The 111,692-nt window shown below is 63.2% G+C and carries 114 protein-coding genes and 1 pseudogene (2 of these 115 running past the window's edge); 77 read left to right on the plus strand and 38 right to left on the minus strand.

The features are described 5' to 3' along the window. The 6 genes from LH20_RS01685 to LH20_RS24305 all read right to left on the minus strand — a co-directional run. Positions 1 to 169, minus strand: partial view of a HigA family addiction module antitoxin gene (locus LH20_RS01685; RefSeq protein WP_053552732.1) — the 5' portion only. 140 nt of this gene lie to the left of the window's left edge; the window shows 169 of its 309 coding nt (coding positions 1-169); it begins with the start codon at positions 167 to 169; the stop codon falls past the left edge of the window. A 146-nt stretch (positions 170 to 315) separates the two neighbouring features. Beyond that, on the minus strand, positions 316 to 2,778 hold the full coding sequence (locus LH20_RS01690) for a S8 family peptidase (RefSeq protein ID WP_053552733.1): 2,463 nt from the start codon (positions 2,776 to 2,778) through the stop codon (positions 316 to 318). 15 nt (positions 2,779 to 2,793) lie between these two features. After that, a complete protein-coding gene (locus LH20_RS01695; RefSeq protein ID WP_235527078.1) occupies positions 2,794 to 3,504 on the minus strand; it encodes an AAA family ATPase in 711 nt (236 codons plus the stop codon). Between the two features lie 897 nt (positions 3,505 to 4,401). Continuing rightward, entirely contained in the window at positions 4,402 to 4,758 is a 357-nt protein-coding gene (locus LH20_RS01705) for a hypothetical protein (RefSeq protein ID WP_053552736.1), read from the minus strand. A gap of 49 nt (positions 4,759 to 4,807) precedes the next feature. Continuing rightward, positions 4,808 to 5,455 carry a hypothetical protein gene (locus LH20_RS01710; protein ID WP_200905412.1) on the minus strand — a complete coding sequence of 216 codons (648 nt, stop codon included), beginning with the start codon at positions 5,453 to 5,455 and terminating at the stop codon, positions 4,808 to 4,810. Positions 5,456 to 5,495: 40 nt separating this feature from the next. Continuing rightward, positions 5,496 to 5,642, minus strand: a complete 147-nt coding sequence (locus LH20_RS24305; protein WP_323769801.1) for a hypothetical protein — start codon at positions 5,640 to 5,642, stop codon at positions 5,496 to 5,498. 310 nt (positions 5,643 to 5,952) lie between these two features. Between LH20_RS24305 and LH20_RS01715 the strand changes: the two genes are divergently transcribed. The 9 genes from LH20_RS01715 to LH20_RS01755 all read left to right on the plus strand — a co-directional run bounded on the left by LH20_RS01715 (position 5,953) and on the right by LH20_RS01755 (position 19,690). Then, positions 5,953 to 6,192 (plus strand): hypothetical protein, encoded by a 240-nt coding sequence (locus LH20_RS01715; protein WP_200905413.1) that lies wholly within the window; start codon positions 5,953 to 5,955, stop codon positions 6,190 to 6,192. 65 nt (positions 6,193 to 6,257) lie between these two features. Continuing rightward, positions 6,258 to 7,562, plus strand: a complete 1,305-nt coding sequence (locus LH20_RS01720; RefSeq protein WP_053552719.1) for an IS701 family transposase — start codon at positions 6,258 to 6,260, stop codon at positions 7,560 to 7,562. 301 nt (positions 7,563 to 7,863) lie between these two features. After that, complete coding sequence (locus LH20_RS01725) at positions 7,864 to 10,962, plus strand: HsdM family class I SAM-dependent methyltransferase (RefSeq protein ID WP_053552738.1); 3,099 nt, start codon at positions 7,864 to 7,866, stop codon at positions 10,960 to 10,962. Beyond that, positions 10,962 to 11,615: a hypothetical protein gene (locus LH20_RS01730; RefSeq protein WP_053552739.1), complete on the plus strand. Its 654-nt coding sequence runs from the start codon at positions 10,962 to 10,964 to the stop codon at positions 11,613 to 11,615. The genes LH20_RS01725 and LH20_RS01730 overlap by 1 nt, the downstream gene beginning before the upstream one ends. Before the next feature lie 153 nt (positions 11,616 to 11,768). Further along, on the plus strand, positions 11,769 to 13,736 hold the full coding sequence (locus LH20_RS01735) for an ATP-dependent nuclease (RefSeq protein WP_053552740.1): 1,968 nt from the start codon (positions 11,769 to 11,771) through the stop codon (positions 13,734 to 13,736). Between the two features lie 2 nt (positions 13,737 to 13,738). After that, the gene (locus LH20_RS01740) at positions 13,739 to 15,622 is read left to right on the plus strand and encodes a UvrD-helicase domain-containing protein (RefSeq protein WP_053552741.1); all 1,884 of its coding nucleotides are present in this window, start codon (positions 13,739 to 13,741) and stop codon (positions 15,620 to 15,622) included. Between the two features lie 256 nt (positions 15,623 to 15,878). Continuing rightward, positions 15,879 to 16,673: a hypothetical protein gene (locus LH20_RS01745; protein WP_235527079.1), complete on the plus strand. Its 795-nt coding sequence runs from the start codon at positions 15,879 to 15,881 to the stop codon at positions 16,671 to 16,673. 359 nt (positions 16,674 to 17,032) lie between these two features. Continuing rightward, the gene (locus LH20_RS01750) at positions 17,033 to 19,114 is read left to right on the plus strand and encodes a ParB/RepB/Spo0J family partition protein (RefSeq protein WP_053552743.1); all 2,082 of its coding nucleotides are present in this window, start codon (positions 17,033 to 17,035) and stop codon (positions 19,112 to 19,114) included. Positions 19,115 to 19,285: 171 nt separating this feature from the next. Continuing rightward, a complete protein-coding gene (locus LH20_RS01755; RefSeq protein ID WP_235527080.1) occupies positions 19,286 to 19,690 on the plus strand; it encodes a hypothetical protein in 405 nt (134 codons plus the stop codon). 55 nt (positions 19,691 to 19,745) lie between these two features. Here the strand turns inward: LH20_RS01755 and LH20_RS01760 are convergent, their stop codons facing one another. Together LH20_RS01760 and LH20_RS01765 are read right to left on the minus strand one after the other, a co-directional pair. Further along, on the minus strand, positions 19,746 to 20,609 hold the full coding sequence (locus tag LH20_RS01760; RefSeq protein WP_053552745.1) for a hypothetical protein: 864 nt from the start codon (positions 20,607 to 20,609) through the stop codon (positions 19,746 to 19,748). 196 nt (positions 20,610 to 20,805) lie between these two features. Further along, on the minus strand, positions 20,806 to 21,105 hold the full coding sequence (locus LH20_RS01765; RefSeq protein ID WP_158501084.1) for a hypothetical protein: 300 nt from the start codon (positions 21,103 to 21,105) through the stop codon (positions 20,806 to 20,808). 338 nt (positions 21,106 to 21,443) lie between these two features. Here LH20_RS01765 and LH20_RS01770 point away from each other — a divergent pair, with 338 nt between their 5' ends. The 4 genes from LH20_RS01770 (at position 21,444) to LH20_RS23875 (ending at position 24,079) form a co-directional block, all read left to right on the plus strand. Next, a complete protein-coding gene (locus LH20_RS01770; RefSeq protein WP_053552747.1) occupies positions 21,444 to 21,761 on the plus strand; it encodes a DUF736 domain-containing protein in 318 nt (105 codons plus the stop codon). A gap of 375 nt (positions 21,762 to 22,136) precedes the next feature. Then, positions 22,137 to 22,979 (plus strand): DUF932 domain-containing protein, encoded by an 843-nt coding sequence (locus tag LH20_RS01775; RefSeq protein ID WP_053552748.1) that lies wholly within the window; start codon positions 22,137 to 22,139, stop codon positions 22,977 to 22,979. A gap of 310 nt (positions 22,980 to 23,289) precedes the next feature. Then, positions 23,290 to 23,493, plus strand: a complete 204-nt coding sequence (locus LH20_RS01780; RefSeq protein ID WP_053552749.1) for a transcriptional regulator domain-containing protein — start codon at positions 23,290 to 23,292, stop codon at positions 23,491 to 23,493. A 244-nt stretch (positions 23,494 to 23,737) separates the two neighbouring features. After that, positions 23,738 to 24,079, plus strand: coding sequence for a DUF2285 domain-containing protein (locus LH20_RS23875; protein WP_268796113.1), 342 nt, complete (start codon positions 23,738 to 23,740; stop codon positions 24,077 to 24,079). Here the strand turns inward: LH20_RS23875 and LH20_RS01790 are convergent. Further along, positions 24,076 to 24,381 carry a DNA -binding domain-containing protein gene (locus LH20_RS01790; protein WP_053552751.1) on the minus strand — a complete coding sequence of 102 codons (306 nt, stop codon included), beginning with the start codon at positions 24,379 to 24,381 and terminating at the stop codon, positions 24,076 to 24,078. The two genes, LH20_RS23875 and LH20_RS01790, sit on opposite strands and share 4 nt — an antisense overlap. A gap of 469 nt (positions 24,382 to 24,850) precedes the next feature. Here LH20_RS01790 and LH20_RS01795 point away from each other — a divergent pair, with 469 nt between their 5' ends. From LH20_RS01795 to LH20_RS23645, 8 genes are all read left to right on the plus strand, one after another. Beyond that, positions 24,851 to 25,123, plus strand: a complete 273-nt coding sequence (locus LH20_RS01795; protein WP_200905414.1) for a helix-turn-helix transcriptional regulator — start codon at positions 24,851 to 24,853, stop codon at positions 25,121 to 25,123. Continuing rightward, the gene (locus LH20_RS01800; protein WP_053552752.1) at positions 25,124 to 26,251 is read left to right on the plus strand and encodes a replication initiator protein A; all 1,128 of its coding nucleotides are present in this window, start codon (positions 25,124 to 25,126) and stop codon (positions 26,249 to 26,251) included. Further along, on the plus strand, positions 26,248 to 26,766 hold the full coding sequence (locus LH20_RS01805) for a DUF2840 domain-containing protein (RefSeq protein ID WP_053552753.1): 519 nt from the start codon (positions 26,248 to 26,250) through the stop codon (positions 26,764 to 26,766). Before LH20_RS01800 ends, LH20_RS01805 begins: the two co-directional genes overlap by 4 nt. After that, complete coding sequence (locus tag LH20_RS01810) at positions 26,763 to 27,308, plus strand: S26 family signal peptidase (RefSeq protein ID WP_053552754.1); 546 nt, start codon at positions 26,763 to 26,765, stop codon at positions 27,306 to 27,308. Before LH20_RS01805 ends, LH20_RS01810 begins: the two co-directional genes overlap by 4 nt. Positions 27,309 to 27,343: 35 nt before the next feature. Continuing rightward, positions 27,344 to 27,679 carry a DUF736 domain-containing protein gene (locus LH20_RS01815; RefSeq protein WP_053552755.1) on the plus strand — a complete coding sequence of 112 codons (336 nt, stop codon included), beginning with the start codon at positions 27,344 to 27,346 and terminating at the stop codon, positions 27,677 to 27,679. Positions 27,680 to 27,683: 4 nt separating this feature from the next. Continuing rightward, positions 27,684 to 28,607, plus strand: coding sequence for a lytic transglycosylase domain-containing protein (locus LH20_RS01820; protein ID WP_053552756.1), 924 nt, complete (start codon positions 27,684 to 27,686; stop codon positions 28,605 to 28,607). Continuing rightward, the gene (locus LH20_RS01825; RefSeq protein ID WP_053552757.1) at positions 28,604 to 28,933 is read left to right on the plus strand and encodes a hypothetical protein; all 330 of its coding nucleotides are present in this window, start codon (positions 28,604 to 28,606) and stop codon (positions 28,931 to 28,933) included. Before LH20_RS01820 ends, LH20_RS01825 begins: the two co-directional genes overlap by 4 nt. An 818-nt stretch (positions 28,934 to 29,751) precedes the next feature. Then, on the plus strand, positions 29,752 to 30,984 hold the full coding sequence (locus tag LH20_RS23645; RefSeq protein ID WP_083455544.1) for a DUF3363 domain-containing protein: 1,233 nt from the start codon (positions 29,752 to 29,754) through the stop codon (positions 30,982 to 30,984). Positions 30,985 to 31,021: 37 nt separating this feature from the next. Here LH20_RS23645 and LH20_RS01835 read toward each other — a convergent pair whose 3' ends face one another. Continuing rightward, positions 31,022 to 32,203 carry an MFS transporter gene (locus LH20_RS01835; protein ID WP_053552759.1) on the minus strand — a complete coding sequence of 394 codons (1,182 nt, stop codon included), beginning with the start codon at positions 32,201 to 32,203 and terminating at the stop codon, positions 31,022 to 31,024. 58 nt (positions 32,204 to 32,261) lie between these two features. Here LH20_RS01835 and LH20_RS01840 point away from each other — a divergent pair, with 58 nt between their 5' ends. From LH20_RS01840 to LH20_RS01850, 3 genes are read left to right on the plus strand one after another with little or no spacing between them, the layout of a single operon-like run. Further along, a complete protein-coding gene (locus LH20_RS01840; RefSeq protein ID WP_053552760.1) occupies positions 32,262 to 32,465 on the plus strand; it encodes a ribbon-helix-helix protein, CopG family in 204 nt (67 codons plus the stop codon). Continuing rightward, on the plus strand, positions 32,462 to 32,824 hold the full coding sequence (locus tag LH20_RS01845) for a glyoxalase (RefSeq protein ID WP_053552761.1): 363 nt from the start codon (positions 32,462 to 32,464) through the stop codon (positions 32,822 to 32,824). The genes LH20_RS01840 and LH20_RS01845 overlap by 4 nt, the downstream gene beginning before the upstream one ends. Next, the gene (locus LH20_RS01850) at positions 32,821 to 33,681 is read left to right on the plus strand and encodes a class I SAM-dependent methyltransferase (RefSeq protein ID WP_235527081.1); all 861 of its coding nucleotides are present in this window, start codon (positions 32,821 to 32,823) and stop codon (positions 33,679 to 33,681) included. Before LH20_RS01845 ends, LH20_RS01850 begins: the two co-directional genes overlap by 4 nt. On the opposite strand, the gene LH20_RS01855 is transcribed toward LH20_RS01850, so the two are convergent. Together LH20_RS01855 and LH20_RS01860 are read right to left on the minus strand one after the other, a co-directional pair. Beyond that, entirely contained in the window at positions 33,678 to 34,298 is a 621-nt protein-coding gene (locus LH20_RS01855; protein ID WP_053552762.1) for a hypothetical protein, read from the minus strand. The two genes, LH20_RS01850 and LH20_RS01855, sit on opposite strands and share 4 nt — an antisense overlap. 13 nt (positions 34,299 to 34,311) lie before the next feature. Further along, complete coding sequence (locus LH20_RS01860; RefSeq protein WP_053552763.1) at positions 34,312 to 34,812, minus strand: MarR family winged helix-turn-helix transcriptional regulator; 501 nt, start codon at positions 34,810 to 34,812, stop codon at positions 34,312 to 34,314. Positions 34,813 to 34,873: 61 nt separating this feature from the next. On the opposite strand from LH20_RS01860, the gene LH20_RS01865 reads away from it, so the two are divergent. Together LH20_RS01865 and LH20_RS01870 are read left to right on the plus strand one after the other, a co-directional pair. Then, positions 34,874 to 35,338: a hypothetical protein gene (locus LH20_RS01865; RefSeq protein WP_053552764.1), complete on the plus strand. Its 465-nt coding sequence runs from the start codon at positions 34,874 to 34,876 to the stop codon at positions 35,336 to 35,338. 46 nt (positions 35,339 to 35,384) lie between these two features. Further along, entirely contained in the window at positions 35,385 to 36,011 is a 627-nt protein-coding gene (locus tag LH20_RS01870) for a LysE family translocator (protein ID WP_053246099.1), read from the plus strand. A gap of 18 nt (positions 36,012 to 36,029) precedes the next feature. On the opposite strand, the gene LH20_RS01875 is transcribed toward LH20_RS01870, so the two are convergent. Next, positions 36,030 to 37,067 (minus strand): LysR substrate-binding domain-containing protein, encoded by a 1,038-nt coding sequence (locus tag LH20_RS01875; RefSeq protein WP_083455244.1) that lies wholly within the window; start codon positions 37,065 to 37,067, stop codon positions 36,030 to 36,032. 195 nt (positions 37,068 to 37,262) lie between these two features. Between LH20_RS01875 and LH20_RS01880 the strand changes: the two genes are divergently transcribed. The 15 genes from LH20_RS01880 to LH20_RS01950 all read left to right on the plus strand — a co-directional run bounded on the left by LH20_RS01880 (position 37,263) and on the right by LH20_RS01950 (position 52,018). Then, positions 37,263 to 38,738 (plus strand): MFS transporter, encoded by a 1,476-nt coding sequence (locus LH20_RS01880; protein ID WP_200905416.1) that lies wholly within the window; start codon positions 37,263 to 37,265, stop codon positions 38,736 to 38,738. 70 nt (positions 38,739 to 38,808) lie between these two features. Next, a complete protein-coding gene (locus tag LH20_RS01885) occupies positions 38,809 to 39,771 on the plus strand; it encodes a LysR family transcriptional regulator (protein ID WP_144423487.1) in 963 nt (320 codons plus the stop codon). Positions 39,772 to 39,925: 154 nt separating this feature from the next. Next, on the plus strand, positions 39,926 to 41,905 hold the full coding sequence (locus tag LH20_RS01890; protein WP_053552767.1) for a conjugal transfer protein TraG: 1,980 nt from the start codon (positions 39,926 to 39,928) through the stop codon (positions 41,903 to 41,905). Between the two features lie 10 nt (positions 41,906 to 41,915). Next, complete coding sequence (locus tag LH20_RS01895) at positions 41,916 to 42,380, plus strand: CopG family transcriptional regulator (RefSeq protein WP_053552768.1); 465 nt, start codon at positions 41,916 to 41,918, stop codon at positions 42,378 to 42,380. A 141-nt stretch (positions 42,381 to 42,521) separates the two neighbouring features. Further along, entirely contained in the window at positions 42,522 to 43,505 is a 984-nt protein-coding gene (gene trbB, locus LH20_RS01900; RefSeq protein WP_053552769.1) for a P-type conjugative transfer ATPase TrbB, read from the plus strand. Continuing rightward, the gene (locus LH20_RS01905) at positions 43,502 to 43,834 is read left to right on the plus strand and encodes a TrbC/VirB2 family protein (protein WP_053552770.1); all 333 of its coding nucleotides are present in this window, start codon (positions 43,502 to 43,504) and stop codon (positions 43,832 to 43,834) included. Before trbB ends, LH20_RS01905 begins: the two co-directional genes overlap by 4 nt. Further along, the gene (locus LH20_RS01910; RefSeq protein ID WP_053552771.1) at positions 43,834 to 44,112 is read left to right on the plus strand and encodes a VirB3 family type IV secretion system protein; all 279 of its coding nucleotides are present in this window, start codon (positions 43,834 to 43,836) and stop codon (positions 44,110 to 44,112) included. The genes LH20_RS01905 and LH20_RS01910 overlap by 1 nt, the downstream gene beginning before the upstream one ends. An 11-nt stretch (positions 44,113 to 44,123) precedes the next feature. Next, positions 44,124 to 46,568: a conjugal transfer protein TrbE gene (trbE, locus tag LH20_RS01915; protein WP_053552772.1), complete on the plus strand. Its 2,445-nt coding sequence runs from the start codon at positions 44,124 to 44,126 to the stop codon at positions 46,566 to 46,568. Then, positions 46,565 to 47,332, plus strand: a complete 768-nt coding sequence (gene trbJ / locus LH20_RS01920; RefSeq protein WP_053552773.1) for a P-type conjugative transfer protein TrbJ — start codon at positions 46,565 to 46,567, stop codon at positions 47,330 to 47,332. The genes trbE and trbJ overlap by 4 nt, the downstream gene beginning before the upstream one ends. 22 nt (positions 47,333 to 47,354) lie before the next feature. Further along, positions 47,355 to 47,642 (plus strand): putative entry exclusion protein TrbK-alt, encoded by a 288-nt coding sequence (gene trbK-alt / locus LH20_RS01925; RefSeq protein WP_053552774.1) that lies wholly within the window; start codon positions 47,355 to 47,357, stop codon positions 47,640 to 47,642. Between the two features lie 3 nt (positions 47,643 to 47,645). Then, positions 47,646 to 48,998, plus strand: coding sequence for a P-type conjugative transfer protein TrbL (gene trbL / locus LH20_RS01930; protein WP_053552775.1), 1,353 nt, complete (start codon positions 47,646 to 47,648; stop codon positions 48,996 to 48,998). 2 nt (positions 48,999 to 49,000) lie between these two features. Next, a complete protein-coding gene (gene trbF, locus LH20_RS01935) occupies positions 49,001 to 49,684 on the plus strand; it encodes a conjugal transfer protein TrbF (protein ID WP_442800457.1) in 684 nt (227 codons plus the stop codon). Beyond that, positions 49,681 to 50,640 carry a P-type conjugative transfer protein TrbG gene (trbG, locus tag LH20_RS01940; protein WP_053552777.1) on the plus strand — a complete coding sequence of 320 codons (960 nt, stop codon included), beginning with the start codon at positions 49,681 to 49,683 and terminating at the stop codon, positions 50,638 to 50,640. Before trbF ends, trbG begins: the two co-directional genes overlap by 4 nt. Further along, positions 50,637 to 51,776, plus strand: coding sequence for a TrbI/VirB10 family protein (locus tag LH20_RS01945; RefSeq protein ID WP_053552778.1), 1,140 nt, complete (start codon positions 50,637 to 50,639; stop codon positions 51,774 to 51,776). Before trbG ends, LH20_RS01945 begins: the two co-directional genes overlap by 4 nt. 2 nt (positions 51,777 to 51,778) lie before the next feature. Next, entirely contained in the window at positions 51,779 to 52,018 is a 240-nt protein-coding gene (locus LH20_RS01950) for a DUF2274 domain-containing protein (protein WP_053552779.1), read from the plus strand. A 7-nt stretch (positions 52,019 to 52,025) separates the two neighbouring features. On the opposite strand, the gene LH20_RS23665 is transcribed toward LH20_RS01950, so the two are convergent. Both LH20_RS23665 and LH20_RS24330 read right to left on the minus strand, forming a co-directional pair. Continuing rightward, on the minus strand, positions 52,026 to 52,316 hold the full coding sequence (locus LH20_RS23665) for a hypothetical protein (protein WP_200905417.1): 291 nt from the start codon (positions 52,314 to 52,316) through the stop codon (positions 52,026 to 52,028). A gap of 138 nt (positions 52,317 to 52,454) precedes the next feature. Then, positions 52,455 to 52,646: pseudogene (locus LH20_RS24330) on the minus strand (nucleotidyltransferase domain-containing protein); the annotation flags it as partial. Between the two features lie 456 nt (positions 52,647 to 53,102). Between LH20_RS24330 and LH20_RS22675 the strand changes: the two are divergent. Next, a complete protein-coding gene (locus LH20_RS22675) occupies positions 53,103 to 53,375 on the plus strand; it encodes a helix-turn-helix transcriptional regulator (protein WP_083455245.1) in 273 nt (90 codons plus the stop codon). On the opposite strand, the gene LH20_RS01970 is transcribed toward LH20_RS22675, so the two are convergent. Beyond that, on the minus strand, positions 53,365 to 54,621 hold the full coding sequence (locus LH20_RS01970) for a tyrosine-type recombinase/integrase (protein WP_053552782.1): 1,257 nt from the start codon (positions 54,619 to 54,621) through the stop codon (positions 53,365 to 53,367). The two genes, LH20_RS22675 and LH20_RS01970, sit on opposite strands and share 11 nt — an antisense overlap. 319 nt (positions 54,622 to 54,940) lie before the next feature. After that, positions 54,941 to 56,527 (minus strand): glutamine-hydrolyzing GMP synthase, encoded by a 1,587-nt coding sequence (gene guaA / locus LH20_RS01975; protein ID WP_053552783.1) that lies wholly within the window; start codon positions 56,525 to 56,527, stop codon positions 54,941 to 54,943. A 196-nt stretch (positions 56,528 to 56,723) separates the two neighbouring features. On the opposite strand from guaA, the gene LH20_RS01980 reads away from it, so the two are divergent. Both LH20_RS01980 and LH20_RS01985 read left to right on the plus strand, forming a co-directional pair. Beyond that, the gene (locus LH20_RS01980; protein ID WP_053556017.1) at positions 56,724 to 59,231 is read left to right on the plus strand and encodes a TonB-dependent receptor plug domain-containing protein; all 2,508 of its coding nucleotides are present in this window, start codon (positions 56,724 to 56,726) and stop codon (positions 59,229 to 59,231) included. After that, positions 59,213 to 59,434 carry a hypothetical protein gene (locus tag LH20_RS01985; protein WP_053552784.1) on the plus strand — a complete coding sequence of 74 codons (222 nt, stop codon included), beginning with the start codon at positions 59,213 to 59,215 and terminating at the stop codon, positions 59,432 to 59,434. Before LH20_RS01980 ends, LH20_RS01985 begins: the two co-directional genes overlap by 19 nt. Before the next feature lie 347 nt (positions 59,435 to 59,781). Here LH20_RS01985 and LH20_RS01990 read toward each other — a convergent pair whose 3' ends face one another. Beyond that, entirely contained in the window at positions 59,782 to 60,117 is a 336-nt protein-coding gene (locus LH20_RS01990; protein ID WP_053552785.1) for a hypothetical protein, read from the minus strand. 542 nt (positions 60,118 to 60,659) lie between these two features. On the opposite strand from LH20_RS01990, the gene LH20_RS01995 reads away from it, so the two are divergent. Both LH20_RS01995 and LH20_RS02000 read left to right on the plus strand, forming a co-directional pair. Beyond that, on the plus strand, positions 60,660 to 61,778 hold the full coding sequence (locus tag LH20_RS01995) for an OmpA family protein (protein ID WP_053552786.1): 1,119 nt from the start codon (positions 60,660 to 60,662) through the stop codon (positions 61,776 to 61,778). 226 nt (positions 61,779 to 62,004) lie between these two features. Beyond that, a complete protein-coding gene (locus tag LH20_RS02000) occupies positions 62,005 to 62,430 on the plus strand; it encodes an ExbD/TolR family protein (RefSeq protein WP_053552787.1) in 426 nt (141 codons plus the stop codon). A gap of 82 nt (positions 62,431 to 62,512) precedes the next feature. On the opposite strand, the gene LH20_RS02005 is transcribed toward LH20_RS02000, so the two are convergent. Further along, complete coding sequence (locus LH20_RS02005; RefSeq protein WP_053552788.1) at positions 62,513 to 63,049, minus strand: DUF1993 domain-containing protein; 537 nt, start codon at positions 63,047 to 63,049, stop codon at positions 62,513 to 62,515. A gap of 16 nt (positions 63,050 to 63,065) precedes the next feature. Next, positions 63,066 to 64,871 carry an ABC transporter transmembrane domain-containing protein gene (locus LH20_RS02010; RefSeq protein ID WP_053552789.1) on the minus strand — a complete coding sequence of 602 codons (1,806 nt, stop codon included), beginning with the start codon at positions 64,869 to 64,871 and terminating at the stop codon, positions 63,066 to 63,068. Positions 64,872 to 65,053: 182 nt separating this feature from the next. Here LH20_RS02010 and LH20_RS02015 point away from each other — a divergent pair, with 182 nt between their 5' ends. After that, entirely contained in the window at positions 65,054 to 66,274 is a 1,221-nt protein-coding gene (locus LH20_RS02015) for a polyhydroxyalkanoate depolymerase (RefSeq protein WP_053552790.1), read from the plus strand. A gap of 52 nt (positions 66,275 to 66,326) precedes the next feature. Here LH20_RS02015 and LH20_RS02020 read toward each other — a convergent pair whose 3' ends face one another. Then, on the minus strand, positions 66,327 to 66,722 hold the full coding sequence (locus LH20_RS02020) for a YkvA family protein (RefSeq protein WP_053556018.1): 396 nt from the start codon (positions 66,720 to 66,722) through the stop codon (positions 66,327 to 66,329). A gap of 24 nt (positions 66,723 to 66,746) precedes the next feature. On the opposite strand from LH20_RS02020, the gene LH20_RS02025 reads away from it, so the two are divergent. Next, positions 66,747 to 67,745, plus strand: coding sequence for a dipeptide epimerase (locus LH20_RS02025; RefSeq protein WP_053552791.1), 999 nt, complete (start codon positions 66,747 to 66,749; stop codon positions 67,743 to 67,745). Positions 67,746 to 67,748: 3 nt separating this feature from the next. On the opposite strand, the gene LH20_RS02030 is transcribed toward LH20_RS02025, so the two are convergent. Next, entirely contained in the window at positions 67,749 to 68,213 is a 465-nt protein-coding gene (locus LH20_RS02030) for a pyridoxamine 5'-phosphate oxidase family protein (RefSeq protein WP_053552792.1), read from the minus strand. Between the two features lie 68 nt (positions 68,214 to 68,281). Then, the gene (locus tag LH20_RS02035) at positions 68,282 to 68,677 is read right to left on the minus strand and encodes a VOC family protein (protein ID WP_053552793.1); all 396 of its coding nucleotides are present in this window, start codon (positions 68,675 to 68,677) and stop codon (positions 68,282 to 68,284) included. A gap of 82 nt (positions 68,678 to 68,759) precedes the next feature. Here LH20_RS02035 and soxR point away from each other — a divergent pair, with 82 nt between their 5' ends. Continuing rightward, positions 68,760 to 69,242: a redox-sensitive transcriptional activator SoxR gene (soxR, locus tag LH20_RS02040; RefSeq protein WP_053556019.1), complete on the plus strand. Its 483-nt coding sequence runs from the start codon at positions 68,760 to 68,762 to the stop codon at positions 69,240 to 69,242. A gap of 25 nt (positions 69,243 to 69,267) precedes the next feature. Here soxR and LH20_RS02045 read toward each other — a convergent pair whose 3' ends face one another. The 8 genes from LH20_RS02045 to LH20_RS23670 all read right to left on the minus strand — a co-directional run bounded on the left by LH20_RS02045 (position 69,268) and on the right by LH20_RS23670 (position 75,807). Then, positions 69,268 to 69,558: a putative quinol monooxygenase gene (locus tag LH20_RS02045; RefSeq protein WP_053552794.1), complete on the minus strand. Its 291-nt coding sequence runs from the start codon at positions 69,556 to 69,558 to the stop codon at positions 69,268 to 69,270. A 16-nt stretch (positions 69,559 to 69,574) separates the two neighbouring features. Beyond that, positions 69,575 to 70,159 carry a carboxymuconolactone decarboxylase family protein gene (locus LH20_RS02050; protein WP_053552795.1) on the minus strand — a complete coding sequence of 195 codons (585 nt, stop codon included), beginning with the start codon at positions 70,157 to 70,159 and terminating at the stop codon, positions 69,575 to 69,577. A 1-nt stretch (position 70,160) separates the two neighbouring features. Beyond that, positions 70,161 to 71,342, minus strand: a complete 1,182-nt coding sequence (locus tag LH20_RS02055) for an acetyl-CoA C-acyltransferase (protein ID WP_053552796.1) — start codon at positions 71,340 to 71,342, stop codon at positions 70,161 to 70,163. A gap of 63 nt (positions 71,343 to 71,405) precedes the next feature. Next, positions 71,406 to 71,864 carry a MaoC family dehydratase gene (locus tag LH20_RS02060; RefSeq protein ID WP_053552797.1) on the minus strand — a complete coding sequence of 153 codons (459 nt, stop codon included), beginning with the start codon at positions 71,862 to 71,864 and terminating at the stop codon, positions 71,406 to 71,408. A gap of 93 nt (positions 71,865 to 71,957) precedes the next feature. Continuing rightward, a complete protein-coding gene (locus LH20_RS02065; protein WP_235527082.1) occupies positions 71,958 to 73,148 on the minus strand; it encodes a mechanosensitive ion channel family protein in 1,191 nt (396 codons plus the stop codon). Between the two features lie 28 nt (positions 73,149 to 73,176). Beyond that, positions 73,177 to 74,184: a DNA topoisomerase IB gene (locus tag LH20_RS02070; RefSeq protein ID WP_053552798.1), complete on the minus strand. Its 1,008-nt coding sequence runs from the start codon at positions 74,182 to 74,184 to the stop codon at positions 73,177 to 73,179. Positions 74,185 to 74,270: 86 nt separating this feature from the next. Further along, positions 74,271 to 75,650, minus strand: coding sequence for a putative O-glycosylation ligase, exosortase A system-associated (locus LH20_RS02075; protein WP_053552799.1), 1,380 nt, complete (start codon positions 75,648 to 75,650; stop codon positions 74,271 to 74,273). Further along, entirely contained in the window at positions 75,643 to 75,807 is a 165-nt protein-coding gene (locus LH20_RS23670; protein WP_200905418.1) for a hypothetical protein, read from the minus strand. Before LH20_RS23670 ends, LH20_RS02075 begins: the two co-directional genes overlap by 8 nt. Positions 75,808 to 75,918: 111 nt before the next feature. On the opposite strand from LH20_RS23670, the gene LH20_RS02080 reads away from it, so the two are divergent. Continuing rightward, the gene (locus tag LH20_RS02080) at positions 75,919 to 77,139 is read left to right on the plus strand and encodes a TIGR04063 family PEP-CTERM/XrtA system glycosyltransferase (RefSeq protein ID WP_053552800.1); all 1,221 of its coding nucleotides are present in this window, start codon (positions 75,919 to 75,921) and stop codon (positions 77,137 to 77,139) included. Between the two features lie 19 nt (positions 77,140 to 77,158). Further along, positions 77,159 to 78,016, plus strand: a complete 858-nt coding sequence (locus LH20_RS02085) for a hypothetical protein (RefSeq protein WP_053552801.1) — start codon at positions 77,159 to 77,161, stop codon at positions 78,014 to 78,016. 25 nt (positions 78,017 to 78,041) lie between these two features. On the opposite strand, the gene LH20_RS02090 is transcribed toward LH20_RS02085, so the two are convergent. Further along, positions 78,042 to 78,368 carry a hypothetical protein gene (locus LH20_RS02090; protein ID WP_235527083.1) on the minus strand — a complete coding sequence of 109 codons (327 nt, stop codon included), beginning with the start codon at positions 78,366 to 78,368 and terminating at the stop codon, positions 78,042 to 78,044. Then, a complete protein-coding gene (locus LH20_RS02095; protein ID WP_053552802.1) occupies positions 78,365 to 78,598 on the minus strand; it encodes a hypothetical protein in 234 nt (77 codons plus the stop codon). The genes LH20_RS02090 and LH20_RS02095 overlap by 4 nt, the downstream gene beginning before the upstream one ends. A gap of 126 nt (positions 78,599 to 78,724) precedes the next feature. Here LH20_RS02095 and LH20_RS02100 point away from each other — a divergent pair, with 126 nt between their 5' ends. Then, positions 78,725 to 79,393 carry a S24 family peptidase gene (locus LH20_RS02100; protein ID WP_053552803.1) on the plus strand — a complete coding sequence of 223 codons (669 nt, stop codon included), beginning with the start codon at positions 78,725 to 78,727 and terminating at the stop codon, positions 79,391 to 79,393. Positions 79,394 to 79,495: 102 nt separating this feature from the next. Here LH20_RS02100 and LH20_RS02105 read toward each other — a convergent pair whose 3' ends face one another. Then, positions 79,496 to 79,804, minus strand: coding sequence for a hypothetical protein (locus tag LH20_RS02105; protein WP_053552804.1), 309 nt, complete (start codon positions 79,802 to 79,804; stop codon positions 79,496 to 79,498). Between the two features lie 156 nt (positions 79,805 to 79,960). Between LH20_RS02105 and aqpZ the strand changes: the two genes are divergently transcribed. Beyond that, on the plus strand, positions 79,961 to 80,686 hold the full coding sequence (aqpZ, locus tag LH20_RS02110; protein ID WP_053552805.1) for an aquaporin Z: 726 nt from the start codon (positions 79,961 to 79,963) through the stop codon (positions 80,684 to 80,686). A gap of 45 nt (positions 80,687 to 80,731) precedes the next feature. On the opposite strand, the gene galU is transcribed toward aqpZ, so the two are convergent. Continuing rightward, positions 80,732 to 81,595: a UTP--glucose-1-phosphate uridylyltransferase GalU gene (galU, locus tag LH20_RS02115; protein ID WP_053552806.1), complete on the minus strand. Its 864-nt coding sequence runs from the start codon at positions 81,593 to 81,595 to the stop codon at positions 80,732 to 80,734. 72 nt (positions 81,596 to 81,667) lie between these two features. Then, entirely contained in the window at positions 81,668 to 83,335 is a 1,668-nt protein-coding gene (locus LH20_RS02120) for an AMP-binding protein (RefSeq protein ID WP_053552807.1), read from the minus strand. 178 nt (positions 83,336 to 83,513) lie between these two features. On the opposite strand from LH20_RS02120, the gene pabB reads away from it, so the two are divergent. From pabB to LH20_RS02180, 13 genes are all read left to right on the plus strand, one after another. Beyond that, a complete protein-coding gene (gene pabB / locus LH20_RS02125) occupies positions 83,514 to 85,349 on the plus strand; it encodes an aminodeoxychorismate synthase component I (protein WP_200905419.1) in 1,836 nt (611 codons plus the stop codon). Positions 85,350 to 85,463: 114 nt separating this feature from the next. Continuing rightward, positions 85,464 to 86,675, plus strand: a complete 1,212-nt coding sequence (locus LH20_RS02130) for a pyridoxal phosphate-dependent aminotransferase (protein ID WP_053552808.1) — start codon at positions 85,464 to 85,466, stop codon at positions 86,673 to 86,675. A 338-nt stretch (positions 86,676 to 87,013) separates the two neighbouring features. Then, positions 87,014 to 87,700, plus strand: a complete 687-nt coding sequence (gene msrA, locus LH20_RS02135) for a peptide-methionine (S)-S-oxide reductase MsrA (RefSeq protein ID WP_053552809.1) — start codon at positions 87,014 to 87,016, stop codon at positions 87,698 to 87,700. 182 nt (positions 87,701 to 87,882) lie between these two features. Further along, on the plus strand, positions 87,883 to 88,989 hold the full coding sequence (gene bla, locus LH20_RS02140) for a class A beta-lactamase (protein WP_235527084.1): 1,107 nt from the start codon (positions 87,883 to 87,885) through the stop codon (positions 88,987 to 88,989). Positions 88,990 to 89,049: 60 nt separating this feature from the next. Beyond that, complete coding sequence (locus LH20_RS02145; RefSeq protein WP_053552810.1) at positions 89,050 to 89,364, plus strand: hypothetical protein; 315 nt, start codon at positions 89,050 to 89,052, stop codon at positions 89,362 to 89,364. Positions 89,365 to 89,478: 114 nt separating this feature from the next. Then, the gene (sucC, locus tag LH20_RS02150) at positions 89,479 to 90,687 is read left to right on the plus strand and encodes an ADP-forming succinate--CoA ligase subunit beta (protein WP_053552811.1); all 1,209 of its coding nucleotides are present in this window, start codon (positions 89,479 to 89,481) and stop codon (positions 90,685 to 90,687) included. A 235-nt stretch (positions 90,688 to 90,922) separates the two neighbouring features. Further along, positions 90,923 to 91,672: an electron transfer flavoprotein subunit beta/FixA family protein gene (locus LH20_RS02155; RefSeq protein WP_053552812.1), complete on the plus strand. Its 750-nt coding sequence runs from the start codon at positions 90,923 to 90,925 to the stop codon at positions 91,670 to 91,672. Further along, a complete protein-coding gene (locus tag LH20_RS02160) occupies positions 91,669 to 92,598 on the plus strand; it encodes an electron transfer flavoprotein subunit alpha/FixB family protein (RefSeq protein ID WP_053552813.1) in 930 nt (309 codons plus the stop codon). Before LH20_RS02155 ends, LH20_RS02160 begins: the two co-directional genes overlap by 4 nt. 72 nt (positions 92,599 to 92,670) lie before the next feature. Then, a complete protein-coding gene (locus LH20_RS24235) occupies positions 92,671 to 93,033 on the plus strand; it encodes an enoyl-CoA hydratase-related protein (RefSeq protein WP_321164231.1) in 363 nt (120 codons plus the stop codon). Beyond that, on the plus strand, positions 92,991 to 93,452 hold the full coding sequence (locus LH20_RS24240) for an enoyl-CoA hydratase-related protein (RefSeq protein WP_321164242.1): 462 nt from the start codon (positions 92,991 to 92,993) through the stop codon (positions 93,450 to 93,452). Before LH20_RS24235 ends, LH20_RS24240 begins: the two co-directional genes overlap by 43 nt. An 80-nt stretch (positions 93,453 to 93,532) precedes the next feature. Further along, a complete protein-coding gene (locus LH20_RS02170; RefSeq protein WP_053552814.1) occupies positions 93,533 to 94,396 on the plus strand; it encodes an energy transducer TonB in 864 nt (287 codons plus the stop codon). A 74-nt stretch (positions 94,397 to 94,470) separates the two neighbouring features. Then, positions 94,471 to 95,802: a phosphotransferase family protein gene (locus LH20_RS02175; RefSeq protein ID WP_053552815.1), complete on the plus strand. Its 1,332-nt coding sequence runs from the start codon at positions 94,471 to 94,473 to the stop codon at positions 95,800 to 95,802. Between the two features lie 16 nt (positions 95,803 to 95,818). Further along, positions 95,819 to 97,114 carry an acyl-CoA dehydrogenase family protein gene (locus LH20_RS02180; protein ID WP_053552816.1) on the plus strand — a complete coding sequence of 432 codons (1,296 nt, stop codon included), beginning with the start codon at positions 95,819 to 95,821 and terminating at the stop codon, positions 97,112 to 97,114. Positions 97,115 to 97,351: 237 nt separating this feature from the next. On the opposite strand, the gene LH20_RS24140 is transcribed toward LH20_RS02180, so the two are convergent. Then, positions 97,352 to 97,486, minus strand: a complete 135-nt coding sequence (locus LH20_RS24140) for a hypothetical protein (protein ID WP_268796088.1) — start codon at positions 97,484 to 97,486, stop codon at positions 97,352 to 97,354. A gap of 51 nt (positions 97,487 to 97,537) precedes the next feature. Between LH20_RS24140 and LH20_RS02185 the strand changes: the two genes are divergently transcribed. From LH20_RS02185 to LH20_RS02235, 11 genes are all read left to right on the plus strand, one after another. Beyond that, positions 97,538 to 97,906, plus strand: a complete 369-nt coding sequence (locus LH20_RS02185) for a BlaI/MecI/CopY family transcriptional regulator (RefSeq protein ID WP_053552817.1) — start codon at positions 97,538 to 97,540, stop codon at positions 97,904 to 97,906. Continuing rightward, complete coding sequence (locus LH20_RS02190) at positions 97,903 to 99,594, plus strand: M56 family metallopeptidase (protein WP_053552818.1); 1,692 nt, start codon at positions 97,903 to 97,905, stop codon at positions 99,592 to 99,594. The genes LH20_RS02185 and LH20_RS02190 overlap by 4 nt, the downstream gene beginning before the upstream one ends. A 145-nt stretch (positions 99,595 to 99,739) precedes the next feature. Next, on the plus strand, positions 99,740 to 100,657 hold the full coding sequence (locus LH20_RS02195; protein WP_053556023.1) for an MBL fold metallo-hydrolase: 918 nt from the start codon (positions 99,740 to 99,742) through the stop codon (positions 100,655 to 100,657). 100 nt (positions 100,658 to 100,757) lie between these two features. After that, entirely contained in the window at positions 100,758 to 101,381 is a 624-nt protein-coding gene (locus tag LH20_RS02200; protein ID WP_053552819.1) for a DUF4230 domain-containing protein, read from the plus strand. 67 nt (positions 101,382 to 101,448) lie between these two features. After that, complete coding sequence (locus LH20_RS02205; protein ID WP_053552820.1) at positions 101,449 to 102,159, plus strand: hypothetical protein; 711 nt, start codon at positions 101,449 to 101,451, stop codon at positions 102,157 to 102,159. 70 nt (positions 102,160 to 102,229) lie between these two features. After that, entirely contained in the window at positions 102,230 to 103,219 is a 990-nt protein-coding gene (nadA, locus tag LH20_RS02210; RefSeq protein WP_053552821.1) for a quinolinate synthase NadA, read from the plus strand. Positions 103,220 to 104,229: 1,010 nt separating this feature from the next. After that, positions 104,230 to 104,493: a GlsB/YeaQ/YmgE family stress response membrane protein gene (locus tag LH20_RS02215; RefSeq protein ID WP_053552822.1), complete on the plus strand. Its 264-nt coding sequence runs from the start codon at positions 104,230 to 104,232 to the stop codon at positions 104,491 to 104,493. 115 nt (positions 104,494 to 104,608) lie between these two features. Next, complete coding sequence (locus LH20_RS02220) at positions 104,609 to 104,878, plus strand: GlsB/YeaQ/YmgE family stress response membrane protein (RefSeq protein ID WP_053552823.1); 270 nt, start codon at positions 104,609 to 104,611, stop codon at positions 104,876 to 104,878. Positions 104,879 to 105,181: 303 nt separating this feature from the next. Continuing rightward, positions 105,182 to 106,378, plus strand: coding sequence for an efflux RND transporter periplasmic adaptor subunit (locus tag LH20_RS02225; RefSeq protein WP_442800446.1), 1,197 nt, complete (start codon positions 105,182 to 105,184; stop codon positions 106,376 to 106,378). A gap of 36 nt (positions 106,379 to 106,414) precedes the next feature. Then, the gene (locus LH20_RS02230; RefSeq protein ID WP_053552825.1) at positions 106,415 to 109,828 is read left to right on the plus strand and encodes an efflux RND transporter permease subunit; all 3,414 of its coding nucleotides are present in this window, start codon (positions 106,415 to 106,417) and stop codon (positions 109,826 to 109,828) included. 115 nt (positions 109,829 to 109,943) lie between these two features. Then, the gene (locus tag LH20_RS02235) at positions 109,944 to 111,197 is read left to right on the plus strand and encodes a DUF445 domain-containing protein (RefSeq protein ID WP_053556024.1); all 1,254 of its coding nucleotides are present in this window, start codon (positions 109,944 to 109,946) and stop codon (positions 111,195 to 111,197) included. A gap of 4 nt (positions 111,198 to 111,201) precedes the next feature. Here the strand turns inward: LH20_RS02235 and LH20_RS02240 are convergent, their stop codons facing one another. Continuing rightward, positions 111,202 to 111,692: the 3' portion of an epimerase gene (locus tag LH20_RS02240; RefSeq protein WP_053552826.1), read on the minus strand. It continues 301 nt past the right edge of the window; only the last 491 of its 792 coding nucleotides appear in the window; the start codon falls outside the window, past its right edge; the stop codon is at positions 111,202 to 111,204.

Raw genomic sequence — 111,692 nt, forward strand, 5'->3', positions numbered from 1 at the left:
TGCCGAACGCCATTTCCAGCCGGACGGCCATCTCTGGCGAGATGCCAGACCTGGCGTTCAGCAAGTTGCTGAGGGTTTGCCGATCGACACCGAGTATCCTAGCGGCGTCGGTCACACTCAGCCCGTTCTTCTCAATACAGTCCTGCCGGACGCTCGTTCCTGGGTGCATTGCCTGTCGAATCGTCTGGGCCCCTTGAGGTCGACGCTATAGTGATAATCGACACTCGACAAGATGAGTCGGGGCCGCGTCCACAACGGCCGCAGCGCAGCGAAAAGTGACGACGCCGAGGTGAAAGAACTGAAGCCCAGCCGCCGTTACGAGGCCGGGATCGGCACCGCGAGCTGATTTGCGATCGGCGTATAGATGTCGATGTTTGCGCCTGGCGCGCGAACCGACACCAGCAGCGAGTATCGGGCCGAGCGATCCCAGCGCTGCAAGCCGGGCTTCTCTTTCCACCACCCGCTCACCGGGAAAACACCGATGGCATCCCGGTCTGCAAGCGCCGCGGCGCTCCCACGCCAGATGTCTGAGTGGATGGAGCCCCGATCCCGGATCGGTCCGAGCACCCAGTCGTCCCCGCCGGCGGCGCCGCCGATCTGCCCAGCTTCCTCGGCCTCGGCAGCCTTATTGATGCGCTGCCTGAACTGCTGAAGGCTCTCGAGTGAACGCTTCACCGCAAAGCGCAGGGAATGAGAAGCGTAGCGATGCCGGCGGGTCCAGCCGCGTTCCCCGGGGTTGGGTTCAACGAAATAGGACAGCGTCACTCTTAGCTCAACGTCCTGATCGCCGAGAGCGAGGAGCGCGTCCCGAGGCCACGGTAGCTGATGCAAATTCATGTTGCGCGTCTTGATGACGGACCCATCACGACGGAAGGGAAGCAGCGCGTCCTCTACCATCAACGTTGCGTCATCCGCCGCGCTCCACAGCGCACGACCAAGATCGGGAACACCCCAGCCGTACCGGCGCAGCATCGCCATCTTCTGCGCTTGCGATGCTGCCGCATCGAAGCGCTCACGCATCGCCGGCGTCCATTCTGCGGAATGCACCAGCAGCCCCCGCACCGTTTCCGGCCAGAGCTCCGGCCGAGCAGCAATGACGCCCGCCGCCAAATTCGCGCCAAGAGCCGCCGCCGCGCTTGTGTCTCCGAAGGTTTCGAAGAGGCGCATCTGTGGCCGGTAATGAGTGGTGATCAGTTGCAGGTCATCGATTGCCGAGGCCGCATTGATTCCGTCATGCGCAAAGTTGCCACCCTCGAAGACCACGTCCGGGCGGATCGGCCACTGGCGCTCCCAAATTCCGGACGTGCGGCTTGCCGGCGATAGGTCTCCCGCCGGTGCGACGGGATCCCAGCCTACATAGTCCGGGTGCGTGATGGTGATCTTGTCAGTGTAAGCTCCGACGACCAAGGGGTTCCAAGCCTGGGCTGGGCTCTCCACCTCTTCCAGATCGTTGCGATCCGGATAGCCGTCCACCTCGATGTCGCCGCGCAGGTTGCCCGCCGCGAGGACCATCAGGCGACGACGGTCGCCGCCGCCATAGCAAAGCTGGTCGACCGCTGCGGACCACGATGAGGGTCGGCCCCGCGCCAGCCCGACTTCGCTGGTCACTGCCAAGCAGAAGACGCGGCGGCGCCGAGATGCGCGCGCCTCGGCCTTTGTGATGCCCACCTCGGTGATCGCACCGTAGAGCTCCGGATCATTCTGGCCTGCCGGTGGAAGGATCTTCACGGTTTCGAGGCGGTGGCGCAATTCCACGGGCTCAGCATGGCTGAGTGCTGCCTCGATATCGCCGTAGAGAGCAACGCCGGCCATCGCCGTGCCGTGGCCATTCCAGAACGCGCTGTCACCGACACCCCATGCATCGTCATAGGCATGCTGATCAGCCGCTTCCAGGCCGGGCTCCAACAATGGATGGGCCCGGTTCGCTCCGCTGTCGAGGATGCATACTGCCGGCGCGACGGCATCCGGAGCTTCTACCCTGTCGACCAGGTCTTCTGCCCAGTCGGCCTGCTCGATCGGCCGCATTTCCAGGAAAAGCGTGGGCGCGTCCTTTGCTATGCGTAGCTCGGCCACGGCGTCGCTGTTTTCCACCAGCCGCGCCATCGTCTCCTCGGTCGCGAGCGCCAGCACAACATCTCGCTCGGGAAAACTGATCGCATGATCTTTCACAGCGACGTTGAGCCGCTCTGCCACGTGGCGGAAAGTCTCCAGACGCCCATCGCGAATCCAGACCTCCCACCAAGCCGCGCGACCGGCCTCCGGAAACAGCGCCATATCGTCGGTGAACAAGGAACGCACCGCCGCCAGGCGAATGTCCTCGATCCTCGCGACAAGCGCTTCGTTCTTTGGCTTTCCGGATTTGGTGTCCTCATCACGGTAGGCGGTGATCTTCCGGGAAAAGAACTCTGCCGACCGCTCCGGCACAAAGACCGTTGCTGCAACAGTCTCGTCCCCCTCCGCGGTCGGACGGACCGCTACGAGCTCGATAGCCGCGGGCTTGTTCTCCAAACCCTCAACGGCTGCGCGCTCCGCTGCAAGGATCTCGAATTCGAGGTAGAACCCCCGCTCGCCTTCGGCGATTGCCTCATCACGGGCGGCCAGCTTGCGCCGCGCCTCCACCACCGCCGACCCGATGGCCCGCTCGAGCTTTTGGGCGTGCGCCGCTCGCACGCGAGCTGGCGGCAAGCCGCTGATGACCAGTCGTGGTGAAGTGTAGGGTTCTGCTTGGCCGCCCCCTTCGACATGAAAGTGCGGCCGATCGCGCGGTGCTCTGGCCATTTAGCGACGACTACCTCAACTCATGGCGGCCCGGCGCTCCGCCAATGTCGAGAGCAGCGTCAGCGTTTTGATCTCATCTGAATCCGCCAGCACCGCGACTTTCGCCGCCTCGTCGGCGGCTCGGAAGACTTCGGCCTGACTCAGCCCGGTTGTGGCCTCAAGAACTCGTGACCAATCCAGGTCTTTCAGATCGAAGCCGGTCAAATGCGATTCGAGAATCCCGCGCGCGATCTCCGGGTCGGGCAAGCCATAGGTGATGACGTCGTCAAACCGCCGGAAGACTGCCTTGTCGAGCAGCTCAGGATGATTGGTCGCCGCGACAATGAGGCTCGGGCCATCGTCATTCTCCAGGAACTGGAGGAAGGAATTCAGCACACGCCGAATCTCGCCCACGTCGTTGGGGCCAGACCGCTGCGCGCCGATGGCATCGAATTCGTCGAAGAAATAGACGCCGCGTTGAACGGCGATCGCGTCGAATACCATGCGGAGCCGCGTCGCTGTCTCGCCCATCAGTTTACCAATAAGCCCGTCGTACAGGACTGTGAAGAGCGGCAGCTTCAGCTCGCCGGCGAGTGCGGCCGCCGTCATGGTCTTCCCACAACCGGGAGGGCCGACGAGAAGCAGCTTGCGGCGCGGCGTGAGACCCCGCGCTCGCAGGCGCGCCTGTTGGCGCTGCTCGGTGACCACCCGTGCGAGCCGGTCCTCCAGTTCGGGCGCGAGGACCATGCTGCTCAGCCGAATGTCCGAATAGCGCGCCGCGAGGAGGCTGCTGAGCTCGCCCTTGGGCTGAGCCAGCGGGACCGGGCCCGCACCACGTCGCGCGACGGTCGCGCCCTTTCCTTTGGCCGCGTCGATCAGCTCGCGGAGCTCTTGTGCGAGCTTCCCATGTCCCTGACGCGCCTCATGGGCGGCAAGCTGCGTCGCGACGGAGAGGAAACGCTCTTCGTCCCCGTCGATATGGCTTCGCAGCAGTGCAACTATGTGGCGTGCAGTGGACATAATCTCCCTTCGGCGCGACCTGCGGCCGGCGCATCAACATTAACGTTTCACGGCTCTGCTGTATCGAACAAATTTCTACTATCGCGCTCGATCCACAGCGTTCGCTCAGGTGATTCCGGCCGCATCAGTATACCAGATAGGGCTTAACGCTTTCTCTGCCGCCCTCTTCGATTGCCTCTTGACTCTGCGGAGTCTATTGAACAAATGGAGAACATGGTGCCCGTCCCTGTTCAGGAGGTCAAGAACAAGCTTGCTGCCCGAGCCCGCCATAGAGTCTCTGCGCGCGCAAATCGAGAAGATCGGAGGCCGAGGCCAGCGGGCGAAATCGGTGCTCCCGTTCGGAATCGCCGAGCTGGACCATGACTCCCGGGCGGTGGGCTGGCGCGAGGCGCGCTTCATGAAGTCGCCGGCGGCGGCAACGGCGCCATAGCCGGCGCTGCGGCGGCGCTGGTCGGAGCGACCAGGTCCGCAATGGCGGCTCAGGCCAGGAACCGCGCGAACTGCCGCCGAAGGGCCTACGCACTCGCGACATCTATATCCCTGACCTTCACATCGACTCGATCAAGGTCAAGGCGCGGAACTTCCATTGATGGATGTCGACCCGACGGGCGAAGCGCCCACTTGCTACGTGGTACGCCCTTTTCGCCAGGACGGCGCATCGGCGTAGATGCTCACCCCCATCTGGCCGCGCGGGTTTTCGGCCGCCCACGCCAAAACGTCATCAGTCGGGACGACCAGCCTGGTCTGGCCCGTTGGCTCCCAGCAGTTCTTGCCGGACCTCATGTAGAAGTCGCCCACGCCTTCCACGTTGATCCGCCCGCTGCGCGTCCGACGAAGGACGAAAGTGGTCACCTGATAGGTCAAGATGCTGCCATGCGTGCGGCGGACGACTGCTGGCGACCGCTCGGGCTGGGTGCGGTAGTAGTTTTCAATCTCGGCCTCTGTCTGCCGAGCACATGGTGAAAGCTTGCGGTCTGGCACCCCTGATCCTCTTGTTCGAACGCCAACGGCAAATCAGCGCGCTGCCCGGCTACTCTCTGGTCGCGAATACCTTTCGCATCCCATGAATATTGCCGTCTTTGTCCAAATAGCCATCCCTCACGTACCGCACCTGATCGTCGAGGAACGCATCGAAAATCGACGCGATCTCATCCGGTGTGAAGTGAAAGAGCTGAGTCTTACTCTGCGTGTCTGACGCAATCAGCAAACCGTCGGGGACATAGCTATTACCTGAGAGCACGCCGATCACCCGCGCATGCAGCATCTTGTCGGAGATCACCTTCGGGGTACGCCTCTCCGCGTGGCGCGCGGTCAGGTCATGGTTGGTGAAGATGTCACCCGCAGCGCGGCTTACGAATGGCTCGCGCCAATCTGCCTCTGCCTTCGCATGAACCTCGTGCACCTCAAGCGGCGTGTCGCGAAAGCGATCCGTTACCAGCCGGCATTCGATGAGCCGCCGCATGCAGACCGCAGCGACGCCGACCGCCCTTTCGAGCATGTGATAGGGGTTGTGCTCAGTCTGGGCGTCCGTCAGCGCCTCGCCAAGGTGCAGCACGATCCTGCGCTTTTGCTCGGCCAGTTCGTTCTTCCAGGTGTAAGACTGCCACTCCGCGGACCCGATGCTCCCCAGCTTGTCCGCTTCTTCTAAGCGCCTACTTACTTCGTCGTCTCGCACCACGAACCTTTGCCTCATACATCCGCGCTTGGCTTCATCCTACCTACTCAACCATCAGTGCTCCAGGTGGGAGCGGTTTGATGAACGACTTCGCCGAGACAGAGGGATCGAGCCAGTCGGCCCAGGCCTCGCGCTCAAGAATGACGATCTGTCGGTCGTGATACGGTGCAATGTCGGGGCCGGGCTCCATGGTAGAGATTTGTGCGCGTTTTCAAACGCTTGCGCCGAAAAAAGTACCGTCAGAAGCCTCATTTCTCCTGACGATACTTTCAAACTTGGCAGCGATCAATATGGGCAAGGGCCGTCACACGGTCCGGCAGGACCATCATGTACCCACCGATAGTCCTCGAAACGAGCCAAAGGAATTTTGGTGTTATCTCAAGGGCTTATGGCGTACCGCGGCGTAGAAACGGATACCGCCGGATAGTAGAACAAGGCGGGTGCAAACAGGGGGTAAGCCCCGCATTGATCCGGGCACCCTTCCCAGCTAAGCTGTCACAATGCTTTACACTCAGAGCCAGATTCGGGAGCTACTTTCCATTTCAGTGGATGCCCTGCGCACTTGGCGGGATGCGATCCCTGCATTGGCTGCGCATAAGGGTCATGCTCCGAGCTTCACGCCCGGGGACGTTGTCGCGATGGCGATCGTGGCCGAACTGGTCAGAGATTTCGGCGTCCGCGTCGGCACGGTCGGTAGTCGTTTCGATCAACTGTTTAGCACTACTTTGGCAGAAATGTGATTTTTGGGATTCCCAAAAGGAGATTTCCCTGATTCATGGGGAGCCAGCTTTTATGGAGGCTGGCGATGTCAGAGGATTGGCGCAATGATCTTGAGGTTTGGCTGACGCCATTTTTGTCGGCGTTGCGGCACAAGGCGCGGAAGCGTGTGTGCCCGGCCTATATCGCGGGATTGATCGGCCCCGGTGACCGCAAGAGCGTGCAGCCGATGGCGGCTCGTGATGGTGAGTTTGGCTACGACCAACTGCATCATTTCGTCGCGGACGGGGTGTGGGATAGTGCGCCGCTCGAGGCTGTTCTTCTGAAGGAAGCCGATCGTCTGGTTGGAGACGAAGCGGGATATCTGGTCATTGACGATACTGCCTTGCCGAAGAAGGGCCGTCATTCGGTCGGCGTGGCTGCGCAATACGCCTCCTCCCTTGGCAAGACCTCGAACTGCCAATCCCTCGTTTCGGTGACGCTAGCGTCCGGGGAGGTTCCGGTGATGGTGGGCCTGCGGCTCTTTTTGCCTGAAAGCTGGACGGACGACGCCCCCCGCATGGAGCGCGCCCGTGTCCCCCAGGAGCGACAAGTCGCTCGCACAAAGCCGGAGATCGCTATCGAGGAGATCGATCGGGTCATTGCCTCGGGCACTCGGTTCGGCTGCGTTCTAGCCGACGCCGGCTACGGGGCGAGCGGCCCCTTCCGCCAGGCTCTGAGCGAGCGTGGTTTGCGGTGGGCGGTGGGCATGTCACGGCGTCAGAATGTCTATCCGGCAGACACCGGGCTGATCTTTCCCGAGGCAGCAACAGGCAGGCGCCGCAAATATCACGTCCCCGACCGCACCGCCGTTTCTGCCGAAAAGATGCTGGGAGAAGAAAAATGGAAGAAAATCAGCTGGCGACGCGGGACCAAAGGCAAGCTGACCTGTAAATTTGCGGCATGCCGCGTCCGGGTGGCCGATGGCCACAGGCACCGCATGAGTGACGGGCGGGTCCAGGCCATGCCCAGCGAGGAGGAAGTCTGGCTGGTGGGGGAACGGCGCGAAAGCGGAGAGCAAAAATACTATCTCTCGAACTTGCCAGCCGACACGCCGATCAAGGCGCTCGCCGGTGCCATCAAGGCGCGGTGGATCTGCGAGCAGGCGCATCAGCAGCTGAAGGAGGAACTCGGTCTCGACCACTTTGAGGGCCGATCATGGACCGGACTACACCGACACGCGCTGATGACGATGATCGCCTATGCCTTTCTTCAGTCCCGCCGTCTAAGCGCAGCGGGGCGGAAAAAAAAGAAACTCGGGACCGCCGCCGCAACCGACCATGCCTGCCGTCAGGCAGGCGATAATCAACCTCTTCGCAAGACCGCCACCGACGATCTGCCCTCACTGCAATAAACTGGTTACAGCGACCGATCCGAATAATCTGCCAAAGTAGTGTTAGGGAGTGTCGCGGCAAGTCATGGCTCTCGCTGGAAACCTGCGTCGTCCTCATCGAGGCTGATAGCATCCGTCTCGTTGACGCTGGCACGCCGGCGCGTCCGTCGCCCGACGCCTCCACCCTATGCGTTCCTTGTGGGCCCATTGTGTCGCGCTTGCAGACGGCGCTTACGGCTACCGAAGCCGATCTGGCCCAAGGCTATCTGCAGTTCCCCCCCACTGCGATCGGCTCGAAAACAGAACGACGTGGAAGACGAGCATGACCGCCACTGGGCCATCAAAGTTGGCGCCGGAGTGGAAAGACCGATTGGGGCTTACACATCGGCGTTCGCCTGAACTCTACGAGTCAGCCGACGCCGTCAGCGACGTGCCGCATGCGCCGGCCATCCGAGCCGCTCTCACTGAAATGGGCGTATCAGCTATCTTCTGCGTCCAGGGCGTGCCAACTGTCGCGATCCTAGAAACCGAAAATTATGACCGCGCCGCAATACTCGACCTTCACGGTGCACTGTGGAATCAGGGCTTGGCGAGCCTGTTGCTGGTCATCGCCGAAGAGACGCTCAGAGCGTTTTCGCTCGCTCGCACTCCGCTTAGCGATCCAGGCGATGCGTTTGAGGCCCGTTGCCTTATCGATAGCCTAAACCTGACGACCGAAGCCCTGAGATTTCAAAATCTCATTTATGGTGCGGAATCCGGACGTCTCTGGAAGGACTACGGCGAGTATTTCCCTCCAAAGGAACGCATCGATCAGGTACTCCTCGACAATCTGAATGCGTCTCACGACCTGCTGCAGAAGGCCGCGCTTGCCCCAGATGCGGCGCAAGCCCTGCTCATACAAGCGATGTTTATCGCCTATCTGGAAGACCGGGAGATCGTAACGCCCGCTTATTTTTCGGCCGTCTCCGACAGGAGAGCCGAGAGCTTCTCGGCGCTGCTAGAAACGGGCGACGTCGATCTCTTCCGATCCTTTTTCAGAACGCTCCATGCGGATTTCAACGGCGATCTGTTCGTCGCGCCGTGCTCATTTGAGCCCATGGGCGAGGCACCCGAGGTCACGCCCGCCCACCTGTCGATCCTGGCGCGGTTTCGGTCAGGCCGCGAAGAAATGGCGCATTCAGGCCAGCAGCGGTTCTGGGGCTATGACTTCCGCTATATCCCGATCGAACTAGTCAGCGCTGTCTACGATCGCTTCCTAGGTGAGCGCGAGGCTGAACGCCGCGCCAACGGCGCCTATTACACGCCTATGTTCCTCGCCGACACCATCGTTTCCCAAGCTTGGGAGATGTTGCCGGATGCGACACGGACGAACGGAAACTTTCTCGACCCCGCCTGCGGTTCAGGCGTTTTCCTCGTCCGCTCGTTCCAGCGGCTGTGTGAGCACTGGCGCGCCAAACACAAGACGCAGACAATTTCCTGGGAGACGCTGCTGTCCTTGCTGAGCCAAATCCACGGCTGGGACTTAAACGGCGGCGCCGTTCGAGTAGCGGTATTCTCGCTCTACGTCGCCCTCCTTGAGGAGGTGTCGCCACGCGACATCCGTAAACTCATTAGCCGGGGAAAGATCCTCCCCGAACTCTGGGGCAAGACACTTGTCTGCCGCGACTTTTTCGAAGTGTCGCCGGACAGCGCCCAGTACGAGGTCATCATTGGCAATCCGCCATGGACCAGTCGGCGTGGTCCGGCACGTTCGTCCGTGCAGTGGAGCAAGAAGGCGGGGCATCCGATGCCCGGTGGCGAGGACGCTTGGGCATTCAGCTGGAAAGCACTATCGCATCTCGCCGATGGCGGACTGATTGCGTTCCTGTTGCCGGCGATGGGGTTTTTGCACAACCACGCTCAAAACACGGTTGAAGCGCGCGAGGCGTTCTTCCGGAAATCGCAGGTCCGCCGCATCATCAACTTCGCGGATCTCCGATTTCAGCTTTTCGAAAAGGCTCATCGCCCTGCTGCTCTGATCATCTACGGCAGCCCGAAGCCAGATAATTTCCCGTATCGTTTCGATTACTGGGCACCAAAGGCCGACCTCAATCTGCGTATCAAGCGCGTCATCACGCTAAGCAGCGCCGACAAGGCCGCACTGGGTGTAGGTGCGGTCCTGGATAATCCGCTCATCTTCAAGCAGCGCCTTTGGATGCGCGAGCCAGACGCCAAGCTCTTCGGCTACCTCGCGAGGCTACCCAAACTAGGAGCTTTCGTTAGCGACTACGGCAGCTTGAGCCGTCGCCGCGAAGAGCCGGGCGATCGCTGGGTGATCGGGCAAGGGTATCAGCCTTTCAATGAGGACAGCGAAAGCGACGCTCCGCCGCTCGCCAGCGAGTACGTCGGCCGACTACCCGACCTGCCAATCGCTGCCTATTCACGCTTGGCTCAGGCCACAGAAGGCTTGCAGCCGGCTAAGTCATCGACGGTTCGTCGACGCGGATTCGAGGCCGGGTTCAATGGCTCTCGCATCCTTATCCCGAGGGGGGTCGAAACGTCGCAAAACCGCCTTCGGGCCGCTTACTGCGATCAGCCGCTGACCTTCCAACATATCTTACAAGCGATTGTTGTGCCGCACGGCCAGAGCGATCGTGCGAAGGTGCTGACCGCGATACTCAATAGTCGCGTTGCGGTCTGGTACGCTTTTCATGGCACTGCTTCGTTCGGTTCGGATCGACCCGAGGTCCAACAGGCCGACCTGCTACGATTGCCCTTTCCATCGCCCGACGATGTCCCCGATCGGGCTGCCGCCGCTCAAGCCGCCCTTGAGCTGATTGCAATTGTGGACGACGCACGGGAACGCTCCAGCGAACCTTTCTCGATGCAGATCGACGACGGCGCGATCCTTCGAGCAATCGATCGGCTGGCGTACCAGTATTTTTGCCTGTCAGCTGATGAAATCGCGCTGATCGACGATGCTGTCGAAGCGATCCTGCCTGCACTTCAGCCTCATGACGGCTATTACCCGAAGCTGTGGGGCGCACCGGACGAACAGCAACGGGCACAATACGCCTACACATTGGCAGCCAGCCTCCGAGACTGGTTCAAAGGCAAGAAGATCGATGCGCGACTCGTCGCTCGTGGCTCTGACCTAGCGATACTTCGACTGCGCCTGGGCGGCCAGGAGGACTATGCCGAAGATCCGGCTGGCGAGCTCAGCGAAGTGCTCGGACAACTTGCAGCCCACATACACAGGCCCCTCGACGGCAATTTCCAACTAATGCCGGACATGCGCGTCTTCGTCGGTGAATGCCTTTACCTCATTAAGCCTATGCAAATGCGCTTCTGGCTGCGCTCCACTGCGCTCGCCGATGCCGATGGAATAGCGCTCGACCTCCAGCAAGCCGCTGCCCTGCCGCAACAGCGGGGCGCGAACTAATGCTGGTCGGCGATGTGCAGGAATGGGTCGAAAACTTTGTTTCGTTCGATGACCGCTTCCTGGAAAGAATTGCGGCCGCATGGCCAGCCTGCATGGCGGTTCTCCCCGAACAGGCCAGTGAAGACGACATCACTATCAACCTCGTCGATCGCCTCTCTAAGGACGTCGTGGTGCGTCGGCTGTGCCACTGGGTCGAATATCAGTTCGAGCCGTTCGGTCTTGCTGCGGACGGGTCGAAATACAGTAAGGGCATCATCGACATCGCTGTCCTCTTTGACTGGGAACGGGAGCGATATCTGGCCTATGAGTGCAAGCGGTTAAACGTGATCAACGGCGGAAGCCGCAGTTCCTTGGCTACCGTGTATGTCACTCAGGGCATGATGCGATTTCTCACCGAGCAGTACGCCGAGCAGCTGCCGGTGGGCTGTATGCTCGGTTATGTGCTCGACGGCGACTTGCCCTTCGCTCATTCGCGGATTGCAGACGCCATCGGCGGCCATGTTCCCCTCGCGCTCGCTGAAGGACCTACACCTCTTGCCGCGATCGAAAAGATCGAGCGCTTCCGCACAAGGCACACTCGCCCAACCGGATCACAGATCGAACTTCGCCACGCACTATTTTCGAGGGAATCAGCTGCCGCGCCAACCGACTGATGAAAGCGGAGCGCGTGAAGTCCTTACCCTTTAAAGAATTAAGCGAACCTTGTACTGACCCATGAGGTACAAGTGGAAAAATCATGAATGGGCGTGGCTGCCGATCAAAGGCAACCTGACGCGATAAGTCGACAATAAGGGGAAGGCGGAAACATGTTTATTGAGCGACTCAGTCTCACGAATTTCCGTTGCTTCGGACCTAACGAGACAAGCGTCGACCTCACATCCGACCTTACCACATTTGTCGGCATCAATGGCGCGGGGAAGACGGCCCTGATGCAGGCTCTGCAGCGCCTCTTCGGTGTGACCGGCGATCAGCGAAGCCTACGGCGCCAGGATTTCCATGTACCTTCCACCGAGCTTGTCGCGCCCCTTCAGCGAAACTTCGTGCTGGAGGCGATCATTGCTTTTCCGGAACTGGACGCGGACGGAGCCGGCGGCGCGGCGATTCCGGAATTCTTCCACCAGATGGCTGCTGACGAGGCGGGCAAGCTAAAATGCCGCCTGCGTCTTGAGGCGACCTGGACCGATGACGGTTCGCTCGATGGAGTGATTGAACAGAAATATTGGGCGGTCAGGACTTTCGGGCCATTCAACGACACCGATTGCACCGAGCTTAAAGCGGGCGACCGCGCCCGCATCCAGATGATTTACGTGCCGGCGACGCGGGACGGGGCCTCCCAGGTGACTGCCTTTTTGCGCGGCAGGCTGTGGCGCGCCATCAACTGGTCGCAGGGAGTCCGCGACACGTTCGCAGACGCCGGCACTGCCTTGAACGGCGCTTTCGCCGGAGAGCCGGCCGTCGATGTGATTGCCGCAGCGGTGACCCGGCGGTGGCAGGAAGTTTACACAGCCGGGACCGACACGACGCCGGTCTTCCGCCCGCTCGATCTGCGTTTTGAGCATTTCATCCGGAAGGTAGAGGTAGTCTTCCGCCCCGACGAGGCCGGCCGGGAGCGAGCCCTCGATGACCTGAGCGACGGCCAGCGGTCGCTCTTCCATTTGGCGATGACCGCGGCGACACTGGAGGTGGAAGCCGGGATCGTCGCCGATCCTGCTGGGGCCGGTTTCCAAGCTGGCGGCGTTCCGCTGCCGGCTCTCACGCTGATTGCGATCGAGGAGCCCGAGAACAACCTTGCTCCCTTTTATCTCTCCCGCATCATCCGCCAGATTCAGGATCTGACGAAGGCTCCGCAGGCGCAGGCCGTGGTCTCCAGTCATTCGCCAAGCATCCTCGCCCGGGTGGATCCGACGCAGGTCCGCTACTTCCGGCTCGATCCGAACGATCAAACGGCCCGCATTCGCCCGATCAGCCTCCCCGTTGGCGAGGAAGAGGCATCGAAATTCATACGCGAGGCAGTGCGGACCTATCCCGAGCTCTATTTCGCGCGCTTCGTCGTCCTGGGAGAAGGTGCGTCCGAGGAGGTCGTTCTTCCCCGCATCGCCGAAGCGATGGGTCTCGACATCGATCGATCTTTCGTCGCGGTCGTTCCGTTGGGCGGTCGCCATGTGAACCACCTCTGGCGACTGCTGACCGATCTCGACATTCCCTACGCGACGCTGCTGGATCTCGACTGGGGCCGAGCCGGTGGCGGATGGGGGCGTATCAAGACGGCGTGTACGCAATTGCTCGCAAACAACGTCGCGCCTCAGGCTATTTTCGGACAGCACCTCAGTCCACAGGGTCCGGCCGCCAACCTGTTGGCCTTTGACGCTCTGCCGCCAGCGGATTTTGCGCACATTACGCAGTGGGTGCAGTGGCTGCGCCAATTCAACGTCTTCTTCTGCACACCCCTCGACCTCGACTATTCGATGCTGAAGGCCCTCCCGCTCGCCTACCAAATCGTCGAACCCGGCCGCCAAGGGCCCTCGCCTGCAGGGGAGCCGCGCACGGCGGTTCTCGGTGACGACGGTTTGCCTCACCTTTACGCTGCCGACCAGGACGTTTTGATGCGTTGGTATCGCTATCTGTTCCTGGGGCGCGGCAAGCCTAGCACCCACGTTCGGGTGTTGAGTGCACAAGACCCTGCTGCCCTCGCAGCTGCCGCTCCCGAAGAACTGGGCGCACTCCTGACCTCGATTGTCGCTCGTCTTACCCCACCGCCTTCCGCGAGTGCCTGACTATGCGCCTTATTCGACGAGAGGACTGGCGCCCCAGCGGCATTAACGATCTCGAACCGGCGGCGTGGAACGCCCTCCGCCACGCCGGCTCAGCGTGCGTGGTCGCAGGCCCTGGCGCCGGCAAGACCGAGTTTCTGGCTCAACGCGCCAACTATCTGCTTGAGACGGGCCTCTGCCGGGCGCCGCACCGCGTACTGGCGATTTCATTCAAAACAGATGCAGCCAACAATCTCGCGTCGCGCGTCCGCCAGCGGTGCCCGCCAGAGTTCGCCAATCGGTTCGTGTCGGTCACCTTCGACGCCTTCACCAAAAGCCTGGTTGATCGCTTCCTAAACGCCATTCCCACCGACTGGCGCCCGACCCGGCCCTACGAAATCGCCTTCCCAAAGCACAAGGCGATAGATGGCTTCCTGACGCTCACCCGGCTCAGTGCACCGCAGGAATGGCAGGCCGAGATCGCCGGCTACAGCGCGAGCGACTTCGAACCCAAGATCGTCGGCAGTTATCGCCTACCCATAGGACCCATCGTGCCCCAGAACGCCGCCGGGTTCGCCATTGCTCGCTGGTGGGCCACGCAACTGCAGGCGGGCCAGCCCTCTACACTTACATTCGTCGGCATCAACCGGCTCGCCGAACTGCTGCTCCGGACCAATCCCCACATCCGTCGTGCGCTTGCTGCCACCTATCCTTTTGTTTTCGTAGATGAGTTTCAGGACACAACCTACGCGCAATACGATTTCCTGCTCTCGACCTTCTTGGGCGGACAGACGATCATCACCGGCGTCGGTGACGACAAGCAGCGGATCATGGTCTTCGCTGGCGCGCGCCAGGACGCTTTTCAGCGGCTGCAGGCTGATTTCGGGGGAGCCCGCTTCCCTCTCCTCTTCAATTTCCGTTCCTCGCCCGACTTGGTCGCTATCCAGCACGTCGTCGCGCGCGCCCTCGATCCGAACACCGCCCCAACGGTCGCTCAGACCGCGCGCCAAGTCGATGGCGACGTAGCTCAGGTCTGGACCAGCCAAACCAAAGCGGCGGAAGCCACCCACTTGGCGCAATGGATCGCCAACGACATGGCCACCCGCGGCCGAGCGCCGCGCGACTATGCGCTCCTCGTGAAGCAGAAATCCGATGATTATGAGCACGAACTCAGTGAAGCCTTCGCCGCTCACGGTCTGCGGATCCGTAACGAGAGCCATGCTCTTGGAAAAACCTCGCTCCAGGATTTGCTTTCCGATGACATAAGCCAGCTCGCGATCGCGGTTTTCCGCCTCGGCGCGACACGTCGTGCGCCGACCGCATGGCAGTTGGTCTCGTCTTCGGTCCTGGCGCTGCGCGCCATCGGGCAAGACGATGATGCGCGCGCGGCCAAAGTCGAGGTGGAACTCAGCGCGTTTCTTACTGCCTTGCGCACCGACATGGCGGCCACCGCCCCGTCGCGGCAGAGCGGCGCCGATTTCGTCAGACGAGTTTTCGAATATCTGGATCTCGGGGCAATCGCCCGCACCTATCCCGAATATGGCGTTGGCGACCTGCTTCAGATCATCCTTGAAGCTTTTTGCATCCACTTCTTCGCTTCCGCCGATGGCGCCCAGAACTGGACGGCCTGCCTAGATGCGTTCGAGGGAGTCAATCAGATTCCGCTGATGACCGTCCATAAGAGTAAGGGGCTCGAATACGACACCATCATCTTCGTTGGCCTCGACGACCGGGCGTGGTGGGCCCACACTCCCGGCGACCCCGAAGGCGTCGCCGCATTTTTCGTCGCCCTCTCGCGGGCGAGACAACGTGCAATCTTCGCCTTCTGCCAACAACGCGGAGAGCGAAATAACGTAGCTGAACTCTATCATCTTCTGACTGAAGCGGGCGTGCCAGAGATCCCAATATAAATGCCGCAAAATCGGACCAAACCGGCCACCTTCGTCGCCGCCCGATACACGCCAAAACAGGAGTTACATGTGGCCGCGGATTGCATGCCGATATCGCCTCGCTGAACACCTGCTGGATTTCCCAGAACATGGAACCTGAATCTACCAAGAAGGCAAACCACGTATGACCGCATGGACTTTAGATGATCTTCGCCAGCTTGACCTGAAATATGCGGAGGAAGGCATCCACGTCCATCAGCGGCCATTCCGTGCCGCGATGGAGCTTCTTGGCTGCAATTTCGTCATGGGCGTTGGTGGCAACCCCGAAGTCACTCGGATCATGGACGCTTATGCCGCCATGGTGCCCGAGGTCAATGCGAGCTGGCCAGGAGCGGGCATCGGACTCGCCGCATCCGTCGATCAGGTCCGTAAGCTCACATTCCCAGTTGTGTTCGGCCAGGTGTCGCTCCAGCCTTGGCAAGTGGCAGGCTTTTCCAGTGCCGAGGAATGGTGGAAATGGTGTAGGCAAGATCGGGCAATCGCGGGCGAAGTTGCTCTCGCGGTCGCCGATCTCCACGATTTCACCAATGGCTTGAATGAAGTCGAACGCGGCACTTCGTCCGCGATCACGCTGTGGCACATGGCACGGTCAAATCTCGAAGATGTGGCGAATACGCTTCCGACGACGTTCAGTCATGACTCGGTCATCCAGCCGATCTGCATGGTTGCCGAACTCTCGATGAAGGCCGCCCTTGTCTGGGATGGTGTCGATCCGGATTCCTTCCGAAAGGGCAAGGACGGTCATAATCTGCTGTCGCTTTCCCGCCGTATGGCGGATGCGCGCCCGCATCGCGACGACCAGCGTGTCCAAGCAGTTGTTGGCGCCCTGCCGCCCTACGTCGAAAGCCGATACAAGCCAGCCGGATTGAAACGGCTGCAGGTCGTCAAACTTGCTTTGGGAGTGCAGTTCATCGCGGCATCCAGCCTGCGGCGCATCGCCAGTGCTGACCTCGCGCTCCAGATGGAAACCGACAGCGATTGGCCAGGTCCGCGCCCGGCTGTCGTCATTTAGAGACGCGCGACCAAAGGTGGCGATCAGGATGTCAGCATTTGCTTCGGGCCTAGGCTATCCCGCATGCTGATCCGGTTCATGCGCCCGGCCGCCGCTTCGCTCTGGCCGGGTCGATTGCTTGGGGGCTCTGCCCCCTAGCGCGGTGCAAGGGATCGCCGGCGCTCGACCGGGACGGTCTCCCCAGCCTTCCGTGCGGATGCGTGTTTCGCACCTTCGCCAAGAGCTTCGATCCGCTTGTGCAGGCCGGGTGATCCCCCTCCGTCCCGGTCGCCCTTGCACCTTGCACCCCCCGGTCTCGCCGACGGGCAGGGTTGCAGCGCAGCGCTGCGCTCCAACCCAGACCCAAGGAAGGAAAGACCATGACCACGACCGCAACCATCGCCCCGACCGTCGAACACGGTGCGACCGTCCTCATCCCGCTCAACAAGCTCAAGAAGCATCCGAGGAACGCCCGCAAGACCCCGCACAGCGAGGCGTCTATCGAAGCGAAGGCGGCGAGCATCGCCGCGAAGGGTATCCTGCAAAATCTCGTGGTGGAGCCGGAGGCGAATGCCGAGGGCGAGCCGACCGGCTTCTATCTCGTCAGCATCGGGGAAGGCCGCAGGCTCGCGCAGATGCTCCGCGTGAAGCGCAAGGAGATCAAGAAGAACGAGCCGATCCGCTGCGTCATCGACACGGCGAACGATGCAGCCGAGATCAGCCTTGACGAGAACGTGACGCGCGAAGACCTGCACCCCGCCGACCAGTTCGAGCGCTTCCGCGAGCTTTCAGAGGATCGGGGATGGGGCGCGGAGGAAATCGCCGCCCGGTTCGGCGTGACCGCGCATGTCGTGAAGCAGCGGATGCGTCTCGGCGCGGTCAGCCCCAAGCTGTTGCAGGTCTATCGCGACGGCGAACTGACCTTGGACCAGTTGATGGCCTTCGCCATCACCGACGATCACGCGCGGCAGGAACACGTCTATGAGAACCTGTCCTATAACCGCGACCCGTCCATCATTCGGCGCGACTTGACCAAGATGAACGTGCCCGCGACGGATCGCTGCGCGGTCTTTGTCGGCGCGCAAGCCTATGCCGAAGCGGGCGGCAATATCATCCGCGACCTGTTCACCGAGGATCGCGGCGGCTTCTTAGAAGACCCCGCGTTGCTGAACCGGCTTGCCGTCGAGAAGCTGGAGCGGATCGCTGCAGAGGTACAGCAGACCGAGGGGTGGAAGTGGACCGCCGCCTATCTCGATTTTCCCCACGCCCACGGATTGCGCCGCGTTTATCCGCATTCCGTGGAGCTTTCAGAGGAAGACGCCGCCACCTACGACGCCGCGCAGGACGAGCTTGAGCGCCTGTCAGCGGAATGGGAGGACGCCGGTATCGACCTCCCGCCCGAAGTAGATGCGCGGTTTGCGGAACTTCAAGCGGAGATCGAGCGGATCGACGCGAAGCGCTACGCCTATGATCCCACCGAAATCGCGCGTGGCGGTGCGTTCGTCGTCGTCGCCCATAACGGCGAAACCCGTATCGAACGCGGCTTCATCCGCACTGAGGATGAGACCTGGGAACCGGAACCTGCCGAGTGCGGCGAAACTGTCATTGATGGGGTGTGCGTCAACGCGGACGGCGAAATCCTCGATGGCGACAGAGAGGGCAATGAAGGCGAGGATGGTTCCGCCACCGAACCGGAGCCGGAAGAAGAAGCCGGGGATGCTGGCAAGCCGCTGTCGGACTCGCTCATTCGCGACCTGACTGCGCATCGCACCCTTGGGCTGCGGCTCGCCCTTGGCGAGCAGCCGGATATGGCGTTGATCGCCGTGGTCCATGCGCTCGCCGCGCAGACCTACTATCGGGGCAGCACGGCCCATTGCCTCGAAATCAGCCCGACGAGCAACTATCTCGCGGTCCACGCGGACGGCATCGAGGACACGGCGGCAGCGAAGATGCTGAACGACCGTCATGCCGGATGGGCGGCGGACATGCCTCGCGACGTGGCGGACCTCTGGGGCTTCGTCGCCGGTCTGGACCATGCGAGCTTGATGGCATTGCTGGCGCATTGCGCCTCGCTGACCGTCAATGCGGTGAAACTGCCTTGGGAGCAGAACAAGCTCCGCGTCCATGAAACGGCTGACAAGCTGGCGACGGCGGTGACGCTCGACATGACCGCGCACTGGACGCCGACCGTGCGGACCTATCTCGGGCGCGTCACCAAGGCCCATATCCTCGCCGCCGTGCGCGAATCCTGCGGCAACGAGACGGCGGAGCGAATCGCGGACAAGAAGAAGGTGGAGATGGCGGAAAAGGCCGAGCAGCTTCTGGCCGGAACCGGCTGGCTCCCGCCTGTGCTGCGCACCGGACGGCCCGCATGGCTCACCGATCAGCAGACCGATGCCTTCGCCACTGAAACCTCGCCGGAAACACAGAACAATGGCCATTTCGCCATCGCAGCGGAATGAAGAAAACAGGCCGGGGGCCCGTAAGCGGCCCCGGTCTCCCGCTGGAAAAAATCGCGGCCGCGCGGTTACCCGCGCGGCCGGATCACCTCGACTATCGCAACAACAAGTCCTGTTAAGCATCGGAGGGCAAGCGGCTCCAGAGAGGAGAAGAACCATGTTGCCGTCATGCTGATGAGCGCTGTGCTGATCGCCAGGCTTTGCGTCCTTGCCCATACGCTCACCGTCTATGCGCTCCCGTTCATGCTCGGCCTGACCGCAGCGCAATTTGCCTTCCAGACTGACTCCGGCCTTATCGGCGCGGGTCCTGTCGGCTTCGTTGCAGCCGTTGCGGCCTTCGGCATTCTCGCATTCCTGTTTGACACGCTGCGCCCGCCGATCCGGCGTTTGATCGTGGCGCTGGTCTTCGCGGCACCCGCCGCCGTTGCGGGATATGCGCTAGTCCACGGCGTCACCCAGGAATCGGTGCCGTCTGAAATCTGGCGGCAAATCTTCTGCATCATCGGTGGCGGTTTTGTCGGCGTGTCGGCCCTGTTGCGGCTGGCTGCGCCAGCAGGCACAGCCTCCACGTCATCATAGCAAAGCTCAATCATGAGACGTTGTTGAACGTTTCTCCGGCGCGCAAAACGGCTATCTAAGACCCTTTTCGAGCGTAATATTCTTCCATCGCGCGATCTTCATCATACTGTGAGCGCCGAATGTCCTCGATCTTCTGCTTCGTCTCAGAAATACATTCGGGGCATGCGGATTCCTCCAAGCCGAAATTTTCCACCAGGACCATTCGCCCCTCATCGTAGTCCCAATCAAATAGGTCAGAAATATCTACCAACTCTGACTCGAAATTTTCTGTTCCGCATGTCGGACACTCGACAATACGTTCTTTGTGATGACAAAAGCAGCACTGCTCCTCTGATACTAAAAAGGTATCTTCCTGACATGAGAGGCACATCCATACGGTGGCATCCCCGCGGCTCGCGATATAGGTTTTTGCACGCTCCATCAGTTCGGCGCGCGTCTTCACCAGCTTGATAATATTATTATGGGCTTCTTCATCAATGAACGCCACGGTCTCAAGGTTGAGGTGGCTCCGGTAAAAGAAAATCATGAAACTGAAAATCTCAGCGAACTTCAGTTCGATGTGATCATGGCTATGATTAAACTCGAAATGCGTTAGATCGCTGCGGAGATCGAACGCTTTTTCAATTTTTCCTCTCTCAACATCTGTGATTGGTATGTTCCCGATCTGCGGGTTACGGAGCCGGCTGAGGGCGCTGCGAAGCGATATTGTCTTGTCGGGCCTATCTACTGACTCGTAGATAAAAACCGGGTGGATACGGCGAAGACGTTCTTTGAAAGCCAACTCCATCGCCTGAACCACATGGAGAATTGCAAACTTCCAATGGTTTGTTTCGGTGGAATCCTGCTGCGCGTAGGCGACCGCCTCCCTGAAATAGGAAATGCTGTTGTTGAGTAAATCGAGGCGGTGGGTCTTGCTCATTTGTTCACAAGGTTGAGTTTCTTCTCGAATATAGCGTTCCTGGACTGTGTGTCATCACATTCCCGAATAATCCTCTTTCGTGATAGCCTGGTTTCGTCGCGTTGCCCTTCGGGCCGCGCTCTCGGCTACGCCGGAACCGCGCCTATGGCGCGTTTCCGCCATTCGGCTTCGATCACTAACGCGAAGGCGGCAACGGTCATTTCGCGAGCGCCCTCATAGGCGAGGCTTGTGAAAAGCTGGCCTCAATCGCCGTTGTGGCGACACCAGCGAGATGGAGCAGCTCCGCCCGATCGATCACAAGGCAGACACCAGAGAAGCGCCGGAAACCCGGATCGACGAGGCGGGCCGAGACATTTGCGCTGCGTCTCACAGGCAGGCTTCTCAGCGGCACCAGATAAAACAAACCAGCGATGGAGTGAAAGCGTAGCCGACTCCCGATCACGCCCATCGGGGGCAATTGCCGGGCCATGAAGATGAAGAACGGACGGGAGAGCATCAACCAGCGAAACCCACGCCGTTTCCGTTCTCGAGCGTGGAGGCGCAGGGACGGCCGCCACTGCCGTATCCCCCCGATTTCCTGAAGCGGGCGCTCCATTTGCGATCTCGATTGGCATGGGTCTGACCGGTGACCGGCTTCGCCTCGCTCGTCTCCCGCAACGTCCGTCGCCAACTTTTTTCCGCCGCCGTCGGCTTTGCATCGCGAACCAAAAAAGCCGTCGCCGGCCGTCTTCCACTTCGTTCCAGCCCATGCGGGTGCAGGTCCAATCGCCTCCGGTTTCACGCCCCCCCATCGAGGTCGCAATGGTGCGGCCCGAGAGGAAAAGGCATACGACAATGGCGACCATCGGCACCTTCACGAAGAACGAAAACGGCGCGGGCTTCACCGGCGCGGTCAAGACCCTGACCCTCAACGTCAAGGCCAAGTTCGTCCCCTCCGAGGGTGAAAGCGAGCGCGGCCCCGACTTCCGCATCCTCGCCGGCGCGACCGAGTTCGGCGCGGCTTGGAAGAAGACCGCCCGCGAGACGCAGCGCGACTACCTCTCCGTCAAGCTGGACGATCCGAGCTTCCCGGCCCCGATCTACGCCAGTCTGGTCGAAGCCGAGGACGGCAGCGGTCACAACCTCATCTGGTCCCGCCGGAACGGCGACTAGGCCAGCCTCCAGATTGCCCCGCTCAATCGAGCGGGGCTTTTTCTTGCTCATGGCCGCCGCCTTCAGAGAACAAGGAATCGGGATGCAGGGATTTTTGGTTTTTCGGGTTCGGTCCATCCCGATTGGATCTCCTTCCCGCCGTCCGCTTCGCTCTCGCCGGGCTGGTTGCTTGGGGGTCTCCCCCTGGCGCGGCGCAAGGGGCCGCTGGCGCTCGACCGGGACGGTTTCCCCGGCCTTCCTCTATTTCATTCCGTGCAGGCCGGGTGATCCCCCTCCGTCCCGGTCGCCCTTGCACCTTGCACCCCCCGGTCTCGCCGACGGGCAGGGTTGCAGCGCAGCGCTGCGCTCCAACCCAGACCCAAGGAAGGAAAGACCATGTACCACCAGCTCGCCACCCGGTTCGGCCGCAACGCCCATCAGATCAGCGGCCGCGAGCCGCTGGACAACGAAGCCCTGTTTCGTCACGTCCCGTCGATCTTCGCCCAGGAGGCGCACGACAGCCGTTCCGAGCGCTATGTCTATGTCCCCACCATCGATATCGTGGAGGGCCTTCGCCGCGAGGGATGGTTCCCGTTCTTCGCCGTCCAGTCGGTTCCGCGCGATGGGAGCCGCCACGGCCACGCCAAGCACATGCTGCGCCTGCGCCGCGATGGCGGGATCGGCAAGCCGGAAGCCGCCGAAGTCATCATCGTCAACAGCCATGACGGGACAAGCGCTTACCAAATGTTTGCCGGGATGCTCCGCTTCGTCTGCACAAACAGCATGATTGCGGGCGAGCGGTTCGAGGAAGTGCGCGTCCCCCACAAGGGCGGTATTCAGGATCGGATCATTGAAGGCGTTTTCACCGTCGCGGAAGACTTCCCACGCCTCATAGACGCCAGCGAGACGATGAAGGAAATTCGCGTTTCCGAGGACGAGCGCCGCGTGCTGGCCGAGGCCAGCCTTGTTGCCCGCTATGGCGACGACGAAAGCCCAGTGCGCCCCGAACAGATCATCATGCCTCGTCGCAGCGAGGATGCCGGGCAAAGTCTCTGGAGCACGTTCAACGTTATTCAGGAGCATTTGACCAAGGGCGGATTGCATGGCCAGAAGCGCAATGCCGAAGGCCGCATCCGTCGCAGCCAGACCCGCGCCGTCAACGGTATCGACCAGAATGTGACCCTCAATCGTGCGCTCTGGACGCTGGCGGAAGGAATGCAGAAACTGAAGGGCTATTGATCGCCCAAGTGACAGGGCCGCCAACATCGCGGCCCTGTCCTTCGCCAGCAGGCGCAGGCATCCAAAAATTCGCGCCGATCCGGCGAGCGGATCGGCGGAGAGCGGCCATGCCCAGATACATGGTCGCGCTCGCCGGGCTGCGCCCGGCTCGCAGAATCACGCAAGCACTGTTAAGACTAAATTTACCAATTCATTTATTGGGTTAGCCGATCCACTTATCGCGACAGCGCGACTACAGTTACGTTCAAAGATATTCAAAGCTCTCTATCCGGGCGCTGCTTAGCGCTGGCCCAAATAGAGAGGTAACGCCATGCTGAGCATCGACTGGCGTTCACCGGCGGCTTATAAGTTTGCCAAGAGCATTCCCGCTGCCGGTTTCGCCTGGGAATATCTCCGTCGCGATGACGAGTATCGTAGTGAGTATCAGGCCATAATCACTTCGACCGAGTCAGACCCGGAGCGCCTGGAAGCCTTCGTGCAGCGCTGGGGGTTGCGATTTTCCGACCGATCCTGAAACCCCATCGGATCGGCAGACCCTGTTCTGGAGCCCGAGCCTTCAGCCGCAGGCCATACGGCTCGCCCCGTTAGAGCACCGCAACGGAGAGACAGAGCCCATCGTCACACTCGCGCATCTCGACGGTCTCGACCTGCGCCAAGCGGAGGATGGCTGGCATGGTATCTGGCAAGTCGATGGCGTCACACACCAATTCTGGTTGCCGCACGCTGTTCCTGATGCTGCTGCCTTTTACGGCACCGTCTTGCCAGCGGACGCCTTCTACGATCTCCGCTCCCATGCGGCTCGACGATTGGTGCGAGCGCTCCAAGGGCATCGGCCGGGACGCGATTTTCGCACGTTGCCCGCGCAGCTCCGGCAATGGCACATCCTCTCCCTACGCGCACTCGACGCCCGCCTTCGCGGCGAAAGCTACCGCACCGTCGCCGAAGTCTTGCTCGGCTTTCGCGGCAGCAAGGAGGACTTTGAGATTGATCCGCGCAAGAACAAGGCTCGCCGTCTTGTCGCCCATGGCATCAAGATGATGCGCGGCGGCTATCGCCTGCTGCTGCACTATCCCATTAAAACAACGGGCCAAAAAGCCTAAGTGAGTCCGCCACCGCGCGCAGCGGTCGCGGCCGCTTGCTCAAGAATGCGCCGATAGCCCGACCCGGAAAGCCATTGCGCGCGCGCCAGATGACTTTCCCAGCACCGTCGGCTGCGCGCTTCCTCCGTGACCGGATCGCGATGCAGAACGATGCGTGCCACTTCTTGCCAATCCGCACCGTCGCGGCTGGCATCGAGTAGACGCAGATAGGTAACATAATGCTGCTCGTCATAGGCGGTAATTCGGTCACCGGTCGGCGCGAGATCATCCACCTTGGGATCGAGATCGATTGGTGCTGGCATTGGCATTCTCCCCATCCGGGAGGATTTGTCTGCGGTGCGCCCCCGCAAACGACCTCTCTGACCCTGGTGATCGGGGAGTTCGAAACCGTGACTAGACGGCCCCATAGCCTTTAGGCGGGCAGCCCTGGACATACGCCATGGGCTCCCCGACCATAAGGTCAAGGAGTTTGATGCCGTCTCGGCCGGCACCAACCGCTAGTCAGGGGTTTCGACGCCCCCGAGCAGTGCGTCTGCTCTGTTCCGAATCTTACCCGACCCGCACGGCGATGTCTTCGCCGAATCCGTGCGGCAGGCATTGAGCCGCTGAATTCCCTCAACTTCTTTGCTTCTTCACGACGACCTTCGAGGGGTGCCGCCAGCGCATAGGCGCAAATGCGGCACGCTACCTGTCGCCAGTCCCTCGCCATGGTTCGCCGTAGCTCGCTGCCGTCACCGGCAGCTCGCACCGACGACGAACCTGGAGGTGATCATGGCCATCCGCCCGAATGCGGATATGCCGCCGCGCCTGCTGCGCACTCAGGAAGCCGCGCGCTTCCTCGGCATTTCCATCCGCACCCTTGAGAAGCACCGCACCTACGGCACCGGACCGACCTATCGCAAGATCGGTGGCCGAGTCCTCTACACCGTCCACGACCTCGACGCCTGGTCCGAGATCGGCGCCCGCAAATCCACCCGTGACACCAATGTCGGCACGGTTTTCCCCGCGCGTCCGCTGACGCCGGAAGAGCAGGGCAAGTGCTGAATGCTGCGCGACGACGATCATAGCCCTGCGCAGCCGGCCGATACGAGCGAGCGCAACCACCTGGCCCCCTTCGTGGTCGCGACCGGTGACGCCAGTCCCCGCGATCAACGCGATCTCATGGAGCGGCCCTTCTTCTCTTTGGCGAAGACGCCGCGCACCAAGCCAATCCTCTACAAGGCCGCCGATGTCGAAGTGCAGGTGCTCGCCATGCCCGAACATGGCATGGCCACCATCTGGGACGCCGACGTGCTGATATGGGCGGCCTCGCAGATCGTGGCGGCCGAGAACGACGGCCTGCGCACTTCGCGCTTTTTCCGCTTCACGCCCTATCATCTGCTGCGCGCCATTGGGCGGCCGACCGGCAATCGCCAATATGTGCTGCTAAAAGCCGCCCTCGCGCGCCTGCAATCGACCGTCATCGCCACCACGATCCGCAACGGCCCACATTGGCGGCGCCGTCAATTCTCCTGGATCAACGAGTGGGAAGAGATGACGACGCGCTCCGGCCGCGTCGAGGGCATGGAATTCGTCCTGCCCGAATGGTTCTACAACGGCGTCGTCGACCGCTCGCTCGTCCTCACCATCGACCCTGCCTATTTCCGGCTGACCGGCGGCATCGAACGCTGGCTCTATCGCGTCGCCCGCAAGCACGCCGGCCATCAGAGCCACGGCTGGCTGTTCGAGGTAGGGCATCTCCATATGAAGTCCGGCAGTCTCGCGCGCGTCTCCGACTTCGCGCTCGACCTGCGCCGCATCGCCGCTCGTCAGCCGCTGCCCGGCTACCGCCTTCAGATCGAGCGGGAGCATGGCCGCGAGCTGCTGCGCATCCGTCCCGAAACCCTGTCCACAGTGCCTGTTGAAAAGGGTGTGAATACCATCGGCACATCAGGCGCACGCGGTATCGGTACATCAGGCGCAGCCCTATCAGCACATCAGGCGCAGGAACCGCAGCTAAGCTTTTGGCCTGAAACGCAGAATCCGACTGCTAACTTAGACTCTAACAGAGAATCTAACTTTTCTTCTTTGACGCACACGCACGCGAGGCGTGGTGCCGGCACTGCCCGGTCCATCGCCGAGGTGCTGCGCGACATGCTCGCCTCCGACGACCGCCATGGAGGCCGGTCATGAGCGGCAGACTTTCGCGCCGGACCCATGGCCGTCCACTGCCGGACGGGCCAGCGCCGTTCACCACCTTGGTCGAGCTGACCTTCGAGAAACGCCGCATCGAGCATTGGATCAGGTTCGGCCGAAAGAGCTACGAGCAGATCCTCGACCGTCGCCGCAGCGTCGTCGGCTTCGCGCCGGACAGCATCTTCGCCTTCGTCCGCTGGGCGGCCGGCCAGCATGGCACGATCATCTCGCGCATTGATATCGTGCGCGCCATCGACCGCGGCGAGCCGTTCCAGACGCTGCCCTTCGTTCGTCCCGGAGGCGAAATCCTGTTACGGCTCGACGGCTGGCCCAAGGTCCAGCGCGCCCTTGCAGCCATCGACGCCGTGGAAGCTCTCGGCCTCGATCCGGCGGACGCTTCGCCCGATCACTGGCGGCACGTCCATAACCGGCTCTCGGCCAATCTAGCGCCAAGCGCCTACACCCCCGAGCGCCATGCGGCGTGGATTGGTCGCCGGAGGATCGACCCATGAGCCGCCACCGCATCCTCGCGGTGGCGCTGCTCGCCGTGACCGGCATTGCCGCCACTAGCGCCACGGACATGCCATTGAGGCTCGTTTGGAACGCCACGGCGAGCGCACCGGTCGGCATCTACACCATCGAGCCGGCCGACCAGATCGAAGTACCGGAGCTGGTCGCGATCATGCCGCCTGAGCCGCTCGCCGGCTTCATGGTTGGTCGCGGCTATGTCGGTCGCGGCGTGCCGCTCCTCAAGCGCGTCATTGGCCTTCCGGGCCAGCGTGTTTGCCGCACCGGCCACACCATCACCGTCGACGGCGTGGAGATGGGCGACGCACTCGATCGTGACCGAATCGGCCGCGCTCTGCCGGTCTGGCAGGGCTGCCGCGTCATCGCAGACGGGCAGCTTTTCCTCATGAACATCGACGTCCCCGACAGCCTGGACGGCCGCTACTTCGGTCCCGTTCCGGCCAGCGCCGCCATCGGTCGGGCGCTGCCGCTCTGGACCGATGAGGACGGCGACGGCCGCTTCGTCTGGCGCGCGCCGACGCGCTGATTTTCCCACCACACCCCCAACAAAGGAGACTTCCCATGCCCCAGATCGGTCAATTCTCGCGCGATGCATCCGGCTTCGCCGGTAAGCTTGTCACGCTCACCCTCAGGCGCGAACTCGTCATAGTTCCCGCCGAGCATTCCGACACGGAGAACACGCCGGACTACCGAGTCCATGTCATTGCGCATGACGGCCCGGAGGTGGGCGCGGCGTGGAAACGCACCGGCGAGAAGGCCGGCGAATATCTCTCCGTCCTGCTCGATGACCCCGTCTTGCCGCAGCCGATCCGCGCCAACCTCTTCCGCGACGATGATGCCGGATCGTCATGGTCGCTGCACTGGACGCGCCCGAAGCCGCGCGAAGAACGGGACTGAGGCCATGCGTCGTCCTGTTATTATGGCGCTCGCAACACGTATTCCTTTGTTCGCGGGAAAGCCGTCTCATTCCTTCGTCCCGCTCGACCACAAGTCGGCCGGCGCGCGCAGCGAAGGTCAAGGGCGGCCGCCGGCCGGCGCCTCGCGCGCACCCTTGACCGCAGCGAGCACGCTGGCGGGCTGGCGGTTCGGCGGAGAAAGGCGGGCACGGCGCTATGCCGTTGCACTGACTGTCGGCGTTCTTGCGCTCGGTGCGGGACTGGCGACCACGCTAGCGCAGTCTGCGCCGGTCGCACGCGCCGTCGTCGCCGATCAGCATGGCGATCATATCGCCGAGGCGGCGCAGCGCTTCGGCATTCCCGAACACTGGATTCGCGCCGTGCTGCGCGCCGAAAGCGCCGGCGACGTGCGCGCGATCTCGGGGGCCGGCGCAATGGGACTAATGCAGGTCATGCCCCACACCTGGGCAGGCCTGCGCGTCCGCTACCGTCTCGGCCGCGACCCCTACGATCCGCGCGACAACATCCTCGCAGGCACCGCTTATCTGCGCGAAATGTGGGATCGCTACGGCAATGTCGCGGCGATGCTCGCCGCCTACAATGCCGGTCCCGGCCGCTATGACGAGCATCGCGTCACGGGCAGACCGCTGCCCGCTGAAACCCGCGCCTATATCGCCGCGCTCGCACCGGCACTTGGCGGCACGGTCGCGGCCGGGACGCCGGAGAAGCAATCCGCACCGCCGCCCGATTGGCGCGATGCACCGCTCTTCGTCATGCGCCCGAGCGACAGGCGGAGCACCGATCCAGTACAGACGATCGGCACATCAGGCGACGCCCGACCGACCGTTCCGGTGCGCGAGAGCCGCGATGCGGAGCCGCGTGACGGCAGCATGTTCGTCGCGCGGGCCGACGCCAGGAAAGCGCCATGAGGACGGCGTTCCCGCGTCTGCTCGCGTTGGTTCCGGTGTGCAGTCAGGCAGGGTCGCGCCTGGCTGCATGCCCCGCAGGAAAGGCAGAAAGGTCAGAGAAGGCGGAGGGCAAGATAAAGGAAACCGGCACCATGCGGCTGCGGTTTCAGGGTAAGCCCTTGTCTGCACACTGCTTTGGATCGGCGCTGACGGCACCTTCATTGTCGCCCCTGCGTGCCGCGCTGGCACGCAAAGCCTTGGCTTTGCAGGGTTTCGAGCGGCACCATAGCCCGAAATCGGGCCTTCTCGGCGGCTTCGGCAGCTTGTGGCCGGAGGCGCGGCTTTGAGCGACGACGGCGAATTCCGCTTCCGCCCGAAGCCCGGCCGCATCCGCGCCGACACGCCGAAGCTCGGCAGGACCAAGAGCTTTCTCACCCAGGCGAAGAAGCTGGCCCGTCAGCAGAGCAACAGCCCGCCGCGATCATCGTTGCAGCGCGCCCGCTCGCAAGCATCGACCAAGAGCGGCAAGGCTTCGCGGGCGAGCGGCGGGCCGGGTCTGAAACGAGGACGCGGCGCGGCCTTTGTGCACGCCCGAACGCTGTCGGGCGGCTGGAAGCACAGCATGCCCGGCCAGCGCCGAGTCGTCGTCAAGACACGCTACGTCCAGGGCGCGGGCAAGAACGGAAAATCCGCCGCCCATCTGCGCTACATCCAGCGCGACGGCACCTCGCGCGACGGCGAGCGCGGCCAGCTCTATTCCACGTCCGAGGACCGCGCTGACGGCGCTGCCTTCGTCGAGCGCGGCGAGGACGATCGCCACCAGTTCCGCTTCATCGTTTCGCCCGAAGACGGCGCGGACCTCTCCGATCTCACCGCCTTCACGCGCGACCTCATGGCCCAGGTCGAAACCGATCTCGGCACGCGGCTCGATTGGGTCGCGGTCAATCACCACAACACCGGCTATCCCCATGTCCATGTCATCGTGCGTGGCAAGGATGAGCTGGACGAAAACCTCGTCATCAACGGCGACTATCTCGCCAACGGCATCCGCGAGCGGGCGAGCGATCTGGCGACGCTCGAACTCGGCCCCGTCACCGAGAGCGAGCAGAGCCGCAAGCTCTCGGCCGAGATCAGCCAGGACCGCTTAACCCGCATCGACCGCGCCATGGCCGGGGAAGCCGAGGACCGCTTCCTCGACCTGCGCCATGAGCCGGCCGATCATCGCCGCCAGTTCGACCGCACGCTCCGCCTGCGCCGTCTCGGCAAACTGGAGAGGATGGGCCTCGCCACTGAGCACGCTCCCGGCGTCTGGGAATTGAGTGAGCGCATGGAACCGGCGCTGCGCGAGCTGGGCGAGCGCGGCGACATCATCCGCAATATGCACAAAGCGCTGAAGGCCGACGGACTCGAACGAGATCCGATGACGTTCCAGATTCACGACGCCGGGCCCGAAGCCCCGATCGTCGGCCGCGTCGTCGACAAACATCTGACTGACGAGCTGGGCGAGAACCTGACCATCGTGGTCGACGGCATCGACGGCCGCACCCATCACCTTCCGGGTATCGACCCGGCCCGCGTCGAGGACGCCCGGATCGGCAGCATCGTCGAGATCAGCCCGGCCGAGACCGCGAGCCGCCCGTCCGACCGGACCATCGCGGCCATCGCCGAGGACGGCGTCTATCGGCCGAGCCGCCATCTCGAACAGGCGAAGTTCGAGGGACGCGTGCCGGGCGGCGACTATAAGGGTTATATCGATGCGCATGTGCGCCGGTTGGAGTCACTTCGCCGCGCCGGGATCGCAGAGCGGATCGACGCCGACCGGTGGCGCATCCCCGAGGACTTCGAGAGCCGCGCCGCCGCCTATGACGCCGGCCGCAACCGGCGGGCCAATATCCGCATCCTCTCCGCCGCCCGGCTCGAAAACCAGATCGGCGCGGACGGCGCGACCTGGCTTGACCGCCAGCTGGTCTCGGCGGACACATCGGATCTCGCCCCGTCCGGTTTTGGTCAGCAGGTCCACGAGGCGATGGATCGCCGCCGCGACCATCATATCGACCGGGGTGATGCCGTCCGCCAGCCCAATGGCGGCATCGCCTATCACCGCAACCTTCTCGCCACGCTGCGCGAGCGCGAGGTTGCCCGCGTCGGCAGCGAGCTGGCTGCGACCAAGAGCCTGCCGTTCCGCGCCGCCGCCGATGGCGAAACCGTCGCCGGCAAGTTCACCAGGACCATCCAGCTATCGAGCGGCAAGTTCGCCGTGGTCGAGAAATCCCACGAGTTCACCCTTGTTCCATGGCGGCCGGTTATCGACTGCCAACTTGGCCGCGAGGTTACGGGAGTCGTGCAGGGCGGTTCAGTTTCGTGGCAATTGGGAAGGCAGAGGGGACTGGGGATTTAATGGCAAGATTAACTACAGAAGCCCCGACTTTTCCTCACTACACGGCAATGCCTGCACGCTTACGCGCCGAGATCACGATACCGAGTGCGAACGTTGCCGCAATGCCACCAATCAGAAACACCGACGCATAGCCCGATCTATCAGCCAACAATCCGACTGCCGGTCCCGTCACGGCATACGCAAGGTCTTGGAAGGCCGCGAATCCGCCAAACGCTGTCCCACGTAGATGAGGCGGCACCAGCTTGGCGACTTCAGCTCCCATCGCCGGGAACACCATCGAACAGCCAAGGCCCGTCAAAAGGGCACCGGCCAATGCAGGATATGGGCCAGGAGCTATCCACAAGAGATACTGGCCGCCCGCTTCAACAATGAGCGAAACGGCAGCGACAGGCGTTCCACCGATCCGATCTGGCAGGTGACTGCAACACAGCCGCACCGCAACAAAACCAACGCCAAAGAAGGTGAGGCTCCAACCTGCATAGGGCCAGCCACGGCTTAGAAAATAGAGGGACGAGAAAGCACCCAGGCCGGCAAAACCAATGCCTTGAAGACCTAGAGCCGTGCCCGGACGCCAAATGCGACCGATTATCCGCCAGAAGGACTCCCGTTGACCCGCATGCGGTGCCACCGCTGGCAGCCGATAGATGGCAGCTAACCCGACGAGTGGCAGCACCGTGCAGGCAACCATCAGCCAAGCGAAGCCGAGCCTATTCAGGAGCGCAAGTCCCAATGGACCACCCGCTGCGTAGGCACCGTACATACCGACGCCAACGAGCGACATGACCCGGCCAGTTCTCGCCTGCCCCATCAGCCCAATGGCCCAGCTTATCATGCCCACATTAGCAACGCTCTCGCCGACACCAAGCAGAAGGCGCCCGACGATCAGCACCGCGTAGCTGCCGCCCATGGGAAGTTGAGGCCAACTCGCGGTGAAGCAGATCAGCCCGGCCGCAGCATAGAGGAGCAGGCCACGCTGCATACAATGTTTGCCTCCGAGTCGATCAACATGGGCTCCAGCCCAGCCACGCGTGAGGATCGTCGATACAAAGGTAATCCCGACAGCTAGCCCCCCGTAGGCGTTATCCAGCCCCAGGCCATGCACGACGTGGACCGGCACCGCCGGCAACGACATTGCAACAGTAAGATACGAGAGAAACAATGCCGCTGTGAGGGCCAGAACCCGGCGATAAGCTAATTCGGGCTGTTCAACATCGGACATGGGCACGCACTCACCAGCAGGGTTGATTTGATTCTAGTTTGCTAGCATACTAGCTCCCATGGCTAGCGAAGATGTCAAGCAGTTCAACGTTTACCTCCCGGTCAGCCTGATCCGAGAGGTCAAACATCATGCGATTGAAGCCGAAATGTCGCTCTCGGCGCTCGTTGCCGACGCGCTACGCGCGTATCTGAACGAGAAAATCAACAAGAGAGGCGATCTTCCGCGCAGCCAAAACAGACGTAGAAATGGAGATGAACAATGAAGACCGAAGGTGTGAAAGCAATCTTCCTGACGACCCATAATTGGGGAAAGTCCGCAAAGTTCTTTCAGTCCCTGGGATATGAACTTGACTTCGAAACCGATCATAATTCTGGACAACTGCGCAACGAGGCAGGCCCGTATCTTTTCATCGCAGAAGTGCCAGAGAACGAGCAGCCTGCCATCCAAATGGTGCTAAAGATTCGAGATGGCGAAACCCTTGACCTTGACCCCCCGTTTGAAGTCGTTTCGCCGTTCGCAGACACCCATTGGGGTACGCGGGAAATGACCGTCCGCGATCCGGATGGGCGGACCTGGAGCCTGGAAGCCCCAGCACAGACAAAAGCCGGCGCATCAACATGATGCAAGGCAAGGCGAACTTGGCGCCGGAGAGCACGGCAGAACGTACCGCGCTGTGGCGTGCCCTGCACGTCGAGATCGATGCAGCGCCTCACGTCTTTGAGGACAGGGTTGGGCTTCGCCTTCTGGCGCCCGGCGCGGAGTGGCGGCGTCGTCCCGACATGGATCCCGATTTTACAAAGACCTTTCGTGCGTCGATGGTTGCAAGAGCGAGGTTTGTCGAAGATCTGGTCATTGAACAAGCCGATCGCGGCGTTGCGCAGTATGTCATTTTAGGTGCCGGTCTCGACACCTTCGCCCAACGAAGGACAGACGTTGCGTGTCGGATGCGCATCTTTGAAGTCGATCAGCCGGCGCCCCAGGAATGGAAACGCCAACGGCTGACCGCGCTTGGCTATGGCATTCCTGAATGGTTGCGCTTTGTCCCGGTTGATTTCGAAGCAGGAGGCTCTGTCTGGCAGGCACTTGCGGAGGCGGGCTTCGATGCGAAGCAGTCGGCCATCATAGCTTCCACCGGCGTCAGCATGTACCTGACGAAAGAAGCAACTCTGGCAACTTTCCGTCAGTTCGCGGCGCTTGCGCCAGGATCGACACTCGCCATGACGTTCATGTTGCCGCTCTATCTCATGCCGCCTGATGTTCGGCTACAGCTTGGGCAGGCGCTCGAGGGTGCACGCGCAAGCGGAACACCATTCATTAGCTTATTCGCGCCTGAAGAGATCACGGCCATGGCTCGGAGCGCCGGCTTTCAGGATGTTCGGCATGTCCCCCCGTGCGCACTTGCACAACGCTACTTCACGAACCGGAAGGATGGCTTGCAATTATCGAGCGCGGAAGAGTTCTTGGTCGCGAAGACCTAGAACTCTGGTTGACGAGGCCCTTTCAGCCAGTCTTCAAACTCAGACAGGCTGGTTACGCCGTATTCGAGTACAGCTTCATAAACTTGAAAGCTGGACGGGCGTCTACCTGAACAGGAACCGTTCGCCAGCGCGGTTTTGATCGCCAAAATCGACTGGCGAGCGGAAGTGGTCAGCTTTGGCGGAATTGTGCGAAGATGTTTGAGATCAGGCTGCCTCTCCGGCTCGTCGACAAACCAGATGTCGAAGGTCCAGTCTCGGCCGGTGTCGTCGCGATAGGTTACCCCCAGATACAAGCCATCGGGATATTCTTCGACTGCACTGTTCCAGATGCCTGTATCATTGCGGAAACGCACAGAGCCTATAGAAGCATGCATGGCCAGCTTCCCGCCAAGTTCAACCACCGCGCGGTGCACCTCCTCATCCAGCTCTTTGCATATAACGGTGATGTCGATATCGCGGTGAACCATCAGACCCAGCGCGGAACTCCCCACGCGCGTCGGACTTCCGATATCTGACAGCAAATTGTCTAACCCAAGCGCGTCTACTATTGCGTCCGCTTCGGCCTGCAAATTCGCTTGATGAATGAGTAATTCTGATAACCCATCAGTTTTCGACATCTATACAACCCCTTTACCGCTTATCAGCGCTGTCGTTTTGAGTTTCCAGGTTTCTAAGGCTTCTAACGAAATCGCTCGCAATCTCGGCGCTGCGTTCTGTAAAATCTATGAGCAGGTTCAATTCTGCCGTCGAGTAGCGGTTAAACAGACGTTCCGTCGCCGCCTGGAGAGGATGATAGATCGCTGCGAGTTCGCCTATGTTCTCGGGCCGCAGCCGGACGTAGACACGTCGACGATCTTGCGAATCACGCTCACGAGTGACGTAACCGCCCTGCTCCAACCGATCGATCAGGCTCGTGACGGCTCCGGTGGTCAAGCCAGTATGCCGCGCCAGATCGCCTGCGGTGGCACAACCGCGTAATTGAATGAGGTCGAGGCACTCAAGGGCTGTAGGCGTGAGGCCGACTGCGTCGGCGACTGCCTGGCTAATTAAGGTGCTTTGGGCGCTAGCTATCCGAAGCGCTACGCCAAGCCTCGTCATCTGGTCCGTCCGCTGCTGATTTGACTCCGCCATCAAAGTCCCTTAGCAATCAAGATAATTGGCCATCAAGTTATCACAGTTGGAGGCATCCGCAATGCACGGCGTGCTCGCTCCCTTCGCAGCCTTTACCGCGCTTGCTCTTGCCGCCGTAAGTCTAGGCGGCGCGTTGTACGAGTGCCTGTTGGTAGATCGGATATGGCCTGCGAATATTCACTTGATCCAGCCGGAACAGGGTGGGCTCAACCGGAAGCTCTTCTGGATGCCTGTGCACTTTGTCTTTGAGTTCACCCTCATCGCCGCCTTGTGGCTGGTCTGGGCACATCCATCTGCACGCCTGTGGCTTTTCATTGCAGCGGCAAGCCATCTCCTGATGCGTGCCTGGTCAGGTGTCTATTTCATCCCCCGCGCGATCGAGTTCGAACAGACGAACCAAATGACGCCGGCTATGCAGGAGAAAGCAAGGAGATGGGTGCGGCTGAGCATTTGGCGCGTACCTCTAGACTTTGCGACACTCCTAGCGTTGTGTGGCGCAGTCAGTGCCCTGCTGATTAGCCAATAGCTGCATGCCGGACCTCTTTGATCTTATTCTCCCGGAGAAAAATAGCATGATCGACATGACGACAATGGTTACGTACTGCGCAGTTGTTCTAGGTTTTGTCTTTATTCCGGGGCCAGCTACGCTGCTCACCGTGGCGCGGGCTACAACTTCTGGAACGAAGGTCGGGATCGCCACCGGAGCCGGGATTGCCGCTGGCGACCTGGTACACACGCTCATGGCCGTGGTCGGTATCTCGGCAGTCATAGCCGCCTCTGCCATGCTGTTCAGTATCGTCAAATATATCGGCGCTGCCTATCTCATTTATCTCGGCATACGCGCGCTTCTGGAAAAAACCTCTGTCAATCCGTCGGCTGGCGCAGTGCGGATCTCCGCTGGTCAGGCTTTCAGTCAGGCAATTTTGGCGGAAGTCCTTAATCCCAAGACAGCGTTGTTCTTTCTTGCATTCCTCCCGCAATTCGTGCGGCCAGAGAACGGGTCGATAACGCTTCAACTCATCATTCTGGGAATCATCTTTGTCGGCCTAGGCCTCGTCAGCACAATCGTATTCGCCGTGGGCGCGAGCGGACTTGGCAATTTCCTGCGCCGGAACCCGTCGGTGATGAAATGGCAAGGGAAAGTGGTCGGCTGCGTGTACTGTGCTCTAGGGGTTCGACTAGCCCTTCAAGAGCGGTAGGACCTATGCCGCTTCAGCTTAAATGCCCGCAAGTGCAGCACGCCGGCGAGCCGCTCGATCGCCGGACCAATTTACTGCCGGGGTTCCTTCAGCAGGTGGCGGAGCCCCGCACGGGCCGGCCGCAAGTTCGCATCCGCATGCTTCATCCAGCGCAAAATCACGGAACGCCATCAGCCGTTGGTCTGTAGCCAATCCCTCCGGCCATGTGAGCGCATATACGTGGGACGCGAGCGCCTTGACATTGTCACCATATGGCCGAACCAGACGACCGGCCTCCAGTTCCGCATTGATCATCGGTGAACGACCTAGAGCGACGCCCAAGCCATCGATAGCCGCGGAAAGCGCAACGCCATAGTGGCTGAAGCGGAGCCGTGGCTGTGTGTTATCGGCGCTCACTTTCAGCCGCTCCAGCCAATACGACCACGCCAACGCTTGGTCAGGCGCGGGGTCCTCCTCGATTAGCGTATAACCAGTCAGATCAAACTGCTTGTCTGCCCTAGGCTGCTTCAGCAAGATCGGGCTACAGACAGGATAACTTTCTTCCCGGAAGAGAAAAATCTCGTTGTCCGTCGGCGACTGATCGGCCGGGTGCGAAACAATCGCTGCATCAAGCCCGTCGCGAACGAAGTCTGGCGAGCGATGATCAAGCATCGACAATCGTATCTCAATATTTGGGTGCAGAGTGGCGAAGCGACCAAGGCGCGGCACGAGCCACCACATCGCAAACGCTGTGGGGACTGCGATCGTGAGGATGCCCGACTGATTACGATACCGAATCCGGTCTGTTGCTGCCAGGATCACATCAAGCCCGGCACGCACCGCCTCTAGCAGGATCTTCCCATCCTCGGTGAGTTCAATGCCGGGATTATGTCGCCAGAAAAGCGGGACACCAAGAAACTCCTCAAGCGCTTTGATCTGATGGCTAACGGCGCTTTGCGTAATCGCGAGGTCTCTTGCAGCCAGCGTGAAACTTCCCTTTCGTGCGACAGCTTCGAACGTTCGCAACGTCGGCAGCGGCGGGATTGAACGATACGAAACTCCAGACCCGTTCCACATGACGCTATCCCCTATATACCGGAGAGCTGACGAGAACGACCGTATTAGCGGAATTCATGAGATCGTTAGAAATGCTCATTTGCTCATCCATTTATTGAAGATCAAAATTATCCCCATTCATGGAATTGCTGCAAGTCCGGCGGGGAACACCCGAAAGACAGCGCGTCACGGATTACGGGTGGGGAGGAACGACACGTGACATCTCCGCTCGGTCAAGCGGCCGAACGATGGAGACTTGAATTGTCAAACAAGGGAAGTTGGGCTGCACTCTTTAGTGGGCGTTCCGCATTTCAGGCCGTTGCACTGTCTGGCGGCGTCGGTCTGCACGCCGTCAATGTCTATGTGGCAACGACCATACTGCCATCGGTGGTGCGGGATATAGGCGGCCTTGATTACTACGCATGGAATACGACCCTTTTCGTGGTCGCCTCCATCATTGGTTCTGCTCTCTCCGCACGCCCATTGCAATCTTTCGGCCCACGCGGGGCTTTCGGACTCGCGCTTCTCATTTTCACAGCCGGTTCGCTTCTGTGTGGCGTCGCCCCTTCCATGCAAATCATGCTTGTGGGACGTACTCTCCAGGGGTTCGGCGGCGGACTGGTATTCGCGCTCTCCTATGTGATCATTCGAATTATCTACAGCGAGGCGCTGTGGCCACGCGCAATGGCCTTGGTTTCTGGAATGTGGGGTGTATCAACGCTATTCGGCCCGGCTCTCGGAGGAATATTTGCAGAGTTGGACGTATGGCGAGCTGCATTCTGGGCAGTGGCGGGCGTTGCAGTCCTGCTGCTCCTGTTGGCTCTTGCGGTGCTACCTAGGCGAAGCCAAGCCGACGGTGAACGACACCCGATCGCTGTTTTTCAGCTCGCACTTCTCGCCGCAGCAATCCTCGCAATCTCTGTTGGCAGTGTTTCGAATGAGGTCCACCAGAACTTTATCGGAATCGCCATAGCCCTTGGCTTGGTTACGATTCTTGTCGTGGTGGAGGCCCGCGGATCCACGCGACTTTTTCCTCGCGGAGCCCTTAATGTCTTTTGCCCGCTGGGTGCAGCCTATGCTGCTCTTGCCCTACTGGTCTTCTCAGTCCCGGGCAGCGAAATCTTTGTGCCCTATTTCCTTCAGGTCCTTCACGGCGTCTCCCCGCTAACCGCAGGCTATCTCGCCGCCATAATGGCAGCAAGCTGGACGCTGGCTCAAATCGGAGGCTCTGGCCTGCGGGAGGGCGGCGCGCGCAAGGCAATCCTTTTCGCGGCTCCAATCATGATTGTCGGATTTATCGGTCTGGCATGGCTGACCCCGATACAGAGCAACATAGACGTCGGGCTTCTTTCGGCGATTGTCTTGGCTCTGTTGCTTGTGGGTTTCGGGGTTGGCTTGGCATGGCCACATCTTCTGACACGAGTTCTGCAAGTTGCACCGGGAGACGAACAAAACCTCGCAGCCTCCGCGATCACGACGATACAGCTCTTCGCGACTGCGCTTGGGGCCGCGGTCGCAGGCATGATCGCCAATCTCGCCGGCCTGACGGAGCCGGGAGGAGTAGCTGGCACCGCCGCCGCCGCCTACTGGCTCTTCCTACTCTTTGCCATAGCGCCGCTTCTTGCGATCCCGGTGTCGATTTCGATCACGAGGGGGATGCAAGCGAAGCAGCCAGGGGAACGGCAGAACTAAGCCGTAGCCAATCTGGGTCGTCTTAGCGCTCATCATAGGTAATCAGAAGTCATTGAAGGGAGGCGGCGAAATGCGTCGACGTCGGCTTGGTGAGCCCGACAGTAGGCAGTTATTATATCGGAGGCGCATCCCGATAGTCGCCTTAATTCATTCATCAGCCGTCGCTCAGCATCTCAGCTTTCATCGGGCGGCACAGGCACTAGGCACCAGCCAATCGAGCGTGAGTGCACGAATCCGGGCGCTGGAGGAAGAACTTGGCATCGTGCTCTTTGACCGCAACACGCGAGGCGTCCGCCTGACTGAAGCCGGGCGGCGCTTTATCGAGCAGATCGATGATGCCATGAGCATACTGGATCATGCGATCAAAACCGCCGGGATGCATGCGAGCGGCGAGGAAGGCAATCTTCGGATCGGCGTATACGCCCTTGCATCGGGCGGCTTTCTCGACAGGCTGCTGGTACGGTTCCACGGTAAGCATCCGGGGGTCCGTCTGCATATTACCGAAGGAACGGCACGCGACGCACAGTTCATGTTGCGCGAACGTAAGCTTGATGTGGCTTTTATGGCCGGCGACCATGAAATCCCCGACCTTCATTCCCGCGTCGTAAGGCGTGACCGCCTGATGGTCGCGCTGCCGTCAAAGCACCGGTTAACCACAGAACCGGAGGTCGAATGGCGGCAACTTGCTGAGGAAACCTTCCTCGTTCGCCATGGTGGCACTGGCCCGCAGGTCCATGACCTAGTCGTGGCGCGCTCGGCCGGGAAATGGCTGACACCCCCAATCCACCGCATCGATGTTGGACGCAGCGCGCTCTTGTCGATGATCGGCGCCGGGCATGGCGTCTCGCTCTTCGCCGAGGAAAGCATCGACACCCGCACTGGGAACGTCATCTTCCTGCCAATCCGGGACGAACCTGAAACCATCGCCTTCTCGGCAGTCTGGTCGCCGCGAAACCGTGATCCGGCGCTTTTGAACCTGCTTACTCTGGCGACAAAAATGGGCCGCCGACATCCGAAATGTGATTCACAGTAGTTCACCGCAAACTATGCCGGAACAGTGCTGCCGCCACCCATCCTATACGCCGCCGACACTATCCGACGGCCCTCCGGCCTCATCTCTACTGTTGCGCCTCCCGGAAACCGCCATTCTCTGATCGGCTCCAACATTTTTGCCGATTGGAGCCTGTATGCGTGGAGGCCGAATCCTCTGGGGTCAGATTGCCGTCGTCCTGACCATCGTTCTCGTGATGACCTGGGCCGCGACCGAATGGACTGCCTGGCGTCTGGGATTTCAGCCTCAGCTTGGAAGCCCTTGGTTCGAGCTGGCGGGATGGCCGATCTACTATCCGCCCGCCTTCTTCTGGTGGTGGTTTTCCTACGACGCCTACGCGCCGGCGATCTTCGCCGAGGGCTCGATCATCGCTGCATCCGGCGGCTTCATCGCCATTGCCGCCGCCATCACCTTGGCCGTCATTCGGGCGCGGGAAGCCCGCAACGTCGCCACCTACGGCTCCGCGCGCTGGGCCGAGGATAAGGAAATCCGCAGCGCCGGTTTGCTCGGTCCCGATGGCGTCGTGCTCGGCAAATACGAGCGCGACTATCTGCGCCATGACGGTCCCGAGCATGTGCTATGCTTCGCTCCGACCCGCTCCGGCAAGGGCGTCGGCCTTGTCGTCCCGACCCTGCTCACCTGGCCGGGAAGCTGCATCATCCATGACATCAAGGGCGAGAACTGGACCCTGACGGCGGGCTTCCGTGCTAAGCACGGTCGCGTCCTGCTTTTCGATCCGACCAACGCGAACTCCTCCGCCTACAATCCGCTGCTGGAGGTCCGGCAAGGGGAATGGGAGGTCCGCGATGTCCAGAACATCGCCGACATCCTGGTTGATCCCGAAGGTTCGCTCGACAAGCGCAATCACTGGGAAAAGACCAGCCACTCTCTACTGGTCGGGGCGATCCTGCATGTCCTCTATGCCGAGAAGGACAAGACGCTGGCGGGCGTCGCCAACTTCCTTTCCGATCCGCGCCGCCCGGTGGAAGCGACCCTGCGCGCGATGATGGACACGCCGCATCTCGGCGAATCCGGCGTGCATCCCGTCATCGCATCGTCGGCGCGCGAGCTGCTGAACAAATCCGACAACGAACGCTCCGGCGTACTCTCGACCGCCATGTCATTCCTTGGCCTCTACCGCGATCCCGTCGTCGCCCGCGTCACCGCCCGCTGCGACTGGCGCATTGCGGATCTCGTCAGGGGCAAGAGTCCCGTCAGTCTCTACCTCGTCGTGCCCCCGTCGGACATCAACCGCACCAAGCCGCTGATCCGCCTGATCCTCAACCAGATCGGCCGCCGGCTTACCGAGGAGCTGACCGCAAGCGGCAAGCGCCACCGGCTGCTCCTGATGCTCGACGAGTTTCCGGCGCTCGGCCGTCTCGACTTCTTCGAGTCCGCGCTTGCCTTCATGGCGGGTTACGGCCTCAAGGGCTTCCTGATTGCGCAGTCGCTAAACCAAATCGAGCGCGCTTATGGGCCGAACAACGCGATCCTCGACAACTGCCATGTGCGCGTCAGCTTCGCGACTAACGACGAGCGCACCGCCAAGCGCGTGTCGGACGCCCTCGGCACCGCAACCGAACTGCGCGATTCCACCAACTATGCCGGCCACCGGCTTTCGCCCTGGCTAGGTCATCTGATGGTCTCGCGGCAGGAGACGGCCCGGCCGCTGCTAACGCCCGGCGAGATCATGCAGCTCCCGCCCTCCGAGGAAATCGTGATGGTCGCGGGTACGCCGCCGATCCGCGCCATCAAGGCGAAGTATTTTGAGGACGCGCGCTTGCAGGAGCGGATCATCACGCCGCCGAAGCTGGCGGCTGCTTCCGCCAATACCGCCGCAACGGATGACTGGTCCGGCCGCGTCGTCGCGACGGCGGGCCACTCCGGCGCGGACAGCGTCGACGCCGACGATCCCGCCAATGCAGGAATCCGCCGCGAGCCGGAATTACCCGAGCATGAAGAAATCCTGCCGCCGCCGCTATCGCCCGCCCGGGAGTTCGAGCTTCTGGACGACGAACCCGATGTCGACGCCGCCAAGGTCAACGCGATGCGCGCCCGTATGCGAATGGTCGCCCGGCAAGCCGCGCTCGATCCTGGCGACGGCATAGAACTTTGAGGATCACGCAATGACGACCCGCACCCGCATGAACGTCTATTTCGACCCGGCCTTGCTCAAGCAGGTCGAGGCGCTGGCCCTGCGTCGGAGCATCTCCAAATCCGCCATCGTCGAAGCCGCCGTAGCGTCCTTCCTCTCTGGCGACACGGCCGAAAAGCTGGAGGCAGCCATGTCGCGCCGCCTTGACCGGCTCGGCCGTCAGATCGACACGCTCGACGAGGATCTCGCCGTGCTCGGCGAAGCCGTCTCGCTGTTCATCCGATACTGGCTGATCCTCACACCGCCGCTACCCGATGCCACACAGGCATCGGCTCGCGCCAAGGGCGCAGAACGCTTCGACGGTTTCTTGCAGTCGCTCGGCAAACGGCTGGCAACGGGAGACCGGTTCCTGAAAGAGCTTTCGCGCGATGTTGAGTCGGTTCCGGCTGGCGGCGATGTTAGTGCCCCGCAGATGAATGGCGACGCGGCCGAATAGACAACCCCTCCTATTCGCCGCTGTTGGCCGCCGATCCCCGCACGGCCTTCGATACTTGTTGAAACGGCCTATTTTCAGGCTCTTTTAATCGACCCTGATCCGGGGACCGTCTGTTGCGCCTCGTGGAGAAACGGGGCCGAAATGACGACCAGCCATCAAAAACCGGAAGCCATCGCTCGCGGCGCGCGGATGCTGCGCACGGCGCTCGGTCCCGCCATCGCGCGCTTCCTGGAAGACCCTGCCGTCGTCGAGGTGATGCTGAACCCGGACGGGCGCATCTGGATCGACCGTCTTTCCGAAGGACTTTCCGATACGGGCGAAAGGCTGTCAGCCGCTGACGGCGAACGCATCGTGCGCCTGGTCGCCCATCATGTCGGCGCGGAGGTTCATGCGCGCAGCCCCCGCGTCTCGGCCGAACTGCCCGAGACAGGAGAGCGGTTCGAGGGGCTTTTGCCCCCTGTGGTGGCGGCGCCGGCCTTCGCCATACGCAAACCCGCCGTCGCCGTCTTCACCCTCAACGATTACGTCGCCGCTGGAATCATGTCGCCGGATCAAGCCGTGACGTTGCGCGAAGCTGTCGCGGCGCGCGCCAACATCCTCGTCGCGGGCGGCACCTCCACCGGCAAGACCACGCTCACCAACGCGCTGCTGGCCGAAGTGGCAAAGACGCAGGATCGCGTCGTCATCATCGAGGACACCCGCGAGCTGCAATGCGCCGCTCCCAATCTGGTGGCGATGCGCACGAAGGATGGCATCGCCACGCTTTCCGATCTGGTTCGGTCCTCGCTGCGTCTGCGCCCGGATCGTATCCCCATCGGCGAGGTGCGCGGATCGGAAGCGCTCGACCTCCTCAAAGCGTGGGGAACGGGGCATCCCGGCGGCATCGGCACGATCCACGCCGGCACCGGCATCGGCGCGCTCCGTCGCCTTGAACAGCTCATCCAGGAGGCCGTCGTCACCGTCCCGCGCGCGCTGATCGCCGAGACCATCGACCTCGTGGCCGTCCTCGCCGGCCGCGGCTCCGCGCGCCGGCTCGCCGAACTCGCCCGTGTCGGAGGGCTTGGCTCGGACGGGGATTACCGCATCAGCCCTGCAACCCCCACCAATGCTGGAGACCCTTCATGATCCGCATTCCCATGCGCGTGCGTCGCACCGTCGCGACTGTCGCCGCCGTCGCCTATGTCAATCTCATCCTCGTTCCCGCCGCCCATGCCTCCGGCTCCTCCATGCCGTGGGAAGCGCCGCTCCAGAAAATCCTTCAGTCGATCGAAGGCCCCGTCGCCAAGATCATCGCGGTCATCATCATCATCGCGACGGGCCTGGCGCTGGCCTTCGGCGACACGTCCGGTGGCTTCCGCAAGCTTATCCAGATCGTCTTTGGTCTGTCGATCGCCTTTGCCGCGTCTAGCTTCTTCCTGTCGTTCTTCTCGTTCGGCGGCGGGGCGCTCGTCTGATGGCGGTCGCCTTCGAGCAACTGGACGTGCCGGGATTCACCGTCCCGGTTCACCGCGCGCTGACCGAGCACATCCTGCTCGGCGGTGCGCCGCGCTCTATCGCGATCCTCAACGGGACGCTGGCCGGGGCCGTGGGCCTCGGCCTGCGCCTCTGGCTGGTCGGCCTCCTCATCTGGGCCGTCGGCCATTTCGCGGCGGTCTGGGTCGCCAAGCGCGATCCGCTCTTCGTGGAAGTCGGCCGCCGGCATCTCCGTATCCCCGCCAACCTGTCGGTCTGAGAGAGGCGCACATGATGAACCTTGCCGAATATCGCCGCAGTGCCAGCCGCCTTGCCGATTTCCTGCCGTGGGCCGCGCTGGTCGGCCCCGGCGTCGTCTTGAACAAGGATGGCTCGTTCCAGCGCACCGCGCGCTTCCGTGGCCCCGATCTCGACAGCGCCGTCTCCGCCGAGCTGGTCGCGGTGGCCGGCCGCATCAACAACGCCTTCCGCCGCCTCGGCTCGGGCTGGAGCATCTTTGTCGAGGCACAGCGATCCGAAGCCGCGACCTATCCCGACAGCCAATTTCCCGATCCGGCTTCCGGCCTGGTCGATGCCGAGCGCAAGGCCGATTTCAAGGAAGCCGGCGCGCATTTCGTGTCAGGCTATTTCCTAACCTTCCTCTATCTGCCGCCGGCCGAGGAAGCCGCCCGCGCCGAAACCTGGCTGTATGAAGGCCGTGAGCGCGCCGGCGTCGATCCGCACGAGATCCTGCGAACCTTCGTGGATCGCACCGACCGCGTGCTGGCGCTGCTCGACGGCTTCATGCCGGAATGCCGCTGGCTCGATGATAGCGAGACGCTGACCTATCTGCATTCGACCGTCTCCACGAAGCGCCATCGCGTCCGCGTGCCGGACGTGCCGATGTATCTCGATGCGCTGCTCGCCGATCAGCCGCTCACCGGCGGGCTCGAACCGCGCCTCGGCGGCGAGCATCTGCGTATCCTCACCATCATCGGCTTTCCGACCGTGACGACGCCCGGCCTGCTCGATGATCTCAACCGGTTGGCGTTCCCGTATCGCTGGAGCACCCGCGCGATCCTGCTCGACAAGACCGACGCGACCAAACTGCTGACCAAGATCAGGCGGCAATGGTTCGCCAAGCGCAAGTCCATTGCCGCCATCTTGAAGGAGGTGATGACCAACGAGGCGTCCGCCCTCGTGGATACGGACGCCGCAAACAAGGCGGCCGACGCCGACATGGCCTTGCAGGAGCTCGGCCAGGATGTGGCGGGCATGGCCTATGTCACCGCGACCATCATCGTCTGGGACGCCGATCCGCGTCTCGCCGACGAGAAACTGCGCCTCGTCGAGAAGGTCATTCAGGGCCGCGACTTCACGGCCATGATCGAAACCGTCAATGCCGTCGATGCCTGGCTCGGCTCATTGCCCGGACATGCCTACGCCAACGTCCGCCAGCCGCCCATCTCGACGCTCAATCTCGCCCATATGATCCCCCTGAGCGCCGTATGGGCGGGGCCGGAACGGGACGAGCATTTTGGTGCGCCCCCCTTGCTTTACGGCAAGACCGAAGGTTCGACCCCGTTCCGGTTATCCCTTCATGTCGGAGATGTCGGCCACACCCTCGTCGTCGGCCCGACAGGTGCGGGCAAGTCCGTGCTGCTCGCGCTCATGGCCTTGCAGTTTCGGCGCTACGACCGGTCCCAGGTCTTCGCCTTCGACTTCGGCGGTTCGATCCGCGCCGCAGCACTCGCCATGGGCGGCGACTGGCACGATCTCGGCGGCGGGCTGACCGAGGGGTCCGACGGTTCCGTTTCGCTCCAGCCGCTCGCCCGCATCCACGACACCTACGAGCGCGCCTGGGCCGCTGACTGGATCGTGGCGATCCTGATGCGCGAAAGCATCGCGATCACGCCGGAGGTGAAGGAGCATATCTGGACGGCGCTGACCTCGCTCGCTTCCGCGCCGGTCGAAGAGCGCACCATCACCGGCCTCAGTGTCCTGCTCCAGTCCAACGATTTGAAGCAGGCGCTCCGGCCTTACTGTGTCGGCGGAGCCTATGGCCGGCTGCTCGACGCCGAAGCCGAACATCTCGGCTCGGCCGCCGTGCAGGCGTTCGAGATCGAAGGGCTTGTCGGGACGGGCGCCGCGCCCGCCGTTCTATCCTACCTGTTCCATCGCATCGGCGACCGGCTCAACGGTCGTCCGACCATGCTCATCATCGACGAGGGCTGGCTGGCGCTGGATGACGAAGGCTTTGCCGGCCAGCTCCGCGAATGGCTGAAGACGCTGCGCAAGAAGAACGCCTCCGTCATCTTCGCCACGCAGTCCCTTTCCGACGTCGACAATTCGAGCATCGCGCCGGCCATCATCGAAAGCTGCCCGACGCGGCTGTTGCTCCCCAACGAACGCGCGATCGAGCCGCAGATCACCGCGATCTATCGGCGCTTCGGTCTGAACGACCGCCAGATCGAAATCCTCGCGCGGGCGACGCCCAAGCGGGATTATTACTGCCAGTCTCGGCGCGGCAATCGCCTGTTCGAGCTGGGCTTGAGCGAGGTCGGTCTCGCGCTCTGCGCCGCATCCTCCAAATCCGACCAGACGCTGATCGCGAACCTCGTCGCCGAACACGGGCGCGAAGGGTTCCTTGCCGCGTGGTTGCGCGCCCGCAACGCCGGATGGGCGGCCGATCTCATCCCGAACTTCCCCCAAGCCGAAAAGGAGACCATGCCATGAAGACCCGTACTTTCCGCTCGCGCGCCGCCATCCTGGCCGCAACCATGCTGGCCGTTTCGCCCGTCCTGGTGACGCAGCAGGCCCATGCCTTCGGCTTTGGCCGCATCGTCTATGACCCGACGAACTATGCGCAGAACGTCCTGACCGCTGCACGCACCCTGGAGCAGATCACCCATCAGATCACCTCGCTTCAGAACGAAGCGCAGATGCTCATCAATCAGGCGAAGAACCTCGCCAGCCTGCCGTACTCCGCGCTCCAGACCTTGCAGCAGAACGTCCAGAAGACCCAGCAACTTCTCGGGCAGGCGCAGAACATCGCCTTCGACGTCCAGAAGATCGATCAGGCGTTCCAGAGCCAATACGGCAATGTCTCGCTATCCGCCACTGACGCGCAACTGGTGGCGGGCGCACGCGACCGCTGGAAGAACACCGTCGGCGGCTTGCAGGACGCCATGCGCGTGCAGGCTGGTGCTGTCGGCAATATCGACAGCAACCGCGCGCAGATGTCGGCGCTGATCGGCCAGAGCCAGGGCGCGACCGGCGCATTGCAGGCCGCGCAGGCCGGGAACCAGCTTCTCGCCCTCCAGTCGCAGCAGCTTTCCGATCTCGTCGCGCTCCTCGCCGCCAACGGCCGCGCCGGGGTGCTAACCGAAGCCGAGCGTGCGGCCTCGGCCGAACAGGGCCGCGAACAGCGCCGCCGCTTCCTGACGCCAGGCTCGGGCTATCAGCCCGGCAACGCGCAGATGTTCAACAGCGGCAATTGATCGCCAGTAAGGAAGCACCGTCATGGACGGCAAGATGCTGGCCCGGCTGGGCGCAATCATATTCGTTGCGGTCGCCATCACGGCGACCGCGTTTGAGATGATCCGCAAGGAAGAGGCGCCGGCACCCACGCCGGCCAGCCTTCAACAGCCCGCGCGTGACCCGCTGCGCGAAGGGCAGCGCCGGTGCCAGCAGCTTGGCCAGAAGGCGGCGGATGACCATGACTGCCTGCGCGTCTGGGCCGAAACCCGCGACCGCTTCCTCGGCCGCACGCCTGCGCCGTCCTCGCCCCTCCAGATCGAGGGGCCATGAACCATGGGCGGCGCTGGCGTCATCGACAATTTCCTTGGGGTCTTCACCCGCTATATCGACTCCGGCTTCGGCCTGTTGTCGGGCGAAGTCGCCTTCATCGCCACCACGCTCATCGTCATCGACGTGACGCTGGCCGCGCTGTTCTGGTCCTGGGGTGCCGATGACGACATCATTGCGCGCCTCGTCAAGAAGACTCTGTTCGTCGGCGCCTTCGCCTATCTCATCGGCAGCTGGAACAACCTGGCGAAGATCGTCTTCGACAGCTTCGCCGGGCTGGGGCTCAAAGCGAGCGGAACCGGGTTTTCGGCCGCCGACCTGATGCGCCCTGGCAAGGTGGCGCAAACCGGCCTCGATGCCGCCCGGCCGCTGCTCGAATCCATCTCCGATCTGATGGGCTGGGTCGCCTTCTTCGAGAACTTCATCCAGATCGCCTGTCTGCTCTTCGCCTGGGCGCTGGTCATCCTCGCCTTCTTCATTCTGGCGATCCAGCTTTTCGTCACTCTGATCGAGTTCAAGCTTTCGACGCTCGCGGGCTTCGTTCTGATTCCGTTTGGCCTCTTCGGCAAGACAGCCTTCATGGCCGAACGCGTGCTCGGCAACGTCATTTCCTCCGGCATCAAGGTTCTAGTGCTCGCCGTCATCATCGGTATCGGCTCGACGCTGTTCAGCCAGTTCACCGCCGGGTTCGGGGGCGTGACCCCGAGCATCGACGACGCCATGGCCGTCGTGCTCGCCGCACTCTCGCTCCTCGGCCTCGGCATCTTCGGCCCCGGCATTGCTTCCGGCCTGGTTAGCGGCGGTCCGCAGCTCGGGGCAGGTGCTGCCGTTGGAACCGGCCTTGCCGCGGGGGGCATGGTCTTGGCCGGTGCTGGCGCTGCCGGTCTTGCCGCCAAGGGCGGCGCAGCCGCGCTTTCCACCGGCGCTGCCGCCGTGCGTGGCGGCGCGACCGCAGCCGGCGCGGCATCCGCCGCCTTCAGCCTCGGTTCGCTCGGCCAATCCGGTGCAGCAGTTGCCGCATCCGGCATGGGCGGCGTCGGACGCGCGGCAGGCTCCGCCGCCATGTCGCCGCTGCGCCGTGCAGTGGCCAGCGTGAAGTCCAGCTTTTCCGACGGCGTGAAAAGCGGCTTCGGCGTCACTGGCGGTTCTTCGACCATGGGGACAGTCGACGGGTCCGTCGATGCCGCGGCCGACGCTTCCGCCACCCACACCGCCAAGGGCCAGCCCGATTGGGCGAAGCGAATGCAGCGCTCGCAGCGCCTTTCGCACGGCGTCCAGACCACGACCCATGCCGTCCGCTCCGGCGACAGCCGCAGCGGCGGCTCCTCAGTCAACCTCTCCGAAAGTGACCGCTCATGAACCTGTTTCGACGACCCGCCGCCCATTACGGCAAGACCCCGCAACCCGAGACCCCATACCAGAAGGCCGCCCAGGTCTGGGACGAGCGTATCGGCTCGGCCCGCGTGCAGGCGAAAAACTGGCGCACTATGGCCTTCGGCTCGCTGGTTCTCTCTGGCGGCTTTGCCGCTGCACTCGTCTGGCAGTCGGTGCAGGGAACCGTCGTGCCTTGGGTGGTGCAGGTCGACAAGCTTGGCCAGGCCCAGACCGTCGCGCCGGCGACCGCCGACTTCCGCCCGACCGATCCGCAGATCGCATGGCATCTCGGCCGCTTCATCGAGCAGGTCAGGTCCATCCCAGCCGACCCGATCATCGTCCGCCAGAACTGGCTTCGCGCCTATGAGTGGACGACCGATCGAGGCGCGGGCGCGCTCAACGACTATGCCCGGACCAATGACCCCTTCACCAAGGTCGGCAAGCAGCAGATCGCCGTCGACGTCTCCAGCGTCATTCGGGCTTCGCCCGACAGCTTCCGCGTCGCCTGGACCGAACGGCATTTTGAGAATGGCCAGCTCTCCGGCACGGAGCGCTGGACCGCGATCCTCACCATCGCCGTGCAACCGCCGCGTGACGCGGAACGCCTGAAAGCCAATCCGCTCGGCATCTACGTCAACGCCATCAACTGGTCGCGGGAGATGGGCCAATGAACCGCGCGATCCGCAAACCTGCAATCGTGGCTGTGATGCTCTCGGCGACCATGCTCGCCGGCTGCGCCTCCACCAAGCCGCCGCAGATTAGGTACGACAACAGCGTGCCGCCGCTTCCGGCCATTCCCGCAACGGTGACGGGTGAGCGGCTGAAGCCGATCCATGTTCCGCCGGCCTGGACCGTCGCGCGCGGCGGCACGGTTGGGGCGACACCGACGGCGCGCGTCGAGAATGCCAATGCCGCCGCCCGTGTGCAGCCGCGCCGCGAGGGCTACTTCAACGCCATTCAGGTCTATCCGTGGTCGGAAGGCGCGCTCTACCAGGTCTATGCCGCGCCTGGCCAGATCACGAACATCGCGCTCGAACCCGGCGAAAGCCTGACCGGCGCCGGACCGATCGCCGCCGGCGATACAGCGCGCTGGATCATCGGCGATACCGAATCCGGCTCTGGCGTCGCCCGCCGCGTGCATGTGCTGGTCAAGCCGACGCGCGCCGACATCACCACCAATCTTGTCATCACCACCGACCGGCGCACCTACATGATCGAGCTGCGCTCCGGCGAGAAGCCCTATATGCCGGCCGTCGCCTGGGCCTATCCTCAGCCGGCAGGTGGCGGGCGTCAGGCCATTCCGGCAACGCCGGTCATTCCGGCCGTCGCCGCACGCAACTATCGCTATGGCCTGACCGGGTCCAGCAATCCGCCGTGGAAGCCTGTCGCCGTCTATGACGACGGCCGCCGTGTCTATGTCGAGTTTCCGCGCGGAATCGTGCAGGGTGAAATGCCGCCGATCTTCGTCATCGGCCCCGAGGGCGAAGCGCAGATCGCCAATACCCGCATCTACCAACACATCCTGATCGTGGATCGCCTATTCGGCGCGGCCGAGCTGCGCCTTGGCGCGGGCGACAAGCAGCAGACCGTCAGGATCGTTCGCACCGATGGGAGGCCGCAGTCATGACCGAAGCCGAATCCAATGCCGCTCCGATGCGCCTGCGTGCTGAAGCGCCCCGCGTCACGCGCCTGTCGCGCAAGATGCTCGCCAGCGTCGCGGCTGTCGCTCTGGTCGGAATCGGTGGCGCGCTGATCTACGCGCTCCAGACGCGCGGCCCCAGTGATGGCGGGGAAGAACTCTATTCCACGTCCAACCGGCAAACCGCCGACGGTCTCGCCGGCCTGCCTCGCGACTATAGCGGCCCCGCCCTCGGGCCGGCGCTGCCCGGCGATCTCGGCGGCCCCATCTTGAGCGCTCAGAATGCCGGCCAGCCCGTCGCGCCTCCCGTCGTACCGACGCCCGGCGTCGACGAGGCCGAGCAGCGCCGCCGCGCCGAGGAAGAAGCGGCGCGCCTAAGCACCGTCTTCTTCCAGTCGCGGCAGGGATCGACGGCAGCGACAGCCAGCACGATGCCGGGCTTTGCCGGCTTCGATCCAGCCAGCGCGGCGGGACAGCCGACTGCGCAGGACAAGCAGCTTGCGTTCCTCAATGCGGCGGCTGACCGGCGCACCGTGACGCCTGATCGCGTCACGCTGCCGGCATCGCCTTTCGTGCTGCAAGCGGGCGCAGTCATCTCGGCCGCGCTCATCACCGGCATCCGCTCCGATCTCCCCGGCCAGATCACGGCGCAGGTCACGGAGAACATCTATGACAGCCCGACCGGCAGCATCCTGATCGTGCCGCAGGGAACGCGGCTCATCGGCCAGTACGACAATGCCGTGCAGTTCGGCCAGCGCCGCGTGTTGCTCGTCTGGAACCGCCTCATCATGCCGAACGGCCGCTCCATCGTTCTCGAGCGCCAGCCGGGCGCGGACACGCAAGGCTATGCAGGCTTGGAGGATGGCGTCGATTACCACTGGCGGGATCTCGCCAAGGCCGCCGCGCTCTCGACCCTGCTCGGCATAGGCGCGGAACTCGCCACCGACGACAATGATCGCCTGATCCGCGCCATCCGTGACGGCGCGCAGGGTACGGTCAATCAGGCCGGTCAGCAGATCGTCCAGCGTCAGTTGCAGGTCGCACCGACGCTGACCATCCGGCCCGGCTTCCCAGTCCGTGTCATCGTCACCAAGGATTTGGTGCTCGAACCCTACAGGAGCTGACCATGACCAAGCTGAAACTCGGCCCCATCGCCGATGACAAGCCCGTCAGGATCACGGTGGAGCTGCCGGCGGCGCTCCATCGCGATCTCACCGATTACGGCCGCATCCTGGCCGATGGCCGCGCGGCGATCGAGCCCGCCAAGCTCATCGTGCCGATGCTGGAACGTTTCGTCGCGACCGATCGCGGATTTGCGAAGGCGCGACGAACAGCGGCGCAAGGCATCAGATCAGCATCTGGCTAGTCGGCATCTAAATCGAGATTAACGTCCTCAGCCGATCAGCCCACACATTAGTCGAGCCGTATGCCCGCTCAATTGCTTCCAAAAGCCAGGCTTTTTGTGTGGGCGCCAGCAATGGCAGCGACGCCTCAAAGTCCAGCTCGTCTTTTGGCCGTGGGGAACTTGCCTTGTAGAAGAGCTGAATTTCCGGGCTCAGAAAGCGTCCGCCCTGGTCGTCGGACACGCCCATTTCTTCAAGCGGCTTCCTTACCTGGTGGCAGCGGCGAGAATACCATTCCGAACCGTTGCTCTCATCGATCATTATCTGAAAACTCCACGGCGAAGTCGAATCCTGTCGACACCAGACGTCATGGACATTGTCCCCCAACACTTCGTCAACGTGCCAGACACGTAAATGGCCAGGCGGGTCCGCTGCCCAACAATCCCACCCGTTCAAGTAACGTCGCAAGGATGTAACATCCTTGCGGAGGACTAGGACGTCTATGTCTGCATGTGGCCTAAGCCGTCGCCTGACAAAGTGCTCGATCGCGAGACCGCCAGCGATCCACCAAGGAAAAATCGCCGATCGAAAAAGTGATATAATCTCCCCCGGGCTAAATGGCTTCCATGGTTTTTCGTGCTCGTACGGCATCAAGGGCCCTCACAAATAGCAATGAGGTGACAATACTCCACCGTTAGCTTGATCGCGATACCAGCAGAGACAAACGGGGTGCCGCCAGAAGGATGCGTCGAATGCGGCACGCTACACACCTCCGTCTCTCCTCCACAGTCTGGCAAATATCGGAGAAGGCAGTCACGCTTTAGGCTGACTTCCACAGATGTTCGACACGAACTTTGAAAGAGCGAGGTGTGAGATGACCGCACAGAAATTCGGGGGCGAGGACTATGGCGAATTGAAAGCCTGGATTAGGCGAACCGCGCGCGGCGAGCGAAAGCAACCCGCGGACGGTCCGAAGGTCTGGTGCTCCTCAGTCGATGCGTTCAAACAGTTGCACTCCAGCGACGAACCGGAATTGCTCCGGACGCTGGAAGAGTGCGCACTAGGCGTTCTGCCGGGGAGCGCAATCAAACGGGCCGAGGGTGCACGATGACCTCATCGTCGCCTAGGCTCATAAAGCGCACTATTCGCAGGCACCAACTGCGCGAAATCGTACCACTTGCCGACACCACCATCTACGAGCTGGAGCAGCGAGGTGAATTCCCGCAACGCTTCTATCTGACCGCCCGAACTGTGGTCTGGGATCTCACCGAAGTGGAAGCTTGGCTTGAGCAACGTCGCCAAGCCTCCAGAGAGAAAGCCGTCAAGCGTGCGCCGTCGCCTGACGTCAATCTCAGGAAGTTCCGCCCCGTCAAAGGTTAGGCTCGGGAGCTAGAAGCTCCATGGACACCGGATACAGTGTCGGGGTGTATTTCTGCCCAGCAACCCAGGCGTCAATCAGATTGGCCCATTCCTGCATCATGTGGCGGCGTTGATGCTCATACTCCGCCTTGTTGTAGATGCCACGCGACGACCGGCCATCCTCATGTGCTAAGCACTTCTCGATCCAATCGCTGTTGAAACCCAGCTCGTTGAGCAGCGTCGAGCCCGTGCGGCGCAGGTCATGCACCGTGAATGGCTCAAGCGGCAGTCCCTCCTTCTTGGCTCGTTCGACCACCGCATAGGTGACACGGTTGAAGGTCGCGCGCGACATAGGAGCATCCGCGTCGTAACGCGATGGCAGAAGATATCTCGAATTCCCGGCGCAGGTCTTGAGCGCGACGAGGATGTCGACCGCTTGGTCCGCTAGATAGACGTTGTGCGCCTTCGAGCGTTTCATCCGTTCCTTCGGAATCGACCAAACCGCATTCTCGAAATCAACCTCATCCCAGGTCGCATCCTGCAATTCGCTCTTGCGGACCATCGTGAGCAGAAAGAACTTCATGCCGAGCCTGATGGTTGGCAGCGTCGCCACATGCTCAAGCTGGCCGAGCATGACCCGGATTTCGGCTGGCGAAAGCGAGCGGTCTTTGGGGACGAAGGTCGCGATCGAGGCAGGCCCGACCTCATCGGCTGGGTTCGGCACTTTCTCGCCGTGCAGGATCGCGAAGGAATAAACCAGCTTCACGATGTCCCGGACGTGGACCGCCGTGGCGGGCGCCCCCCGCTCTTTCACCTTCGCGCACATCGCCCGGAGATCCTCTGGGCTGATTTCCGTCAGCAGCCGATTGCGAAACGTAGGGAGGATGTCCCGTTTGTAGATCGTGCGGCGCATCGCACGGGTGCTTTCGGCCATCCGATGCTCTTGCAGCCAGCGTTCGGCAAACTCGCCGAAGCTCTTTGCCTCCTTGATGCGCCGCTTCTCGCGCTGCTTCTCCTGGGCGGGCGACCGCCCTTCCTGAATTGCGCGCTGTGCGTCGACCAACTTCTCCCGCGCACGCGCCAGAGAGAGGCCGGCAGCTCCATATCGGCCGAGGGTCAAGGTCTCGCGACGCCCGTTCATTCGATAGTCGTATCGGAACACAACGGACCCCGACGGCTGCACCACGACGTACATACCGTCACGGTCCGCGACCTTGTATAATTTATTCCTTGGTTTCAGTGCTTTGATAGCGGCGTCTGTCAGCATTGTGCCCTCCGAAATCGTTCAAGAAACGCGAGAGAGCCCCCAAATATACCGTCAGGCCAAAATCGGCCTCCCTGAACGGCAGTTTTCCTTTTATTTTCAAAGGAGTAATGCCGAAAAAAATACCGTCACAAGCTCTCTAAGCCGTGACGGTATATGCAATTTGCCGAGGTAACAAGAGTCGCCGTACCGTCACGTATACCGTCAAACGGGACGCTTGCCCTGCGATAGACGGCGAAAGATGCCGGAAGATTTATTGTTTTGTTTCAGTCACTTATATAGGGTCTTAGCGTAAAATCGGCGGCGTTCGGCGGGGCAAAAATCATTCCCACTCGATCGTGCCCGGCGGCTTCGATGTATAGTCGTAAACCACGCGGTTGATGCCCTGCACTTCGTTGATGATGCGCGTTGCGCAGCGGCTGAGGAAGCTCGCGTCGAACGGGTAGATGTCGGCGGTCATGCCGTCGGTTGATGTGACGGCACGCAGTGCGCAGACGTGGTCGTAGGTGCGCCCGTCGCCCATGACACCGACAGTCTTGACGGGAAGCAGTACCGCGAATGCCTGCCAGATCGCGTCATAGAGGCCAGCGTTGCGAATTTCCTCGAGATAAATCGCGTCGGCCTTGCGCAGGATGTCGCAGCGTTCCTTGCTGACTTCGCCCGGGATGCGGATTGCGAGGCCAGGGCCGGGGAAGGGATGGCGGCCGACGAAGACCTCGGGAAGGCCAAGCTCCTTGCCGAGCAAGCGCACCTCGTCCTTGAAGAGCTCGCGCAGCGGTTCGACGAGCTTCATGTTCATCCGCTCGGGCAGGCCGCCCACATTGTGGTGGCTCTTGATCGTCACGCTCGGCCCGCCCGTGAAGGAAACGCTTTCGATCACGTCAGGGTAGAGCGTCCCCTGCGCGAGGAAATCCGCTCCACCAAGTTTCTTCGCTTCTTCCTCGAACACATTGATGAATTCGGCGCCGATGAACTTGCGCTTCTTTTCGGGGTCGGTGACCCCTGCGAGGCCCGCCATGAAGCGCTCCTCCGCATCAACGACAACGAGCGGGATGTTGTAATGATCGCGGAAAAGCCGCTCGACCTGTGCTCGCTCGCTCATGCGAAGGAGCCCGTGATCAACAAAGACGCAGGTGAGCTGTTCGCCGATTGCTTCGTGAATCAGAACCGCGGCGACCGCGCTGTCGACGCCGCCCGACAGACCGCACAGCACACGCTTGTCGCCCACTTGCGCTCGGATCTCGGCGATTTTCGTGGCGCGAAATTCAGCCATCGTCCAGTCGCCCGAGCAGCCGCACACGTGGCGGACGAAGTTTGCGATGAGCCTGGCGCCATCGGGCGTGTGCACGACCTCGGGGTGGAATTGGGTGCCATAGTAGCGGCGCGCGTCGTCGGCGATGAGTGCGAAGGGCGCGCCGTCGCTGATCGCCACGATGCGAAAGCCCGGGGCGAACTGGGTGACCCGGTCGCCGTGACTCATCCATACTTGATGCCGTTCGCCAACGTCCCAGAGTCCGTCGAAAAGTACGCAGGGCTCGGTCACGGTCAGAAAGGCGCGGCCGAATTCGCCGTCGCGCTCGCCGTCTGCTCCGCCCGGTTCGACCTGCCCGCCGAGCTGCTGCGTCATCACCTGCTGCCCGTAACAGATGCCGAGAATTGGAAGGCCGCTGTCAAAGATCACCTCTGGCGCGCGAGGACTGCCCTGCGCGGGCACCGATGCCGGCGAGCCTGAGAGGATGACGCCCTTGGGTTGCATTCGCTCGAGGGCATCCGCAGCGCCGCTGAAAGGCACGATCTCGCTGTAAACGCCGGCCTCGCGGACGCGGCGGGCGATGAGTTGAGTGACCTGACTGCCAAAGTCGACGATCAGGATCGATTCGGGGGCGAGCGAGCTATCTGGAGTCGGCATGGGGGGCCGATAAAGAGGCGCGTCGCTGCTGTCTAGCGGTCGCTATCGGGAACTCGTCGAACTTTTATCGCGTTGCCATATTGCTGCGACAAATTGCGACCAGATGAACCGCCGGGGCAAATCCGTGTCAGGCCGGGTTCAGACCGGCGTGATTAAGAAAAAACCAAGACAAGACCATATGAAGGCTCTCCTTCCCATGAAAAACCTCTGCTTTTCCCTGTCTGCGCGCGCCCTGTTACTTGCAGGCGCTGCAGCTGTAGCCAGTCCGGCGTTTGCCGCCGATGCCGATATGTTGTCCGATGCGAGCACGGTGGCTCCGGACGATTCGTCGCTCGACACCGGCACGAGCGTGCCAGAAACCGATTATGACGTTGAGGAAGAGGGCGAGATCGTCGTGACCGCCCAGCGCCTCGCCGGGCAGCTGGAAACCGACATAGCGGCCGAGGCCGAGCTCGATGAGGCGGCGATCGCAAGTTATGGCGCATCGTCGATCGAGGAGCTTCTCGCCTCGCTCGAGCCGATCACGCGGTCAGGGCGCGGCCGGGGCGGCGGGCGCCCCGTCATCCTCGTCAACGGGCGCCGTATCTCGGGCTTTGGCGCGGTGCGCAACATCCCTCCCGAGGCCATCGCGAAAGTCGAGGTTTTTCCCGAGGAGGTGGCGCTGCAATATGGCTATGCCGCAACCGAGCGGGTGGTCAACTTCGTGCTCAAGCCCGATTTCCGGCAGGTGTCGATCGAGGCAGAGGCGGGCCTGCCAACGCAGGGCGGCCAGTTCATGAGCCAGCTGGAACCCGCTTTTACCGCGATCGGCAAGAATGGGAGGCTAAACCTCAACGCCAGCTGGGAACATCAGACGATGTTGCTCGAGAGCGAGCGGGACCTTGTGTACGACGACCCGGTCCTCGCGGCAGGGGCGGCGGCGCGCAGTCTCTCATCGGCGAGCGATCAATATGTCATCGACGGCACGCTGGTGCGCAACATCGACAAGGTCACCGAAGCGTCGGTGAGCTTGCGCTTCGACCAGACCGACAGTCTGAGCCTGCTCGGCCCTGATCTGGGCGGGGCGGGCGACCCGCTGCGCCGCGAGAGCCGCACGCAGAACTGGACGAGCTCCGCCAGCGTCAATGGCATGCTCGGCGACTGGCGCTGGGCTGTCACTGGCAATTATGCCGACGCCGACACGCGCACCTTGACCGATCGCGCGGGCGGTACCCGCGACCGCTTCGACAGCTCTCAGCAGAGCTTTGGTGCGAACACCAATTTCTCCGGTAGCCTGGGCGAAGCTTGGGCCGGCCCGCTTCGTTTGTCGGCAACAGCGAGCTATTCGGGGCTGCGATACGACAGTCAGTCGCAGCGCGGCGGGGTGGTGACGACCACCGACCTCTCGCGCGATGTACCGAGCGTGTTCGGCTCGCTCAATATCCCGCTGCTCGATCCCGATTATGGCGTGGGGCCGATTCGTGTTTCGGCGACGCTGAGCGGGCAGGTGCAAAAGCCCAGTGACTTCAAGACATTGAAGAATTGGGGGGCGAATCTCAACGTCATCGTCACCAACAATCTTTCGCTCGTTGCGAGCTTCAACAGCGACGAGGAAGCGCCCAGCGTAACGCAGCTCGGCGCCGCGCCGCTCACGACCGAGGGGGTTACATATTATGACCTTGCGACCGGGCAGACGGGGCTGATCACGACAACCACCGGAGGTAACCCCTTCCTGCTCCCCGAACGGCGGCGGGATTTCAAGCTGGGGCTCAACTGGGAGGTTCCGATGGTCGAGGGGCTGCGCCTTTCCGTCAATTACAACAGCAACAAGAGCTATGACACGGCGAATAGCTTCCCGCTGCTGACTCCCGAGATTGAGGCGGCTTTTCCCGATCGTGTGACGCGCGCGCCTGACGGCACGCTGCTCGCTGTCGATCAGAGGCCGGTCAACTTCGACCGCGCCAGCAATTCGCAAATTCGCTGGGGCGTCAACTTTGGCAAGAGCTTTGGCCAGCCCGAACCCGGGGCCCGTGGCGGCGAAGGCCGCCGCGCCGCGGGAGGCGGCCGGGCGGGCGGGGGCGCGCCGCCGGCCGAAGGCGGCGCTACGCCGCCGCGGTCCGAGGGCGCGGATCGCGGCGACGGCCAGCAGACCGCATCGCCGCCGGCAGCTGCGGATGGTCCGCGGCGCGGCGGTGGCCGCGGCTTCGGCCGGGGCGGACGCGGCGGGGCCTTCGGCGGCGGCCAGCAGGGCGGTCGCTGGCAGGTGTCGCTCTATCATACCGTCAAGCTGACCGACAAAGTACTGATCGGCCCCGGCGTTCCCGAGCTCGATCTGCTCAACGGCTCGGCGACCGGCAATGGCGGCGGGAGCACCCGCCACCTTGTCGAACTGGACGGCGGGGTCTTCTACAAGGGAATCGGCGCCCGGGTCGGCGCCAAATATGACAGCGGCAGCACGGTGGCGGGCGGCGCCAACGGCGATCTTCGCTTCCACGACTTGGCGACCTTCAACCTGCGCGTCTTCGCGGACTTCAACCAGATGCCCAAGCTGACCGAGGATCTCGCGTTCCTCAAGAACTCGCGGTTGCGGCTGTCGGTGAACAATCTGTTTGACGCGCAGCGCAAGGTCACCGACGCGGGCGGGACGGTGCCTTTGATCTATCAGCCAGGCTATATTGATCCGCGCGGCCGCTATGTCGAGCTGCAGTGGCGCAAAGCATTCTGAGCATCACCGCGCTGATTTGGGCCAATGCTGATGAGAACGGGCTGGCGTTTCGGGATAAACCGGGCGCTGCCCGATCATTTTCGAGGCTCTCCGGTGCGATCTTTTCCGGCCTCATCGGTGAAGGGCGGCGCTGGCAGTTCACCCAGCGCTGCCTGACCGCAGGCCGCGAGCGAGACAATTTTCGGGAAGGCCCGCAAGAATAGGACCTTTGTGCATTTCCATGCAACCAAGCGGGTGGCCGAAGCGATCATCGAATCAAGGGCGAGCAAGCTGGAGAAATTCGCCGCCAGCTCAGCGGCTGGTGCGCGATGCGGCGCCCGGTTCGGCCACCCCTTTCGGGCCGGGCCGGGCGCCAAGCGTTGAACTTGGAAAGCCGATCCGTACGAAAGGCGGTACGCAACCCGAATTGGGATAGGGGGCTACCGCGCCCGCGGGACCGGGCTGGCGCGGCGCAGTGCGGGTCTGGCTGGGGCAGGGCAGCATCCGCCACCGTCTATTCGTGGAGCGCGGTGCGCCATTTCCACCCGAGCGCGATAGGAGGGGGATGAATTCAGTCGGCCGGCATGGTGTTGGACTCGGAATAATCCTTGAACTGACCGATAAAATTGTCGTGATAATCATTGATCTGCATGTCAGCGTCTTCTGCAGCATCAGCCTGTGAATCACCGCTGGCGCGGTCGAGCGCGATCACGGCGCTGCGAAAGGCGTCGCGCTCGGACTGGCAAACCGTCTTGATCGCGGTCTCATAGTCCGCGGGCGACTTCTTGGCATCGAGCGATTTCTTGAGATCGCTGCGCAGGCACTTGGTGAAGGCGGCGCGTGTCGAGCTGACAGCCTCGGCGGGTGAAGGCGCGGCAACGGCCAGAAGTAGGGCGGTGATCAGCATCCTGCGACTCCCCATTTTGCAGTGATCTTGATGGCGAAGAGAATAGACGATGCGAATGAAAAAGGGGAGCGCTTTTCGCTTTCTCGTCGGGGGCGAGGTGCCGCTCTCCCGCCCGCTGCCCGGCGGACCAGCGCCGGCACGTCAGGGCGTCACCGTCCGCACCTGGGTGCTGCTCAGTCGGCACCCGCGTTCGGCGCGGTCCCGGATGAGGCTTTGCCGCTGTGGGAGGATCTGCGGACTTTTTGCCATCCAAAGGGCAGCACGCAACCGCGCCGAGTTTGGAGCGTATCGCTTGAACCCGGCGCGATCGCGAATCTGGACGGCAACAGGGCAATCGATTTCGGGTGCGCATGCCAAGATCGGAGGCCCTTCTCTGGCGCTTATGGTAAAGCAAGTTTTGATTTCGGCCTGAGATTTTGGTGCTTTACAGCGAGAAGTGCGACTTTTTGGCAACAGATTTGCGATTTGTTATCTTGCGTGGAACCAAAGCGACGCGTAGGACGTCTGACGAGACGTAAATCTCAATTGAAAGGGGAATTTCTATGAGGAAGCTTGCCGTCGCCGTGGCGTTGGCCTCCACTGCCCTTGCGTCGCCCGCAATCGCGCGCGACAACTCCTGGTATGTAGGAGTGGGTGGTGGCGTGATGCTGGTCGAGGACATGGATCTCGATATCGGCACCGTCGACAATGCCGGCACTCTCGATCACCGGAAGGGTTACGACTTCGAAGGTACCGTCGGCTACGATTTCGGCGCGTTCCGCGCGGAAGTGGAAGTCGGTTACCGTGAAGCCGACATCAAGAGTGGTCGCTTCGTGGCTCCGGGCATCCCGGGTACGCCTTCCGGGGCGGGTTCGCTTAACACGGGTTCCTATGCCCTGAACGGCGACACCAACGCGCTCAGCTTCATGGTCAACGGCATGTTCGACTTCGGCGACGACGATGGCCTGCAGGGCTTCGTCGGCGGCGGTGCCGGTGTCGCGCGCGTCAAGGTCGCTCCGGTCTTCGCCGGTCCGTTCCTCGACGATTCGGACACGGGCTTCGCGTGGCAGGCGATCGCGGGCATCCGCGCTCCGCTCACCCGCAACATCGATGCTGGCCTCAAGTATCGCTTCTTCAACGCCAGCGGGCTCGATCTCGTCGATCAGCTCGGCCGTGACGTTTCGACGCGCTTCCGGTCGCACTCGATCCTCGGCACGCTGACCTTCAACTTCGGTGGCGCAGAGCCGCCGCCGCCGGCTGAACCGCCGGCGCCGCCGCCGCCGCCGCCGCCGCCGCCTGAACCGGCTCCCCCGCCGCCGCCGCCGGTGTGCGCGCCTGGGCCGTATATTGTGTACTTCGACTGGGATCAGTCGGCGATCACTCCGGAAGCGGCTTCGACGCTGGACAACGCGATCAGCGCCTACAACCAGGGCTGTAGCGGTCAGCAGGTCATGCTCGCCGGTCACGCCGACCGTTCGGGTTCGGCCAAGTACAACGTCGGTCTCTCGCAGCGTCGCGCCGATGCGGTGCGCAGCTACATGACCGCACGTGGCGTTGCCGATACCTCGATCACGACGCAGGCGTTCGGCGAAACTCGCCCGGCGGTTGCAACGGCCGATGGCGTTCGCAACGACCAGAACCGCCGCGTGGAAATCACCTACGGTCCGGGTTCGGGCATGTAATATTGATTTCCATCCCGACGGGGACTGGAATGAAAAGGAAGGGCGGTACCGCAAGGTGCCGCCCTTTCTTCTTGGTCGCGGCGCGGAGCTTCATTTTCCTTGTCAAAATAATAAAATGTTATACCATACCATTACCGGGCGCCCCGCTGACGGTGATGGGCGCCGGGACATGGCGGTCTTGCGCCGGGCACCCACGGTGGACGGCCGCCCGACAGGGAGAGAGTCTATGCGCCGACGTCGCAGCATTTTCCGAACCGACCCCAATGCCGATCCGATGATAAACACCACACCGCTCATCGATGTCATGTTGGTGATGCTGGTGATGTTCATCATCACCATTCCCCCGCCCACTCACAGCGTCGACGTCACCCTACCTCAAGGGACCGTGCTCCCGGCCCCGGTGCGTGATGAAAATCACGTCACGATCGACACGGCCGATGTCATCCGCTGGAACGACGAGGCGGTCGACCTTGCCGAATTGGGATTGCTCGTAAAAGCCGCCGCAGAGCGTCCAGAGCCCGCGACGCTGATGCTCGAACCCGACGCCCACGCGCGGTACCTGCGGGTCGACGAGGCGATTGGCGCCATTCGCCGCAATGGAGGGACGCGGATCGCGTTTCCGGGCATTCAGCGATATGGCGGGCTGATCTAAGAGCGTAGGAGACCGTGCCCGATCTGGCCATGCCCCGGGGCGCGCTGCTGGAAAGGGGCGGCTGATCGGGTCGGTTCGAACATCAGGCGGTGGGCGCCGTGCCGGGCCGTAGATGCTGTATCATGTAGCTTGCATAATCGGCTTTTCCGAGCGGTACGCCCATGTGGCGCATGATCGCATAGGCGGCAACGATGTGAAAATAAAATTGGGGCAGGGCCCAGTCGCGAACATAGGCTGCAGCGCTGAGATCGAAGGTCATCCCGTTGGGGAGCGAAAATTCGATGGGTTGCGCGCCGTCCTCGCCCAGGGTCTCGGGCTTGATGGAGGACAGGAAAGCGAGCGTCTGGGCGATCTGAGCCTGCATCGCGGAAAAACTGTCCGCGTCGTCCGGGAAGTCGGGCGCGCCGGTGGCACCGAGCCGCGACACCGCCTGGAGTGCCTGACCGCAGGAAAAGCGGATTTGCGTTGGCAACGGGAACATGTCGGGCGCAAGCCGCGCCGCGAGCAATTGCAGCTCACCCACATTGTTGTCGGCGCCCCAAGCGAGGGCCTTGTCGAGCTGGGCCGACAGCGCGCCCAGCGCATTTTCGTAGGCAGGTACGGTAATGCCATGCAGCATTCAGGGTCTCCTCTGGCTAGGCGGTATCCGGATTGCTCTGAAATTGCAGATGCGCGAGCCGCGCGTAGAGCCCGCCGGCCGCCACAAGCGCGTCATGGCGTCCTTCCTCGACGATGCGCCCTTCATCCATCACCACAATACGGTCGGCGGCGCGCACCGTGGCCAGGCGATGCGCGATAACGATCGTCGTGCGGTCATGCATCAGCGTCTCGAGGGCATCCTGCACAAGCTTCTCGGACTCGGCATCGAGCGCCGAGGTCGCTTCATCGAGGAGAAGCAGGGGAGCGCGGCGCAGCAGCGCGCGGGCGATTGCAACGCGCTGCCGCTGGCCGCCCGAGAGGCGTGCGCCGCCTTCGCCCATGAAGGTGTCGAGCCCCTGTGGAAGCTTCCGCAAAAAAGCCTCCGCATTGGCGGCGCGCGCGGCCTCCCATAACTCCTCATCGCTCGCGGACCAGTTGCCATAGCGCAGGTTGTCGCGAGCGGAGGCAGCGAAGATGACTGTCTCCTGAGGCACCATGGCAATGCGAGCGCGAATGTCGGCTGGATCGGCCTCGGTCAGCGGGACGCCGTCGAGGCGAATCTCGCCGGACTGAGGGTCATAGAAGCGTTCTGCAAGCTGGAAGAGGGTCGACTTCCCGGCTCCCGACGGACCGACGATAGCGACAGTCTCTCGCGGCGCGATCCTGAGACTGAAATCGTGGAGCGCGGGAGCGTCGAGACGCGTCGGATAGCGGAACTCGACATTCGTGAACTCGAGCGTTCCGATTGGTGGCTCAGGAAATTGGCGCGGATGCTGAGGCGGCGCGATTTCAGGTTCGGCATGGAGCAGTTCGGAAAGCCGCTCGGCCGCCCCCGCTGCACGCAGAAGATCGCCATAGACTTCGGTGAGCGCGCCGAAGGCACCCGCCACCAGGCCGCCGGTGAGGACGAAAGCCGCGATCGTACCGCCGGTGATCGTCCCCGCTGCGACACCCGCGGCGCCATACCAGAGCAGTGTGGTGATGGCGCCAAACAGCAACCCGATCACGATCGCTGTCATCGCCGCGCGCAGACGAATGCGGCGCTTCGCGGTGGCGAAATTGCTTTCGACCGCGGCACTGAAACGCTCGGCTTCTCGCGCTTCCTGACCGAAAGCCTGGACAATTTTCATCGCTCCCAATTGCTCCGCGGTCGTCGCGCCGATATCGGCGACGCGGTCCTGGCTCGATCGGGAAACATTCTGGAGACGGCGCCCGAGCAGGACGATCGGCATGATGATCACCGGAATGCCGATCAGAATGCCGCCCGTCAGCTTGGGCGAGAGGGTGAAAAGATAGGCAATGCCGCCCACTCCCATCACGAGATTGCGAAGCGCGACCGAGACGGTGGTGCCGACCACTTGTTCGATGATCGCGGTGTCCGACGTCATGCGCGATGCGATTTCGGAAGGGCGATTTTCCTCGAAGAAGCCGGGAGCTAACCGCAAGAGATTGCGCTGCACCGCCTGGCGGATATCTGCGACCGTGCGCTCACCAAGCCAGCTCACGAAGTAGAAGCGCAGCGCCGTGGCCAGCGCGAGGATCACGACGATCACGTAGAAGAGCCGGAAATGCGGCGCAACATCCCCCCCGCCCGCGACGAAGCCGCTGTCGATCATCTCCTTGAACTGCCACGGTATCGCGAGCGTTGCGAGTGCCGCAATGCCGAGAGCAATGGCGGCCACGAGCAGCTGCAACGGGTAGCGACTGGCGTAGCGCCAGATCATCCGCAGGCTACCGAGCCTGCGGGCGCGGGATTCCTGCGGTGCGGGGGGTGGGGCGGATCGGTCGGATGTGGTCGCCATTGCGCTCGCCCTAGCAGCCGCGCGGGCGGTGCTCAACGATGGAGAATGGCGCGCTGCTTCAAGGCGCTTGAAGCGCAGCCAAATGAAACGAAATGACGCGTTGCACAATGACCCCGATAGCCTAGGATGGAGCTGAAACGTGGCGCCGTGAGAGCGCCTTCAATCGCAAGGAAGTCCCTTTGATGCTGTATCACGCTTTCGACATGCAAAAGAGCTGGCTCGCGGGGGCGAGCGCGTTGGCGACCGCCGGCGCGCAGGTGATACAGCACCCCGCCAATCCGCTTGGCTATTTCGGAGGCAGCCCGCTTTTCGCCTCGGCGCTTGAAGTCTTCGCGCACGCCGCCGCCCCGCGCGGCAAGCCGGCGTTCGACCTCTACGAGACGATCGTTGAAGGCGAGAAGGTTCGGGTGAGTGAGGTGATCGAGGCCCGCAAACCTTTTGGTCAGCTGAAGCACTTCAAGCACAAGGGCTCAAAGGACGCACCCAAGCTGCTTATTGTGGCGCCGATGTCGGGTCACTACGCGACGCTTTTGCGCGGCACGGTCGAACGGATGCTGCCGGGGCATGATGTATGGATCACCGACTGGCGCGACGCCCGCAATGTGCCGCTGGAAGCAGGCGCGTTCGATCTTGACGACTATATCGATTATCTCATCTCGTGGCTCGAACATATCGGGCCAGGCGCGCACATGCTCGCGGTATGTCAGCCGTCGGTGCCGAGCCTCGCCGCAGCGGCGATCATGGCGGCGGAGGGGAACAAGTTTCGGCCAAGAACGCTGACCATGATGGGAGGCCCGATCGACACGCGCAAGGCGCCGACTGCAGTCAACCAGCACGCGACAACGCGCCCTTATGCCTGGTTTCAGGAAAATGTCATAGCGACGGTGCCCGCCTGGTATCCCGGCGCGGGACGCCGTGTCTATCCCGGCTTCCTGCAACTCGCAGGCTTCATGTCGATGAATCTCGGCAACCACATGATGAGCCATTGGGAGATGTTCAAGCATCTGGTCGATGGCGACGGTGAGAGCGCCGACAAGACCAAGGAATTCTATGACGAATATCGCTCGGTCTGTGACATGACTGCGGAATTCTATCTCCAGACCGTCGATATCGTCTTCCAGCGCCACCTGCTCCCAAGGGGCGAGATGCGGCATCGCGGTAACCCCGTTGACGTCGCAGTGATCGAGGATATCGCCATCCTCGCGATTGAGGGTGAGCGCGACGATATTTCTGGGATCGGACAGACCAAGGCCGCGCTGACGCTGGCAAAATCACTGCCGGCTGCGAAGAAGAAATATCTGATGGCGAAGGGCGTGGGCCACTATGGCATCTTCAATGGCCGCAAGTGGCGCGACGAAATCGCGCCCGTGGTCGAGGATTGGATCCGTTCGCACGCTGACTAGCGATTGCTGCGGCCATTTGCTTCCCCGGCACCGACGGGTCTTTCATTTCCGCTCAATGCCAAGGCGATGTTCGTACGCTCCAGTAGACCGTGTAGAGCAGGCCGGCCCAGATCAGCAGGATCGCGATCATGCCTGCGCGGCTCGATGGGCGTTCACTTGCGGCCTCGGCGGCGCGATGGAACTCGGCCCAAAGCGGCGTGGGGATCAGCTGGCGCACCGCCCACAGGCCGGCAGGAACAAGGATGAGGTCGTCGAGCCATCCCAGCACCGGGATGAAGTCGGGAATCAGGTCAACAGGCGACAGCGCATAGGCTGCGACGGCGACCGCGAGCAGGCGCGCGAGCGCGGGTGTGCGCGGATCACGGGCCGCGAACCAGGCGGCGTGCGCTTCGACGGCGAGGCGATGGCCGAATTCGGCGACGCGTTCGGAAAGGGATTTACCGGGCATGGCGCACAGCATTACTGTTCTTCGATGGCCATCCAACTGAAAAGCGCGCGGGTCGAGCGCTGGCCGGTCGCGGGCGAGTTCGTGATTGCACGCGGCGCGCAGGATCATGTCGACCTCGTTGTGGCCGAAATCGAGAGTGAGGGGATCATTGGACGCGGCGAGGGGACACCGATCTATTATCGCGGCGAGGGTGCCGCCGGATGCCGCGATGCAATATTGCGCGTGGTGCCGCATCTGGCCGGCATGGACGTCGTAGAGGCCCGCGCCGCGGTCCAGGAACTGCTCGATGCCGGCGCTGCACGCAACGCGCTTGACTGCGCGCTGTGGGATCTCGAGGCCCGGCAGCGGGGGGTGCCGCTGTGGCGGCTCGCGGGGTGCGATGGCCCGCCGACCGAGCGAGTCACTGCCATCACCATTTCGCTTGCACCCCCAGACCGCATGAGGGCAGAGGCGGCGGCCGCCGTTGCCGACGGCTGGCGGCTGCTCAAACTCAAGCTGACAGGGGAGGGCGACCGCGCGCGCGTCAAGGCCGTACGGGAGGGCGCGCCCGATGCGAGATTGATCGTGGACGCCAATGAAAGCTGGGGCCAGCTCGATTTGCTCAGTGAGGCTGAAGGGCTCGCCGAACTGGGCGTCGAATTGATCGAACAGCCGGTACCCGTCGGCGCAGACGCTTTGCTCGACGGGGTTTATGCCCCGCTCCCGTTCGTTGCCGACGAAAGCTGCCAGACCGCCGCTGATATCGCGCGCATCGGCACCTTCTATGATGGCGTCAACATCAAGCTCGACAAAGCGGGGGGCCTCACCGAGGCACTCCGCCTTGCCGACGCCGCCGACGCGGCGGGGCTCGGGATCATGGTCGGGTGCATGCTCTCAACCAGCCTCGGCATTGCCCCCGCCTTCGTCCTCGCCCAGCGCGCGCAATGGGTCGATCTCGACGGCCCGGCGCTGCTGGCGCGTGATCGCGAGGAGGGATTCACGTTTGAGGACGGGTGTATCCGGCCCCTATCAGACCCCGCCTGATCGCTAGAGCGCTACCGTCGCGTGCTCGCCAAGCTCGCCTTCTTTCATGGTCATACCCGCCGCGAGCTTGAACATCCCCTTGATTCCGGGATCGGCCGTCCAGATTTCGGCGTCTTCAAGGTCGAAGCGCAAAAGCACGAGCTTGGGATCGTCCTTGCCGCCCGGATACCACGCCGCCACGCCATTGTTCCACAATCTGTCGAGCACTTCGCGGCTTTCCTCCCGGCGAAGCGTGCCGGATATGCAGGCGAACAGGTCGTGGCCCTTCGCCGCAAACTGCGCCATCGCAGGACCCCCGGCCGCCAGCCGGTTATCGGTTGCGGTAAAAAACCACCAGGCGCTGTTCGCATTCTTGTCGAGCTGCGCGTTCATCGGGATATGATGCTCGCGCTCACCGGTCATGCCGACCATGACATAGGGACTGGCATCGAGCGCCTTCCAGAAGGCGTGTTTGATATCTTCGCTCATCGGTTGAGACTCCTCATGCGTCCCCCCGATATGCTCTCAACGCGGCAGCGGCGCTGACGTTGCGCCGTCTAGCGCAGGCGCGGCTCCGTATAGCTGACCACCTCATATTCAATGCCGTCTGGGTCGAAGAAGTAGAAGCGGCGACCAGGCTCGTAGTCGGCGTGATTGAAAGGCGCGAGCCCGACAGCTTTAACGCGCGCTTCGATCTCATCGAGGTCATCCACTTGCACACCGACATGGTTGAGCGGCTCGCCCTTGGGCCACCGCTTTCCTGCATGTTCGCCGTCAGGGGCCGTGTAGAGAGCGAGATAGGCGCGGTCGCTGCCAACATGAATGGTGGTGCCCCCATCGCGCGCGGGTCCGCGCCAGCGCTCGTGCCAGCCAAAAATTGCAGACAGCAGCTGGGCGGAGCGTTCGGGGTCGGTGACGGTGATATTTACATGCTCGATGAAAGGGTGCGGCACGATGAGACTCCTGATTCGTGTTGACGCACGCAGTCCTGCAAGCTCAAGTCAGGTTTAGATCAAGCGGCAAATGAGGACGAATATGCACCGGACGGACCTGATTGCGATCGGCGAACTCGCGGCGCGGACCGGCGTAGCGGTGTCGGCGATCCGCTTCTACGAGGCGAAAGGTCTGATTGAGGCGTTGCGCTCGGGCGGAGGGCAGCGGCGTTTTCTGCGCGCGGACATTCGCCGCGTTTCCTTCATTCTGATTGCACAGCAACTGGGTCTGAGCCTTGAGGAGATTGCGGACGAACTGGCGCGGTTGCCGGCGCAGCGCACCCCCAATGCCGCCGATTGGACGCGAATCAGCACGGACCTGCGCGGGCGGATCGATGCACGGATTGTCGCGCTCGAGCGGACGCGCGAACTGCTTGATCAGTGCATCGGCTGCGGATGCCTGTCCTTGAAGAAATGCGGGCTCTACAATCGCGGCGACAAGGCAGCGCAGCGGGGGGCCGGCCCGCGCTATTTGCTCGGCGACCGCGCAGGGGAAATTGCAGAGGTGACGGGATCAGGGAGCTAGCCTGAGATCCTTCCGGCCACGGTGCCTAGACGGCGATCAGTCGCTCGATCTCTGGCGCGACGACGAGGCAAGGGGCGAGCCTTGCGCCAAGAGTGCGAAAATGGTCCGAGGCCCGGTGCGCCTCGAGCGCGTCCGAATCCACATAGCATTCCATAACCTTGTACACACCGGTTTCGCCGGTGCGGAACAGACGGTAATAGCTGTTGCCCGGCTCGTTCGCACGCACGGCGGGGGCAAGTTCGGCAAACACATCTTCGAACTCGGCTTCCTTGCCCGGCTGCACGCGCAGCGTTGCGATCACGCCAATGTCACTCATGTCTGTCTCCCTTGATTCACGCACGAAGATCAGGATCCGTCTCCCAACCTTCTTCGACCTGGATTCCGAAGCTGTTCAAGATCATCGACACCTGGGTATATTGGCCCACGGTGAAAACGAGGTCCATCCGCCCCTTCTCGCCGAGCGGGGCGAGCGCAGCCCAGCTTTGGTCGCTCACGAAATGATCGCGGGTCAACTCGTCAGCGGCGCTGAGCATCGCGCGATCGAGGTCGCTCCAGCCCTCAGCTTGGGGGCCGGCCTTGATGCGCTCGATCTCGATTTCGGTCAGCCCGCAGCCAAGTCCGATCCGCTTGTGCTGCGTCCACTCGTAGCCTGACCGGCAATTGTAACCGGTGCGCAGGATGACGAGCTCGCGATCGCGGGGCGAGAGCGCGTTGCGCTTGGAAAGGATGTAGCCACCCCAGGCAAGAAACGCGGTCAGCGCCCGCGGCGCGTGGGCGAGGGTACGAAAGATGTTGAGCACCCGCCCACCCCCGACCTTGCCGCCATCGGCGGCAAGGAGAGGTTCGAGCGCGGCACGTTGTTCGGCGTCGAGCCGATCGAGATTGACCGGCTCGACCCGCGGGGCGCTCAGGCGCAAGTCAGAAAACCTCGAACAGGCCTGCTGCGCCCTGGCCGCCGCCGATGCACATGGTCACGACGACATATTTCGCGCCGCGGCGTTTGCCCTCGATCAGCGCGTGACCGGTGCAGCGGGCGCCCGTCATGCCGAAGGGGTGGCCGATCGAGATCGAGCCGCCGTTGACGTTGAGCAGCTCGTTGGGAATGCCGATCTTGTCGCGGCAATAAAGCACCTGCACCGCAAATGCTTCGTTGAGTTCCCAAAGGCCGATGTCGTCCATCTTGAGCTCGAAGCGCTCAAGGAGCTTCGGGATCGCAAAGACGGGCCCGATGCCCATTTCGTCGGGCTCGGTGCCTGCGACGGCCATGCCGACATAGCGTCCGAGCGGCGTCAGGCCTCGCTTCTCGGCGACCTTGGCCTCCATCACGACGCAGGCCGAGGATCCGTCGGACAACTGACTGGCATTACCCGCGGTGATCGTATGGCCTTCGCCCATCACCGGCTTGAGGCTCGCAAGGCCTTCAAGCGTCGTGTCGGGACGGTTGCACTCATCCTTGTCGGCAACGACCTCCTTGTAGGAGACCTCCTTGGTTTCCTTGTCGACAATCGCCATCGTGGCCTTGCAGGGAATGATCTCATCGTCGTATTTGCCCGCCGCCTGAGCAGCGGCGGTACGTTGTTGCGACTGGAGCGAATATTCGTCCTGCGCCTCGCGGCTGATGTTGTAACGCTTCGCGACCACCTCGGCTGTGCCGATCATCGGCATATAGGTATCCTTGTGCATCGCGAGGAGTTCGGCGTCGGGCTCGATGAACACCTTGCCGCTGCCCGAAACCTTGGAGATGCTCTCGACGCCGCCGGCGACCACGATGTCCTGACGATCGACAATTATCTGCTTCGCGGCGGTCGCAATCGTCATCAGTCCCGACGAACACTGGCGGTCGATCGACATGCCGGGGACAGTGACGGGGAGGCCGGCCCGCAGCGCGATGAGGCGTGCAACGTTCGGCGACTGCGAGCCTTGTTGCATCGCGGCGCCAAACAGGACGTCGTCGATCTCGCCGCCTTCGAGGCCCGCGCGCTCGACGGCCGCTTTGACCGAATAGGCGCCGAGCGTCGGAGCCGGCGTGTTGTTGAATGAGCCACGCGCCGCCTTGGTGAGCGGTGTGCGGGCGGTGGAAACGATAACGGCGTCACGCATGATGAAGTCCTTCTGCTGGGGTTCCGGTTATCTTTCGGGGGAGGTCGGCCGGAAATTTCTGGTTCAGACGAAAAATTGCGTGATCCACTCGGCAATCAGCGCGGGCTTTTCCTCGCCTTCGATCTCGACCGTTATCTCATTGGTCTGCTGCCACTGACCGGGGCGCTTCTCGTCGAGCTCGAGGAGCTTCACATGGCTGCGAACGCGCTTGCCCGACCGGACGGGAGCAAGGAAGCGAACCTTGTTGCCCCCATAGTTGACGCCCATCTTGATGCCCTCGATCTTGGGCGCGTCGGTCTTTTGTCCCAGCATCGGGATAAGCGAAAGCGTGAGAAAACCGTGCGCGATCGTGCCGCCGAAGGGTGTGAGCTTCGCTTTTTCCTCGTCGACATGGATAAATTGATGGTCGCCCGTGGCGTCTGCGAACTTGTTGATCATGTCCTGATCGACGAGGACCCATTCGGAGGTACTGAGATGCTGACCGACCTTGGTCTTCAACTCCTGCGGCGTGATCGTGGCCATTTTTCATCCCCTCAAAGACTGGTTCGCGGGCGTTCTAGGCCCCTCTTGCCGCATTGCACAAGACCCCGGGCATTGCGCCGCAGCGCCGTAGCGTCAGCTGGACCGCTCTGCGCTGCCTGAGCCTGATCGAGGCGCCAAAGACTCGGCGTAGGGCATGATCATCGTGCCGTCGGGCGCTGCGGTGAAGGTCGTCTGGGTCGGATAGGCAAAATCGTACCCCGCCGCGGTCATGGCCTCGAAAACCCGAATTCCGATTTCGGTGCGCGCGGCGGTGACCTTGTCGTAATTTTCGTCATGCACGTCGAAGATCAGTTCGAAGTCGAGGCTCGATGCTCCAAAACCGGTGAAGCTTGCCCGGATGAAATCCTGTCCCGCCGTCTTCACCTGTTCCTCGAGCAACGCTGGCAGCGCGCGGAGCATTTCGGGCGTGGTCTGATAAACGACCCCGATCGCGAACTGGATGCGCCGCCGGTGGAGATGCGCATAATTGGTGATCTCCTTTGATAAGAGGTTGGTATTCGAGATCACGAGAAGCTCGCCGTTGACCGAGCGGATATGTGTGCTTTTCAGTCCGATGCGCTCGACCGTGCCCGCCGAATTGTCATATTTGATCGCCTGTCCGACCCTGAACGGCCGGTCGAAGATGATCGACAGCGAAGCAAAGAGGTCGGAGAAGATGCCCTGCGCTGCAAGACCGATCGCGATGCCGCCGATGCCGAGCCCGGCAACGAGGCCGGTAACATTTACCCCCATATTGTCGAGGATCACGATAGCTGCGATCGCAAAAAGCGCGACGCTGATCAGCAGGCGAATGATCCCCATCGCATTGTTCAGCGTCTCGTTATGTCCCTCCGCCGCGCGTCGCCGGATGAGGCCGATGACAATCTCGCGCGCCCATATTGCAGCCTGAAAGACCACCGCGATGGTGAAGACGAACTGGATGGTGGCAAGGATGATTGCGGGCGGATTGGCATAGCCCGCTACGAGCCGAATGGCGACGATTGCAAGCACCGTTGAGCGGGTCTTGTGGATCACGCGCCCGACAATGTCGGTCAGCGTATAGTGCCCGGGGGCCGATTGCGCGCGCTTCAGCGCGAGGCTGCGCAGCAGGGACAGGAGAAAATAGATGATCAGCCCTGCGCCCACTGCAATGCCGATCTGTAGCCAATGGCCGTTCACCCAGGCGACGCTGCTGTTCCACCAGGAATTGAGGTCGTCGAGTGGGTTGGCCGGCGCGGCGGTCTTGGGCACAGAGGCGGCAGCGGCAAAAAGGGAGAAGGTCACGTCGATCCTCGTGGATATTTCTTGGGTGTCAGGCGGAGCGGAGCAGGGCGGCGGCGCCCGGCGTCTGCTCCAGATAGGCCAAAAACCCGCGTTCGTAACGTGAAAGATATCGGGTCGCGCGCGGAAGCGATCCCGCCGCGATTGCAAAATTTTCGCGCGCCTGCGCTGCTGCGATCATTGCAGGATGAACATAGGCGCGCCGGGCCACCGCCGGTGTGTTGCCGAGCCCCTGCGCAACATGGGCGAGCAGCGCCTTCAGCGTCGGCGGCTCCGCCGCATCATAAAGATAAGTGAAGGCGGTAACGCTCGCCGACCAGGTACGGAAATGCTTGGCACTGAAATCTGCCCCCATCGCCTCGCGGATATAGGCGTTGACCTCGTCCGATCCCACGGCGCAGAGGCTGCCTCCATCCTCATACTGAAACAGATGTTGCCCCGGCAGGTCCTGGAGACGGCGCACCAGCGTCGCGAGGCTGCGGTCGGTGACCGTCACCTCACGCATCGTGCTGCCCTTGGCGCGGTACCTCAAGTGCAGCCTCTCGCCGCGGAGGCGCGCGTGCTGCCGGCGCAGCGTCGTTGCACCAAAACTCTTGTTGGCCGCGACATATTGTTCATTCCCGACACGTAGCGCTGCAAGGTCAAGGAGACGCACCACAGCCGCTACGACGCGCTCGGGCCCCAGCGTCCGACGTACGAGGTCGTCGGCGAGGCGCGCGCGAAGCAGCGGGAGCGCATGGCCGAATGCGGCGCAGCGATCATATTTGTCGGCCTCCTGCGCCATCCGGAAGTCGGGATGATAGCGATATTGCTTGCGCCCGCGTGCATCATAGCCGGTCGCGAGGATATGCCCGTTGGAAGCGGGGCAGAACCAGGCATCCTCATAGGCGGGGGGCAGGGCGATCGCATCGAGGCGGGCAATCTCATCCTTGTCGCGGATCGGCCTTCCTTTGGCATCGCGGTAACGCCAGCCGCCGCGCCAGCGCTCGCGGCTGATGCCGGGCAAGCTGTCATCGACGTGGATCAGGCGCGTGGGCATGGGGGGATAGCGCTTTGCCGGCGCTGATGGTTCCGGCCTGGCCCGGAAGCGCAATGGCCTCTTCGAGGTGTCCTGCCTCCAGTTCGTCAGACGCTCGCCACCGGATGGCGCGCGGGTACCTGCGCAGGCCGCGCGGTGAGCGGCCGCCAACCCGCCTGTTGCTCGCGCCGTCGGCAATAGGTCGAAAGCCCCATCTCCAGCGCGAGCATCATGTAGATGAATGGCTGGAACGCAATGCCGACGAAGAGCGAACCGACCATGTAAATGATATGGCCGTGCTGGAGCGCGGTTGCGAGCGGCGCGATCCACTGTTCCTCGGCGCGGCGCGTTTTCAGATAGCGGCGCCGTAGCCGCTCCATCTGCATGAGCCCGCCAATGTGCAGGATCAGCCAGAGTGCGAGCCCGGGATAGCCTTGTTCGCCGAGCATTTCGAAATAGCTCGAATGATAGGCGCGTGCGCGATCTTCATAGACGATCGGCTCGGCGGACTGCGGCGCGTCGGGATCATAGGCGCCCGCCGCCATCTTAACCCGCACATGGTTCTGCAGATAGGCGTTGAACCCTCCGCCGAAGGGATGGTCCTTTGCATATTCCCACGTCCACTTCCAGACCGCCACGCGGGTCGAGGCAGACTCATCGGACTGATAGCCCTCGATCGTCTCCATGCGCTCTGTAAAGCTCTGGGGCAGGAAGGGAATTGCAGCCGCGGCGAGCAAGCCCGCGCCGACAATATAGAGGAACCGGTGCTTGACAGCACGCAGCGACAGGACTGCGAGCACGACGAGGCAGACGAGCCCGGTGCGCGCCTGCGTTCCCACCGGCAACAGCATGCAGGCGAAGCAGAGGGCGAAGCAGAAGAGCGAGACGCGCCAGTCGGGCGGGAAAATGGTGCCGTGACGGCGATACCAGAGGATCAGCGGGATGATCGAGATGCCGACCGTCGACATGATCGAGCCTTCATAGAGACCGAAATTCTCGTTGAGCAGCAGTTGGAGCGAGCCGTATCCGCCGCCGCCCGCCGCTGTCTTGATTCCGCCCGCGATCGCGATCGACGCTGCCGACAGCAGCATGATCAGGGCGAGCGCCTCGATCCGCAGCTTTGTGCGAAGCGTCAGGGGGAGAAAAATCGCCCAGACCAGCGCCTTCCAGACCCATCCCCATTTGTCCTGGGCCTCGAGCGGGAAATCGGCCTGGATCGTTGTAACCCAGCAATACAGTAGGATGACCACAAGCAGGATTTGCCGCCCCGACCATCGCGTGTCGCGCTTGTCGTCGGCGATCAGCCAACCTCCGATTGCGAGGCCGAAGACGATCAACGAAACCGGGATCGAGTTGATCAGGAAATAGCTCAAACGCTGCGGCGCGACGATGTCGATATAGCAAAAGCACAGGATGAACAGGAACGGCTTGCGAAAGCCGATCCCGATGAACGCAAACAGAAAGGCGACGAGCGCGAGGTCACGCATCGCCTTCCGCCTCCCGCGCTGCCAGCTCGGCATTGCGGCGCTGCTGCCACGCCATGCGCGGGCTGACCTCGCGGTCGAGATCATCGCGATAAAGCAGGCGCCACAGCGCGATGCCGATCAGCACGTGGGTCAGGGCAATGGAAAAATTGTCGACCATCTGTGCGGCAAGACCCAGCTTCGCTTCGACCCCCCGCGGGAGCCCGTTTCTGGGGCTCTAACCGATCGGGGTTGACGCGGCGTTAAGTCTTGTCTGGCAGAGCCCGCCACGATGACGCGTATTTTGCACATTCGGGATCACAGCCTCCCTGCCCACAGCGGCTATACCTTTCGCACCAGGGCGCTCATGAAGGCGCAGGCCGCGAAAGGCTGGGAGGTCGCGGGGGTTACCGGCGTGCGCCATCCCGAAGCGGGCGCGGATGGAGAGACCGTCGACGGACTCACTTTCTACCGGACCCCGCCGATCTCACCCGCAAGAGCGCCGATCCGCGAATGGCGCGAGATCGGCGCGTTGGCGGCGCGGGTGGAGGCGCTCGCCCGCGAATGGCGGCCTGACCTCCTTCATGCGCATTCGCCTGTACTCAATGCGATGGCAGCCCTGCGCGTCGGCAAACGCTACGCTATCCCCGTCCTCTACGAAATCCGCGCGTTCTGGGAGGATGCAGCGGTCGGGAATGGCACGGGGCGCGAAGGGAGCCTGCGCTACCGTCTCACCCGCCTCCTTGAAAGCCGCGCGGTCCGCCGCGCCGATGCGGTTGCGGTTATCTGTGAGGGTTTGCGCGGCGACCTCATCGGGCGCGGAATTGAGCCGGACAAGATCATAGTCTCGCCCAATGGGGTCGACCTCAACCTGTTTGGCGACCCGCCGCCGCGCGACCCGGTGCTTGCCAAGCGACTCGGTCTTGCCGCCGATGACGCGGTCATCGGCTTTATCGGCAGCTTCTACGACTATGAGGGCATCGACGATCTGATCGCAGCGATGCCCCGGCTTGCTGCGGCGCAGCCGCGGGCGCGGCTCCTGCTTGTTGGCGGGGGACCGATGGAGCGGACGCTGAGAGCCCAGGCTGCGGCCTCGGCCGCCGCGGAGCGCATCCATTTTGCAGGACGAGTGCCGCACACCGAGGTCGAGCATTATTATTCGCTGATCGATATTCTCGCCTATCCGCGCAAGAAAATGCGTCTGACCGACCTTGTCACGCCGTTGAAACCGCTCGAGGCGATGGCGCAGGGCAAGCTTGTCGCGGCGTCGGACGTCGGCGGACATCGGGAACTGGTCGAGGACGGGGTGACCGGGACGCTGTTCGCCCCCGATGATCCTGCTGCGATTGCTGCAGCGCTCGCGGGTCTGCTCGGCAGGCGGGACGCGTGGGACGAGAGGCGGCGCACCGCGCGGATTTTCGTTGAAACCCATCGTAACTGGTCGTCAAACATTTTACGTTACGAACCGGTTTACCAGCGGCTGCTGCGCAAGGCTGCGTCAGCGGCAGCTTAGGATAAGAAAACAGGGCGATATGGACGACGACAGCGAAAAATCGTGGCGGGATGGGGCCTACGCACTCGCCCGCGCGCTACGCCCCGCGGTGCCGGCGGTGATCGGCGCGGCTGCGCTGACCTTCCTGTTTGCAGCGGTCATGCCGCTGGCCTGGGTCGCGGCGATCAGCTGGAACCTCTATCTTGATCGGTTATCTGCGCTGTTCGAGCCCCCCGTCGGGAACGGCGGCCGGCTGGCGCTTGCGCTCGGCATGGCGGCCGTGGCCGCGGTCATCGCGGCGCTTGCCGCGCTTGCGCTCGCCAAGCCCGAGGCGCTTCGCCTGCGCAGAGCCCGAGTTGGCGACGACCCTGAAGAAGCCCCGCGCCGCCGCCGCGCTGATGTTCATCCGGACGATCCGCCGCGCCCCCCGCTCCGCGCAGGCCGCGACCTGCCCCCGCAGGGGCTGGGCCCGGTCACGGCGATGCCGCTTGCCGAGCCGTCACGCGAGGCGGGCACGCGCGGTGCAGCAGACGGGGCGCTCGTATCTGCCGCTGCTGACACGGCAGCGCGAATAGAGTCCGGCGAGGAGGAGCTGGTGCTTGCAGACCTCGCTCCCGCCGAGGCAGTGCCCGGGGAAGAACCCTGGCTCCAGCCTGCAGAGATGTCAGCGGAGGTCGTCATCCCGTCCGCTTCCGCGATGCCCGATCCCGCCGACCAATCGCTTGGCGCGATGGTCGCGCGTTTCGAGGCAGGGCTGGCGCGCCGCCGCGAGGCGCGGCTTGCCGGGCGGACCGCAGCCGACGCCCCGGAAAGCGAAGATGAGGGGGAGACTGTCGACTTCGCGCTCGAGGCCGCGCTTGGGACGCTGCAACGCCTTAATCGCCTGGCGGTGGGCTGATTCGCCACGGAGGTGACGGCGAAGCCTAGTCCTCGATCGTCAAGATCTCGATCTGCAATGCCCGATCGTCAGCTGCGAGCCGAACCGCCGTATCGGCAACGAAATGGCCGGGCAGGCGCCATTCAGCGCCCCCCAATCGCGCATCAAGCGCGGCGCGGAGGGCTTCGGCTTCGCCTGCTGCAAATGTGCAGCGAAACAGATGGCGGGCCCCCACGAAATTGGCGCTCGCCCAAGCGCGTGGCGCCGACGGTCCCAGCGACAGGCCATGCGGCAATTGGCGCGTGAGCAGGCAGCGCAGCCGGCGGTGCGGACAGGATGAGCGCGGCGCGGCTGCGGGTGACCATGGTTTCATTGGGCGACTCCTTTCCTGATTTCGTCGATCGCGCCGCCCGCGCGCCGATCGGCGTGCCATCTGCTCATGAAATTCTCCACACGCACCGTGGTTTTGCGCCCGGGCACACGCCCCCTGCGCAGGTCGCTGACGAACCTTGGATCGCGAACGGCCATACGGCCGAATGTGGAAGGGGGCATTGCGCTTTCATCGAGGAAGGTGTTGACCCGCTGCAGCAGCCTTCGTTCCATTGTCCGCTCCCCGTGGGTGGTGTGACGGGCGAGTCGCCCTATAGGATATTTCCTATCTGAACTTCGATTTCCTACTTGTCTAGGAAAAATCCTATCTGTATACCGGGACAGGAAAGGACCGACCCGGTGGAAGATTTCGTCGATGACCCGCGCGCCGCGCTCGACCGTCTCTTGCGGGAAAGGGGCATCGACTACGCCCAGCTCTCCGCGCGCATCGGGCGCAATCCGGCCTATATCCAGCAATATATCAAGCGCGGTTCGCCGCGCCGGCTCGCCGAGGAAGACCGGGCGCGCATCGCTGCCTATCTCGGCGTGTCCGAGGCGATCCTCGGCGGGCCGGTGCGGCGCGTCGCGGCCGCCAGCCGCGTGCGCGGGCCGGGGATGATCCTTGTGCCGAAGCTCGCGATCGGCGCGTCGGCAGGAGCAGGCGCCAGTATCGACGGCGAGCCCATCGAGGGTGAACTCGCCTTCGATCCGCGTTGGCTGCGCGACCTCGGCGCCGACCCGCGCGCGCTCAGCATCATTCGCGTCGAGGGCGATTCGATGGCGCCGACCCTGAACGATGGCGACGACATTCTCGTCGACGGCAGCGACGCAGCCGCGCGGCTGCGCGATGGCATCTACGTGCTGCGCATGGACGACGGGCTGATGGTGAAGCGCGTCGCACGTGCGCCCGGACAGGGCCGACTCTCGGTCATCAGCGACAATCCCCAATATCCCAGCTGGAACGACCTGCCGATGTCGGAGGTGCGGCTCGTCGGCCGCGTCGTGTGGACCGGCCGGCGCGTGCGCTGAACCGAACGGGGCAATCCAGGCGTCCTTCGGGCCGGATCTGATCTGGCACCGTGCTTTGCAAGGCATCGGTCGATACCGCCACGAGGGGGCCGCCGGCTACCCTCAGATCGGCTCCGCCATCACCGCCTCGATTTCGTGATCGAGAACCTCCGCGCGGCGGCATTGCGCTTCGTCGCCGTCGCGGCATTTCTCGGCCGCCTTGTCGCGCTGGCGCGATAATTTGCCGAGCTTCGCTTCGCGCTCGCGCATCGCGCGACCACGGTTCCGATCGGCTTCTTCCTGGCTGGTTGTTGACCAGTCAGCGACCTTGCCTACCGCCTTGACCGGTGCCGTGACGACCGATTTGACCGTGCTTACGCATCCAGTGAGCGCCAGGCAGGCGGGGGCGAGGAACAGGAGCCTTGCGCTCATTTCAAATCCTTTCGGCAGCCCATAGATGAGGTCCCGCCCCTTTGTAGCTCATGGCATGTGAACCCGCCATGACTTTGCTTGCCGTGGTCTCTCAATATGTTAGAGTGGTCGGGGCGCCGGCGGCGCGCATGACCGTCGGGCGGAGGAGAGGGTCATATGAACAACATGCAAAAGGGCGTTGCCGAGTTTATCGGAACCTTCTGGCTTGTCTTTGGCGGCTGCGGCAGCGCGGTGCTCGCGGCGGCCTTTCCCGAGCTCGGCATCGGCTTTCTCGGCGTCGCGCTGGCATTTGGGCTGACGGTGGTCACCATGGCCTATGCGATCGGCCATATTTCAGGATGTCACCTCAATCCGGCAGTGACGGTGGGACTCTGGGCGGGCGGACGTTTCGACGCGCGCGATATCCCCCTTTACATTATCGCGCAGGTCCTCGGCGCGATCGTCGCCGCCTTCCTGCTCTTTTACATCGCCAGCGGCAGCCCGAATTACGACCTCGCAGTCAACGGCCTTGCCGCCAACGGCTTTGGCGAGGGGTCTCCCGGACGCTACGACCTATGGTCAGGGCTCATCATAGAAATTGTGCTGACCGCCTTCTTCCTGTGGATCATCATGGGCTCGACGGATGGCCGTGCGCCGGTGGGTTTTGCCCCGCTGGCGATTGGCCTCGCCCTGACGTTGATCCACCTGATCGCCATTCCCGTGACAAATACGTCGGTCAATCCGGCTCGCAGTACCGGTCCGGCGCTGGTCGCAGGAGGGCTTGCCCTGGAGCAGCTCTGGCTCTTCTGGATCGCACCCCTCATCGGCGGCGCGGTCGGCGGCTGGCTCTATCGCACCGTGGGAGCGGACAGCTTCCCGAAGCCGAATATAGAGGGCGAATAAGGGGGATGGCGCCGGCCGGGTTCCCCCCGGCCGGCGCCATTATGATCATTTGAGCAGATCGACCGCGAAGGCACGGACGTCGCTTGCCATGTCAGGGCGTTCGAGGGCGATGGCGAGATTGGCCTGAATATAGCCTGCCTTCGATCCGCAGTCGTACCGGGCGCCCGCAAAGGTCACGGCGTGGAACGGCTGCGTCCCGATCATTGATGCCATCGCGTCGGTCAGCTGGATTTCGCCGCCCGCGCCCTTTTCCTGGTCGGCAAGCACGCGCATCACCTCGGGCTGGAGAATATAGCGGCCCGAAATGATGAGATTCGACGGTGCCGCTTCGGGTTCGGGCTTTTCGACCAGTCCCAAGACCTCGGTCAGCGCGCCGTCACGTTTCCCCGGGGCGATCACGCCATAGGACGACACCTGCGCGTGCGGCACTTCGAGCACCGAGATCAGATTGCCGCCAACGCGGGCATAGGCATCAACCATCTGCTTCATGCAGCCGGGGCTGCCGTGCATGAACTCGTCGGGCAGGAAGATGGCAAAAGGTTCATCGCCGACGATGTCGCGCGCGCACCAGATGGCGTGGCCGAGGCCAAGCGGCTCCTGCTGGCGGACATAGGCGCAGTTGCCGGGGCCGAGCCGTGTGGGTTCGAGGACCGACAGGTCCTTGCCGCGCTCGGACATCGTCTTTTCCAGCTCGAAGGCGATGTCGAAATGATCCTCGATCGCGCTCTTGCCCCGCCCGGTGACGAAGATCATCTGCTCGATCCCCGCCTCGCGCGCTTCGTCGACCGCATATTGAATGAGTGGCCGGTCGACGACGGGGAGCATCTCCTTGGGTATCGCCTTGGTGGCCGGCAGGAAGCGCGTGCCGAGGCCAGCGACGGGAAAGACGGCTTTGCGAATGGGTTTCATGCAAGAGCGCTTAGCGGCGAACGACCTCCAAGGGAAGAAGCGGCCCGAGGGCCTCTCCGGCGACCGGTCTTATCACTCCTTCATTTCAGCGCGGAGCGCCTTGCGGTCGAGCTTGCCGATCATCGTCTTGGGTAGTTCCTCGCGAACATCGACTGCGCTCACCCGCTCGTGCTTGCCGAGCCGGGCATTGAGCCAGGCCGCGAGCGCCTCGCCCGCCACGTCGAATCCCTCTTCCAAGGTCACAAAGGCTTTGGGGCTCTCGCCGCGGTAGGCATCGGGGACACCAAGAACGATCGCCTCCTTGACCGCGGGGTGCTGATGAAGATGCGCCTCGATTACGCTTGGATAGACCTTGAAGCCCCCGACCGAGATCATGTCCTTCAGCCGGTCGACGATGCGAATATAGCCCTCGGCGTCGATCGTCGCGACGTCGCCGGTGCGCAGCCAGCCGTCGGCGGTAAAGCTGTCGCCGTCCGCCTCGGGCCGGTTCCAATAGCCCTGCATGATCTGGGGCCCCTTCACCGCGAGTTCGCCCTCCTGCCCCGCGGGCGCATCCTTTGACGGATCCTCCCTGTCGAGCAGACGAATTCGGGTTGCCGGGATCGGCTGACCGATCGTCCCCGCCTTGACTGGGCCATCATAGGGGTTTGTCGCAACGACGCCGGAGCTTTCCGTAAGACCATAGCCCTCGACAAGGGAGGCGCCCGTGGCGGCGACGAATTTCTCGCGCAGCTCAGCGGGCATCGGCGCGCCCCCCGAGATACAGATGCGCAGGCTGGAAAAATCGGTCCTGGGAAGGTCAGGATGGTCAAGCAGCGCCTGATACATCGTTGGCACGCCGGGCAGGGCGGTCGCCTTCGTGCGAGTGATCGCCTCCAGCGTCTGCTTTGCGTCGAAGCGCGGCAGCATCGTAATCATGCCGCCGTTCAGGATCGTGCGGTTGAGGACGCAGGTGTTCGCAAAGACGTGGAAGAAGGGCAGGACGCCAAGGATGCGGTCTCCTGCGTCATGGTCGGGGTCGATCGCGTTCACCTGCCGCGCATTGGCGGTCAAATTCTGATGGGTGAGCTTTGCGCCCTTCGGCGTGCCGGTGGTGCCTCCGGTATACTGGATCAGCGCCACGTCATGCTCGGGGTTGATCACGACAGGGCCGGGTCCACCGTCATTGTCGGTGAGCGCCGAGAATCGAATGACGCGAGGGTCGTCGGGCAGGGCTGCGACCTCGCGGCGACGGAGCAGGCGGTAGAGCATGGATTTGGCTGCGGGCAACCCTCCCGCCACCGAACCGACGACGAGTTGCTTCAGGCTCGACCCGTCGAGCACAGCGAGCGCAGTCGGAAGGAGCGCGGCGGCGCTAATCGTGAAGAGTATCTCGGTCCCCGAGTCCTCGACCTGGGCTTCCAGCTCGGCGACAGTGTAAAGCGGCGAGAAATTGACCACGGTAGCCCCCGCGGCGAGCGCGCCATAATAGGCCGCGACATAATGCGGGACATTGGGAAGGTAGAGGCCCACGCGGCTTCCCTTCCCGATACCGCGCTGTTGGAGCCCCTTTGCGACGCGCGCCGCGCCGCGTGCGATCTCGGCATAGCTGAACTGCCGGCCCATGAAGTCGAGCGCCGGCGCGGATCCATTGCGCGCGGCGCTCGCTGCCAGCATGTCGGGAAGCGAGAGCGGCGGAAAATCCTGGTCCCATGCCGTCGGATGACGATAGTTGCTCGACCAGGAAAAGGGGCTGCTCATCGGGGCGATCTATCCTTTCTCAAAGAGGGGCGTTCCTGACACTAGGGTAAGTAAGTCCTTATCGCAATTGGCGCATGTTGCCCGGTCGTCTTGCCGGGGGTAAAGGAGCGGGCATCGGATCGCCCTTTCCAAATCGGACGGCATATCGGGCAGCCGCAATGGGGTGGCAGGGCAGGACATGACAGATGATGCGGCCATCCCCGTTCCCGGGCCGGAAAGCCCGCCCTTCGTCCTGCTTGACGATGCGCGCGCCGAGGGCGCGGTTCCGGCGCGATTGTTTCGCGATCCCGTCGAGCTTCTGACGGCACGGCACGCGGGCGAGGTTCCGGCGCTTCTCGATGCGCTTGGCGCCGCGCGGGCGCGGGGCCTGCATGCCGCGGGCTGTCTAGCCTACGAGGCGGGGAAGGGCCTCGCTCCAGCCTGGCGGGGGGGGCGCGGCCGAGACGCGGCCGGCGCACCGCTCGCCTGGTTCGGCCTGTTCGACCAGATCCATCGTATCGAGCCCGGCGCGGTGCGTGCGCTGCTTCCCGATCCGGCGAGCAGCTGGGTCGGGCGGCCAGTGCCCAGGGTAACGCGGGCCCTCTATGAAGCCGCGGTCGAGGCGGTGCTCGCCTATATTCGTGCGGGCGACATCTATCAGGCCAATCTGACCTTCCGTGCGAACGTGCCATTTGCCGGCAATCCCCTCGCCGCCTATGCGCGCCTGCGGCAGACGGCGCGAGCGGGCTATGGCGGCTTTATCTGGACGGGCACGCAGGCAATCGCCTCGCTCTCGCCCGAACTCTTCTTTGCGCTCCGGGACGGCGCGGTCATCGCTCGGCCCATGAAAGGGACTGCGGGGCGGGTGGCCGACCTCGCCGCCGACGCGCGCGCCGCGCGGGCACTTGCCGCCGACCCCAAGCAGCGCGCCGAAAATCTGATGATCGTTGACCTCATTCGCAACGATCTGTCGCGCGTCGCGGCGCCGGGGTCGGTTACGGTGCCCGAACTCTTCCGGGTGGAAAGCTTTCCGACAATCCATCAGCTCGTCTCCGACGTCACCGCGCGGCTGCCCGAAGGCGCGGGGGCGGTCGACGTGCTACGCGCAGCCTTCCCGTGCGGATCGATCACAGGCGCGCCCAAGGTCCGGGCGATGGAGATCATTGAAGAACTGGAAGCAGAGCCGCGCGGCCTCTACACCGGATCGATCGGTTACATCGATGCTGGCGGCGACGCCGCCTTCAACGTCGCGATCCGCACTTTGGTCTTTCCCGCAGCCGATGACTTGCGCGATACGCCGGCTTGCGCCACGCTGGGGCTCGGATCGGCTGTTGTCGCCGACAGCCAGGCGGCTGAAGAGTGGCGCGAATGTCTGGCCAAGGGGGAATTTGTGGGCGCAGCGGGGGAAAGCTTCGACCTCATAGAGACAATGCAGTTCGACCCGGTCGAGGGAATCCAGCGGCTCGAGGGGCACCTTGCCCGGATGAAGGCCAGCGCCGAAACTCTGGGCTTCCGATTCGACCGTCATGGCGCGCGTAACAGCCTGCAATCGGCGACCTTTCGCCTTCGCAGCGCCGCGCGGGTGCGGATGCGGCTCGCCGTGTCAGGGGCGCTCGCGGTCGAAGTGTCGCCGCTGCCTCGTCTCGCCGAGCTGCCCGTGCCCGTCGCTGTGCACCCCGCGCCGCTTGCTGGCGGCGATTTTCGCCTCGTGCACAAAACGAGCCTGCGCGCGCCTTATGACGAGGCGCGCGCGGCGAGCGGTGCGCCAGAAGTGGTGTTCGTGGACAAGCCGGGCTTCGTCACCGAGGGGAGCTGGAGCAATATTTTCGTCGAACGGGGCGGCGTGCTCCTCACCCCGCCGCTTTCGCTCGGTCTGCTTCCGGGGGTCCTGCGCGGCGAACTGATCGACAAGGGGCGCGCGGTCGAATCGCACCTGCGCGTCGCCGACCTGTCTGACGGATTCTTCATCGGCAACTCGCTGCGCGGACTCGTCCCGGCGCGGCTCGCCGAGGCTGCGAAAGTACCGATAGGCTGACGTGGGGTCTGCATAGGTAAAATATCCGCGGCGCGCCTTGCGGTTTGCGCCCGAAAGCATTAGGCGCGGCGCGCGCAATTTCCTGTCAATCCATCGTCCCGGAAAGCATCGTCCATGTCGATCGAGCCGCACATCTCTGCCGCCCTCAACCGCATCCAGCCCTCGGCTACGCTCGCGATGACCGCGCGCGTGACTGCGCTGAAAGCTGCGGGCGTCGATGTGATTGGCCTCTCGGCGGGCGAGCCCGATTTCGACACGCCCGATTTCGTCAAGGAAGCCGCGATCGAGGCAATACGCACGGGCCAGACCAAATATACGCTGGTCGACGGCACGGTGGCGCTCAAGGAAGCGATCCGCGGCAAGTTCCGCCGCGATAACGGCCTCGACTACGCGCTCGATCAGATCAGCGTCAACGTCGGCGGCAAGCATACCCTGTTCAACGCGCTCGTCGCGACGGTCGACCCCGGCGACGAGGTGATCATCCCCGCGCCCTATTGGGTCAGCTATCCCGACATCGTCGCCTTCGCGGGCGGAACGCCGGTGACCATCGAGGCGACCGCCGCGCAGAACTACAAGATCACCCCGGAGCAGCTCGACGCCGCCATCACGCCGAAGACGCGCTGGGTCATTTTCAACTCGCCGTCGAACCCGTCAGGCGCCGCTTATTCGCCCGAGGAACTCGACGCGCTGGGCGAGGTAATCCGCCGTCATCCGCACGTCATGGTGATGACCGACGATATGTATGAGCATGTCTGGTATGCCGATTTCCCTTTCTCGACCCTCGCACAGCGCTGCCCCGATCTGGTCGATCGGATCCTGACCGTAAACGGCTGTTCGAAAGCCTATGCGATGACCGGCTGGCGCATCGGCTATGCGGGTGGTCCTGCGTGGATCATCAAGGCGATGGGCAAGCTCCAGTCGCAGTCGACGTCGAACCCCTGCTCGATCGCGCAAGCCGCCGCCGCCGCGGCGCTCGGCGGGCCGCAGCAATTCCTCGACGAGCGCAATGCCGCCTTCAGAAAGCGCCGCGATATGGTCGTTGCGATGCTCAATGACGCGCCCGGTCTGTCATGCCCGGTCCCCGATGGCGCTTTCTATGTCTATCCCGACGCCTCGGGCTGCATTGGCAAGAAGACTCCGGCAGGGCACGTGATCGACAGTGATGAGGCGTTGATCGACTATTTTCTCGACGCCGCGCGCGTTGCCGCTGTGCACGGCGGCGCTTTTGGCCTGTCGCCGGCGTTTCGCGTTTCCTATGCGACGTCGGAGGCGGTGCTGAAGGAAGCGTGCGTACGGATCCAGCAAGCATGTGCGGCGCTCGTCTGACGACCCTTGCACCCGGTCGAACAATTATATACCGATCGGTCTTGAATTCGCTTGGGCGCGCGCTTATTTGCCGCGGATGAACGGTGGTTAAGCAGCCGGTTCACCACATGGTAAGCTGTTCCGTATAGGGTGATCGCGATCACTGCACGACGGCAAGGGGTGCGCCATATCGTCGGTGTAACCGGTGCGGGACTGCCCGCGAACTGACAGATATGAAGACAAGAGGCTCCCATGCTTTCTCTCCTCCGCTCGGACTGGTTCCTGACGATGCTCGCTGGCTTTGCGATCGGCGCGACCTTCGTGATCCTGAACCAGCCGGCGCTACCCATCCCCGCTTGATGCCGCGGCGGCGCAAATCCGCCCGTCCGCTTATCGCAGCCCTCATCGCCGCCGCTGTGCTCGCACAATGCGCGCCGGCACAGGCTGAAAATGTCATCCGGCTGCCGGCTCCTGCCTATGACCCCGCCATCAAGGCGCCGCGGGCGACCGCGGTGCTTGCGGGCGGTTGCTTCTGGGGCGTCGAGGGCGTCTTTTCAAACGTCAAGGGCGTGATCTCGGTCGAGGCGGGCTATCACGGCGGCAGCAAGGCGGACGCGACTTACCAACGGACCTCCAGCGGTGCCACGGGGCATGCAGAGGCTGTGCGCATCACCTATGACCCGCGCGTGATCAGTTACGGATCGCTGCTGCGCATCCTCTTTTCGGTTGTGGCCGATCCGACACTGAAGAATCGACAGGGGCCCGACCAGGGCCCGCAATACCGCGCCGCGATCGTGCCGCTTGACAGCGCGCAGCACGAGGTCGCGGCTGCCTACCTCGCACAGATCGGCAAGGGCGGCCTTTATGCCAAGCCCATCGCCGCCAAGATCGAACGCTTCACGGGCTTCTATCCGGCAGAGGCGTATCACCAGGACTTCATGCAGCGGCACCCGACACACGCCTATATCGTTCGCTGGGACGCGCCGAAGCTCGCGGCATTCAAGCGGTTCTACCCAGCCTGGATTCGTGGGGCGCCGGCACCCTGAGCAGGCACCTCCCTTTTTCCGCCACTTGTCGCGCGGGAAGAATCGTTCGTCGCAAATCGCTGGCCCGCCCGCGAGGGGTGCGGGACGAACGAAATCCGGCCGCGGGGGCCGGCAAGACTGAGGACCACAGCCGCTTCGGGGTTTCAATGAAGGTTAAGGTTTCGGGCAGGCCGCTGCTCGCCATGGTGATGAGCTCCGTCGTGCTGGCGGGGTGCGTCGGCAGCGCCGCCGTGATACCGCCGTCGCGTGAGCAGACCCCGGCGCCTCGCACCCCCGCAGGATCGGTAACCGTCCCGATTGGCGAGCCGGTGCGCGCGGTGGCCCCGGCACCGCAGGGCGTGATCGACCCCGGTTTCCGACGTCCGCCCACAGGGCTCGAGCAGCGAATTTTCGAGCTGTGGCGAAGCTTTCCCGGCAAGACCGGCATCGCCGTACAGCGCATCGACGGCGAATGGACGCTCCAGCAGCGCGGTGACGAGCTTTTCCCGCAGCAAAGCGTATCCAAGCTGTGGGTGGCGCTGACCGTGCTCGATGCGGTCGACCGGGGCGCGCTGACCCTCGACCGAAAGGTCACCATCACTCCTGCAGATCTCACCCTGTTCCATCAGCCGATCGCCGCACGCGTGCGCGCCGAAGGGTCGGTGACGATGAGTGTGCGCGAGCTGATCGAGACGGCCATCACGCACAGCGACAACACCGCCAACGACAGCCTGCTGCGCACCGTAGGCGGCCCCGATGCGGTACGCCGCTTCATCGCAGCGAAAGATCTGGGCGCAATCCGCTTCGGCCCCGGTGAACGCTTGCTCCAGAGCGGGACCGCCGGGCTTGAATGGAAGCAGTCCTACTCGATCGGCCGTGCCTTTCAGGAGGCGCGCGCGGCGCTTCCCGATGCAACGCGCAAGGCAGCAATGGACAATTATCTTGCCAATCCCGTCGATGGGGCGAGCCCGTCCGCGATCGCCCGCGCGCTGACCCGGCTCGCCCGCGGCACGCTGCTCTCCCCTGAATCGACTGACTATATTCTCGGCGTGATGAGCCGTACGAGGAGCGGACCGAACCGGCTGAAGGCGGGGCTGCCCTCGGGCTGGAAATTCCTGCACAAGACCGGCACGGGCCAGGATTATAAGGGGATGACGGCGGGCTATAACGACATCGGGATCGCGACCGCGCCCGACGGCACCCGCTATGCAATCGTCGTTATGCTCGGCAGTACAACCGCCTCGATCCCGCAGCGCATGGTGCTCATGCAGGCGGTGTCGGGGGCGGTAGCCGAATTCCACGGCCGATAGCGGCATCTTCCAGCAAGAAACGGGTTTGCGGGACCTTCTGCTTTTGCATATGGCGCGGGCATGAAGTCATCTCCTGCGCTTTATCTGATCGCCCTGTCGCTCACCTTGTCCGCCTGCGCGACGCCTGAGACCCGCCTGCGCAGTGGACTGATCGACGCCGGGCTGTCGCCGGCGATGTCGGCGTGCATGGCCGAGCGGATGGTCGACCGGCTGTCGCTGTTGCAATTGCGCCGCCTCGCATCGCTCGGCAGCCTCAAGGACAGAAGGATCACCGATCTGACGCTCGATCAATTCCTGCACAAGGTTCGCGCGCTCAAGGACCCTGAGATTTTGGCGGTCTCGACCAGCTCGGCGGCGGTTTGCGCTTTGCGCTAGGGTAGAAAATCTCTTCGCTCCCGGGGGGCACCAAGGGGTAGCCTTGCTGCCAAACTTGTGCTTAGGCGGCGCCGAATATCTCCCGCTCCAGAGTCGAAAGGCCCGGCAGACCCCATGAACATTCACGAATATCAGGCGAAAGAACTGCTTGCGAAATTTGGCGTCGCAGTGCCCGCGGGCATTCCGGCGCTGAGCGTCGAGGAAGCCGTTGCGGCGGCAAAACAGCTTCCCGGGCCGCTTTACGTGGTCAAGGCACAGATCCACGCTGGCGGCCGCGGCAAGGGCAAGTTCAAGGAGCTCGGTCCTGACGCGAAGGGCGGTGTCCGCCTCGCCAAAACCCTCGAAGAAGTCGAAGCGCATGCGAAAGAGATGCTCGGCAACACGCTGGTGACTGTCCAGACCGGTGAGGCCGGCAAGCAGGTCAACCGCCTCTACATCACCGACGGCGTCGACATCGGCAAGGAATTCTATCTTGCATTGCTCGTCGATCGCGCAACCAGCCGCGTCGCGGTCGTCGCCTCGACCGAAGGCGGCATGGACATCGAGACCGTCGCGCACGACATGCCGGAAAAGATCCACACCATCACGATCGACCCCGCCACCGGTCTCCAGCCGCACCACGGCCGTTCGGTCGCCGCGGCGCTGGGGCTTTCGGGCGATCTCGCCAAGCAGGCAGCGAAGCTCCTCGAGGGGCTATACACGGCGTTCCTTGCAACCGACGCCTCGCAGATCGAGATCAACCCGCTCGCCATCTGCCCGACGGCCGAAGGCGACAAGCTCTATGTCCTCGACGCCAAGGTCGGCTTTGATTCGAACGCGATGTTCCGCCACAAGGACCTCGCCGAGCTGCGCGACCTGACTGAGGAAGACCCCGCCGAGGTGGAGGCGAGCGAATATGACCTCGCCTACATCAAGCTCGACGGTAACATCGGCTGCATGGTCAACGGCGCCGGTCTCGCGATGGCGACGATGGATATCATCAAGCTCAATGGGGCCTTCCCTGCGAACTTCCTCGATGTCGGCGGCGGCGCGAGCAAGGAAAAGGTCACGGCCGCCTTCAAGATCATTCTGAAGGACCCCGCTGTCCAGGGCATCCTCGTGAACATCTTCGGCGGGATCATGAAATGCGACATCATCGCCGAAGGTATCGTTGCGGCCGCGAAGGAAGTGAATCTCTCGGTTCCGCTCGTCGTTCGCCTTGAAGGCACCAATGTCCAGCAGGGCAAGGACATCCTCGCAAACTCGGGTCTGCCAATCGTTCCGGCGAACGATCTGGGCGATGCGGCGAAGAAGATCGTCGCCGAGGTCGCCAAGGCGGCATGAATGCAGCTCCCCTCACTCCGTCAGGGAGGGGATTGGAAGGCTGGCAGCGTGCTGCCAGGCTGAAGCTCGGTGAGGGGATGCGGGCCGGAGGCTCGCGCGGAGCTGCGCTCCGGCCACCCTCATCGGAGGTCCTTCTCCTCTCAAGGGAGAAGGAATGATGGGGACTGCTGGTTGACGTTTACGTAAACGCCAATTATGGCGCAGTGCACAATTTGCAAAGAGGAGCTTTGAGCCCATGAAAATCCTCGTTCCCGTAAAACGGGTGCTCGATTACAACGTCAAGCCGCGGGTGAAGGCCGACGGCACCGGCGTCGATCTCGCGAACGTCAAGATGTCGATGAACCCTTTCGACGAGATCGGGGTCGAAGAGGCTATTCGCCTGAAGGAAAAGGGCGTCGCGACCGAAATCGTCGCTGTCAGCATCGGCCCTGCGAAGGCGCAGGAGACGCTGCGCACCGCGCTCGCGATGGGCGCCGACCGCGCGATCCTCGTTCAGACCGACGATCCAGTCGAACCCCTGGCTGTCGCCAAGATCCTGAAGGCCATCGCCGACGCTGAGCAGCCGGGTCTTGTGATCCTGGGCAAGCAGGCGATCGACGACGACAACAACCAGACTGGCCAGATGCTAGCTGCGCTGACCGGCTGGGCGCAGGGCACCTTTGCCAGCGCGGTAAATGTCGAGGGCGACAGCGTGAGCGTGACCCGCGAAGTCGACGGCGGCCTCGAGACGGTGAAGCTCAAGCTCCCCGCGATCGTCACCACCGACCTTCGCCTCAACGAGCCGCGCTATGCATCGCTGCCAAACATCATGAAGGCGAAGTCGAAGCCGCTCGATACCAAGTCGCCCGCTGATTACGGCGTCGACACGGCACCGCGCGTTAAGGTGGTCAAGGTGTCCGAACCGCCCGTTCGCTCGGCCGGCGTCAAGGTCGCCGATGTCGATGAACTGGTTGCCAAGCTGAAGGCGATGGGAGTGCATTCATGAAAACGCTCGTTTGGGTCGAACATGACGGCAGCGCCGTCAAGGATGCCACGCTGGCCGCGGTCACTGCCGCGGCCAAGCTCGGCGAAGTCCACCTGCTTGTCGCCGGCGAAGGCGTCGATGGCGTCGCCAAGGCCGCGTCGGAAATCACCGGCGTGGGCAAGGTCCACGTCGCCGACAATGCGGCCTTCGCGCACAATCTGCCTGAAAATGTCGCGCCGCTCGTTGCCGAACTGATGGCGTCGCACGACGCGTTCGTCGCGCCCGCGACCACGACCGGCAAGAATATCGCGCCGCGGGTCGCTGCGCTGCTCGACGTGATGCAGATCTCGGAAATCCTGTCGGTCGAAGGTCCCAAGACCTTCACCCGCCCCATCTATGCCGGCAACGCGATCGCAACGGTCGAGAGCTCGGACGCCAAGCTCGTCCTCACGGTCCGCGGTACGGCCTTCGACAAGGCGGCGGCGACCGGTGGCTCGGGCACGGTTGAAGCCGTCTCGGCTGGCGGGGACGCCGGTATCTCGAGCTTCGTCGGCGCCGAGATTGCAAAGTCCGAGCGGCCTGAGCTCACCTCGGCCAAGATCATCGTCTCGGGCGGCCGTGCGCTCGGATCGAGCGAGAAATATCAGGAAGTCATTGTCCCGCTCGCCGACAAGCTCGGCGCTGCGCTCGGCGCGAGCCGCGCTGCGGTCGACGCGGGCTATGTTCCCAACGACTACCAGGTCGGCCAGACCGGCAAGATCGTGGCGCCCGAGGTCTATTTCGCGATCGGTATCTCGGGTGCGATCCAGCATCTTGCGGGGATGAAGGATTCAAAGACGATCGTCGCGATCAACAAGGATGAGGATGCGCCGATCTTCCAGGTCGCGGACCTCGGCCTCGTTGCCGACCTGTTCAGCGCCGTGCCCGATCTGACAGCCAAGATCTGAACCGGGCCGTCATGGCATGATTGCGAAGGGCGGTCGGTTTCGGCCGCCCTTTCCTTTTTTGGAGAGAATGAGATGTCCCTGATCCTCGTCAGCCGCGACGATGCCGTTGCGACGGTCACGCTCAACCGGCCCGAGACGATGAATGCTCTCTCGCGGGCGCTCCGTGCGGAACTCGCCGGCGTGATGCGCGATCTCGCCGCCAATGAGACGGTGCGCGCGATCCTATTGACGGGTGCTGGAACGCGGGCTTTCACCGCTGGTCTCGATTTGAAGGAACTCGGCGGCGATACGAGCCATCTGGGCGCCGCCAATGCGGAGAGCGCCGACGAGAATCCTGTCAAGGCGATCGAACTCTGCCGCAGCCCGTTATCGGTGCGGTCAACGGTGTCGCGATTACCGGTGGATTCGAAGTTGCGCTTGCATGCGACATTTTGATCGCCTCGACCAACGCCCGCTTTGCCGATACCCATGCGCGCGTCGGGATCATGCCGGGCTGGGGCCTGTCGCAGAAACTGTCGCGGCTGATCGGCATCAGCCGCGCCAAGGAGCTCTCGCTGACCGGCAATTTCCTCGGCGCTGAGGAGGCGCGCGAGTGGGGTCTGGTCAATCGCGTCGTGGCGCCCGAAGAACTTCTGCCTGCAGCGCAGGCGCTTGCTCGCGACATTGCCAGCGCCGATCCGGCGATGGTGCGGCGGTACAAGGCGCTTATTGATGAGGGTTATGCGCTGCCTTTTCGCGAAGGAATAGCGCTCGAAAAAGCGCGATCTACCGCCGCGAACCGCATGGTGACCGCTGACGAGGTTGAAGCGCGCCGGCACGCGGTGATGGCCCGTGGCAGGGAACACGCCGGTTGATCGGAGAGCAACTTGCCAGCAAGGCGGCTGGACCCTAGATCAGCTCCATGAAAACAGGGGGATTGGGCGTTTGGGTGGCGATGCTATCGAGCATCGCGCAGCCGGTTGCAGCAGGCGCGGCCGAGCCTGTAGGGCTCGACCCTTCGTCGCCCTGGAACGTTCACTATGCCGATGATTATTGCCGGCTGATACGTGTATTCGGTAGCGGCCGGGAGGCCGTCACGCTGATCATTGACCAGTATGAGCCGGGCGATGAATTTCGCATCTCGTTGATGGGCAGGCGAATGAAGAGCCCTGCAGGCAGTGACAAGGCCCGAATCCGGTTCGGCGAAGCCCTGCCTCAACAGGATGTCCTTTTTTATTCGGGCTCGATCGGAACAAATCCCGCATGGATATTTGTAACGGATATTCGCATCCGGCCGCTGTCCGACACGGAAAAAGCAGTGCTATCCGCGCGAGGTAGCGCGCCGGTCGCACCCGTTACCGATGATGAGAAAGCCTCGGTGAGCTCGATCGACATCGGCAGACCGCTGCGGCATCCCATGCGGCTGCGCACGGGGCCCATGAAGGCAAGTTTCGCCGCAATGGATGCCTGCACTGACGAATTGCTGACCCATTGGGGCATCGATGCTGCGCGCCACAAGACGCGGCTGCGCTCTGCGATCCCCACCCGCTCACCGTCAACCTGGCTCAAAGATGGCGATTACCCATTGGCCATGTTGCTGAAACGGCAGCCCGGCCTCGTCGAGTTCCGACTGGATGTCGGCGAGGACGGGGTTCCCACAGCCTGTCACATCCAGCAATCGACCCACCCTGAGGGCTTTGACCGAACCGTGTGCGACCGCCTGATGAAGCGTGCCCGCTTTGAACCAGCGCTCGACCGGGATGGACAGCCGATCGCCTCTTATTACCGCGACAGCGTGCGCTTCGCGTTTGCGAACTAGGGGGATTTGCACGCCCTGGGCGGGTTCTTCGATTACCCCTTGCGGAGGCGAAAAATACTTAGCAAGGTTAAGTAATGACCGAGCTTGTCGAACCGCTTTCCGCTTTCATGTCGCGCGCCCTTGGACCCGGTGCGCTGTCGGGTCTGTCGCGTCTTTCGGGCGGGGCGAACATGGAGAGCTGGGCGTTCGACTGGGCAGGGGTTGGCTATGTCCTTCGGCGAGCCCCTTCGGCAGAATATATGGAGGGCCGGCCTTATGGGCACCCTGTCGAGGCTGCGCTCGTCCGGGCAGCGCATGCGGGCGGGGTAAAGGCTCCCGAAGTCGTCGCCGTTCTCGCCGACAGCGACGGCATGGGGACGGGCTATGTGATGCGGCGCATCACCGCGGAGGTCAGTCCCGCGAAGATTCTGTCCGCACCGCCGCCCTCGCTGATCGCCGATTTGGGCCGCGAACTCGCGCGCATTCACGCGCTGCCGCGCGCTGTGATCCCCGAGGGCATTCCGGTGATGGACACCGCAGAGGCGCTTGCCGAACTCAAAGCCCGCTTCCTCTCCTATGGCGGCGATCGTCCGGCGATCGCGCTCGCGATTCGCTGGTGCGAGGATCACCTGCCGGCGCCCGCCGAGCTGGTGCTGGTCCACGGCGACTATCGCATGGGAAATGTGATGGTCGACCCGCAGGGGCTCGCCGCGGTTCTCGACTGGGAGCTTGCGCATCTTGGCGACGCGCACGAAGATCTGGCGTTCGGCTGTATGACCGTGTGGCGCTTCGGTCGGCTCGAGCGGCCGGCCTTTGGAGTAGGGAGCCTCGAGGATTATTTTGCGGCCTATGAAGCGGCGGGCGGGCAGGCGGTTGACCGGGACCGGTTCCGCTTTTGGCTCGTCTACCGCACGCTCTGGTGGGCGCTCGGCTGCCTCCAGATGGGGCAGGCGTGGCGGAGCGGCGCCGACAGGACGGTCGAGCGCGTCGTGGTTGGACGTCGCACGGCCGAGCAGGAGCTCGACCTTATTCGCTTGCTGGAAGAAGAAGCGCCCGAGGCGGAACGGCAACGCCCGCTGCCGCCGTGCGCCCATCCAGCCCAGACGCCGGTAGGCGAGCCGACCAACCGCGAAATGGTCGAGGCGGTGCGCGACTGGATCGAAAGCGCGATCAAGCCGAAGGCCGAGGGTCATGCGAAGTTCGAGGCGGTGGTTGCGATGAACGCGCTCGGCATCGTGACGCGCGACCTCGACGCGGGGGTGCGCGCCGAGGACCGGACCCTCGCCGAGGCGATCATGAACGGCGAGACGACGCTCGCCAAACCAGGCCTGCTCGCGCGATTGCGGCGCGCGGTGCTCGACAAATGCGCTATCGACAGTCCGAAATATGCCGCGCTCGCGGCGGCGCGCACCGATTGGCGCGGCTGAGTCAAGGGAGAGAGACATGGATTTTGCGGTTCCGGCCGATCTGAAGGCCTATCTGGACGAGCTCGATGCTTTCATCGAGGCCGAGATCAAGCCGCTCGAGGAGGCCGACGACAATATCCGCTTCTTCGACCATCGCCGCGAGCACAGCCGTACCGACTGGGACAATCAGGGCCTCCCGCGGCACGAATGGGAAGAGCTGCTGAACGAAGCGAAACGCCGGGCCGACGCCGCTGGGCACTGGCGCTTCTCGGCGCCCAAGAAATATGGCGGCAAGGACGGGTCGAACCTCTGGATGGCGGTGATCCGCGAGCATTTCGCAGCGAAGGGTCTTGGGCTGCACAATGATCTTCAGAACGAACACAGCATCGTTGGCAACTTTCCCTTCGTCGAGATGTTCGAGCAGTTTGCCACCAGCGAGGAGCAGAAGCAGGAGTTCATCCTTGGCGGCTTCGAAGGCAAGCGCCGCACCGCGTTCGGACTCACCGAGCCCGATCACGGATCGGACGCGACGCATATGGAAACGCGCGCGGTGCGCGAGGTGCGCGACGGGGAAGAGGGCTGGCGCATCAATGGCGAGAAGATGTGGACAACCGGTATGCACGTCGCGACCCACTGCGCGACCTTCTGCCGCACGAGCGGGGAGGATGGTGATGCGAAGGGGATCACCTGCCTGCTCGTCCCCAACCCCTCACCGGGGCTCGTGATCGAGGAGTATCTTTGGACCTTCAACATGCCGACCGACCATCCGCGGGTCAGCTTCACCGACGTCTGGGTGCCCGACAGCGCCCGGCTCGGCCCGGTCGACGGCGGGCTATCGATCGCACAGAGCTTCGTGCATCAGAACCGCATCCGGCAGGCGGCAAGCTCGCTCGGCGCCGCGGTCTACTGCATCGAGGAAAGCGTCCGCTACGCCCGCGAGAGGAAGCCCTTTGGCGAGGCGCTGGCCAAGAACCAGGCGATCCAGTTTCCGCTCGTCGAGCTCGCGACGCAGGCCGAAATGCTTCGCCTCCTCATTCGCAAGACCGCTTGGGAAATGGACAATATGCCCCACAAGGAGGTCGAGCACCGCCTCAGCGACAAGGTCAGCATGTGCAATTACTGGGCGAACCGCCTCTGCTGCCAAGCCGCGGACCGCGCGATGCAGGTTCACGGCGGCATCGGCTATTCGCGGCACAAGCCTTTCGAGCATATCTATCGCCATCACCGCCGCTACCGCATCACCGAGGGCGCGGAAGAAATCCAGATGCGCAAGGTGGCCGCCTATCTGTTCGGTTATCTGGGGCCGCGGCGGGAGACGCTCGGGAAAATCTGAGCTGGCGCCAGCTTGCCTCGCGCAAGCTGCCGCGAAGATGGCCGCGCGGGGCAGATTTTACCACCTTCGAGCGGCAAATGACCCAGGGAAGCATCCGGGGGGCGGGGGCCCTTATGCCGCGCCGCCCCCCGCGTGCCTCGGGGGTAAGTGGGGATTTCCCGAATGAGGGCGGGGGACATCAGGGACCAGACCGATATCCCCCGCCGCTCCATTGAGCGGAACACTCGGGAACAGCGATCACCATTCAATCGTCGTGCCAGTTTGCGTATTACGGGCTTTCGGGCGCTCCTTGGTGGTTAGCAAAAGCTTACCGCCTTGGATCGATGTCAAAATTACCGACACTTTTGGCACGATTTTGCGTTCATCGGCCATTCAGATGACTGACTACATTTGTAATCGTATCAAGCGAAGGGAGGGGTCCGCATGGCCGAACGGGCAAGCGAATCCGAAATGCAGGTGCTGAATGCGCTATGGGACGAGGCGCCGCTGACCGCGGCCGACCTTGCGCGTCGGATCGGCAAGGCGAATGGCTGGACACTGGCGACCGTGAAGACGCTGATCGCGCGTCTCGTCCAGAAGGGGGCCGTGACGGCGGAGGCTGACGGACGCCGCTATCTCTATCGTCCTGCGGTCGACCGCGCCGAGGCGATGGGCGAGGAATCGCAGCGTTTCGTCGACAGGCTCTTCGGGGGCCGCGTTAGCCCTATGATCGCGCATCTCGCCGAGCGGGAGGCGCTGACCGACGCCGACATCGAAGAGATTGAGGCGCTGTTGAGGAGGCTCAAGTCATGAACGCGGCGCTGATGATGGAGGCGTGGGGAGACACGATGCTCACCACGGCGCTTCTCGTCGGGGCGGTGCTCGTGATCCGCAAGCCCTTCATGCGGCGGTTCGGTCCGCGTCTCACATACGCGCTCTGGACGATTCCCGCGCTCCGTTTCGCGCTGCCGCCGCTCCCCCTTGCCGATCCCGTGGCTGCGCCCATGGCTGCCGCACCTGCGGTAGCGGAAGGCGAAATAGTGAACGCAATGACGGCACTCCCGCATGGCGCCGCGGCAACCGACGTCATTCCCGGGGCAGGCTGGGTTCTCGCCGACACCGTGCCGCTTCTCTTTCTAGCCTGGCTGGCGGGCGCCCTTGCCATTCTCGCGCGCGCCATACTCGCGCATCGACGCTTCAAGTCCGAGGTGCTGGCGCGGGGCGTCGATCTTGAACCGCTCGGAGCAATCCGGCTCGTGATGAGCGACGCGGTCGACGGGCCTGTCGCCTTCGGTCTCGTCCGGCGTTTCGTCGCGGTCCCGCGCGACTTCTTTGCCCGCTACGCGCCCGAAGAGCGCGCGCTGGCGATCGACCATGAACTCGCGCACCATCGCCACGGCGATCTTTGGGCCAATGCCGCTGCGCTGCTGCTGCTCGCGGGTCAATGGTTCAACCCGCTCGCCTGGCGCGCGATCCGTGCGTTCCGCTTCGATCAGGAGGCCGCCTGCGACGCGCGGGTGCTGGTAATGACACAGGGTGGGGCGCGCGGTCCGCGCACGGCGAGCTACGCGACCGCGATCGCCAAGGCCGCGGTCGGCTCGCGGCTCGCCCTCGCGGCGCCGATGGCCTCACACGATAGTTTGCAGGAGAGACTGACAATGCTGATGCAGCAGAATATATCGCGCCGCAGAACGCTTGCCGGGCGCCTGCTCGTCGGCGGTGCCGCGATTGCGGCGCTCGCGGCGACCGCAACGCTCGTTCCCGCAGCGACGGCGCAGTCCGGGGACCTGCCGGTGCCCCCCGCACCCCCGGCGCCTCCCGAGGCCGTCGCTCCGCCGCCCCCGCCCGCGCCGCCAGGGCCTCCCGAGGCGATCGAAGGCGCGCACCATATGGTGATCTTCTCCAGCGATGAGGATGGTGAGGGAGGGAGGGCCGATGGCGAGCGGCGGCAACTGACCCGGGTCGTGGTCCGGAGTGAGGGGGAGGGCGCGGACGGCGAAAATGGTTCGCCCGCCACGCGCCGCGTTGCGTTTCGCATGCCGGGCGGACTGTCGCGTGACGACATCCTCTCGACGCTCAAGGAGCAAGGGGTGACCGGCGCGCAGGCCGAGGCCATCGCCGACAAGCTGGAGGCGAAGCGCCACGCAGCTTTCCGCACCGCGATGGCGCCGCTTCCCCCGATGCCGCCCATCCCTCCCATACCGACAGTCGACTGGAAGGGAGTGGATGGCAAGGCGATGGCATTTGCGCATTGCGGCCCGGGTCAAACGCCGATGCCGCTTGTCGATCGCGACGACAGCGACGGCAAGAAGCGCAGCCGCGTGCTGATGGTCCGCTGCGGAGACGCAGCCGACGTGTCGGGTCAGCTCTCGGCGCTCCGCAAGGCGCGCGATCGCTTCGCCAAAGGCGGTGCTTCGGACCATATGTCGGCCGAAACGCGGGCCAAAGTCATCGCCGACATGGATCGCGCAATCGCCGACCTTGAACGCGAGACAAAATAGGCTCGCGGCGATCGAGCTTCGACGCCGGTCCATTGTCCCCGGTAGGGACCGGCGGCAGGGGCGGGGAAAGGGAGTGGCGCCTCGCTGCTCCCTTTTCTGATGATCGAGCCTTTTCCTTTCGCGGGGGCGGTGCCACATGGTGGGCATGAGCGACGAAAATGCCTGGCCTGACACAATCCGCGCCGGCGAGTGCGAGCAGCACGAGCCGCTGGTGCGCCGCGTGCTCGCGCCCAACCCCTCACCTTATACCTTCACCGGCACCCAGACCTGGATTGTCGGCTCCGGAGCCGATGTTGCCGTGATTGACCCCGGCCCGACCGGATCGGGGATGAGCATCGGCGATCCGCCTGATGCCAATGGGCAGGGCCATGTCGATGCCATCCTGCGCGCGGTCGAGGGACAGCGGGTCGCTGCGATCCTCTGTACCCACACGCACCGCGATCACAGCCCGGCCGCGGCGCCGCTCAGCAAGGCGACGGGCGCGCCGATCGTCGGCTGCGCTCCGCTCGCACTTTCGGACGACGGTCCGCGCGCCGATTCGGCGTTCGACCCGGACTATGCTCCGGATCGCGTGCTTGCCGACGGCGAGCGCATTGCGGGGGACGGTTGGACGCTGGAGGCGGTCTCGACGCCGGGTCACACGTCCAACCATCTCTGCTTCGCGCTCGTCGAGACAGGGGCGCTGTTTACCGGCGATCATGTCATGGCATGGTCCACCAGCGTCGTCAGCCCGCCCGACGGCGACATGTCCGCCTATATGGCATCGCTGAGCAAGCTCTACGAGCGCGACGACCGCGTCTATTATCCCGCCCACGGGCCCGCGGTCACCAAGCCGCGGCAGCTCGTTCGCGGTATGCTCGGCCACCGCAAGCAGCGGGAGCGGCAGATCCTGCGCGAACTTGAAAAGGGGACTGCGGCGATCCCGGTCATGGTGAGCCATATGTACAAGGGCCTTGATCCGCGCCTGACCGGCGCCGCGGGCCGCTCGGTGCTCGCGCATCTGCTCGACCTCAAGTCGCGGGGGCTGGTGCGTGTCCGCGACGAGGCTTGGGAACTGGCATGACCGTGCTGCATATGCTGTGCGCGGGGGCTCGCGCATCCGGCGCAGGAATTGTGCGTTACGAGACCGACTGCCCCTCCCGCCGCCTGGACCATACCACGTCATGACGCAGACCACCCCCCGCCTTCTGCCCCGTCTGATCCTCCTCGCCGCCGCGGCTCTGCTCGCGCTTGCCGCCTGGTGGGCGGTATCCGCGTGGCGCGATTGGCAGCGAGGCTACGACCCCGAAACCGTTGTCGCCGCCAGTCTTCAGGGTCTTCAGGAGCAGAATGTCCTCGTACCCTTCACCGCGCGTTATGTCGCGGTCGTCACCTCGACGCAGAGCCGGTTGGGGCTGAGCGCGAAGAAAACGCTGATCATGCCGGGGACCGTGCGCTATGAGCTCGATCTGGCGAAGCTGAAGCCTGCCGATCTCGACTGGGATGCGACGGCGAATGCGCTGACGGTTACCTTGCCGCCGCTGCGGCTCGCGGGGCCGGAAATTGACATCGACGCGATCAGCGAATTTCGCGATGGTGCGATCCTCCTGACCCTAACCGATGCGGAGCAACTGCTCGACGCCGCGAACCGCAAGGCGGCGCAGGAGGAATTGATCAGGCAGGCGAAGGGGGCAACGCCGATGCGCCTCGCCAAGAGCGCGGCGCGAGCCGCGATCGAACAGAGCTTCGCTATGCCCCTGAAAGCGGCAGGGATTGACGCAAAGGTCACTGCGCGCTTCGCCGACTGAATCGGGCTTTCCGTGCGCCGCATGCTGCGGTAAGAAATTTGCCAGGGTCGCATCGGGAGATGCGGATATGGCAACAGCGGGGGGCGCGGTAAGCGCCGCACGATTCTGGCAGCGGATGGCGATTGGTCTCGCTGCCTTCATCGTCTTTGGTTTCCTGCAGGCCGCGGCGCGCGGCTTCGTCGATCCGCTGAGCGCGCCAGCCTGGGTGCATGTGCACGCGCTTGCGATGCTTGCCTGGCTCGCACTGCTCATCGTCCAGCCCGCGCTGGTTGCACGCAAGAACCTCGGGCTTCATCGCCGGCTCGGCTGGCTAGGCGCGGGGCTCGCGCTCATCATCACGGGGCTTGGTGTTTTCAGCGGCGTCATGGCCCTGGTGCTGCATCGCCAGCCGCCTTTCTTCGATCCCGCCTATTTTCTTGCGCTCACTGCGATCGAATCGATGGTGTTCGGCGCGATGGTGGTCTGGGCGATCCGGCAGCGCCGCGCGACCGACTGGCACCGGCGATTGATGATCGGCGCAACGATCGTGATCCTTGAGCCGGCACTCGGGCGGGTGCTACCGATCCCGCAGATGGGCGGCTGGGCCGAACCCGCGGTCGCGCTGTGCCAGCTTGCGGCAGTTGCCTTCGTCGCAGCCTACGATCGGCGCGCGCGCGGCGCGGTCCATCCCGCGACCTGGGCGACCATGGTGGTTGTTATCGCGACGCGGGTCGCCATATCGCTGCTTGCCATGACGCCTCCCGTCATTGCGCTCGCGGCCCGTCTGTCTGGCGGCTGATCCGCCGAATTGCCCTGCAGGGGGACGCGGTGTAGGAGGCGCGTGGCAAACGCCACGACAAGGACAAGCCATGACTGCTCCCATCCGTGAAAATCTTTCGGGTCTCGACCTGCGCGCTGAGATCGACCGGCTGCGCAAGGACCGAAACGCCGTGATCCTCGCGCATTATTACCAAAAGCCCGAGATTCAGGATCTCGCCGATTTTGTCGGCGATTCGCTGGAGCTGTCGCGCAAGGCGGCAGACACCGACGCCGACGTGATCGCTTTTTGCGGCGTCAAGTTCATGGCCGAGACGGCGAAGATATTGAGCCCGGAAAAGATAGTCGTGCTGCCCGACATGGACGCGGGATGCAGCCTCGAGGACAGCTGCCCCCCCGAACAGTTCAAGCGCTTTCGCGCCGAGCATCCCGACCATATCGCGCTGACCTACATCAATTGCTCAGCCGCGGTGAAGGCGCTTTCCGACATCATCGTCACGTCATCGAGCGCAGAGACGATCATTAGCCAGATTCCCGAAAGCCAGCCGATCATCTTCGGCCCCGATCGCCACCTCGGCGGCTATCTCAATCGCAAATTCGGGCGGGAGATGCTGCTGTGGCCAGGGGTGTGCATTGTGCATGAGGCGTTCAGCGAGACCGAGCTCCTCAAGCTCAAGGCGCAGCATCCCGAGGCGCCGGTCGCAGCGCATCCTGAGTGCCCGCCGCATATCATCGATCATGCCGACTATGTCGGATCGACGAGCGGGATCCTGCAGTTTGCCAAGAATTTCCCCGGCGACACGCTGATCGTCGCGACCGAGCCCCATATCATCCATCAGATGGAAAAGGCGCTGCCCCAAAAGACCTTCATTGGCGCGCCGGGGGCCGATGGAAACTGCAACTGCAATATCTGCCCTTATATGGCGCTCAACACGATGGAAAAGCTTTACCTCGCGCTTCGTGATCTACAGCCGCGGATCGAGATGGACGAGGAGCTGCGCCTCGCGGCAAAGAGGAGTCTCGACCGGATGCTCGAGATGGCGTCGGGAACAGTGGGCAAGGGCGACCTGGGTCGCGCCTGATCCTCGTTCTCCTCGGCGAGCCGAGTCGCTTTCGCGGCAGGGGGCGATAAGGCGCCGATTCGAATCCGAAAATGTTGCGCCGCTGATACAAAAATGCTGCGCAGCAAAGCCAAATTGCTAATGCCGGACTTATCCACAGGTGCGGCAGTTTTCAGCGCATTTTTTGTTGGCGGCCAGCAGGCTTCGTGTCAGCTTCCAATCATCGGACGACAGAGACGTCGGACCCCCCGGGACCGAAGGATGGTTGCAAGACCAACCCGAGAAGAACGGAGCGGATCGACGAGGAAGTGGACCGATACTCTGGTCACGGAACGCTCCAATTCCCACGAGTTGAAGAAGACCCGACCGGAATGGAAACGCAGTCCATCGCCGGATAACAGCGACTGCTTCGGCAGAGGCTCGGACCGGATGATGAAGGGCTTTCCAGGTGCGGCCGGCCCCCGAAAGGGGGCCGACCAAACCGCCGCCGGACTGGTTCCGTGTGCGCAGCGAAGGATCGTTTTGCGGGCCGCTGATCGCAAGAGAAGCGGACCGGGATGAGCCCGAGCTAGCGGCTGGAGCAACACCGGATAGTGGGGGTTGGCAGCGATGCCGGCCCCCATTTCGCATGGGCGGTCTGCATCCTCCTTTCCCTTTCCTTGTCGTCGACCTCGATCCCCTCTCCCAGAATGGGAAGGCTGGCCTATCGGATGAACCCACCCCTTCGGGGGCGAGAAGGCTTGCCTTTCCCCCTGAAAGCCCATGGCGTCCCATAAAATTCCTTCGGTGTGAGCCGCGTCACATCACGGCATGGGCGAGGCTTCTATTCCTGCGCCTGCGACCCGGACCAGCTCCCGACCAGGAGCTGTTCCTACTTTCCCGGCCGGATTGCATTCAGTCCGGCCGGGAACCTTTTGCGCAACGCTGGCATTGTGCTGACATCGGCAAAGCGATGTTCGGACACGATAAGGCGCTTACCAAGACGCCCCCGTGCGACCCATCGCTCCGGTCCAAAAATGGGAGCAAAATATATGGGTATCATCATCACGCTTATCGTCGGCGGCATCATCGGCTGGCTGGCGAGCATCGTCATGCGCACCGACGCGCAGCAGGGCATCTTCCTCAATGTCGTCGTCGGCATCGTGGGTGCTTTTCTGGGCAATATTCTTGGCGGCATGTTCGGCAGCGGTGCCTCGCTCAGCACTTTCGACCCCGTTGGCCTCCTGTGGGCTTTCATCGGTGCGATCGTCCTGCTCGCGATCGTCAATCTGGTGCGCCGCGGTAGCGTGCGCTGACAGGGCGGCAGCGGCGCCATGCCGCTGCCATTCCGTTAGGTGAATTGATAAATCTGCGTTACCATCGCAGCGCCTGTCTCGGCAGGTGACAATGAATATCGCAAGGGGGTCATCTATGACTTGGATTATCGCAATCATCATGGGCGGTATCATCGGCTGGCTGGCGAGCATCGTCATGCGCACCGATGCGCAGCAAGGGATATTCCTCAACATCGTCGTCGGTTGTTTGGGATCGATCCTTGGCCGATTCCTGTTCGGTCGCTTTCTGGGCGGCGGCCATCTGCGCGGCGACGCATTCGACCCGATGACACTGCTCACGGCATTCATCGGTGCGGTGATCCTGCTCGCCATTGTCAATCTCGTCCGCCGCGGACGCGTGCGCTGAACCGGCGAGGTTAACGCGGCCATTTCAGGGCCCGATTGAAAAAGGGGCGGCCGATTCAGCTTCGGCCGCCCCTTTTTCATGCCTGCAGCGCAGCAATGCCTTTTTATTCTGGACCGGGCACTCGCGATGCGGATATGAAGCCCGCCCTCCGCGGGGCGGGGAGGTTCAAGTTTCGCGCTTGCCAGCGGTGATTTAATTCGATAATACACCTGCGGATTATTTGGGTCCTGTCGCGCGGATCGAGGGGCGGTTGCCGGTGCGGCAGCGGGTCCCGCAATCGTGGACGGCAGAGGGGAATTCGGCGTGAACTACGAGCGGAAAGTGGAATCGATGGACAGCTTGGCGGGCTCGGCGCAGGAATTTTACGAAGAGGCGGACGATCGCCGAAATCGCAAGCGTCTGATCATCGCCGTCGTCCTCATCGTGCTGGTGTTGGCGGCCGCCTGGTATGGTTTTTCGGCGACCAAAAGCGGCGACCCGGCTGCGGGGGACGGCGCTGCTGCCAGCACCCCGACCGTTACCGTCATGATACCGGGCATGCAGTCGGTGCAGGCGGCCATTTCGGCCAATGGCACAATCGCCGCACGGCGCGAAATGCCGGTCGGCGTCGCGGGTGAGGGCGGCCAGGTGGTGAGCGTCCTCGTCGAGCCGGGCCAATGGGTTGGCGCTGGCCAGACGCTCGCGATCATTGACCGCTCGGTCCAGGCCCAGCAGGCGGAGAGCCTTGCGGCGTCGATCCGCGTGGCGCAGGCCGATGCCGATCTCGCCGAGGCCGAGCTCAAGCGCGCCGAGGCGCTTGTGTCACGGGGCTTCATCTCCAAGGCCGACATGGATCGCAAGCGCGCGACGCGCGATGCTGCGCAGGCGCGCGTCCGCGTCGCGCAGGCGCAGTATCGCGAGGCGGTGGCACGGAACAGCCGGTTGAACATTGTCGCGCCCGCCGCCGGACTCGTGCTGACGCGCGAGGTTGAGCCCGGCCAGATTGTCGGCGCGGGCAGCGGGGTCCTGTTCCGCATGGCGAAGGGCGGGGAGATGGAAATGCTCGCGCAGCTCGCCGAAGCGGACCTGCAGCGCGTGTCTGTCGGCACCCGCGCAACGGTGACGCCGGTCGGAACCGATCTCAAGATCGAGGGACAGATCTGGCAGGAATCGCCCGTCATAAATCCCGAGACCCGGCAGGGAACCGTGCGTATCGCGCTGCCTTACAGCGCCGCGCTGCGTCCGGGCGGCTTTGCCGACGCACGTCTCGTCTCGGGGACCGGCCAGGCGCCGCTGCTTCCCGAAAGCGCGGTCCTGAGCGGCCCTCAGGGCAATTACGTGCTGATCGTCGACAAGAACAACCAGGTTCAGCGCCGGGCGGTGAAGGTCGGCACCGTCACCGACGGTGGTGTCTCGATCGCGTCGGGACTGACAGGCAACGAGCGCGTGGTCGTGCTCGCGGGCGCCTTCCTCAATCCCGGCGACAAGGTCAAGCCGGTCCTCCAGAAATCGTCGCAATAATCGACCGCTGCATCATCGCTACAGGGCGTCTGACACATGAGCTTCCGCAACATCTCCGCCTGGTGCATCCGCAATCCGGTCCCGCCGATCGTCCTGTTCGTGTTGCTGCTGCTCGCGGGCCTGGTCAGCTTCAACCGGATGGACGTCAACGACAATCCGGACATCGAATTCCCGGCGGTGCAGGTCATCGTCGCGCAGCCCGGCGCGGCACCGACCGAGCTCGAAACACAGGTCACCCAGCGGGTCGAAGCGGCGGTACGCGCGGTAAGCGGCGTCGATGAGATGTCCTCCTATGTCGGCGAGGGCAACAGCAGCACATTCGTGCAGTTCGCGATCGGAACACCGATCGACCGCGCATACAATGACGTCAACCAGGCGGTGCAGCAGATCCGTAGCGATCTGCCCGACGGCATTCTCGAGCCGCAGGTCGTGCGCGTCGACATTGCGGGGGGTCCGATCACCTATTTCTCGGTCGAAGCCGCCGACATGACGCTCGAACAGCTCAGCTGGTTCGTCGACAATACGGTGGCGAAGGAGCTGCTTTCGATCCCCGGCATGGCGAAGGTCAGCCGCTCAGGCGGTGTCGATCGCGAAATCCGCGTCATTCTCGACCCTGCCCGCATGCAAAGCTACGGTCTCACGGCAAGCCAGGTCAACCAGCAGCTCCGCCAGGTCAATCTGAATGCCGCGGGCGGCCGCGCCGAGATCGCGGGGTCGGAACAGGCTGTGCGCGTGCTGGGTAATGCCGCGAGCGCCTATGATCTCGGCCAGACGCGCATCGCCATTGGCGGTGGCCGCACGATCCGCTTGTCGGACGTCGCGAAAGTCAGTGACGGTTACGCCGAGCAGCGCAATCTCGCAAAGATGGGTGGACGACAGGTCCTCAGCTTCTCGATCGAGAAGGCGAAGGGATCCTCCGACGTTACCGTTCACGACGAGGCGATGAAGAAACTCGAGGAGATCAAGAAGAATAACCCCAAGGTCGACTTCAAGATCCTCTTCACCCGCACCGAATATACCAAGGAGCAATATCGCAGCTCGATGGCGGCCATGGTTGAGGGCGCAGTCCTTGCGGTCGTGGTTGTGTTCCTCTTCCTGCGCGACTGGCGCGCAACGCTGATCAGCGCGCTGGCCATCCCGCTCTCGGCCATCCCCACCTTCTGGTTCATGGAGCTGATGGGCTTTTCACTCAATGGCCTCTCGCTCCTCGCACTGAGCCTCGTTGCCGGGGTGCTCGTCGATGATGCGATTGTGGAGATCGAGAATATCGTCCGGCACATGCGCATGGGCAAGACCGCCTACCAGGCGGCGATCGATGCCGCGGACGAGATCGGTCTTGCGGTCGTCGCGACGACGAGTTCGATCGTCGCGGTGTTCCTGCCCGTCGCATTGATGCCCGGCGTGTCGGGGCAATTCTTCATCCAGTTCGGCATGACCGTCGTCTTCGCGGTTCTTGTCAGCCTCGCGGTGGCGCGCATGATCACGCCGATGATCGCCGCCTATTTCCTCGCCGCCGAGGGCGAACAGGCGCATGCGAATGGACCCTGGGTCGACCGCTACGAACGGCTCCTTGGTTGGACGCTGAACAGCGAAAAGCACAAGGCGGTGCGCGCGCGCTACGAGCCGGTGCCGACCCGCCCGAGCTTGTTCCTCGTCCCGCTCGCCCTGGCGGTCTTGGCGATCCTGCTGTCGACTTACAGCTATTTCCAACCGGTGCCGGTCGGCCAGGACGCTCCCAATACGGCGGTGCACTTCCTCTTGCTGACGCCGATCACGGCGGTCACCACCTTCCTCCTTGCGGGCTTCCTGATGATCGTCATTGGGGCGACGCTGGATTCCATGGGGGCGCAGTGGGCGTGGACTCGCTGGGCCAAATTCGTGGCGCGGCGCGCCTATGCGCGCCTCTTCGATCACCGCGTGTGGATCGTGGGCATCGGCGGCCTTGCGTTCGCAATGAGCATTATTCTGTTCATATTCATCCCGAAGCAGTTCCAGCCGACGATCAACAGCGATTACAGCCAGGTCAAATATGAACTGCCGCCGGGCTCGACGCTTGAGCAGAGCGAAACGATTGCGCGGCAGATCTCGGCAATCCTCGATGATAGCCCGGTGGTCGACACGGCCTTCTATGACGTCAATGTCGGGGGCGGGAACGCGTTTCTCACGCTCAAGAAGGAGCGCGAGGTGTCGAGCGTCGAATGGGAGCGCAGCCTGCAGCCGAAGCTCGGTGCAATCCCCGACGCGCGCGTGAGCTTCCAGAGCCAGTCGGGCGGCTTTTCCGGCCGCGACATCACCTTCGTCCTTGGCGGAGACGATCCGGTCGCGCTCGAGAAACATGCGCTCAAGATCGTCGACCAGATGAAGGGACTGAAGGAGCTTCGCGCGCCGCGGATCGAGGGCGATATTCCGCGGCCCGAAATCATCATCACGCCGCGGCTCGACCTCGCTGCAGACCTCGGTGTCACGACCGCAGCGCTCAGTCAGACGATCCGTATCGCGACGCTTGGCGATATCGACCAGAATGCGGCGAAATTCTCGCTCTCCGACCGCCAGATCCCGATCCGGGTTCTTCTCTCGGAGGATTCGCGCCGTAGTCTTGCGACGCTCGAGAATCTCCCCGTGCCCACCGCGAGCGGATCGACAGTTCCGCTGAAATCGGTTGCAGAGATCGGATTTGGCGCCGGCCCTACCGAACTTCGGCGCTACAACCAGACGCGGCGCATCGTGATCGGTGCCGACCTCGCGCCGGGGCTGGTGACGGGCAACGCGCAGACCAAGATCGACGCGCTGCCCGCGGTCAAGAATATGCCGCAGGGCATCCGCAAGGTGATCCAGGGCGACGCCAAGTGGCAGGCCGAGATGATGCGAAACTTCATGATCGCGGTCATCGCCGGGCTGATGCTCGTCTTCTCGACGCTGGTGCTCCTCTATCGCCGTTTCCTCTCGCCGCTCGTCAATATGTCGTCGCTGCTGCTCGCCCCGCTAGGCGGCTTGCTCGGCCTGCTCATTGCGCGGATGGAGATTTCCATGCCGGTATTCATCGGCCTCCTGATGCTGCTTGGCATCGTCGCGAAGAACTCGATCCTGCTGGTGGATTTCGCGATCGAGGAGATGGACAAGGGTATCGAGAAGGCGGCAGCGCTCATGGACGCCGGGCGCAAGCGTGCCCAGCCGATTGTGATGACCACGGTCGCGATGGTTGCTGGCATGGTTCCCACCGCGCTGTCGCTGTCGGGCGACGGGGCTTGGCGCGCGCCGATGGGCGTGGTGGTGATCGGCGGACTCATTCTCTCGACGCTACTGACGCTGCTGATCGTGCCTGCGGGATTCAGCCTCGCCGACAGCATCGAGAAACGGCTTGGCCGCTTCTTCTCGCGTACGCTGCTGACCTATCGGCCTGGCGATGACACGCGGCCGCATGCCGACCCCGTCCCACATCCAGCCGAGTGACATCGGGCTGCCGGGGACGGGGCAGCGGTTGCAACCTTTGCGCCGCGGCGCCATTTGACAGAGCATGACGGACCGCCTCACTCCGCCGGCCGATGCGGCACGCACCCGCCTCTTCATGAGAAGCGGGGAGGTGGGCGTTGCCGTGCCGACGGGCGGTCTCAACATCCGTGTCGTGGCGACGGGACTGCTCCTCGTCATGGCCGCGGTCTTCGTCGCTGCGAAATATTTCCAGGATTTCCATCCTGCGGTCGGTTTTGTCCGCGCGTTTGCCGAGGCGGCAATGGTCGGCGGGCTCGCTGACTGGTTCGCGGTCACCGCGCTGTTTCGGCACCCCATGGGTTTGCCCATACCCCACACTGCTATCGTTCCCCGCAACAAGAACCGGATCGGCGACACTCTCGCGCGTTTCCTGCTCACCAATTTCCTGTTGCCGCGGCTGATCGCGCGCAAAATGCAGACGGTCGATGTCGCGGGCGCCGTCGGCCATTTCCTCTCGCAGCCGGCGGCGGGCGGCGGGCGGCTCAAGCTCGGCGCCTCGCGCATCATTGCCGACGCCCTGGCAGCGCTCGATCAGAAAAGGCTCGGCGGCATGGTCAAATCGGCAATCGCCGACCGCCTGCGCGAACTCGACATCGCACCGCTACTCGGCCAGGCCCTGCAGGCAGCGCTTGCCGAGGGGCGGCACCAGCCGCTGCTCGATGCGATGGTCAAATGGGGCTCAAAGACGCTCGATCTCAACGCGCACCTGATCCACCAGATGGTCCACGACAATTCGAACGCGATCGTGCGCTTCACCGGGCTCGACGAGAGCATCGCGAACCGCATCGTGGCGGGGCTCGGCAAGCTGCTCACCGACATGGCTGCCGAACCGGATCACCCGATCCGTCTCCGCGTCGAGGAAGGGCTCGCCAAGATGGCGCTCGACCTCCAGGAAGACCCGGAGGTCCAGGCAAAGGTCGAGCGCGTGCGCGACGAGCTGCTCGACAATGCCGCAGTCAAGCGCTGGCTCGATGGGCTATGGGAACAGGGGCGCAGCGCTCTGCTTCGCGCAGCGCGCGACCCTGACACGATGCTGGCGGGACGGCTCGGCGAACTCGTTCACCAGTTCGGCACGATGCTAGGGGAAGACGAGGCAATCAAGCGCACGCTCAACCGCTATGCGCGGCGCGCGGTTGTCGGGGCGGTCGACAGCTATGGCGAGACGGCGCTGCGCCTCGTCTCCGACACGATCCGCGGTTGGGATGCGAAGACGATTACCGATCGGCTGGAAAATGCGGTCGGTGATGACCTTCAGTATATCCGTATCAACGGGACCCTCGTTGGCGGATTGGTCGGGGTTCTGATCCACACCGCCGACATATGGATCTGAGGGCTCAGACGAGGCGCGCCAGCCCCTCGCGAAATGTCGGATAGCGCGGCACCCAGCCCAGCAGGCGTTTTGCCTTGCCGTTCGCCACGCGACGGTTTTCGGCATAGAAAGCCCGCGAGGCAGGTGAAAGGCCCGCCTCATCGAGCGATAGCAGCGGTGGCAATGGCGCACCGAGCATTGCGCAGCCCCATTCGACGAGGCGATTTTGGGAACAGGGTGCCTCATCGGCAAGATTGTAAACGCCAGGAGGCCCCGAAAAGGAAGCCAGAATGCCCGCGGCAACATCGTCGACATGAACGCGGCTGAATATCTGGTTCGGCAGGTCGATGCGGTGTGCGCGACCTTCGGCGATACGATCGAGGACCGAGCGGCCGGGGCCATAAATACCGGGCAAGCGAAACACGCGCATATTCCCGCGCAGCGCGGCCCAGGCCGCGTCGGCCGCATTGCGGTCCGGGCGGCGGCCCTTGATGGGAGCGCTCTCGTCGACCCATG

The sequence above is a fragment of the Sphingopyxis sp. 113P3 genome (assembly GCF_001278035.1).
GTDB lineage: Bacteria > Pseudomonadota > Alphaproteobacteria > Sphingomonadales > Sphingomonadaceae > Sphingopyxis.

Bases quoted from the DNA above. Each gene is read 5' to 3' on its own strand.
- LH20_RS02205 (WP_053552820.1), top strand. From the start codon at position 101,449: ATGGCAACAGCGGGGGGCGCGGTAAGCGCCGCACGATTCTGGCAGCGG.
- trbJ (WP_053552773.1), top strand. From the start codon at position 46,565: ATGAAGACCCGTACTTTCCGCTCGCGCGCCGCCATCCTGGCCGCAACC.
- LH20_RS02200 (WP_053552819.1), top strand. From the start codon at position 100,758: ATGACGCAGACCACCCCCCGCCTTCTGCCCCGTCTGATCCTCCTCGCC.
- LH20_RS01695 (WP_235527078.1), bottom strand. From the start codon at position 3,504: ATGGTCCTCGCGCCCGAACTGGAGGACCGGCTCGCACGGGTGGTCACC.
- LH20_RS02120 (WP_053552807.1), bottom strand. From the start codon at position 83,335: ATGAGCAGCCCCTTTTCCTGGTCGAGCAACTATCGTCATCCGACGGCA.
- LH20_RS01990 (WP_053552785.1), bottom strand. From the start codon at position 60,117: ATGCTGATCACCGCCCTACTTCTGGCCGTTGCCGCGCCTTCACCCGCC.
- LH20_RS01970 (WP_053552782.1), bottom strand. From the start codon at position 54,621: ATGCTGACAGACGCCGCTATCAAAGCACTGAAACCAAGGAATAAATTA.
- trbL (WP_053552775.1), top strand. From the start codon at position 47,646: ATGGGCGGCGCTGGCGTCATCGACAATTTCCTTGGGGTCTTCACCCGC.
- LH20_RS01805 (WP_053552753.1), top strand. From the start codon at position 26,248: ATGAGCGGCAGACTTTCGCGCCGGACCCATGGCCGTCCACTGCCGGAC.
- LH20_RS01840 (WP_053552760.1), top strand. From the start codon at position 32,262: ATGGCTAGCGAAGATGTCAAGCAGTTCAACGTTTACCTCCCGGTCAGC.
- LH20_RS02130 (WP_053552808.1), top strand. From the start codon at position 85,464: ATGTCGATCGAGCCGCACATCTCTGCCGCCCTCAACCGCATCCAGCCC.
- LH20_RS02175 (WP_053552815.1), top strand. From the start codon at position 94,471: ATGACCGAGCTTGTCGAACCGCTTTCCGCTTTCATGTCGCGCGCCCTT.
- LH20_RS01910 (WP_053552771.1), top strand. From the start codon at position 43,834: ATGGCGGTCGCCTTCGAGCAACTGGACGTGCCGGGATTCACCGTCCCG.
- LH20_RS01750 (WP_053552743.1), top strand. From the start codon at position 17,033: ATGACCACGACCGCAACCATCGCCCCGACCGTCGAACACGGTGCGACC.
- LH20_RS01815 (WP_053552755.1), top strand. From the start codon at position 27,344: ATGCCCCAGATCGGTCAATTCTCGCGCGATGCATCCGGCTTCGCCGGT.
- LH20_RS01825 (WP_053552757.1), top strand. From the start codon at position 28,604: ATGAGGACGGCGTTCCCGCGTCTGCTCGCGTTGGTTCCGGTGTGCAGT.
- LH20_RS02185 (WP_053552817.1), top strand. From the start codon at position 97,538: ATGGCCGAACGGGCAAGCGAATCCGAAATGCAGGTGCTGAATGCGCTA.
- LH20_RS01720 (WP_053552719.1), top strand. From the start codon at position 6,258: ATGTCAGAGGATTGGCGCAATGATCTTGAGGTTTGGCTGACGCCATTT.
- LH20_RS01725 (WP_053552738.1), top strand. From the start codon at position 7,864: ATGACCGCCACTGGGCCATCAAAGTTGGCGCCGGAGTGGAAAGACCGA.
- LH20_RS01860 (WP_053552763.1), bottom strand. From the start codon at position 34,812: ATGGCGGAGTCAAATCAGCAGCGGACGGACCAGATGACGAGGCTTGGC.
- bla (WP_235527084.1), top strand. From the start codon at position 87,883: ATGGTGATGAGCTCCGTCGTGCTGGCGGGGTGCGTCGGCAGCGCCGCC.
- LH20_RS02090 (WP_235527083.1), bottom strand. From the start codon at position 78,368: ATGAAACCATGGTCACCCGCAGCCGCGCCGCGCTCATCCTGTCCGCAC.
- LH20_RS02060 (WP_053552797.1), bottom strand. From the start codon at position 71,864: ATGGCCACGATCACGCCGCAGGAGTTGAAGACCAAGGTCGGTCAGCAT.
- LH20_RS02105 (WP_053552804.1), bottom strand. From the start codon at position 79,804: ATGAGCGCAAGGCTCCTGTTCCTCGCCCCCGCCTGCCTGGCGCTCACT.
- LH20_RS02015 (WP_053552790.1), top strand. From the start codon at position 65,054: ATGCTGTATCACGCTTTCGACATGCAAAAGAGCTGGCTCGCGGGGGCG.
- LH20_RS01945 (WP_053552778.1), top strand. From the start codon at position 50,637: ATGACCGAAGCCGAATCCAATGCCGCTCCGATGCGCCTGCGTGCTGAA.
- msrA (WP_053552809.1), top strand. From the start codon at position 87,014: ATGCCGCGGCGGCGCAAATCCGCCCGTCCGCTTATCGCAGCCCTCATC.
- LH20_RS22675 (WP_083455245.1), top strand. From the start codon at position 53,103: ATGACCTCATCGTCGCCTAGGCTCATAAAGCGCACTATTCGCAGGCAC.
- LH20_RS01765 (WP_158501084.1), bottom strand. From the start codon at position 21,105: ATGCTCTCCCGTCCGTTCTTCATCTTCATGGCCCGGCAATTGCCCCCG.
- LH20_RS01735 (WP_053552740.1), top strand. From the start codon at position 11,769: ATGTTTATTGAGCGACTCAGTCTCACGAATTTCCGTTGCTTCGGACCT.
- LH20_RS01795 (WP_200905414.1), top strand. From the start codon at position 24,851: ATGGCCATCCGCCCGAATGCGGATATGCCGCCGCGCCTGCTGCGCACT.
- trbK-alt (WP_053552774.1), top strand. From the start codon at position 47,355: ATGGACGGCAAGATGCTGGCCCGGCTGGGCGCAATCATATTCGTTGCG.
- LH20_RS01885 (WP_144423487.1), top strand. From the start codon at position 38,809: ATGCGTCGACGTCGGCTTGGTGAGCCCGACAGTAGGCAGTTATTATAT.
- LH20_RS01740 (WP_053552741.1), top strand. From the start codon at position 13,739: ATGCGCCTTATTCGACGAGAGGACTGGCGCCCCAGCGGCATTAACGAT.
- LH20_RS01835 (WP_053552759.1), bottom strand. From the start codon at position 32,203: ATGTCCGATGTTGAACAGCCCGAATTAGCTTATCGCCGGGTTCTGGCC.
- LH20_RS01775 (WP_053552748.1), top strand. From the start codon at position 22,137: ATGTACCACCAGCTCGCCACCCGGTTCGGCCGCAACGCCCATCAGATC.
- LH20_RS02095 (WP_053552802.1), bottom strand. From the start codon at position 78,598: ATGGAACGAAGGCTGCTGCAGCGGGTCAACACCTTCCTCGATGAAAGC.
- sucC (WP_053552811.1), top strand. From the start codon at position 89,479: ATGAACATTCACGAATATCAGGCGAAAGAACTGCTTGCGAAATTTGGC.
- LH20_RS01865 (WP_053552764.1), top strand. From the start codon at position 34,874: ATGCACGGCGTGCTCGCTCCCTTCGCAGCCTTTACCGCGCTTGCTCTT.
- LH20_RS02190 (WP_053552818.1), top strand. From the start codon at position 97,903: ATGAACGCGGCGCTGATGATGGAGGCGTGGGGAGACACGATGCTCACC.
- trbE (WP_053552772.1), top strand. From the start codon at position 44,124: ATGATGAACCTTGCCGAATATCGCCGCAGTGCCAGCCGCCTTGCCGAT.
- LH20_RS02080 (WP_053552800.1), top strand. From the start codon at position 75,919: ATGACGCGTATTTTGCACATTCGGGATCACAGCCTCCCTGCCCACAGC.
- LH20_RS02010 (WP_053552789.1), bottom strand. From the start codon at position 64,871: ATGGCGACCACATCCGACCGATCCGCCCCACCCCCCGCACCGCAGGAA.
- aqpZ (WP_053552805.1), top strand. From the start codon at position 79,961: ATGAACAACATGCAAAAGGGCGTTGCCGAGTTTATCGGAACCTTCTGG.
- LH20_RS02195 (WP_053556023.1), top strand. From the start codon at position 99,740: ATGAGCGACGAAAATGCCTGGCCTGACACAATCCGCGCCGGCGAGTGC.
- LH20_RS01790 (WP_053552751.1), bottom strand. From the start codon at position 24,381: ATGCCAGCACCAATCGATCTCGATCCCAAGGTGGATGATCTCGCGCCG.
- trbG (WP_053552777.1), top strand. From the start codon at position 49,681: ATGAACCGCGCGATCCGCAAACCTGCAATCGTGGCTGTGATGCTCTCG.
- LH20_RS02085 (WP_053552801.1), top strand. From the start codon at position 77,159: ATGGACGACGACAGCGAAAAATCGTGGCGGGATGGGGCCTACGCACTC.
- LH20_RS01820 (WP_053552756.1), top strand. From the start codon at position 27,684: ATGCGTCGTCCTGTTATTATGGCGCTCGCAACACGTATTCCTTTGTTC.
- LH20_RS01780 (WP_053552749.1), top strand. From the start codon at position 23,290: ATGCTGAGCATCGACTGGCGTTCACCGGCGGCTTATAAGTTTGCCAAG.
- LH20_RS02155 (WP_053552812.1), top strand. From the start codon at position 90,923: ATGAAAATCCTCGTTCCCGTAAAACGGGTGCTCGATTACAACGTCAAG.
- LH20_RS01715 (WP_200905413.1), top strand. From the start codon at position 5,953: ATGCTTTACACTCAGAGCCAGATTCGGGAGCTACTTTCCATTTCAGTG.
- LH20_RS01855 (WP_053552762.1), bottom strand. From the start codon at position 34,298: ATGTCGAAAACTGATGGGTTATCAGAATTACTCATTCATCAAGCGAAT.
- LH20_RS24140 (WP_268796088.1), bottom strand. From the start codon at position 97,486: ATGGCCGATGAACGCAAAATCGTGCCAAAAGTGTCGGTAATTTTGACA.
- LH20_RS01875 (WP_083455244.1), bottom strand. From the start codon at position 37,067: ATGTGGAACGGGTCTGGAGTTTCGTATCGTTCAATCCCGCCGCTGCCG.
- LH20_RS02235 (WP_053556024.1), top strand. From the start codon at position 109,944: ATGAGAAGCGGGGAGGTGGGCGTTGCCGTGCCGACGGGCGGTCTCAAC.
- LH20_RS02045 (WP_053552794.1), bottom strand. From the start codon at position 69,558: ATGAGTGACATTGGCGTGATCGCAACGCTGCGCGTGCAGCCGGGCAAG.
- LH20_RS01770 (WP_053552747.1), top strand. From the start codon at position 21,444: ATGGCGACCATCGGCACCTTCACGAAGAACGAAAACGGCGCGGGCTTC.
- LH20_RS01845 (WP_053552761.1), top strand. From the start codon at position 32,462: ATGAAGACCGAAGGTGTGAAAGCAATCTTCCTGACGACCCATAATTGG.
- LH20_RS01895 (WP_053552768.1), top strand. From the start codon at position 41,916: ATGACGACCCGCACCCGCATGAACGTCTATTTCGACCCGGCCTTGCTC.
- LH20_RS01810 (WP_053552754.1), top strand. From the start codon at position 26,763: ATGAGCCGCCACCGCATCCTCGCGGTGGCGCTGCTCGCCGTGACCGGC.
- LH20_RS02220 (WP_053552823.1), top strand. From the start codon at position 104,609: ATGACTTGGATTATCGCAATCATCATGGGCGGTATCATCGGCTGGCTG.
- soxR (WP_053556019.1), top strand. From the start codon at position 68,760: ATGCACCGGACGGACCTGATTGCGATCGGCGAACTCGCGGCGCGGACC.
- LH20_RS02075 (WP_053552799.1), bottom strand. From the start codon at position 75,650: ATGCGTGACCTCGCGCTCGTCGCCTTTCTGTTTGCGTTCATCGGGATC.
- LH20_RS01730 (WP_053552739.1), top strand. From the start codon at position 10,962: ATGCTGGTCGGCGATGTGCAGGAATGGGTCGAAAACTTTGTTTCGTTC.
- LH20_RS24305 (WP_323769801.1), bottom strand. From the start codon at position 5,642: ATGGAGCCCGGCCCCGACATTGCACCGTATCACGACCGACAGATCGTC.
- LH20_RS23645 (WP_083455544.1), top strand. From the start codon at position 29,752: ATGGCCGGGGAAGCCGAGGACCGCTTCCTCGACCTGCGCCATGAGCCG.
- LH20_RS23665 (WP_200905417.1), bottom strand. From the start codon at position 52,316: ATGATCGATGAGAGCAACGGTTCGGAATGGTATTCTCGCCGCTGCCAC.
- LH20_RS01760 (WP_053552745.1), bottom strand. From the start codon at position 20,609: ATGAGCAAGACCCACCGCCTCGATTTACTCAACAACAGCATTTCCTAT.
- LH20_RS02030 (WP_053552792.1), bottom strand. From the start codon at position 68,213: ATGAGCGAAGATATCAAACACGCCTTCTGGAAGGCGCTCGATGCCAGT.
- LH20_RS02215 (WP_053552822.1), top strand. From the start codon at position 104,230: ATGGGTATCATCATCACGCTTATCGTCGGCGGCATCATCGGCTGGCTG.
- nadA (WP_053552821.1), top strand. From the start codon at position 102,230: ATGACTGCTCCCATCCGTGAAAATCTTTCGGGTCTCGACCTGCGCGCT.
- LH20_RS01755 (WP_235527080.1), top strand. From the start codon at position 19,286: ATGAGCGCTGTGCTGATCGCCAGGCTTTGCGTCCTTGCCCATACGCTC.
- LH20_RS02005 (WP_053552788.1), bottom strand. From the start codon at position 63,049: ATGCTGCATGGCATTACCGTACCTGCCTACGAAAATGCGCTGGGCGCG.
- LH20_RS02000 (WP_053552787.1), top strand. From the start codon at position 62,005: ATGCGCCGACGTCGCAGCATTTTCCGAACCGACCCCAATGCCGATCCG.
- LH20_RS01950 (WP_053552779.1), top strand. From the start codon at position 51,779: ATGACCAAGCTGAAACTCGGCCCCATCGCCGATGACAAGCCCGTCAGG.
- LH20_RS24235 (WP_321164231.1), top strand. From the start codon at position 92,671: ATGTCCCTGATCCTCGTCAGCCGCGACGATGCCGTTGCGACGGTCACG.
- LH20_RS23670 (WP_200905418.1), bottom strand. From the start codon at position 75,807: ATGGTCGACAATTTTTCCATTGCCCTGACCCACGTGCTGATCGGCATC.
- guaA (WP_053552783.1), bottom strand. From the start codon at position 56,527: ATGCCGACTCCAGATAGCTCGCTCGCCCCCGAATCGATCCTGATCGTC.
- LH20_RS01905 (WP_053552770.1), top strand. From the start codon at position 43,502: ATGATCCGCATTCCCATGCGCGTGCGTCGCACCGTCGCGACTGTCGCC.
- LH20_RS02180 (WP_053552816.1), top strand. From the start codon at position 95,819: ATGGATTTTGCGGTTCCGGCCGATCTGAAGGCCTATCTGGACGAGCTC.
- galU (WP_053552806.1), bottom strand. From the start codon at position 81,595: ATGAAACCCATTCGCAAAGCCGTCTTTCCCGTCGCTGGCCTCGGCACG.
- LH20_RS01980 (WP_053556017.1), top strand. From the start codon at position 56,724: ATGAAAAACCTCTGCTTTTCCCTGTCTGCGCGCGCCCTGTTACTTGCA.
- LH20_RS02230 (WP_053552825.1), top strand. From the start codon at position 106,415: ATGAGCTTCCGCAACATCTCCGCCTGGTGCATCCGCAATCCGGTCCCG.
- LH20_RS01870 (WP_053246099.1), top strand. From the start codon at position 35,385: ATGATCGACATGACGACAATGGTTACGTACTGCGCAGTTGTTCTAGGT.
- LH20_RS02070 (WP_053552798.1), bottom strand. From the start codon at position 74,184: ATGCCCACGCGCCTGATCCACGTCGATGACAGCTTGCCCGGCATCAGC.
- LH20_RS02145 (WP_053552810.1), top strand. From the start codon at position 89,050: ATGAAGTCATCTCCTGCGCTTTATCTGATCGCCCTGTCGCTCACCTTG.
- LH20_RS02025 (WP_053552791.1), top strand. From the start codon at position 66,747: ATGGCCATCCAACTGAAAAGCGCGCGGGTCGAGCGCTGGCCGGTCGCG.
- LH20_RS01800 (WP_053552752.1), top strand. From the start codon at position 25,124: ATGCTGCGCGACGACGATCATAGCCCTGCGCAGCCGGCCGATACGAGC.
- LH20_RS02160 (WP_053552813.1), top strand. From the start codon at position 91,669: ATGAAAACGCTCGTTTGGGTCGAACATGACGGCAGCGCCGTCAAGGAT.
- LH20_RS02170 (WP_053552814.1), top strand. From the start codon at position 93,533: ATGCTATCGAGCATCGCGCAGCCGGTTGCAGCAGGCGCGGCCGAGCCT.
- LH20_RS01995 (WP_053552786.1), top strand. From the start codon at position 60,660: ATGAGGAAGCTTGCCGTCGCCGTGGCGTTGGCCTCCACTGCCCTTGCG.
- LH20_RS01850 (WP_235527081.1), top strand. From the start codon at position 32,821: ATGATGCAAGGCAAGGCGAACTTGGCGCCGGAGAGCACGGCAGAACGT.
- LH20_RS02055 (WP_053552796.1), bottom strand. From the start codon at position 71,342: ATGCGTGACGCCGTTATCGTTTCCACCGCCCGCACACCGCTCACCAAG.
- LH20_RS02020 (WP_053556018.1), bottom strand. From the start codon at position 66,722: ATGCCCGGTAAATCCCTTTCCGAACGCGTCGCCGAATTCGGCCATCGC.
- trbB (WP_053552769.1), top strand. From the start codon at position 42,522: ATGACGACCAGCCATCAAAAACCGGAAGCCATCGCTCGCGGCGCGCGG.
- LH20_RS01745 (WP_235527079.1), top strand. From the start codon at position 15,879: ATGGAGCTTCTTGGCTGCAATTTCGTCATGGGCGTTGGTGGCAACCCC.
- LH20_RS01690 (WP_053552733.1), bottom strand. From the start codon at position 2,778: ATGGCCAGAGCACCGCGCGATCGGCCGCACTTTCATGTCGAAGGGGGC.
- LH20_RS01890 (WP_053552767.1), top strand. From the start codon at position 39,926: ATGCGTGGAGGCCGAATCCTCTGGGGTCAGATTGCCGTCGTCCTGACC.
- pabB (WP_200905419.1), top strand. From the start codon at position 83,514: ATGACAGATGATGCGGCCATCCCCGTTCCCGGGCCGGAAAGCCCGCCC.